General features: G+C 67.0%; 109 protein-coding genes and 1 other RNA gene (2 of these 110 running past the window's edge). 39 read left to right on the top strand and 71 right to left on the bottom strand.

Annotated elements, in window-relative coordinates:
• The 4 genes from R2910_06000 to R2910_05985 form a co-directional block, all read left to right on the top strand.
• Nucleotides 1-2276 carry the 3' portion of a TonB-dependent receptor gene (locus R2910_06000; GenBank protein MEZ4412518.1) on the top strand. It extends 22 nt beyond the left edge of the window, so 2276 of the gene's 2298 nt are visible here — the last part of the coding sequence; its start codon lies beyond the left edge, outside the window; its stop codon occupies nucleotides 2274-2276.
• A 157-nt stretch (nucleotides 2277-2433) separates the two neighbouring features.
• The gene (locus R2910_05995; GenBank protein ID MEZ4412517.1) at nucleotides 2434-2712 is read left to right on the top strand and encodes a hypothetical protein; all 279 of its coding nucleotides are present in this window, start codon (nucleotides 2434-2436) and stop codon (nucleotides 2710-2712) included.
• A gap of 2 nt (nucleotides 2713-2714) precedes the next feature.
• Entirely contained in the window at nucleotides 2715-2918 is a 204-nt protein-coding gene (locus R2910_05990; GenBank protein ID MEZ4412516.1) for a hypothetical protein, read from the top strand.
• A gap of 1733 nt (nucleotides 2919-4651) precedes the next feature.
• Nucleotides 4652-4945, top strand: coding sequence for a hypothetical protein (locus R2910_05985; GenBank protein ID MEZ4412515.1), 294 nt, complete (start codon nucleotides 4652-4654; stop codon nucleotides 4943-4945).
• Nucleotides 4946-5000: 55 nt separating this feature from the next.
• Here the strand turns inward: R2910_05985 and R2910_05980 are convergent, their stop codons facing one another.
• Entirely contained in the window at nucleotides 5001-5972 is a 972-nt protein-coding gene (locus R2910_05980; GenBank protein ID MEZ4412514.1) for a D-glycerate dehydrogenase, read from the bottom strand.
• Between the two features lie 50 nt (nucleotides 5973-6022).
• Between R2910_05980 and R2910_05975 the strand changes: the two genes are divergently transcribed.
• Nucleotides 6023-7309 (top strand): DUF4147 domain-containing protein, encoded by a 1287-nt coding sequence (locus R2910_05975; protein ID MEZ4412513.1) that lies wholly within the window; start codon nucleotides 6023-6025, stop codon nucleotides 7307-7309.
• Nucleotide 7310: 1 nt separating this feature from the next.
• Here R2910_05975 and R2910_05970 read toward each other — a convergent pair whose 3' ends face one another.
• The 13 genes from R2910_05970 to R2910_05910 are packed head-to-tail and all read right to left on the bottom strand — an operon-like array spanning nucleotide 7311 to nucleotide 19436.
• Nucleotides 7311-7733 carry a LytR C-terminal domain-containing protein gene (locus tag R2910_05970; protein ID MEZ4412512.1) on the bottom strand — a complete coding sequence of 141 codons (423 nt, stop codon included), beginning with the start codon at nucleotides 7731-7733 and terminating at the stop codon, nucleotides 7311-7313.
• Entirely contained in the window at nucleotides 7703-8284 is a 582-nt protein-coding gene (locus tag R2910_05965; protein MEZ4412511.1) for a hypothetical protein, read from the bottom strand. Before R2910_05965 ends, R2910_05970 begins: the two co-directional genes overlap by 31 nt.
• Before the next feature lie 4 nt (nucleotides 8285-8288).
• Nucleotides 8289-8660, bottom strand: coding sequence for an aspartate 1-decarboxylase (locus R2910_05960; GenBank protein MEZ4412510.1), 372 nt, complete (start codon nucleotides 8658-8660; stop codon nucleotides 8289-8291).
• Entirely contained in the window at nucleotides 8660-9532 is an 873-nt protein-coding gene (panC, locus tag R2910_05955) for a pantoate--beta-alanine ligase (GenBank protein MEZ4412509.1), read from the bottom strand. The genes R2910_05960 and panC overlap by 1 nt, the downstream gene beginning before the upstream one ends.
• Nucleotides 9529-10341, bottom strand: a complete 813-nt coding sequence (gene panB / locus R2910_05950; GenBank protein ID MEZ4412508.1) for a 3-methyl-2-oxobutanoate hydroxymethyltransferase — start codon at nucleotides 10339-10341, stop codon at nucleotides 9529-9531. The genes panC and panB overlap by 4 nt, the downstream gene beginning before the upstream one ends.
• Nucleotides 10338-10733, bottom strand: coding sequence for a 2-amino-4-hydroxy-6-hydroxymethyldihydropteridine diphosphokinase (folK, locus tag R2910_05945; GenBank protein ID MEZ4412507.1), 396 nt, complete (start codon nucleotides 10731-10733; stop codon nucleotides 10338-10340). Before folK ends, panB begins: the two co-directional genes overlap by 4 nt.
• 13 nt (nucleotides 10734-10746) lie before the next feature.
• On the bottom strand, nucleotides 10747-12828 hold the full coding sequence (locus tag R2910_05940) for a methyl-accepting chemotaxis protein (protein MEZ4412506.1): 2082 nt from the start codon (nucleotides 12826-12828) through the stop codon (nucleotides 10747-10749).
• Entirely contained in the window at nucleotides 12821-13627 is an 807-nt protein-coding gene (gene trpA / locus R2910_05935; GenBank protein MEZ4412505.1) for a tryptophan synthase subunit alpha, read from the bottom strand. The genes R2910_05940 and trpA overlap by 8 nt, the downstream gene beginning before the upstream one ends.
• Nucleotides 13620-15062 (bottom strand): HD domain-containing protein, encoded by a 1443-nt coding sequence (locus R2910_05930; GenBank protein ID MEZ4412504.1) that lies wholly within the window; start codon nucleotides 15060-15062, stop codon nucleotides 13620-13622. Before R2910_05930 ends, trpA begins: the two co-directional genes overlap by 8 nt.
• Entirely contained in the window at nucleotides 15059-16837 is a 1779-nt protein-coding gene (locus R2910_05925) for a HEAT repeat domain-containing protein (GenBank protein ID MEZ4412503.1), read from the bottom strand. The genes R2910_05930 and R2910_05925 overlap by 4 nt, the downstream gene beginning before the upstream one ends.
• Nucleotides 16834-18036, bottom strand: a complete 1203-nt coding sequence (gene trpB, locus R2910_05920) for a tryptophan synthase subunit beta (protein ID MEZ4412502.1) — start codon at nucleotides 18034-18036, stop codon at nucleotides 16834-16836. Before trpB ends, R2910_05925 begins: the two co-directional genes overlap by 4 nt.
• Entirely contained in the window at nucleotides 18014-18658 is a 645-nt protein-coding gene (locus R2910_05915; protein ID MEZ4412501.1) for a phosphoribosylanthranilate isomerase, read from the bottom strand. The genes trpB and R2910_05915 overlap by 23 nt, the downstream gene beginning before the upstream one ends.
• Nucleotides 18648-19436 (bottom strand): indole-3-glycerol phosphate synthase TrpC, encoded by a 789-nt coding sequence (locus R2910_05910; GenBank protein MEZ4412500.1) that lies wholly within the window; start codon nucleotides 19434-19436, stop codon nucleotides 18648-18650. Before R2910_05910 ends, R2910_05915 begins: the two co-directional genes overlap by 11 nt.
• Nucleotides 19437-19505: 69 nt before the next feature.
• Here R2910_05910 and lexA point away from each other — a divergent pair, with 69 nt between their 5' ends.
• A complete protein-coding gene (lexA, locus tag R2910_05905; GenBank protein MEZ4412499.1) occupies nucleotides 19506-20114 on the top strand; it encodes a transcriptional repressor LexA in 609 nt (202 codons plus the stop codon).
• Here the strand turns inward: lexA and trpD are convergent.
• The gene (gene trpD, locus R2910_05900) at nucleotides 20111-21166 is read right to left on the bottom strand and encodes an anthranilate phosphoribosyltransferase (protein ID MEZ4412498.1); all 1056 of its coding nucleotides are present in this window, start codon (nucleotides 21164-21166) and stop codon (nucleotides 20111-20113) included. The two genes, lexA and trpD, sit on opposite strands and share 4 nt — an antisense overlap.
• A gap of 150 nt (nucleotides 21167-21316) precedes the next feature.
• Here trpD and truA point away from each other — a divergent pair, with 150 nt between their 5' ends.
• The 13 genes from truA to purE are packed head-to-tail and all read left to right on the top strand — an operon-like array spanning nucleotide 21317 to nucleotide 35424.
• On the top strand, nucleotides 21317-22102 hold the full coding sequence (truA, locus tag R2910_05895) for a tRNA pseudouridine(38-40) synthase TruA (GenBank protein ID MEZ4412497.1): 786 nt from the start codon (nucleotides 21317-21319) through the stop codon (nucleotides 22100-22102).
• Nucleotides 22099-23499 carry a trypsin-like peptidase domain-containing protein gene (locus R2910_05890; GenBank protein ID MEZ4412496.1) on the top strand — a complete coding sequence of 467 codons (1401 nt, stop codon included), beginning with the start codon at nucleotides 22099-22101 and terminating at the stop codon, nucleotides 23497-23499. Before truA ends, R2910_05890 begins: the two co-directional genes overlap by 4 nt.
• On the top strand, nucleotides 23496-24911 hold the full coding sequence (locus R2910_05885) for a lyase family protein (protein MEZ4412495.1): 1416 nt from the start codon (nucleotides 23496-23498) through the stop codon (nucleotides 24909-24911). Before R2910_05890 ends, R2910_05885 begins: the two co-directional genes overlap by 4 nt.
• 18 nt (nucleotides 24912-24929) lie before the next feature.
• Entirely contained in the window at nucleotides 24930-25850 is a 921-nt protein-coding gene (locus R2910_05880; GenBank protein MEZ4412494.1) for a phosphoribosylaminoimidazolesuccinocarboxamide synthase, read from the top strand.
• A complete protein-coding gene (locus tag R2910_05875; GenBank protein MEZ4412493.1) occupies nucleotides 25850-26476 on the top strand; it encodes a phosphatidylserine decarboxylase family protein in 627 nt (208 codons plus the stop codon). Before R2910_05880 ends, R2910_05875 begins: the two co-directional genes overlap by 1 nt.
• Nucleotides 26473-27315 (top strand): CDP-diacylglycerol--serine O-phosphatidyltransferase, encoded by an 843-nt coding sequence (gene pssA, locus R2910_05870; protein MEZ4412492.1) that lies wholly within the window; start codon nucleotides 26473-26475, stop codon nucleotides 27313-27315. Before R2910_05875 ends, pssA begins: the two co-directional genes overlap by 4 nt.
• Nucleotides 27312-27560, top strand: coding sequence for a phosphoribosylformylglycinamidine synthase subunit PurS (gene purS, locus R2910_05865; GenBank protein MEZ4412491.1), 249 nt, complete (start codon nucleotides 27312-27314; stop codon nucleotides 27558-27560). The genes pssA and purS overlap by 4 nt, the downstream gene beginning before the upstream one ends.
• The gene (gene purQ / locus R2910_05860) at nucleotides 27560-28252 is read left to right on the top strand and encodes a phosphoribosylformylglycinamidine synthase subunit PurQ (GenBank protein ID MEZ4412490.1); all 693 of its coding nucleotides are present in this window, start codon (nucleotides 27560-27562) and stop codon (nucleotides 28250-28252) included. Before purS ends, purQ begins: the two co-directional genes overlap by 1 nt.
• Before the next feature lie 14 nt (nucleotides 28253-28266).
• Nucleotides 28267-28596, top strand: coding sequence for a zf-TFIIB domain-containing protein (locus tag R2910_05855; protein MEZ4412489.1), 330 nt, complete (start codon nucleotides 28267-28269; stop codon nucleotides 28594-28596).
• The gene (gene purL, locus R2910_05850) at nucleotides 28593-30896 is read left to right on the top strand and encodes a phosphoribosylformylglycinamidine synthase subunit PurL (GenBank protein ID MEZ4412488.1); all 2304 of its coding nucleotides are present in this window, start codon (nucleotides 28593-28595) and stop codon (nucleotides 30894-30896) included. Before R2910_05855 ends, purL begins: the two co-directional genes overlap by 4 nt.
• A gap of 3 nt (nucleotides 30897-30899) precedes the next feature.
• A complete protein-coding gene (purF, locus tag R2910_05845) occupies nucleotides 30900-32291 on the top strand; it encodes an amidophosphoribosyltransferase (protein ID MEZ4412487.1) in 1392 nt (463 codons plus the stop codon).
• An 8-nt stretch (nucleotides 32292-32299) separates the two neighbouring features.
• Nucleotides 32300-34954 (top strand): pyruvate, phosphate dikinase, encoded by a 2655-nt coding sequence (gene ppdK, locus R2910_05840; GenBank protein ID MEZ4412486.1) that lies wholly within the window; start codon nucleotides 32300-32302, stop codon nucleotides 34952-34954.
• Nucleotides 34951-35424, top strand: a complete 474-nt coding sequence (gene purE / locus R2910_05835; protein ID MEZ4412485.1) for a 5-(carboxyamino)imidazole ribonucleotide mutase — start codon at nucleotides 34951-34953, stop codon at nucleotides 35422-35424. The genes ppdK and purE overlap by 4 nt, the downstream gene beginning before the upstream one ends.
• Nucleotides 35425-35442: 18 nt before the next feature.
• Here the strand turns inward: purE and R2910_05830 are convergent, their stop codons facing one another.
• The 7 genes from R2910_05830 to dusB all read right to left on the bottom strand — a co-directional run bounded on the left by R2910_05830 (nucleotide 35443) and on the right by dusB (nucleotide 43615).
• Nucleotides 35443-38106 (bottom strand): arylsulfatase, encoded by a 2664-nt coding sequence (locus tag R2910_05830; GenBank protein MEZ4412484.1) that lies wholly within the window; start codon nucleotides 38104-38106, stop codon nucleotides 35443-35445.
• Between the two features lie 238 nt (nucleotides 38107-38344).
• Nucleotides 38345-38708, bottom strand: a transfer-messenger RNA (tmRNA) gene (gene ssrA / locus R2910_05825).
• 159 nt (nucleotides 38709-38867) lie between these two features.
• Nucleotides 38868-39689, bottom strand: a complete 822-nt coding sequence (locus R2910_05820) for a hypothetical protein (GenBank protein ID MEZ4412483.1) — start codon at nucleotides 39687-39689, stop codon at nucleotides 38868-38870.
• A gap of 29 nt (nucleotides 39690-39718) precedes the next feature.
• Entirely contained in the window at nucleotides 39719-40318 is a 600-nt protein-coding gene (locus R2910_05815) for a hypothetical protein (GenBank protein ID MEZ4412482.1), read from the bottom strand.
• Nucleotides 40319-40443: 125 nt separating this feature from the next.
• On the bottom strand, nucleotides 40444-41880 hold the full coding sequence (locus R2910_05810; GenBank protein MEZ4412481.1) for a GGDEF domain-containing protein: 1437 nt from the start codon (nucleotides 41878-41880) through the stop codon (nucleotides 40444-40446).
• Nucleotides 41877-42635 carry a nickel pincer cofactor biosynthesis protein LarB gene (gene larB, locus R2910_05805; protein ID MEZ4412480.1) on the bottom strand — a complete coding sequence of 253 codons (759 nt, stop codon included), beginning with the start codon at nucleotides 42633-42635 and terminating at the stop codon, nucleotides 41877-41879. The genes R2910_05810 and larB overlap by 4 nt, the downstream gene beginning before the upstream one ends.
• Nucleotides 42632-43615 carry a tRNA dihydrouridine synthase DusB gene (gene dusB, locus R2910_05800; protein ID MEZ4412479.1) on the bottom strand — a complete coding sequence of 328 codons (984 nt, stop codon included), beginning with the start codon at nucleotides 43613-43615 and terminating at the stop codon, nucleotides 42632-42634. The genes larB and dusB overlap by 4 nt, the downstream gene beginning before the upstream one ends.
• A gap of 82 nt (nucleotides 43616-43697) precedes the next feature.
• Here dusB and R2910_05795 point away from each other — a divergent pair, with 82 nt between their 5' ends.
• Complete coding sequence (locus R2910_05795; GenBank protein ID MEZ4412478.1) at nucleotides 43698-44150, top strand: PTS sugar transporter subunit IIA; 453 nt, start codon at nucleotides 43698-43700, stop codon at nucleotides 44148-44150.
• A 4-nt stretch (nucleotides 44151-44154) separates the two neighbouring features.
• On the opposite strand, the gene guaA is transcribed toward R2910_05795, so the two are convergent.
• The 37 genes from guaA to aroA all read right to left on the bottom strand — a co-directional run bounded on the left by guaA (nucleotide 44155) and on the right by aroA (nucleotide 82563).
• On the bottom strand, nucleotides 44155-45714 hold the full coding sequence (gene guaA, locus R2910_05790; protein MEZ4412477.1) for a glutamine-hydrolyzing GMP synthase: 1560 nt from the start codon (nucleotides 45712-45714) through the stop codon (nucleotides 44155-44157).
• A 12-nt stretch (nucleotides 45715-45726) separates the two neighbouring features.
• Complete coding sequence (gene lysA / locus R2910_05785; protein MEZ4412476.1) at nucleotides 45727-47076, bottom strand: diaminopimelate decarboxylase; 1350 nt, start codon at nucleotides 47074-47076, stop codon at nucleotides 45727-45729.
• A complete protein-coding gene (gene proS, locus R2910_05780) occupies nucleotides 47058-48503 on the bottom strand; it encodes a proline--tRNA ligase (protein MEZ4412475.1) in 1446 nt (481 codons plus the stop codon). Before proS ends, lysA begins: the two co-directional genes overlap by 19 nt.
• 38 nt (nucleotides 48504-48541) lie before the next feature.
• The gene (gene hisS / locus R2910_05775) at nucleotides 48542-49846 is read right to left on the bottom strand and encodes a histidine--tRNA ligase (protein MEZ4412474.1); all 1305 of its coding nucleotides are present in this window, start codon (nucleotides 49844-49846) and stop codon (nucleotides 48542-48544) included.
• A gap of 50 nt (nucleotides 49847-49896) precedes the next feature.
• On the bottom strand, nucleotides 49897-51138 hold the full coding sequence (locus R2910_05770; protein MEZ4412473.1) for a folylpolyglutamate synthase/dihydrofolate synthase family protein: 1242 nt from the start codon (nucleotides 51136-51138) through the stop codon (nucleotides 49897-49899).
• A gap of 133 nt (nucleotides 51139-51271) precedes the next feature.
• Nucleotides 51272-52138, bottom strand: a complete 867-nt coding sequence (accD, locus tag R2910_05765; GenBank protein ID MEZ4412472.1) for an acetyl-CoA carboxylase, carboxyltransferase subunit beta — start codon at nucleotides 52136-52138, stop codon at nucleotides 51272-51274.
• Between the two features lie 114 nt (nucleotides 52139-52252).
• Nucleotides 52253-53494: a rod shape-determining protein RodA gene (gene rodA / locus R2910_05760; GenBank protein ID MEZ4412471.1), complete on the bottom strand. Its 1242-nt coding sequence runs from the start codon at nucleotides 53492-53494 to the stop codon at nucleotides 52253-52255.
• Nucleotides 53491-55383 carry a penicillin-binding protein 2 gene (mrdA, locus tag R2910_05755; protein ID MEZ4412470.1) on the bottom strand — a complete coding sequence of 631 codons (1893 nt, stop codon included), beginning with the start codon at nucleotides 55381-55383 and terminating at the stop codon, nucleotides 53491-53493. The genes rodA and mrdA overlap by 4 nt, the downstream gene beginning before the upstream one ends.
• Nucleotides 55380-55877 (bottom strand): rod shape-determining protein MreD, encoded by a 498-nt coding sequence (gene mreD / locus R2910_05750; protein ID MEZ4412469.1) that lies wholly within the window; start codon nucleotides 55875-55877, stop codon nucleotides 55380-55382. Before mreD ends, mrdA begins: the two co-directional genes overlap by 4 nt.
• Nucleotides 55874-56713 (bottom strand): rod shape-determining protein MreC, encoded by an 840-nt coding sequence (gene mreC, locus R2910_05745; GenBank protein ID MEZ4412468.1) that lies wholly within the window; start codon nucleotides 56711-56713, stop codon nucleotides 55874-55876. The genes mreD and mreC overlap by 4 nt, the downstream gene beginning before the upstream one ends.
• A 1-nt stretch (nucleotide 56714) precedes the next feature.
• Nucleotides 56715-57752 carry a rod shape-determining protein gene (locus R2910_05740; protein MEZ4412467.1) on the bottom strand — a complete coding sequence of 346 codons (1038 nt, stop codon included), beginning with the start codon at nucleotides 57750-57752 and terminating at the stop codon, nucleotides 56715-56717.
• Between the two features lie 94 nt (nucleotides 57753-57846).
• Nucleotides 57847-58284 carry a dUTP diphosphatase gene (gene dut, locus R2910_05735; protein ID MEZ4412466.1) on the bottom strand — a complete coding sequence of 146 codons (438 nt, stop codon included), beginning with the start codon at nucleotides 58282-58284 and terminating at the stop codon, nucleotides 57847-57849.
• 42 nt (nucleotides 58285-58326) lie between these two features.
• Nucleotides 58327-59022, bottom strand: coding sequence for an NAD(P)-dependent oxidoreductase (locus R2910_05730; GenBank protein MEZ4412465.1), 696 nt, complete (start codon nucleotides 59020-59022; stop codon nucleotides 58327-58329).
• The gene (locus R2910_05725) at nucleotides 58923-59438 is read right to left on the bottom strand and encodes a hypothetical protein (protein ID MEZ4412464.1); all 516 of its coding nucleotides are present in this window, start codon (nucleotides 59436-59438) and stop codon (nucleotides 58923-58925) included. Before R2910_05725 ends, R2910_05730 begins: the two co-directional genes overlap by 100 nt.
• A 54-nt stretch (nucleotides 59439-59492) precedes the next feature.
• The gene (locus tag R2910_05720) at nucleotides 59493-60749 is read right to left on the bottom strand and encodes a pitrilysin family protein (GenBank protein MEZ4412463.1); all 1257 of its coding nucleotides are present in this window, start codon (nucleotides 60747-60749) and stop codon (nucleotides 59493-59495) included.
• Nucleotides 60750-60753: 4 nt separating this feature from the next.
• Nucleotides 60754-62835, bottom strand: a complete 2082-nt coding sequence (locus tag R2910_05715; protein ID MEZ4412462.1) for a polyribonucleotide nucleotidyltransferase — start codon at nucleotides 62833-62835, stop codon at nucleotides 60754-60756.
• An 89-nt stretch (nucleotides 62836-62924) separates the two neighbouring features.
• Nucleotides 62925-63185, bottom strand: a complete 261-nt coding sequence (rpsO, locus tag R2910_05710) for a 30S ribosomal protein S15 (protein ID MEZ4412461.1) — start codon at nucleotides 63183-63185, stop codon at nucleotides 62925-62927.
• A gap of 178 nt (nucleotides 63186-63363) precedes the next feature.
• Nucleotides 63364-64740, bottom strand: coding sequence for an RIP metalloprotease RseP (rseP, locus tag R2910_05705; GenBank protein MEZ4412460.1), 1377 nt, complete (start codon nucleotides 64738-64740; stop codon nucleotides 63364-63366).
• The gene (gene dxr, locus R2910_05700; GenBank protein MEZ4412459.1) at nucleotides 64737-65831 is read right to left on the bottom strand and encodes a 1-deoxy-D-xylulose-5-phosphate reductoisomerase; all 1095 of its coding nucleotides are present in this window, start codon (nucleotides 65829-65831) and stop codon (nucleotides 64737-64739) included. Before dxr ends, rseP begins: the two co-directional genes overlap by 4 nt.
• Entirely contained in the window at nucleotides 65831-66685 is an 855-nt protein-coding gene (locus tag R2910_05695; GenBank protein MEZ4412458.1) for a phosphatidate cytidylyltransferase, read from the bottom strand. The genes dxr and R2910_05695 overlap by 1 nt, the downstream gene beginning before the upstream one ends.
• An 11-nt stretch (nucleotides 66686-66696) precedes the next feature.
• Nucleotides 66697-67437, bottom strand: coding sequence for an isoprenyl transferase (locus tag R2910_05690; GenBank protein ID MEZ4412457.1), 741 nt, complete (start codon nucleotides 67435-67437; stop codon nucleotides 66697-66699).
• Nucleotides 67438-67441: 4 nt separating this feature from the next.
• Nucleotides 67442-67996 (bottom strand): ribosome recycling factor, encoded by a 555-nt coding sequence (frr, locus tag R2910_05685; protein MEZ4412456.1) that lies wholly within the window; start codon nucleotides 67994-67996, stop codon nucleotides 67442-67444.
• Complete coding sequence (pyrH, locus tag R2910_05680; protein ID MEZ4412455.1) at nucleotides 67993-68703, bottom strand: UMP kinase; 711 nt, start codon at nucleotides 68701-68703, stop codon at nucleotides 67993-67995. Before pyrH ends, frr begins: the two co-directional genes overlap by 4 nt.
• Nucleotides 68703-69314 (bottom strand): translation elongation factor Ts, encoded by a 612-nt coding sequence (gene tsf, locus R2910_05675; GenBank protein MEZ4412454.1) that lies wholly within the window; start codon nucleotides 69312-69314, stop codon nucleotides 68703-68705. The genes pyrH and tsf overlap by 1 nt, the downstream gene beginning before the upstream one ends.
• A 96-nt stretch (nucleotides 69315-69410) precedes the next feature.
• A complete protein-coding gene (gene rpsB / locus R2910_05670; protein MEZ4412453.1) occupies nucleotides 69411-70316 on the bottom strand; it encodes a 30S ribosomal protein S2 in 906 nt (301 codons plus the stop codon).
• 128 nt (nucleotides 70317-70444) lie between these two features.
• Nucleotides 70445-70846 (bottom strand): 30S ribosomal protein S9, encoded by a 402-nt coding sequence (rpsI, locus tag R2910_05665; protein MEZ4412452.1) that lies wholly within the window; start codon nucleotides 70844-70846, stop codon nucleotides 70445-70447.
• Entirely contained in the window at nucleotides 70843-71301 is a 459-nt protein-coding gene (gene rplM, locus R2910_05660; GenBank protein MEZ4412451.1) for a 50S ribosomal protein L13, read from the bottom strand. The genes rpsI and rplM overlap by 4 nt, the downstream gene beginning before the upstream one ends.
• Nucleotides 71302-71376: 75 nt before the next feature.
• A complete protein-coding gene (locus tag R2910_05655) occupies nucleotides 71377-71913 on the bottom strand; it encodes an acetyl-CoA carboxylase biotin carboxyl carrier protein subunit (GenBank protein ID MEZ4412450.1) in 537 nt (178 codons plus the stop codon).
• Nucleotides 71910-73145, bottom strand: a complete 1236-nt coding sequence (locus tag R2910_05650) for a TRAM domain-containing protein (GenBank protein ID MEZ4412449.1) — start codon at nucleotides 73143-73145, stop codon at nucleotides 71910-71912. Before R2910_05650 ends, R2910_05655 begins: the two co-directional genes overlap by 4 nt.
• A gap of 26 nt (nucleotides 73146-73171) precedes the next feature.
• On the bottom strand, nucleotides 73172-74674 hold the full coding sequence (locus tag R2910_05645) for an acetyl-CoA carboxylase biotin carboxylase subunit (protein MEZ4412448.1): 1503 nt from the start codon (nucleotides 74672-74674) through the stop codon (nucleotides 73172-73174).
• A gap of 40 nt (nucleotides 74675-74714) precedes the next feature.
• The gene (locus tag R2910_05640) at nucleotides 74715-75704 is read right to left on the bottom strand and encodes a hypothetical protein (GenBank protein MEZ4412447.1); all 990 of its coding nucleotides are present in this window, start codon (nucleotides 75702-75704) and stop codon (nucleotides 74715-74717) included.
• 246 nt (nucleotides 75705-75950) lie between these two features.
• Complete coding sequence (locus R2910_05635) at nucleotides 75951-77504, bottom strand: acyl-CoA carboxylase subunit beta (GenBank protein MEZ4412446.1); 1554 nt, start codon at nucleotides 77502-77504, stop codon at nucleotides 75951-75953.
• A 204-nt stretch (nucleotides 77505-77708) separates the two neighbouring features.
• Nucleotides 77709-79490 (bottom strand): 30S ribosomal protein S1, encoded by a 1782-nt coding sequence (locus tag R2910_05630; GenBank protein ID MEZ4412445.1) that lies wholly within the window; start codon nucleotides 79488-79490, stop codon nucleotides 77709-77711.
• Between the two features lie 122 nt (nucleotides 79491-79612).
• Entirely contained in the window at nucleotides 79613-80320 is a 708-nt protein-coding gene (locus tag R2910_05625) for a hypothetical protein (protein MEZ4412444.1), read from the bottom strand.
• A 29-nt stretch (nucleotides 80321-80349) separates the two neighbouring features.
• Nucleotides 80350-80496 carry a hypothetical protein gene (locus R2910_05620; protein ID MEZ4412443.1) on the bottom strand — a complete coding sequence of 49 codons (147 nt, stop codon included), beginning with the start codon at nucleotides 80494-80496 and terminating at the stop codon, nucleotides 80350-80352.
• Between the two features lie 94 nt (nucleotides 80497-80590).
• Entirely contained in the window at nucleotides 80591-81286 is a 696-nt protein-coding gene (gene cmk, locus R2910_05615) for a (d)CMP kinase (GenBank protein ID MEZ4412442.1), read from the bottom strand.
• Nucleotides 81286-82563, bottom strand: a complete 1278-nt coding sequence (aroA, locus tag R2910_05610) for a 3-phosphoshikimate 1-carboxyvinyltransferase (protein ID MEZ4412441.1) — start codon at nucleotides 82561-82563, stop codon at nucleotides 81286-81288. Before aroA ends, cmk begins: the two co-directional genes overlap by 1 nt.
• A 249-nt stretch (nucleotides 82564-82812) precedes the next feature.
• Here aroA and R2910_05605 point away from each other — a divergent pair, with 249 nt between their 5' ends.
• From R2910_05605 to R2910_05595, 3 genes are all read left to right on the top strand, one after another.
• Nucleotides 82813-83190 carry a response regulator gene (locus R2910_05605; GenBank protein ID MEZ4412440.1) on the top strand — a complete coding sequence of 126 codons (378 nt, stop codon included), beginning with the start codon at nucleotides 82813-82815 and terminating at the stop codon, nucleotides 83188-83190.
• A 63-nt stretch (nucleotides 83191-83253) separates the two neighbouring features.
• Nucleotides 83254-83766 (top strand): hypothetical protein, encoded by a 513-nt coding sequence (locus R2910_05600; protein MEZ4412439.1) that lies wholly within the window; start codon nucleotides 83254-83256, stop codon nucleotides 83764-83766.
• Entirely contained in the window at nucleotides 83763-84236 is a 474-nt protein-coding gene (locus R2910_05595) for a prepilin-type N-terminal cleavage/methylation domain-containing protein (protein MEZ4412438.1), read from the top strand. Before R2910_05600 ends, R2910_05595 begins: the two co-directional genes overlap by 4 nt.
• A 43-nt stretch (nucleotides 84237-84279) precedes the next feature.
• Here the strand turns inward: R2910_05595 and R2910_05590 are convergent, their stop codons facing one another.
• Nucleotides 84280-84684 carry a DoxX family protein gene (locus R2910_05590; protein MEZ4412437.1) on the bottom strand — a complete coding sequence of 135 codons (405 nt, stop codon included), beginning with the start codon at nucleotides 84682-84684 and terminating at the stop codon, nucleotides 84280-84282.
• Nucleotides 84685-84834: 150 nt separating this feature from the next.
• On the opposite strand from R2910_05590, the gene R2910_05585 reads away from it, so the two are divergent.
• Genes R2910_05585 through R2910_05575 form a run of 3 tightly spaced genes read left to right on the top strand, consistent with a single transcriptional unit; the run spans nucleotide 84835 to nucleotide 87918 of the window.
• Nucleotides 84835-85200, top strand: coding sequence for a helix-turn-helix transcriptional regulator (locus R2910_05585; protein MEZ4412436.1), 366 nt, complete (start codon nucleotides 84835-84837; stop codon nucleotides 85198-85200).
• Nucleotides 85197-87224 (top strand): ABC transporter permease, encoded by a 2028-nt coding sequence (locus tag R2910_05580; protein ID MEZ4412435.1) that lies wholly within the window; start codon nucleotides 85197-85199, stop codon nucleotides 87222-87224. Before R2910_05585 ends, R2910_05580 begins: the two co-directional genes overlap by 4 nt.
• Entirely contained in the window at nucleotides 87160-87918 is a 759-nt protein-coding gene (locus tag R2910_05575) for an FtsX-like permease family protein (GenBank protein ID MEZ4412434.1), read from the top strand. Before R2910_05580 ends, R2910_05575 begins: the two co-directional genes overlap by 65 nt.
• A gap of 49 nt (nucleotides 87919-87967) precedes the next feature.
• Here R2910_05575 and R2910_05570 read toward each other — a convergent pair whose 3' ends face one another.
• Nucleotides 87968-88342 carry a hypothetical protein gene (locus R2910_05570; GenBank protein MEZ4412433.1) on the bottom strand — a complete coding sequence of 125 codons (375 nt, stop codon included), beginning with the start codon at nucleotides 88340-88342 and terminating at the stop codon, nucleotides 87968-87970.
• Nucleotides 88343-88743: 401 nt separating this feature from the next.
• Entirely contained in the window at nucleotides 88744-90078 is a 1335-nt protein-coding gene (locus R2910_05565) for a hypothetical protein (GenBank protein MEZ4412432.1), read from the bottom strand.
• 814 nt (nucleotides 90079-90892) lie between these two features.
• On the opposite strand from R2910_05565, the gene R2910_05560 reads away from it, so the two are divergent.
• The 4 genes from R2910_05560 (at nucleotide 90893) to R2910_05545 (ending at nucleotide 96631) form a co-directional block, all read left to right on the top strand.
• The gene (locus R2910_05560) at nucleotides 90893-93127 is read left to right on the top strand and encodes a phage/plasmid primase, P4 family (GenBank protein ID MEZ4412431.1); all 2235 of its coding nucleotides are present in this window, start codon (nucleotides 90893-90895) and stop codon (nucleotides 93125-93127) included.
• A gap of 717 nt (nucleotides 93128-93844) precedes the next feature.
• A complete protein-coding gene (locus R2910_05555; GenBank protein ID MEZ4412430.1) occupies nucleotides 93845-95161 on the top strand; it encodes a site-specific integrase in 1317 nt (438 codons plus the stop codon).
• A 324-nt stretch (nucleotides 95162-95485) separates the two neighbouring features.
• Nucleotides 95486-96097, top strand: a complete 612-nt coding sequence (locus R2910_05550) for a hypothetical protein (protein ID MEZ4412429.1) — start codon at nucleotides 95486-95488, stop codon at nucleotides 96095-96097.
• A 66-nt stretch (nucleotides 96098-96163) separates the two neighbouring features.
• Nucleotides 96164-96631 carry a hypothetical protein gene (locus R2910_05545; GenBank protein ID MEZ4412428.1) on the top strand — a complete coding sequence of 156 codons (468 nt, stop codon included), beginning with the start codon at nucleotides 96164-96166 and terminating at the stop codon, nucleotides 96629-96631.
• Between the two features lie 360 nt (nucleotides 96632-96991).
• Here R2910_05545 and cas1 read toward each other — a convergent pair whose 3' ends face one another.
• Both cas1 and R2910_05535 read right to left on the bottom strand, forming a co-directional pair.
• Nucleotides 96992-98431, bottom strand: coding sequence for a CRISPR-associated endonuclease Cas1 (gene cas1, locus R2910_05540; protein MEZ4412427.1), 1440 nt, complete (start codon nucleotides 98429-98431; stop codon nucleotides 96992-96994).
• On the bottom strand, nucleotides 98428-99234 hold the full coding sequence (locus tag R2910_05535; protein MEZ4412426.1) for a helix-turn-helix transcriptional regulator: 807 nt from the start codon (nucleotides 99232-99234) through the stop codon (nucleotides 98428-98430). The genes cas1 and R2910_05535 overlap by 4 nt, the downstream gene beginning before the upstream one ends.
• A gap of 89 nt (nucleotides 99235-99323) precedes the next feature.
• Between R2910_05535 and R2910_05530 the strand changes: the two genes are divergently transcribed.
• The 9 genes from R2910_05530 (at nucleotide 99324) to R2910_05490 (ending at nucleotide 108725) form a co-directional block, all read left to right on the top strand.
• Nucleotides 99324-99509 carry a hypothetical protein gene (locus R2910_05530; protein MEZ4412425.1) on the top strand — a complete coding sequence of 62 codons (186 nt, stop codon included), beginning with the start codon at nucleotides 99324-99326 and terminating at the stop codon, nucleotides 99507-99509.
• 54 nt (nucleotides 99510-99563) lie between these two features.
• The gene (locus R2910_05525; GenBank protein ID MEZ4412424.1) at nucleotides 99564-100007 is read left to right on the top strand and encodes a hypothetical protein; all 444 of its coding nucleotides are present in this window, start codon (nucleotides 99564-99566) and stop codon (nucleotides 100005-100007) included.
• A gap of 1 nt (nucleotide 100008) precedes the next feature.
• Nucleotides 100009-100563, top strand: coding sequence for a hypothetical protein (locus tag R2910_05520; protein ID MEZ4412423.1), 555 nt, complete (start codon nucleotides 100009-100011; stop codon nucleotides 100561-100563).
• A gap of 21 nt (nucleotides 100564-100584) precedes the next feature.
• Nucleotides 100585-101061, top strand: a complete 477-nt coding sequence (locus R2910_05515; protein ID MEZ4412422.1) for a hypothetical protein — start codon at nucleotides 100585-100587, stop codon at nucleotides 101059-101061.
• Entirely contained in the window at nucleotides 101058-104156 is a 3099-nt protein-coding gene (locus R2910_05510) for a helix-turn-helix transcriptional regulator (protein MEZ4412421.1), read from the top strand. Before R2910_05515 ends, R2910_05510 begins: the two co-directional genes overlap by 4 nt.
• Nucleotides 104157-104270: 114 nt before the next feature.
• On the top strand, nucleotides 104271-104864 hold the full coding sequence (locus R2910_05505; GenBank protein ID MEZ4412420.1) for a hypothetical protein: 594 nt from the start codon (nucleotides 104271-104273) through the stop codon (nucleotides 104862-104864).
• 1923 nt (nucleotides 104865-106787) lie between these two features.
• A complete protein-coding gene (locus tag R2910_05500; GenBank protein MEZ4412419.1) occupies nucleotides 106788-107210 on the top strand; it encodes a hypothetical protein in 423 nt (140 codons plus the stop codon).
• Between the two features lie 163 nt (nucleotides 107211-107373).
• A complete protein-coding gene (locus R2910_05495; GenBank protein MEZ4412418.1) occupies nucleotides 107374-108006 on the top strand; it encodes a cation transporter in 633 nt (210 codons plus the stop codon).
• 485 nt (nucleotides 108007-108491) lie between these two features.
• Nucleotides 108492-108725 (top strand): hypothetical protein, encoded by a 234-nt coding sequence (locus tag R2910_05490; protein MEZ4412417.1) that lies wholly within the window; start codon nucleotides 108492-108494, stop codon nucleotides 108723-108725.
• 535 nt (nucleotides 108726-109260) lie between these two features.
• Here R2910_05490 and R2910_05485 read toward each other — a convergent pair.
• The 7 genes in view from R2910_05485 to R2910_05455 are tightly spaced (at most 56 nt apart) and all read right to left on the bottom strand, a layout consistent with a single transcriptional unit that may run on beyond the window.
• A complete protein-coding gene (locus R2910_05485; protein ID MEZ4412416.1) occupies nucleotides 109261-109719 on the bottom strand; it encodes a hypothetical protein in 459 nt (152 codons plus the stop codon).
• 27 nt (nucleotides 109720-109746) lie between these two features.
• Nucleotides 109747-110382, bottom strand: coding sequence for a hypothetical protein (locus R2910_05480; protein ID MEZ4412415.1), 636 nt, complete (start codon nucleotides 110380-110382; stop codon nucleotides 109747-109749).
• A 19-nt stretch (nucleotides 110383-110401) separates the two neighbouring features.
• Nucleotides 110402-111265 carry a DUF1207 domain-containing protein gene (locus tag R2910_05475; protein MEZ4412414.1) on the bottom strand — a complete coding sequence of 288 codons (864 nt, stop codon included), beginning with the start codon at nucleotides 111263-111265 and terminating at the stop codon, nucleotides 110402-110404.
• A 6-nt stretch (nucleotides 111266-111271) separates the two neighbouring features.
• Complete coding sequence (locus R2910_05470) at nucleotides 111272-111691, bottom strand: hypothetical protein (protein MEZ4412413.1); 420 nt, start codon at nucleotides 111689-111691, stop codon at nucleotides 111272-111274.
• Nucleotides 111688-112122 (bottom strand): hypothetical protein, encoded by a 435-nt coding sequence (locus R2910_05465; protein MEZ4412412.1) that lies wholly within the window; start codon nucleotides 112120-112122, stop codon nucleotides 111688-111690. The genes R2910_05470 and R2910_05465 overlap by 4 nt, the downstream gene beginning before the upstream one ends.
• 56 nt (nucleotides 112123-112178) lie before the next feature.
• Nucleotides 112179-113303 (bottom strand): ABC transporter permease, encoded by a 1125-nt coding sequence (locus R2910_05460; protein MEZ4412411.1) that lies wholly within the window; start codon nucleotides 113301-113303, stop codon nucleotides 112179-112181.
• On the bottom strand, nucleotides 113300-114010 hold the 3' portion of the coding sequence (locus tag R2910_05455) for an ABC transporter permease (protein ID MEZ4412410.1). 423 nt of this gene lie beyond the right edge of the window; 711 of the gene's 1134 nt are visible here — the last part of the coding sequence; its start codon lies off the right edge, out of view — the gene reads right to left on this strand; the stop codon is at nucleotides 113300-113302. Before R2910_05455 ends, R2910_05460 begins: the two co-directional genes overlap by 4 nt.

Here is a 114010-nt window from a genome sequence, read left to right as displayed (position 1 = left end):
TGTTCCTCGCCCTTCTCCCAGGCCTCCTTGCCGCCCAGCAGGCACCCCGCGCCCCCACCGGGTCGATCGTGGGGCGCGTGGTCAGCACCGAGAACGGCGCCGGCATCGAGGGCGCCCGGGTGGAGGTGCTTGGCACCGGACGAGCAGGGATGTCCACGAACCTCGGGCGATACCTGCTCGACAGCGTTCCCGTCGGGGCCTGGCGGGTGCGGGCGACCGCCATCGGCTTTGAACCGGTCGTGCTGGCCGATATCCTGGTCGGCAGCGGGAAGCCCCTTGAGCTCGAGCTTCGGCTCATGCCCCGCATCGTGGAGGTGACGGAAATCGTCGTGGACGCCCCCGACTTCCAGCCCGATATCGAATCGGCCACCAGCAGCGGCAGCCTGAGCGCCGAGGACGTGCGTCGGGCGCCGGGAGCGCAGGAGGATGTGGTGCGGGCGGTGGCGCTCTTCCCGGGTGTTGCGGTCACGACCGGCGGACGGAACGATCTGGCCGTGCGTGGCGGCGCCCCGTACGAGAATCTCTTTCTCGTCGACGGGCTCGAGGTCCCCAACATCAATCACTTCGGGAACCAGGGTTCCACCGGCGGGCCGCTCACGATTCTCAACATCGACTTCATCCGCGAGGCAAGCTTCTCCGCAGGCGGCTTTGGGGTCCAGTACGGCGACCGCACGGCATCCCTGGAGAGTTTCTCCTTGCGTGAAGGCAACAGCGAGCGGCTGGCCGGCGAGGTGAACCTCTCGGCCACCGGCTTCGGCATCATCGGCGAAGGGCCGATGGGAAAGAACGGCACCTTCCTGGCCAGCGTGCGGCGAAGCTACCTCGACCTGGTGTTTCGCGCCGCGGACTTCTCCTTCATTCCCGAGTACTGGGACGCGCAAGTCAAGCTGACTCAGCGGTTCGGGGCCCGCAGTTCACTGTCGCTGATTGCCGTGGGGGCGCTGGACAATATCATTCTGGACGACTCGACTGCCGACGACCGGCTCGACAACAGCCGCATCGCTGCACCGGATCAGAAGAGCTACTTCACCGGCCTGACCTGGAACTACTCGCTGCCAAAGGGCCTCCTGACGGCCACGCTCGGCCGCACCTGGACCCGGTTCTCGACCAGCCAGTACGACACTCTCCTGGCACCGGTGTACCTCAACCGGTCGGAAGAGGGCGACAATAGTCTGAAGACCGAACTGGCCTGGCAGTTCACGCCGCGACTGCAGGTCACCTTCGGCAACACGCTGCGTATCGCCGATCAACTCGACTACGAGCTGCTCCTCGCCGGCGAGTACCGGACCGACAGCCTCAACCAGCCGCAGCCGCTCGCCGTCGATACCGCCTTCACCGCGCTCCGGAACGCCACCTACGCACAAGCATCACTGTTCATGGGGAATGTCCGGCTGACCGCCGGGCTCCGCGGGGACTGGTACGAGTTCATCGACGCGTTCCGGGTGGCGCCGCGGCTTGGAGCCAACATCCCGATTGGTTCCTCCGGCTCCCTCAACCTGAGCCTCGGGCAGTACTACCAGGCGCCACCGTTCATCTGGCTGGTCGGCGATCCGGGCAACATCGACCGGCTGAAGCCGATCCGGGCCACGACGGGCATTGTCGGCTACGAGCGACTCTTCCGCCCCGACCTCCGGGGCCAGGTGGAGGTGTACTACAAGCGCTACACGGACTACGCGGCGCGGCTCTACCGGCCGGAGGCGGTGCTCCAGCCGGCCGGATTCGACGACGTGACCTCGGACATTCCCTCCGGGCTCGAGCCGCTGAGCAGCATCGGCACCGGGCGGAGCTATGGGGTCGAGCTGCAACTACAGAAGAAGTTCAGCGCGGTGCCGCTGTACGGGCTCGTATCGCTGACGGCCAACCGATCCGAGTTTGCCGGGGTGGACAGCGTGTACTACACGGGGGGATTCGAGACCCGGTTCATCGGCAACTTCCTGGCGGGGTGGCGGTTCAACCCGAAGTGGGAGGTGAGCGGCAAGTACCGGGTGGCCACGGGGCTGCCGTACACCCCCTTCGCCGCCAGCGGTCCGCTGGAGGGAGAGCGGGACTTCACCTACTACAACGAGTCACGGCTGCCCACCTTCAGCGCCGTCGACATCCGCGTCGACCGGCGCTGGTCCTTCCAGTCGGTGCAGCTCGATGTCTATATCGACATCCAGAACCTCTTCGGTCGGGCCAACGTGACCGGCACCTACTGGAATGCACGGACGCAACAGGAAGAGTTCAACGAGGCGCTGGGTGTGCTGCCGACACTCGGGGTGAATGTGGAATTCTAGGTTTCCCGAGGCTCAGTTCCCCACCGGGAGAGGCCCCGGCTTATATTTGAGTCGTACGTTCCCGCTGCCCACCCGGGCCCGAGTCAAGACCAGGGTGGGCGCGGGAAGAGCCGAGCCCCTCCGGGCTCACCTGACCCAGACCCAAGGAAAGAGTCCGATGACCTCCCTGAGCAGAAACGCCGCCGTCAGTGCACTCGTCCTCGTCCTCGCCGCCTGCGGTGGCGAAAAGAAGGAAGAAGCAGCTCCCGCTGCCGCTCCCCCGGCCGCAGCGGCCGCCCCCGCGGCCGTGGCGCAGGGCCAGTTTGCCGTATGCCAGACCTGCCACCAGGCGGATGGCATGGGCGTACCGCCTTCCCCGCTCGCCGGCTCCGAGATCGCCAATGGCCCCGCCGGTGCCGATCGCGATCCGTCCTGCACGGCCTGCAGGGTCCCCTGACCGTGCACGGCACCACGTACAACGGCCAGATGGCGGCGTGGGGCCAGTTCAGCGACGACGACATCGCCACCACGCTGACCTATGTCCGCTCGTCGTGGGGCAATGCGGCGCCGCCGGTGACGGCGGAAGAAGTCGAAAGCGGTCGGAAAGCGACCGCGAGCCGCACCACCCCTGGACCTGGGAAGAGCTGCAGGCCGCCAAGCTGAAGTGAGTACGGTCGCCAGGTACGGATTGGGGGAGGTCCCGTCGGGGCCTCCCCCTCGGTCTTCGTGGCCAAGCACCCTACTCCCGGCCCCGCGGCAGACGACTCCATCAACGGCGGCAGAATCGGCCTTCCGTCGCTCGGTGACCAGCGTGCGGTGTCGCCCCCTCCGGCGTCGGCGCAGCGGCCCGCCACCTGTGGCGGGGCCGTTTTTTGCGTCTGGACCAAGGGTTGACGAACGCCCCCTCGGCGCGAAACGTTGGTCGATACCCCGTCCGGTCCCCCCGACCGGCGCCGTCTCATCGACCCGCCCCAGAAGGAAGATCATGACGCGGCTCCCCCTGCTCTGCCGCGGCGCCCTCGCGTTGCTGCTCGCGCTGCCCCATGCCACCACCCTGGCCGCCCAGAATGCCCGCGGGAGCGCCACAGCCCGACTACCGCGCGCGGCCCGACCACCCCGAGCAGTACATCACCGTGGCTGACGTGGCCCCTGCCCGGAATATGTACCCGGTGGTCCCGCACCCCGAAACAGGATGGGAGGCGCGCCAGAAGCTGGCCGCATATGTTACCTGCAGCAGGCGCCCAACATCCTCATCGCTACAAATGGACGACATGTCGATGCGCTGGATCCCGGATTCAACAGCGGCGGGGTCGCCGTGGGAACGCAACCCCGGTGATGGGAAGTGGCTGGCCAGCAGACTTTGCTCCTGACCTCCGCCACCTCCTCGACGCCCTCCTGCGCCGACCCGTGCCCCGATCCACCTTAAGCCAGAACCCGCTGCACCACGAAGCAACGACACCGATGTACGGCGAACCCGGCGGGCTGGACAGCGCGGTCACTTTCCCCGGCGTCCTGAAAAAGCTCGGCTATGACCCGGGCGTCGGGAAGTGGCGTGGGGAAAATCGCGGCTCTCTCCCAGAACGTGAAATTTGACGACTACAGGGATTCCTCGGCGTCTCCGACATGTACACCGAATGGCAGGACAGGTACTTCAACCCCGAGGTGGCGCTTAGCCGTTTCGCCAGTACGCCATGCTGATGGACGACAAGTTCAATCCACGGGAGGTGCAGTGCGACAGCCGACCGGACCACGTGCGAGAACGGCCGGGAGATTGACCTGACCTACATCAGGCCCTCACATCCGTCGCTGGATGGAATACAGCGTCGACTTCACATCAACCGGATGAAGGGCGGCCCCAACGGTCTTCTCACCATGCGACCCGCGGCTGTCCTTCGACAACTACCCCTCGGAGGAGTGGGCCGGGGCGGTCGATAACCCGCACGTCGTTCAGCGATTGCATCGTGGAAATGGACCGCATCCTCGGTCGGCTCGCTGGCCGCTCTGGAGGCGTCTGGGGAGCTGGAGAACACCCTCATCGTTCTCACCTCTCCGACAACGGGCCAGAGTGCGAGATTCCGCCCCATGGCCGGACACCGTTCCGGGGCTGCAAGGGCCGAGCTGGGAAGGCCCAGGGTGCGGGTGCCGACGTTTTGCCTATTGGAAGGGATGATCCAGCCACGCCGTTCGGACGGGCCCATTCGACCGCAACCCGGACATCTTCCATGCCGCCATCTCCCTTGCTGGGAAGCCGGGGGCCGAGGTTGGCCAGTACGTGTCCTCCTCGGAAGCCTACATCGACGGCGTAGACCAATCCTCGTTCCTGGTGGCCGACCACGGCCTGTCGGCGCGCGCCGCAGCCGGATCTACACCTGAACCAGTATTTCGCATCCGTCCGCGTGGACGAGTACAAGTACACATTCACCACGGAGATCCAGAACGCGATCGTGCAGAAGGGCAACGTCGGGGGTTCACAGGGGCCATCACGGAAGCAGGCCGACGGCGCAGTCATGACAACCTGTACCAATCCGCAGGAGGATGTCTCGATCGGCATCCGGCATATCCCGACCGATGATGCCGCTGGGCGCGGTGGTGCGCGGCTACATGAAGATCCTGCTGTCGTACCCGCCCCAGTTCAGACCTTCTTCGCGTCGAACAAATCCCCCCGCGTACGACGTGATCCCGGCGATTAAGGCCGCCGTGGAGACGCAGTCCGGGAAAAGTTTGAGGAGCGAAAGTGAGGGACACCTAGGCCACCCGATCCGGCAGCTCCCGGCCCTCGCTCCAGGCCACGAGGTTCTCGAACGCCCGCATCCCCATCGCGGTGCGCGACTCCACCGTCGCGCTGCCGAGGTGGGGCAGGAGCACGACATTCTGGAGTGACAGCAACGCGGGGTTCACCTGCGGCTCTTCCGCGTACACATCGAGTCCCGCCCCCGCGATCGTCCCGTCCCGCAACGCCTCCGCCAGCGCGGCTTCGTCCACGACGTCACCGCGTGCGCTATTGATAAGAATGCCGTGCGGCGGCATCAGCCGGAGACGGCGCGCATCGACGAGGTTGCGTGTCTCATCGTTCGACGGCACGTGCAGCGACACGATGTCCGATTCGGCGAAGAGCCGGTCGATGTCCATTGGTACGGCATCGAGGGCCGCCGCCTCCCCCGCTGGGAGCGGCGTCCGACTGGCATAGTGGAGTCGCATCCCGAAGCCGTGCACTGCCCGCCGGGCCACCGCCCTCCCAATCCGCCCCATGCCCACGATGCCGAGGGCCTTGCCGGAAAGCCGGCGCCCGAGATGGTGGGTCGGATACCACCCCCGCCATGCCCCGGCCCGCAGTTCCCGCTCCCCTTCCCCGAGCCGTCGGATCGCCATCAGCATCAGCGCGATGGCCAGGTCGGCCGTATCGTCCGTTAACACGCCCGGGGTATTGGTGACCGCAATCTGGCGCCGGCGCGCCGTGGCCAGGTCGATGTGCTCGAACCCGACCCCGAAGTTCGCCAGCAGCTGCGTGCGCCGCGGCTCCACGTTCAGGACCGCCGCATCAAGGCGATCCGACACGGCACAGAGCACCGCGTCGGACACGCGGAGCGCCTCCCGGAGCCCGTCGGCGTCGAGCCGCGTGTCGTCGGCGTTGAGCCGGGCGTCGAACCGCTCCAGCAGCGCGCGCTCGACCGGCGCCGGCAGGCGGCGGGTCACGGTCACGATCGGACGGTCTTCCATCGTCACGACAGGCTCCTTGGCCGCGGTGCCCCGCGGCCCCATACTAGTGAATGCGCGAACTCCTGCTCGATCTCTACCACTCGGCGCTCCAGGCCGCCGACCCGGCGGCGGCCGTCGCCCGTGAGCTGACGGCGCGTCCGCTTCGCTCCCCGGCGCCAGTGCAGATCATCGCGATCGGCAAGGCCGCCCTCGGCATGGCCGGCGCCGCATTGACGATGCTGGAAGTCACCCGGACGCCACTCGCAGGAGGCGTCATCGTCAGTCCCCAAAACGCAGGGGCGAGTGCCCGGCTCCCGGTCTTCTTCGGCAACCATCCAACCCCTGGCATTGACTCCGCGAGAGCAGCCGATGCCGTTGCCCAGGCGGTGTCAGGCATGCCGGTCGCCCATCAGGCGCTTGTCCTGCTCTCAGGCGGCGCGTCGAGCCTCGCCGCCGCACCCGCCGAGGGTATGACCACTGATGAACTCGACACCCTCTGGGACTATCTGCTGCGGAGCGGCCAGCCCATCGGCGTCATGAATGCCATCCGGAAACGGTGCCTCCGCTGGGGAGCCGGCCGCCTCGCCGCGGCGCTCGCCCCGCGAACCGTCACAGTGCTCTGCATCTCGGACGTCATCGGGGATGACCCCGGCACCATCGGTTCCGGGCCCTGTGCCCCCGACCCACGCTCGGCACGCGAGGTTCTCGGGTTGCTGGAACGGATCTCCCCGCACCGTGAAGTTCCTGCCGCCATCAGGCGCCTGCTGGAGCGTCAGGCAGCAGGCCACCTCCCCGACACGCCGAAGCCTGGCGACTCCGCCTTCCGAAACGTGGTCACCCACGTGATCGCCAGCAACCGCCTCGCCGTACAGGGGGTCAGAACGCGCGCCGAGGAGCTCGGGCTCTCCGTGCTGGCCGGCGCCTCCGACCTCTCCGGAGAGGCCCGGGACGCCGGCACACGCATCGGCGCGTTCCTCCGCGCTGGCGGGGGGGGAGCCAACTGCTTCATCTGGGGTGGGGAGACGACCGTCACGCTTTCCGGCACGGCGAACGGCCTGGGCGGTCGATGCCAGGAACTGGCACTGGCTGCCGCTGCCGAATTGGAGGACGTCCCCGGGGTCGCCTTGCTCGCGGCCGGGACCGACGGGCGAGACGGGCCCACCGATGCCGCGGGCGCCCTGGTCGACGGGACGACGTGGGCGCGCGTCACCGCCGCGAGCCGCGACCCGGAGGAGGACCTCGCGGCGCATGATGCCTACCACGCCCTCGATGCTGCACAGGCGCTCGTTCGCACGGGGCCGACCGGGACGAATGTGATGGATATCGTGATCGGAATGCGTCAGCGGAGCACCGCCTAGCTCAGGGATGCACTTCCACCGGCGGCGTGTAGTCGGTCCCGATGATCACCGTGACATCCACCCGCCGGGTCGAGTCGGGTTTCCACTCCACCGTCCCGACGCCAAGGAGCCGCGCCGCGCGCCGGGCCGCGGTGCTGTCCCCCCGCCGCACCAGCAGCTGGGTGACGGTCGCCTCACTCCCATCCGCGTTGCCGAAGAAGACCACGTCGAGGCCGCCTCGCCGAAGCACGCGGGTGGCCGTGCGGGCAAGGCCCGCCTTCCCTGAGCCATTGAGGACTTCAACCAGGAGCCGTTTGGATTCGCCGGGGATGGGGAAGGCGTGATCGGCCAGCGCGGAGGGGCGCGAGCCGTACCGGACAGCGAGAAAGGCGAGGAGGAGGACTCCCGCCCCGATCAGGGCGAGACGACGGACAGGCTGTTCCAAAACCGGACCATCGGTTCCGGCAGCGGCCAACCGGATCGGGCAAGGTAGGTGAGGCGGGCGCGCGCCACCGCGCGCAGCACGCCCGCCACGTCACGCGGAAAGAGGGCGGCGAGCTCGGCGCGCGCGGCCTCGTCGAACGTCCGGCCCGGCTCGAGGTAGTCGGCGCAGTAGAGCACCCGGCCGACCATGTCCCACTCGGCAAGCCCAAGGGAGTGATAGCGCACGGCGTCGAGCACGCCGCGGTCCGTCTCCCCTTCAGCCTTGGCCCGCGCCGCGGCGGCCGGGCCGTGCCAGAGCTCGATTGGTCCGGACGAACTCGCGGCCCATTGCCCCAGCGTGTCGCGGCTGGCGTCGCGCAGGGCGTCATGGAGCCACACCGCCTTGAGCCACCGGTTCCGCTCGGAATCGTGGACCCCCATGCGCTCCGCCCACGCGGAGACCAGCGTGGCGACCCGCTCGATATGCGCCACGCGCTCCGCGGTGACCTCCGCCCACTCCGGCAATGTGGGCCGGAGCGCGGGCGATACACGCGAGGCGGAGGCGCCGGTCAAGGAGCTATCCCTCCGCCCGGAGGGGTGGACGGACGATGCGGTTCCGCTCGTCGACGAAGACCACCCTGGGCGCGTGCTGCTTCGCCTCGGCCTCGTCGAAGACGCCGTAGCTGATGATGATGGCCAGGTCGCCCGCCATCCCGAGGCGCGCGGCTGCCCCGTTGAGCTGCAGCACGCCGGAGCCGCGCGGGCCCGGGATGACGTAGGTGCTGAAGCGCGCCCCGTTGTTGACGTTGACCACCTGCACCTCCTCATGCAGCCGCAGGTCGGCGGCATCGAGCAGGTCTTCGTCCACCGTCAGCGAGCCCTCATAGTGGAGGTCCGCCGAGGTGATGGTGGCGCGATGAATCTTGGACTTCATGAGATGGCGCTGCATCACGGGATCCCTTCCCCGAAAACAGTATTGTCGATAAGCCTCGTCGATCCGACCCGGGCGGCGATCAGCATAAGACATCCCGCCCCCACCGTCTCGACGGGGGCCAGCGCCTCGGGTTCGACGGTGGAAATATACTCCGGGCTCACACCCGGATACACCTCAAGCACCTGCCGTGCCACGGCCACCAGACGGTGGCCCGCGGTCTCCCCGCCCCGCCAGGCCTCGTGCGCCGCCCGCAGGGCGGCGCTCAGCCCCACCGCCTGCCTCCGGTCCTCGGCCGACAGGTAGGTGTTCCGGCTGCTCAGGGCCAGTCCATCGGGTTCCCGGGTGGTGGGCGCCACCACCAGGGCGACCGGCCAGTCGAGGTCGCGGACCATCTGCCGGATCAGCGCCGCCTGCTGGGCGTCCTTCTGCCCGAACACGGCGACGTCGGGCGTCACGAGGTGGAAGAGCTTGGCGACGACGGTCAGGACACCGGTGAAATGGCCGGGCCGCACCTCGCCCTCCCACCGGTCGGCGCCCGGGCCCGGAACCACGCGCGTGACGCTGCCGGGAGGGTACATGACGGAGACGTCCGGCAGAAACAGCGCATCCACGCCACGGCTCGCTGCCAGCTGGCGGTCGCGGGGAAGGTCACGGGGATAGCGGGAGAGGTCTTCCGAGGGCCCGAATTGCAGGGGATTGACGAAGATGCTCATCACGACGACGTCCGAGACGGCGCGCGCGGCATCGACGAGGGCGAGGTGCCCCTCGTGGAGGTATCCCATGGTCGGCACAAAGCCGATCCGGGATCCCCCCGCTCGTTGGGCGGTGATCCACGCACGGATCCCGGCCCCCGTCGTGAACTCTCTGGGTGCGGGGGTCTGGCTCACTCGAAGCTGTGTTCCCGGCCCGGGTACTTGCCTGACCGCACGTCCTCGCCATAGGCGGACACCGCGGCGCGGATGACGCCGTCCAGGTCGGCGTACCGCTTGAGGAACTTCACCGCAAATCCCGGATTCATCCCCAGCATGTCGGGGAGCACGAGCACCTGGCCGTCGCACTCCGCGCCGGCGCCGATGCCGATGGTGGGGATTGTCAGTTCCTTCGTGACTCGCGCGGCGAGCGCCGCGGGCACGAGCTCCAGCACGACGCCGAACGCCCCGGCCTCCTCGACGGCGCGGGCGTCCGCCACGAGCCGCTCGGCTGCCGCCTCTTCCCTCCCCTGCACCCGGTACCCCCCAAGGGCGTGCACCGACTGCGGAGTGAGCCCGATGTGCCCCATGACGGGAATGCCGCGCTCAACCAGCGCACGGATGGTCGGGGCCATCGTCACCCCGCCCTCGAGCTTCACCGCCGGCGCGCCGGTGGCCTGCATGACCCGACCGGCGTTCCGGATGGCATCCTCGATGGTCACCTGGTAGGTGAGGAAGGGGAGGTCGATCACCACGAGGGCGCGGCGCACGGCGCCCTGGACCGCACGGCCGTGGTAGATCATCTGGTCCAGGGTGGCGCTCAGCGTGGTGCTGCGCCCGGCCACGACCTGGTTGACCGAATCGCCGACCAGGATGATGTCGACCCCGGAGGTATCCAGCATCCGCGCCATCAGCGCGTCGTAGGCGGTCAGGGACACGATCCTGGTGCCGGCGCGCTTCATGGCGAGCACGTCACGCGTCGTCAGGGGTCGGGTAGTGTCGCTCATGGGGTCTGCACTTCCGCCAGGCCGCGCTGCCAGAAATCGCGGTTGGGGAGCTCCGGGTGCGGGATCGTGAGTCCAGGCTCCGCCACCGTGCGTCGCCCGAATTGAATGATGTCGATGTCGAGAGATCGCGAGGCCCAGCGCGTGCCTCGCGTCCGTCCCTCCGCACGCTCGATCGCCTGGCAGGCCTCCAGCAGGGCCCGCGGAGCAAGCGTCGTGTCGAGCTGCGCCACCTGGTTCAGGTATGGCGGCTGGTCGAGCCCCCCGAGCGGCGCCGTCTCCTCCACGGTAGAGACCTTGACCAGGCGGGTGCCGGGGAGTGCGGCCAGCGCGGCGCGGGCGGCGGCAAGGTGCTGCGCCCGATCACCGAGGTTGCTCCCCAGCGCAACCGTCACCAGCTCCGCCACGTTACTGGCCGACGGTGAAGTGGCGCGCGATCGACTGCAGGTGCGTCGAGACCTGCTCCAGCTGCTTGAGCGCGCCGTCGAGTTCCTGTTGCGCGTCGGCCGCCCGGCCCGCCTGGCCCGCCAGCACGTTGGTCTCCTCGCGAATCCGCGCGGAGACCGTCGCAAGGTGCCCGATCTGTTCCTGCAGCTTGGCGAACGCCCCCTCCTGCTGCGTCGCCGTCTCGCCGATTCGCTGCGCGGACGTTCCCGCCTCGCGCGTCGTATTCACGATCCCTTCGAGGGCCTCCACCGCCGCCTCGCCGAGCTGCTCCACCCCTTCCACCGCCCGTTCGCCATGCGACATCTGGGCGGTGATTTCCGTGACCTGCTCCGCGATGGCGGCGAGCAGCCCGCCCGCCTCCCGCGCGGCCACGGCGCTCTGGTCCGCCAGCTCCCGCACTTCCGCCGCGACGACCGCAAACCCCTTCCCTTCCTGCCCGGCGCGGGCCGCCTCAATGGCGGCGTTGAGCGAGATCAGGTTCGTGAGGTCGGCAATCTCCCGGATCGACCCGATGAACCCGGTGATGCGCTTGGTGACGTTGCCCAGTTCGCCGACCTGGCGCGAGCTCTCCGCCACGAAGTGCTTCAGGTCCACCAGCCGCGTGATGGCGTCGCGAATCGTCTCGCGGTTGCGAGACGCCGTTTCGGCGGCGCGGGCGCTGGCCTCCGCCGCCCGCTTTCCCTGCACCGCAATCTCGGCCGATCCGCTCGCCAGCGCCTTCGTTGCCTTGAGGCCGGCGGTGACGAAGGCGTCCTGCTCCCCCAGCCCGATGCGCAGCGACTTGGAGGCCGCGGTCAGCGCGTCGGCGGAGGCGTGCAGCGATTCGGTCGCGCGCGCCAGGGCGCCAACCTGCGCGCCGATACTCTCGACGGTGGTCACCAGCGGACGCCGGAGTTCGGCGATGTGGATCGCGGTGGCCACCTGGGTCGCCAGCGTCGACATCGCGGCGAGGTCCCGGGCGCGGTACATGTGCCGCTTGTGGTGCTCGAGCTCGAGCGTCCCGATGACGTCCGTGCCGAACCGGAGCGGCAGGATGACCAGGCTTTGGGTGTCGGACGCCGCCATCGGCAGCCGGGCATCCTTCGACGTGTCGTGCACCACGACCGGTTCCGCCGAGGAGATCGCCGAGAGGCGAAGCGGCTCGAGTTCCGCTGGTACCTCGCCACGGCCGCCACGGCCCACCTCGCCCCGGTAGGCCAGCGACACCACGTCGTGCTCGTCCACCCGATAGATCCGCAGGTCGCCCCAGTCGAGCAGCCGGTGCGCGAGCCGTTCAATCTGCTGGAACGAATCCAACAGCGTCACGTTCGTGGTGATGGCCGTCTCCATCAGGTGGACCTTGTTCAGGTCCTCGGCGGCGATCGCCTCTTCCAGGATCTTCTTGGTCAGGAGTCCGAAGACCCCGACGACCGCCAAGACCGCAGCCCAGCCGGGGGGGCTGAGCGCCTGGATGGCGCCGACGATGATCGCGGCGGCACCGAGGGTGAGGAGGTACGCCACCACCTCGTACCGGAGGATGAGGAGGCGCTCCTCACTCTCGAGCTTGTCCCGGAGCAGGAGCGTGAAGTAGAACAGCGCACGGGACAGGAAAAAGTAGATGCCGGCCAGGGTGAACGCGGCGGGGAGGAAGTCGAGACCGACGCCCGGCGATCCGCTCAACCGCCAGACGAGCGAGAAGATGCCGAATGACGCGAGGAATGCGATGTTTTCGCGGCCGGCGTTGACGAGGCCGGCCTTCATCGGCTTCCGCAGCCAGAGGGTGTCCACCAGGTACACGCCCGCCGCCATCCCCGCGACGACCTGCGACGGTGCCGCCACCATGACGCCGACAACTACCGGCACACCGTGCTGCGTCAGGTAGGAATACTTGCTGAGCCGGACCGGGGAGGCCCGGAGCGCCGCCACGGCCAGCAGGATCACGAGGGTGGGGATCGGCTGCTCGATCCAGCGGAGGTCCACCAGCACGGCGGCCACCGCCAGCGACCATCCCAGCCAGATCAGCACCCGGCCATAGAGCGCCAGCACCCGGGAGGTGTCAAACACGGGAGGCGCCCGCCTCAGCCGCGCGCACGCAGGCCGGGGTCAGTTCGGTGAGGAGCGCGTCGAGGGCTGACACGCCGCCTCGCCCAAGTGCGTCCACCAGGGCGCTGCCCACCACGACGCCATCGGCGCACGAAGCCACCGCGCGCACCTGGGCCGGTGTCGCGATTCCGAACCCGACCGCCAGCGGTCGACGTGCGTTCGCTCGCACCCGGCGTACGATCGCCTCGAGTTCGGCGCTGGGCGGGGTACCGGTGCCGGTCACGCCGAGGCGTCCGATGAGGTAGAGAAAGGCGGTGGCGGAGGCGTCAATCTCCGCGACCCGGGGCGAGGAGGTCGTGGGAGCCACCAGCGGGATCAGGTCGAGGTCGCTGCCGCGAACGGACTCCTCCAGCGCCGGGTCGGCACCGGCCGGCAGGTCGGTGACCAGGAGCCCGTCGACCCCCACCGTCGCGGCATCGATGAGGAGGCGGTCGAACCCATACCGGAGGAGCGGGTTCAGGTAGGAGAAGAGCACCACCGGGCAGTCGAGATCCGCTTCGGCAATCAGGTCGAGTGTACCCCGCAGCGACATCCCTCCCGCCAGGGCGTCAAACGACGCGCGCTGGATGACCGGGCCGTCGGCCACGGGATCGCTGAAGGGCACGCCGACTTCCAGGATATCCGCATGCCGGGCGGCAAGGCGGAGGGCGGCGAGGCTCGTTGCCCGATCGGGGTAGCCGGCCGTGAGGTAGGCAACCAGCGCCGCCTGCTCCGGTCGCCGGAGCGCGGTCCAGCGCGCGCGGAGCCCCGTCTCAGACAAAGTAGTCTCCCACGATGAGCCCGTACCGGCTCGGGTCGGTCACCTTCACGATCGAGCGGGCGTATCCGCCCTGGCCGTTGCCGTCAGCCAGGTCGGCTGGCTCGCCGGGGGGCGGGAGGACCGCGCCGTTGGTGTCGATGGCGATCCGGACCAGCGGCCGATTGAGGATCGTCGGGTCGGGATTCGCGCCCGCCACGATGGCCACCTCGAGGGTATCGAGGATGACGCAGGTGCCCACGGGGTAGATGCCGATGAGGTTGATCAGCGCCTTCACGAGCACGCGGTCATAGCCCCGTTTCGGGTTTTCCCACATCTCTTTCAGCACCGCGTCCGGCTGGATGGGGACCGTCTGGTAGCTCCGCCGGGTGGTGGCGGCGTCGAAGCCGTCGGCCACCGCCACGAGCCGGGAGTAGAGCCCGAGCTTGCGCGGACGAATCGGCTTCGGATAGCCGGTCAGGTCGGTCTTCATGTGATGCTCGTGCGCCACGAGAATGGCCCGGTAGGGCGTCTCCTCGTAGCGGCGCGAGCTGAAGAGGGTGAGCGTGCCGAACCACGGGTGCCGCGTCATCACCCGCCACTCGTCCTCATCGAGGCTGGTGGTCTTGTTCAGGATGTCGAGGGAGATGCGCGCCTTGCCGATGTCGTGCAGGAGCGCCGCGAGCCCGAGATCGTACAGCTGCAGCTTGCCAAGACCGAGTTTCTTGCCCAGGGCCACCGAGAAGATGCAGACGTTCACGGAATGCGTGAAGGTGTACTCGTCGTAGTCGCGGATCGTGGTGAGGCCGACGATGGAGGTCTCGTTGTTCAGGACCTGGTCCACCACGAGCTGCACGGCGCGCTTCACCTTCTTCAGGTTGGCGGTGCGCCCCATCCGGACGCTGTTGACGACATCCTTGGTGACCGCGACGCCCTGCGCGTAGGTCCGCTTCGCGACCTCGCGCGCCTCGGCGGAGTCTTCCTCTTCCTCCACGGCGCTGAGCGGCTCCAGCTGGATGTGCCGGATGTTTGCCCGTTCGAGGCGCGCAATCAGCTCCGCGAACCGGCTCCCGGCCACGTCGCGGGTGCCGAGGCTGAGGAAGACGCTGAGCAGCGCCTGCCACTCACGGCGCTCGACGCCGCGCACAATCCGCAGCGTCCCGACCTCGAAGGTGCGCAGCAGGCCGAGCACCTGGCTGAACGAGGCGTAGTTGTCGAGCTCCAGGCGGAGCCGGGTGTCGTTGACAAAGAGGAAGTCGCCCGAGGCGCGGATTTCCACGTCCTCGTCTTCGCCGAGGAGTTGTTCACCCGACGCGAGGAGGTCGTCGAGCGCCTTCTGGACCGTCGTGTTCTCGAGCGGATAGAGCTTGAGGCTCCGCAACGCCGCGTAAAGCGAGAGCAGGAGCCCGCGGCCATCGTGCCGCAGGTTGTGGTCGGCGGCGTGCGGGTCCTGGCTCATTCCGCCACCCCCCGGAGTGCCGCGGTCACGGCGTTGCGCACCTGCCGGTCGTTGTCCTCCGCCACGGATTCGAGCACCGCCCGCGCCTCCGGGGTGCCGATCTTGCCCAGCCCCAGCGCCGCGCACATCCGCACATCGGCGCTCTGCTTCCGGCGAAAGAACCCGCGCCGCACGATGAGGTCGCGAAGCGTCGCGAGCCCCCCCGCTCCTGCAATGGCGCCATAGGCTTCGAAGAAGGCCCGGCGCTCGTTGAAGTCGAGGTCCTTGCGGCCCTTGCCGTTCACCACTTCCTCCACGCGCCGGAGTGCGCCCCGGTAGCCGCGGGCGCTGAGGGCCTTCAGCGCGGCGACCCGCACCGCCCGGTCGTCGTCGCCAATCCCGCGCTCGAGCAGCACGAGGGCGCCGGGGGTGCCGATCTGCACCAGTGCCTCGGTCGCCGCCAGGCGCAACGTGGCATCCGGAGTGCTCATCACCTCGCCCAGGCCGGCGACGGCGCCCTCCAGCTTCAGGCGGCCCGCCAGTTCGATCGCGCCCGGAAGGGCCTCGGGATCGCCGGAGCGGAGCAGCCGCAACAGTTCGCCCTGGTGGGCGGACGCCAGCTGCTGGACCGCTTCTTCCACCAGGGCCCGCACCGGGGCGGAGGTCAGGCGGGGGGTCCATTCCACGAGGGTGGAGAGGGCACGCGGGCGCAACTCCCGAAGCAGTTCGGCGATGTCGCCGTCACTCGGCCGACCGGTGCCCTCATCGAGCGCCTGCATGAGCTGGCTGACGATGGCAGGCTCGCTGAGCTGGTCGACGAACTGGACCAGCCGGTCCTTGTGCACAGCCACGAGCTCGGGTGAACGATCCACCAGGACCCTGGTCTCCCGCAGCACCGCGGCGCTGGCGCGAAACTCGCCGGCGTTGAGCATGCTGGGGAAGAGCGCCTCGAGCACGCCGATGATCTCCTCGCGAATTTCCGGCTCCGGCTGCGACTCGAACAGGTCATAGAGCGCGGCGAGCGACGCATCGCGCAGATCCCGCGAGTACTCGAGGTTCAGGTCGGCGGTCAGCATGTCGACTTCGGCGGCGTCGAGGAAGTAGAGCGTCGAGTCAAACTCGTCGATGTCGACGACGCCCTTCGGCCGTTCCACGGCGTCAGCCGCGCCGCCCGCCTCGCCGGACTCCTCCCCTTCGCCCACCGTCTCCCCCGGAGCCGCGACGCCGCCGACCCCCTCACCGGCCTCCGTCCCCGCCAAGTCGCTCCGCACTTCGTCGGCATAGATGGTGCCCGCCGAGTACTGGGCGCCGGGAACCAGTTCGCCGGTGCCGTAGTCCTGGACGAACTCCGCGAAGCGCACGTCGACGAACTGGAACTCCTCAGCCCAGAGCAGCGTGAAGAGGTCGTCGGTCGCGTCCGGCGCCAGGCCTCGGACCTTGTTCACCACGCGCAGCAGCCGGGGAAGCTCCTCGATCTCCACACCCTTGCGCAGGGTCAGCACCCGGAGCCCGTCCTTGTAGAGCGTCCAGGCCAGGCTGTCCGACTTGCTCAGCTGGTGGTACACGACCGTCCCTTCCCAGACAAAATCGGTCTCGTGGACCGTCAGGATGAGTTCGTCGATGGCCGACCAGACGGGGTCGAACGCGGTCTCAAGGTTCTTGGCCGCGCGGTGAAACATCGGGTTGTTCGGCAGGTACATCTGGAAGGCCCGCGACGCCTTGACCAGCGTCCGCAGGAGTTCCTCCACCTGTTCCGGCGGCAGTACCTGCTCGAACTCCACACCCGGTTCGGTCAACGCACCTCTCCCGTTAGTGCCGCCACATGCGCCACATCCTTGTCACCACGACCGCTGAGACAGAGCAGGACAGGCATGTCCGCCTGCCATCGCCCACGCTCCGCCGAGAGCCAGGCCACAGCGTGCGCGGTCTCCAGCGCCGGAATGATCCCCTCGAGGCGGGCCAGACGCGCGAACCCGTCCAGCGCCGCGCCATCATCCACCGCGTGATACTCGACCCGGTCAGTGTCCCGGAGCCAGGCATGCTCCGGCCCTACTCCGGGGTAGTCCAGACCCGCACTCACCGAGTGGGCCGGCGCGACCTGCCCATCGGCGTCCTGCAGGAGATAGCTGAGCGTGCCGTGGAGCACACCGGGGCGCCCCGCGTGCAGCGTGGCGCTGTGGCGGCCGGTCGCCAGCCCATCCCCCGCGGCCTCGACGCCGACCAACTCCACCTCGCCGTCATCGAGGAAGGCGGTGAAGATCCCGATCGCGTTCGACCCGCCGCCGACGCACGCCACGACGGTGCGCGGCAGGCGACCGGTCCGCTCGAGCACCTGCCTCCTGGCCTCCCGCCCGATGACCGACTGGAAGTCCCGCACCATCCGCGGATAGGGATCAGGCCCGACGACCGAGCCGATGATGTAATGGGTACTCGGGACATTCGCCACCCAATCGCGCAACGCCTCATTCGTGGCGTCCTTGAGGGTTCGCGTGCCGGATTCGACCGGGACCACGGTCGCCCCGAGCAGGCGCATCCGGTACACGTTGAGCGCCTGCCGCGCCACATCCTCGGCGCCCATATACACCACGCACTCCATCCCGAGCCGCGCGCAGATCGTCGCGGTGGCCACGCCGTGCTGCCCGGCACCGGTCTCGGCGATGATCCGCCGCTTGCCCATGCGCTGCGCGAGGAGGGCCTGGCCCACCGTGTTGTTGATCTTGTGCGCACCGGTATGGTTCAGGTCTTCGCGCTTCAGAAGCACCCGGGCGCCAACCTCAGCGCTGAGGCGGGGCGCCTCGGTCAGCGGTGTGGGCCGACCCACGTAGTCGCGGAGGATGCCGCCCAACTCTTCCCAGAACGCGTCCTCGCCCCGGACGCCGTCGTACAGCGCCGCGAGCTCCTCGAGCGCGGCGAGCAGGGTCTCCGGGACGTACCGGCCGCCGTAGGGACCGAATCGTCCATTGCTGCCGCGTTCAGGGGAAAGGCTGGTCGCCACGCACCGCCTCCAGGAAGAGCCGAACGGCCGCCGGGTCCTTGCGCCCCGGACTCATCTCGACACCGCTGCTGACATCGACCACATCCGGGCCCACCGCGTCGATGGCGGCCGCCACCGACTCGGGCCGCAACCCGCCAGCCAGCACCATTCGCTGCCCGCGGAGCGCCGCGCGCGCCCGACGACCCAGGTCGAGCGCGAGGGGCACTCCGGCGCCCCCCTCGGCCCCCGCCACCCGCGGCTCGACGAGCACCGCGTCCGAGCCGGCGGCCAGGTCGGTGAGCCCGCCGCACTCGTCGGGAGCGGTGAGGCGGGCGACCGCCCACACGGCGAGACCGTTCGCCCGCAACCGCGCCGCCAGGCGGTGATCGAACGCCCCGTGCAGTTGCGCCCCGGCCAAACCGGCGGCGTCACGGCAGCGGAGAATCTCCTCCGCGGAATGCCGCCCGAACACGCCGAACACCGGGCACCCGGAGGCGGCCGCCACGATCTCCGAGGCCACGGCCACGGTCACCACCCGTGGACCACCGGCGAATACCACTCCAAGGTAAGAGGCACCCGCCTCCACGGCCACCGCCGCGTCGCCCGGCCTGGTGAGCCCACAGACCTTGGCCTCAACGCCCATGGCGTGGGACCGCGGCCATTCCGGCCAGCAGGGGCCCCGGATCGTCCGCCACCGAGAGCGCCGAACCCACGAGCACCGCGTCCGCCCCCGCGGCGGCCGCCGCCTCGACCGCAGCAACGTCTTTCATCCCGCTCTCCGCCACGGCGACGATGTCACTCGGGAGCTGGCGCAGTAACGCCCAGGCCGCCTTCGCGTTGATCGTGAAATCGCCGAGATCCCGGCTGTTCACGCCAATGACCGTCGCGCCGGCGGCGAGCGCGAGATCCACTTCGCGCTCGTCGTGCGTTTCGACCAGGGCTTCCATCCCCCAACGGCGGGCGGCGGCCAGGAGGTCCCGGAGGGCCGACGGATCGAGGGCACGGACGATCAGCAGCACGGCCGCCGCACCCGACGCGCGCGCCTCGATGACCTGCAATTCATGAAGGATGAAGTCCTTCCGGATGAGCGGGACCGTCACGACCGCCGCGACCCCCTCGAGGTCGGAGAGCGACCCGCCAAAGTGGTCCGCCTCGGTGAGGACCGACAACGCCGCGGCGCCCCCCGCTTCATAGGTCCGGGCACGCGCGGCCGAATCCAGCCTCGGTGCGAGGAGCCCCGCGGAGGGTGATTTGCGCTTCAATTCGGCGATGACCGCGACTTCCGGCCGACGCAGTGCCGCCTTGAAGTCGGGAGCGGGAGGCGCACGCCGTGCGGCTTGCTCCAGGGCCTCTCGCCGGCTGGCCAGGGCGGGCAGGCCGGCCCGAACTCCATCCAGAATGCGGTCGAGTGTTGACGTCACCTTGACCTTCGGTTCGTGTTCGGGTACCTTGATTCGGGCTCTCTTCGGTCACTCGCTCGGAGGACGGTCATGCCGCTCACGCGCCGACAAAGCGACATTCTTTCCTACCTGCAATCCCAGATTGCGGACAACGGCTACGCGCCGAGCTTCGAGGAAATCGCGGAACACTTCGGGTTCCAGTCCCTGGCCACGGTGCATGAGCACCTGACCAACCTGGAACGAAAGGGGTACATCCGGCGCGCCTACAACGAGAGCCGATCCATCGAGGTGTTACCCCCCAAGGGGACGGCGGTCGCCTCGGAAATCCCGGTGCTCGGCCGGGTCGCGGCGGGCACCCCGATCGAATCGGTCATGCACAGCGAAACACTGGCGGTGCCGAACGAGATGCTCCCTGCCCGCGGCCCGAATTACGCCCTCCAGGTCCGGGGCGATTCCATGGTCGAGGCCCACATCATCGACGGCGACTATGTCGTGGTCCACGGGAAGCAGTCGGCCGAAAATGGCGAAATGGTCATCGCGCTCATCAACGGCGCCGAGGCCACCGTCAAGAAGTTCTATCGCGAGGCCGGCGGGTGGATCCGACTGCAGCCGGCCAACGAGACGATGGCGCCGATGCGCTTTCAGGAACGCGACGTGCTGATCCAAGGCGTCGTCGTGGGCGTCATTCGCAAGTACTAGGCGGCCTCCGCTGGGTCGCACGAAACGGCGGCACGAATGCGCGAGAGGGCGTCTCGCCCTGTCCCCGCCGTCAGGGCCCGCCGAGCGAGATCAACAGCCTTCGGAAACTCTGCTGACACCCCCGCCACATAGAGTGCCGCCCCGGCGTTGAGCACCAGCGCCGAGCGCGCCGCGTGGTCGGCATCCGCCCCCTCGAGCAGTCGTTCAATGCGGTTGGCATTCTCGTCCGGTTCCCCGCCGGCCAAGGGGGTCAGGTCAGATACCTCCAGACCGAACTCAGCCGGTTCGATCAGCCATTCGCGCACCGCGCTCCCCCGCACCTCCCAGACTTCCGTCGCCCCCATCGGGCTGATCTCATCCATCCCGACCTCGGCATGCACCACCATGGCGTGCCGGGTGCCGAGGCGCCGGAGCGCGTCGGCGAGCAGCGGCGCGACACGCCGCTCGGCCACGCCAACCACCTGGCGCCCCACGCCCGCCGGGTTGGCGAGCGGCCCGAGCAGGTTCATCATAGTGGCCACGCCGAGCTGACGCCGCACCCCGGCGACATGACGCATCGCGGGGTGGTACTGGGGCGCGTACATGAAGGTGAAGCCGGAGGTTTCGAGCGCCTTCGCGGCGACAGGGGGCCGCAATTCAACCGCCACCCCAAGCGCCTCGAGCACATCGGCCGAACCGGACCGGGAGGTATGGCTCCGGTTCCCATGTTTGGCCACGCGAACCCCTGCCCCGACGGCCAGGATGGCAGCGGCGGTCGAGATGTTGAGGGTGCCGACGAGTCCGCCGCCCGTGCCACAGGTGTCCACCAGATCGTCACGGTCGGGCACGATCAGCGGGATCATCGCCTCGCGCAGCACCAATGCCGCCCCGGCAATCTCATCCGCGGTTTCTCCCTTGCGCTTCAGCCCCATCAGGAGCGAGGCGGCATCGCCGTCTGCGGCCTCGCCGGCGACGAGCACGGCAAACGCCGCGGCAGACTGGGACGCCGTGAGCGAACGGCCAATGGAGAGCAGCCGGAGGGCCTCGGCGAGGGGCGGCGCGACGTTGGGCATTGGGGGTGGGGATCGGGGGAACATTCAGCGACCCCAACAGGGCCGCACGAGTGCAAGAAAATGGTAGTGGCCAACAGGGCCTTTTGTCAATTCTGACAAGCATTTGCGTGTCTTGCAGGAGGCCCGCCAAACGGGCTAGATTTCGCCCCGATGAGCCGGACTTTTCTTGCCGTGTTGCACTTTGATGGCGGCCGCTTTCTCGGCTGGCAACGGCAGGCGACCGGCCGTACGGTCCAGGCGGAAGTGGAGGCGGTGCTCGAGCGGCTCGCTGGGCGCCGGGTCGTGGCCCATGGCGCCGGGCGAACGGACGCCGGCGTCCACTCCGAGGGCATGGGGGTCAGCTTCGCCCTCCCGGCCAAGTGGGAGCCGGAGACGGTCCGGCGCGCGCTCAATGCGCTGCTCCCACGCGATTGCTGGGTGGAACGGGTCCGGCTGATGCAGCCGGGGTTCCACGCGCGGAAGAGCGCACGTGGTCGCGAGTACCGGTATGTGGTGGGAGTGGATCCCGCATCGATGTCTCCCTTCCGGCGCCCGTACGAATGGGCGCTGGGGCGCGAACTCGACGCCGGACGGCTCCATAAGGCGGCCGCGACGCTGCTCGGGGAGCACAGCTTCCGTGCCTTCGCGGTGAAGGGCGAACCGAAGCCGCACTACCGCAGCACGCTGCGGCGCGCCGAATGGCAGGCACGGGACGCGGGCCAGGGGTTCACCTTTCACGTGGCCGCCGACCGCTTCCTGCACCACATGGTGCGGATGCTCGTCGGGACCATGGTGGACATCGGACTCGATCGGCGACCGGTCGAAGACATGACCGCCCTGCTGGCGCGGGAGGACAACGCCGACACCAGCCCGCCCGCGCCGCCCGAAGGATTGTATTTCGTCTCCGCCGAGTACGCGGCGGAGGCATTCGCTGACCACCCCGGGGATGCCGCATGACGTCTCGCCACAACTCCGCACGATCCGCCCTCCGCCGCGCCGGCGTCTGGGTGGGCGTGATCGGCGGGCTGCTGGCGGCGTTCGCCCCTCCAGCCCTCTCCGCCCAGTCGGGTGTCGACAGCAGCCGCCGCACGGCCATCGTGACGGCGGTGGAACGCCTCGCGCCGGCGGTCGTGTCGATCAACGTCGCCGCCCGCCAGCAGGTGGCCGTGCGCTCGTCGTGGGCCGACATGTTTGTCCCCCGCTATTCCTCGCAGCTCGTGCGCGGATCCGGGACGGGGTTCCTCATTCGCAGCAACGGCGTCATCCTGACCAACCACCACGTGGTGGCAGGGGCGGAGCAGATCACCGTCACACTCAACGACGGGACCCAGCTCCCCGCCAGGCTGGTCGGCTCCGACCCGGTCGCGGACATCGCCGTCATCCAGGTGGCCGGCCGCGGGTTCCCGACCGCACCGCTGGGCCGAAGCAGCGAGCTCATGGTGGGCGAGTGGGTCATCGCGCTTGGCAACCCGTATGCCGACTACCTCGGCAACACCGAGCCGACAGTGACCGCCGGCGTCGTGAGCGCCACCGGCCGGAACATTTTGCCCACCGAGGGCCAGGCCGGCCTCTACCTCGACATGATCCAGACCGACGCGGCCATCAACCCGGGCAACTCCGGCGGGCCGCTGGCCAACGCGCTCGGGCAGGTGGTCGGCGTGAACTCCTCCATTCTCTCGAACAGCGGCGGCTCCATCGGCCTCGGGTTCGCGATTCCGATCGAGCGGGCGCTCCACGTGGCGGACCTCCTCCTCGCGGGCGGCACGGTGCGTCGCGCCTGGACCGGACTGGACGTGACCCCGCCGCGGAGCTTCGAGGACTGGCGCGCCTCCAACGGCCTCGTGGTGGTGAGCGTCGCCCCCGGCGGACCGGCGGCCCGGGCCGGGATCCAGCGCCAGGACGTCCTCGTGTCGGCCAACGGCCGGACGCTCCACAACCACCTCGACTGGGAATCGGTGAAGCTCGACCTCGGCGTGGGTGACACCATCGCGCTCGTCACCCGCCGCGGCACCACCACCGCCACCCGTCGGCTGGTGGCCAGCGACCTCCCGACCCGCACCGCCGCGCGCGTGACCGTGCTGCAGGACCTCCAGCTGGTGACCGTCACGCCCGCCATCCGCGCCGAACGCGGCCTGCAGAGCGACCAGGGCGCCCTCGTCGTCAATATCGCGCCACGGACCGCCGAGGCGACCGGGCTCCGCGAGGGGGACGTGATCATCGGCATCGATCGCCGCCGCGTGGCCACGGCCACGGACCTCAGCGTCTTCCTCGACGACCTGCGCCCCGGCGAGGCGTTCCGGATCTGGGTCGAGCGAAGCGGCCAAACCGCCTACACGGACCTGGTGTACCGATGACCGACGACCGCTGGCGCTCCCCCCTCGGGACCCGTTACGCATCGCCCGCCATGCAGCGCCTGTGGGGCGAGCCGCACCGCATCCGCCTCTGGCGCCGGGTCTGGCTGGCGCTCGCGGAGTCGGAACGCGAACTCGGGCTCGACATCCCGGAGGCGGCGCTGACGGAGATGCGCGCCCACCTCGACGACGCCGACCTCGCGACCGCCGCGGAGTACGAGCGGCGCTTCCGGCACGACGTGATGGCCCACGTGCACCACTTCGGCGACCAGGCCCCCGCCGCGCGCCCCTTCCTGCACCTCGGGGCGACCAGCGCGTTCGTGACAGACAACGCCGACCTGCTGGTGATCCGGGAAGGCCTCCGCCTCGTGCTGGGGCGCCTCCTGTCCGTGCTCGACGCGCTCGGCGGGTTCGCCGCGCAGCACGCCGCCGAGCCCTGCCTGGCCTACACCCATTTCCAGCCGGCGCAGCTCACCACGGTCGGCAAGCGGGCCACCCTCTGGATGCAGGATTTCGGCGCGGACGTCGAGGACCTCTGCCACCGCATCGAGGGAATGCGCCTCCGCGGGTGCAAGGGCACCACCGGCACGCAGGCCTCCTTCCTGGAGCTCTTCCGCGGGGACCACGCGAAAGTCCGCGAGCTCGACCGCCTGGTGGCCCGGCGCCTCGGGTTCGACCGCACGTGGGCGGTCACCGGGCAGACCTACACCCGGAAGGCCGACAGCACCGTGCTCGACCTGCTCTCCGGCGTGGCGCAGTCGGCCTCCAAGATGGCGGGCGACCTGCGGCTGCTGCAGCACGAAGGCGAGCTGCTGGAACCGTTCGAGTCCGAGCAGATCGGCTCCAGCGCCATGGCGTACAAGCGGAACCCGATGCGGGCCGAGCGGATCAGCGGGCTCGCGAGGTTCGTGACGTCGCTCCAGGCCAACACCGCACAGACGGCGGCCACGCAGTGGCTGGAACGGACCCTCGACGACAGCGCCAACCGGCGCCTCACCCTGCCCGAGGCGTTCCTCGCGACGGACGCGATCCTGATCCTGGCGGCGAACATTGCCGGCGGGCTCGAGGTGCGCCCCGAGGTCATCCGCCGGCATGTCGCGACGCAGATGCCGTTCATGGCCACCGAGCGGTGGCTGATGCTCGGGGTCCGCGGGCGGCGACCGCCAGGCCCTGCACGAGGTGGTGCGCCGCCACAGCATGACGGTGGCCGCCGAAGTCGCCCGAGGCGAGCCGAACCGTCTCATGGACCGGCTCGCCGCCGATGCCGCCTTCGCCGGCATCCCGGCGGCGGCCCTCACGGCGGAGCTCGAGCCGTCCCGGTACACCGGGCGCGCACGCGAGCAGGTCGCCGAGTTTCTCGAGGAATACGCCGCACCATTGGCCGAGCGGGCGCGCCCGCTGGCCGTGACTCCTGACGCCGCAGAGGTACGCGTATGACCGTCATGTTCCGGAGCCAGCTCCCCCTGCCCCTCCTCCGCGCGGGCAAGGTGCGTGAGGTGTACGAGGCCAGCCCCGACCAGCTCCTCCTGGTCGCGAGCGACCGGATCAGCGCGTTCGACGTGGTGATGAACGAGCCGATTGCCGAGAAGGGCCGGGTCCTGACCCAGGTCAGCGCGTTCTGGTTCGGGAAGCTGGCCGACGTCTTCCCGTCGCATTTCATCACCGCCAGCACCAACGAGATCATCGACCGTTACCCCGACCTGGCGCCGCACCGCAGCGCCATCCGGGGCCGCACCATGCTGGTGCGGCGCACGCTGCCGGTCCCGTTCGAGTGCGTCGTGCGCGGCTACATCACCGGCTCCGCATGGGCGGAGTACAAGAAGCAGGGCACCCTGGCCGGCGAGCCGCTGACGCCGGGCCTCGTGGAGAGCGCCCGGCTCGACCCGCCGATCTTCAGCCCCGCCACCAAGGCGGAAAGCGGTCACGACGAGAACGTGACGTTCGACACGATGGCGAGCGCCCTCGGCAAGGCGGAGGCCGCGGCGCTGCGCGAGGCCAGCTTCCGCATCTACGAGGCGGGACGGGCGCACGCCGCCGCACGGGGGATCATCATCGCCGACACGAAGTTTGAGTTTGGGCGGGACGCGGACGGCACCCTCCGGCTCATTGACGAGGTCCTCACGCCGGATTCCTCGCGGTTCTGGCCCGCCGACCGCTACGAACCGGGGCGTGGGCAGCCGAGCTTCGACAAGCAGCCGCTCCGTGACTACCTCGCGGCGCTGAAGGCGAAGGGAAGCTGGAATGGCGAAGCGCCGCCGCCCACGCTGCCGCAGGAGGTCCTCGATACGACGAGCGCGCGGTATGTGGACGCCTACCAGCGCCTGACCGGGCACCCGCTGCCCGAGGATGGCTGATGCGGATCGCCCGCGAAGGCTGGCCGTTCATCGGGGCGTTCTGGCTCATGGAGCTCAGCCTCGTGCTCTTCGGCTACAGCACCGCCGCGATCATCTGGCTCCCGGTGGCGATCTGGGTGATCGCCTTCTTCCGGGATCCGGTCCGGAACGGTCCGCGGGGCGAGCGGCTGGTCATCGCCCCTGCCGACGGCCTCGTGGTGAGCGTCCGAAGCATTGACGAGCCCGACTTCCATGGCGGCGAGGTGCAGCGCGTCTCGATTTTCATGAACGTGTTCAACGTCCATGTGAACCGGTATCCGGTGGACGGCACCATCGCCTATCGCAAGTACTCGCCCGGCGCCTTCGTGAACGCCGCCGCCGAGAAGGCATCGCTGGAGAACGAACAGTCGTCGGTGGGGATCGTCGCGACGCACGGGAAGGTGCTCGTGCGGCAGATTGCCGGGCTGATCGCGCGGCGGATCATCACCGACCACGGCGAGGGCACGGCGGTCCGTCAGGGCGAGCGGATGGGGCTGATCCGCTTCGGGTCCCGGGTGGATGTCTTCCTGCCGAAGGGCGTGACCGTGAAGGTGGCGGAGGGGGAGCGGACCGTGGCTGGCGTCTCCATCATCGGGGAGTGGTCATGAGCGCGCACGACACCGGCGGACAGCGACCGCGCCGCCCGGGCATCCGGCGGGCCATCATCGTGATTCCCAGCGCGTTCACGCTCAGCAACCTGTTCTTCGGGATCTGGGCCATGGTGTCCGCCGCCCAGGGGAATTTCAAGTGGGCGGGATGGTTCATCGTGTTCGCCGGCGTCGCCGACGTGCTCGACGGCCGGATGGCCCGGATGTCCCATACCGGCACCCGCTTCGGCGCCGAACTCGACTCGCTGGTGGACGTGATCTCGTTCGGTGTGGCGCCAGCCCTGCTGATGTACTTCCTCGAGTTTGCCGAGGCGGGGAAATTCGCCTGGGTGCTGTGCTTCATCTACGTGGCGGCGGTCGCGGTGCGGCTGGCCCGGTACAACATCACGGCGGCCGGCTCCGAGAATCCGGGCTGGTTCAGCGGCCTGCCGTCGCCGGCGGCCGGCATGACGCTCGCCACGTACTACGCCTTCAGCCAGACGCAGTGGTACCAGAAGTTCCCGGAATACCTCGACCTGCAGCGGCAGGGGCTCACCTTCCTGATGCTCGCGCTGTCGGCGATGATGCTGAGCAACGTGAAGTATCCGCGCACACCGCGGATCGGCTTCCGCTCCCTGAGCGGGATCCTCGGGACGCTGGTGACGGTCGGCATCCTGGCCGGGCTCATCTTTGCGCCCTCCACCTTCCTCTTCCCCTTCGGCATCGGCTATCTCCTCTTCGGCATCACGCGCAGCGCGCTCATCGCTCTCTCCGACCGTGCCGAAGACACCGCCGACGCCCAGACCCTGCACCTGCGCCCGCTTCCCGGGCACGACCACGACGAGGACTCGACCCCATGACCTATCGCGTGCATATCCGTGTGGTTCCCCGGGCGGGCCTGCTCGATCCGCAGGGCCAGGCCGTGGAACATGCGCTGGCGGCGCTGGGATTCTCCGGCGCCGGTGACGTCCGCATCGGGCGGGCCATCGAGCTGGCCATCGACGCCGCGAGCCCCGAGGCCGCGGAAGCGTCGGCCCGGCAGATGTGCGAAAAGCTCCTGGCCAACCCGGTGACCGAAGACTTCAGCCTGGCCGTGGAGGACTGATGCTTCGCGTCGCGGTCGTGCGGTTCCCGGGCAGCAACTGTGACTGGGACGCCTATCACGCGGTGGCGAACGCCGGCGCGGAGGCGCGGTTCGTCTGGCATCGCGACACTGACCTGCAGCAGGCCGATGTCGTGATCCTCCCCGGCGGGTTCAGCTATGGCGACTACCTCCGCTCCGGCGCCATCGCGCGGTTCAGCCCGGTGATGCAGGCGGTGCAGCGGCACGCGGCGGGTGGCGGCGCGGTGCTGGGGATCTGCAACGGGTTCCAGATTCTCTGCGAGGCCCAGCTGCTCCCGGGCGCGCTGGTCAAGAACGACCGGCTCACCTTTGTCTCCCGACCGGTCTGGGTTCGCGTCGAACGCACCGACACCTTCTGCACCAGCGCGTACGCCCGGGGCACGGAGATCCGGATTCCGGTGGCGCACGGCGATGGCTGCTACGTGGCGGACGACGACACCCTCCGAATGCTGGAAGCCGAGGGCCGAGTGGTGTTGCGCTACATCCGTGGCGAGAACCCCAACGGCTCGGTGGCCGACATCGCCGGAGTCTCGAACGCGGCCGGCACCGTCGTCGGCTTCATGCCGCATCCCGAGCGCTATGCCGACCCGCTGACCGGCAGCGACGTCGGCGCCGGGTTCTTCACGTCCATCGCGGAATGGCTTCCTGGCCGGGCCGCCCGATCCACCCCCTGACGGAGTCCATCAGCATGAGCCCACAGAAGCCGAGCAAGAGCGAGGACGAGTACTTCGCGAAGGAGGAGGCGGAGCTGCTCAAGGCCCAGCGTGAGCGCGCCAAGGCGGCCGCCGAGGAGGCGGCACGACAGCTCCACTTCATGAAGTGCCCGAAGGACGGGCACGACCTGGTGCACGAGGAGTTTCATGGCGTGACCGTGGATCGCTGCGTCCATTGCCAGGGCATCTTCCTCGACGCCGATGAAATCGCCGCCATCGTGGCGAAGGACGACCCGACGCTGCTCGGTCGGGTGGTCCGCGACATCTCGAAAGTCCTGCGCGCCCCCCGCTCGGAGACGAAATGACCACAGCCGTACCCGCCACCCGGGCCGCCTCCTTTCCCGGAGAGCGGGTGGTGACCCTGGAGGTCGTGCGCGAGCACAACCTCACCGCCTCGGAGTTCGACCGCATCGTCGCGATGCTGGGCCGGACGCCGACGCTGACAGAGCTCGGGATCTTCTCCGCGCTCTGGTCCGAACACTGCTCGTACAAGCACTCCAAGCCGGTGCTGAAGCGGTTCCCGACCAGCGGGCCGCAGGTCGTGCAGGGCCCGGGGGAGAACGCCGGCGTGCTGCGGCTGCCGAACGGCTGGGCAGTCGCCTTCAAGATCGAGTCCCACAATCACCCCTCCGCGGTGGAGCCGTACCAGGGCGCCGCGACCGGCGTCGGCGGCATCCTCCGCGACGTGTTCACCATGGGCGCGCGCCCGGTCGCCGTGCTGAACAGCCTCCGCTTCGGCCCGCTCACCGAGCCGAGGAACCGGTACCTCTTTGCCGGCGTGGTGCGCGGCGTCGGCGACTACGGCAACTGCATCGGCGTGCCCACCCTCGGCGGCGAAGTCGGCTTCGCCCCCGGCTACTCCGGCAACCCGCTGGTCAACGCGATGTGCGTCGGCATCCTGCGGGAGGCGGACCTCGCCACCGCCCGCGCGCACGGCGTGGGCAACGTGCTCCTCAACGTCGGCGCCAAGACGGGCCGCGACGGTATCCACGGGGCCAGCTTCGCCTCGGAAGAGCTCTCCGAAAAGAGCGAGGCGAGGCGGCCGCAGGTGCAGGTCGGCGACCCCTTCACCGAGAAGCTGCTGCTCGAGGCGAGCCTTGAGCTGATCACCTCCAAGCTGATTGTCGCCATCCAGGACATGGGCGCGGCGGGACTCACCAGTTCGAGCGCGGAAATGGCGGCCCGTGGCGGGGTCGGCGTCGAAATCGACACCGGGCTGGTGCCGACCCGTGAGCCGGGGATGACGCCGTACGAAATCCTGCTCTCGGAATCACAGGAGCGGATGCTCGTCGTGGCCGAGCCGCACCAGGTCGCCGCCATCCAGGCCGTCTGCCGGAAGTGGGAGCTGGAGGCGACGGACATCGGCCGGGTCACGGCCGACGGGCTCTTCCGCGTCAAGCACAACGGCCTGACGGTCGCCGAAATTCCCGGCCAACCGCTGGTCGACGACTGCCCGGTCTATTCGCCGGCGGCGCGGGAAGCCCCCGCGGCCGCCGCGCGCCGCAAGGCACGGCCGACCAGGACGCCCCGCGTCGGCGTCGGGGAGTCACTCGAATTCCTGCTGGACACCCCGTCCATCGCCAGCAAGCGCTGGGTCTATGAGCAGTATGACTCGACGGTGCAAGCCTCGACCATGCTCGGACCGGGCGGCGATGCCGGCGTGTTCCGGGTGGCGACGGAGCCGTTCGCGATGGCGGTGAGCGTCGACTGCAACAATCGGCTGGTGGCGCTGGACCCGTACGAAGGGGGCAAGGCGACGGTCGCGGAGGCGGCGCGCAACGTGGCGTGCACCGGCGCCGAGCCGCTCGGCATTACCGACTGCCTGAACTTCGGCAACCCCGAGAAGCCGGAGGTGTTCTTCCAGTTCACCGAGGCGTGCCGCGGGATCTCCGACGCCTGCCGGGCCTTCGGCACGCCGGTCACCGGCGGGAACGTCTCGTTCTACAATGAGAGCCCCACCGGGGCGGTCGACCCGACCCCGACCGTCGGGATGGTGGGACTGCTCCGCCGCGCCGAGGACCGCGTCCCCAGTCATTTCCGCGCCACTGGCGACCGGATCGTGATCGTCGGCGGCAGTACGGGGGCCCTGGGCGGCTCCGCCTACTGGGCGGAACTCTGCGACTTCTTCGGCGGGGCCGGCCCGACGGTGGACCTCGATCACGAGGCGCGGCTGCAACAGTTCCTCGTGGCGGCCGCCGCCGCGCGGCTCCTGCGCTCGGCGCACGACTGTTCTGAGGGCGGCCTGGCAGTTGCATTGGCGGAGGCAGCCATCGGCGGCCCCTACGCCGACCGGGGCTTCGGCGCCATCGCCGACCTTCGCACCTACGCCCCTGCCCTGACCGCCGTGCAGGCGCTGTACGGCGAGGATCACGGCCGTGTGGTGCTGAGTGTCGCGCCGTCCGCGCTGCCCGGTCTCCGGGCGCTCCTGACCCGGCACGGGCTGCAGGGCTATCTGGCCGGCGAGGTCCTCGCGCCTGGCGGCGAGCTTTCGATCGTCCTGCCCGACAGTGTTCACCGGTGGCCGATCGACCGGCTCCGTGCTGTGTACGATGACGCGATCCCACGCCGGATGCGCGAGGTCGTCAGCGACCGAGCGGAGGGCTGAGTCATGTGCGGAATCATGGGAGTGTCCGGTGTTCCCGATGCGGCCCGCGTGGCCTACCTCGGGCTCTACGCCCTGCAGCATCGCGGCCAGGAGAGCGCAGGCATCGTTGCCATCACGCCGGACGGCGAGTCCCGCGTGAAGGTGGGGATGGGGCTCGTCTCCGAGACGTTCGGCGAAGCCGAACTCGAACAGCTCCCCGGTGACGTGGCCGTCGGGCACACCCGGTACTCCACGACCGGCAGCACCAACCTCGCCAACGCCCAGCCCTGCCTGGTCAACTATCGCATCGGCTCCCTCTGCCTGGCGCACAACGGCAACCTGACCAACGCGGCAGAGATCAAGAAGACCCTCGTCGAGCGCGGATCGATCTTCACCTCGTCGAGCGACACCGAAGTGCTCGTCCACCTGATCGCCAGGTCGGAAGTCCCCGATCCCGAACTCCAGATTCGTTCGGCGCTGGCCCGGGTGGAGGGAGCGTACAGCCTGGTGATCGGCGTCGGGCGGACGCTCTACGCCGTGGTCGACCCGCGGGGCTTCCGGCCGCTGGTGCTGGGGCGCCTCGGCACGGGCGTCGTGGCCGCCAGCGAGACCTGCGCCCTCGACCTCGTGGGCGCCACCTTCATCCGCGAGCTGAAACCCGGCGAGTTCGTGCGCATCACCGACGGTGTCATCGAGGACCTGCAGCCGCTCCGTGCCAAGCCGGTCAGCCGCTGCGTCTTCGAGCTGATCTATTTTGCCCGTCCCGACAGCGACATCTTCGGCATGTCGGTAGACCGCGTCCGCCGCGAGGCCGGGCGGCGGCTCGCCCTGGAGCACCCCGCCCCGGGCGCCGACGTCGTCTTTTCGGTGCCGGACAGCAGCAATGCCATGGCCCTCGGCTTCAGCGAGGCATCTGGCGTCAAGCTGGAGCACGGGCTGATCCGCAATCACTACGTCGGGCGCACCTTCATCCACCCGACGCAGTCGCACCGGGTGGCCAAGGTGAAGATCAAGTTCAACCCCGTGCGCGGCATCATTGAGGGCAAGAAGGTTGTTGTCGTCGACGACAGCCTGGTGCGCGGCACCACGAGCCGCGGCCTCGTCCAGATGATCCGTGCCGCCGGCGCCAAGGAAGTCCACCTTCGCCTGGCCTCGCCCCCGATCACCGGCCCCTGCCACTACGGCATCGACACGCCCACCCGGGAGGAGCTGATCGCCTCCACGCATTCGCTGGAGGAGATCCGCGAATACCTGGGCGTGGACACCCTCGGGTACCTCAGCCTCGAGGGCATGGTGGGCGCGGCCGGCGGCGGGCCCTTCTGCCACGCCTGCTTCTCCGGCGACTATCCGACCACCGTCCCCGAGCCAATCGTCCAGATCCAGCACGCGTCTTCCCTGACTGCGAGTCGCGCATGACCGGCGGAATGACCCAACCACTCGTCTATTTCTTCGGCCAGGGCCGTGCCGACGGCACGGCCGCCATGAAGGACCTTCTCGGCGGCAAGGGAGCGGGCCTCGCCGAAATGACCAACATCGGCATCCCGGTCCCGCCGGGATTCACCATCGCCAGTTCCATCTGCATCGCCTACCTCGAATCGCGCCAGTTCCCGCCGCGCCTCCTCCAGCAGGTCGAAGCCGCCCTGCAACGGCTCGAGGCGGCCACGGGCAAGATCTTCGGCGGTGCGAACGATCCGCTCCTCGTCTCGGTGCGTTCGGGCGCCGCCGTCTCCATGCCCGGGATGATGGAGACCATCCTCAACCTCGGCCTCAACGACGAGACGGTCGAGGGGCTCGCGAAGCAGAGCAAGAATCCCGGCTTCGCCTGGGATTCCTACCGGCGCTTCGTGCAGATGTACGGGTGCGTGGTCTACGACCTCCCGAAGGCGCCGTTCGAGGAGATGCTCGAACAGCGGAAGCGGAAGTCCAAGTCGGCGCGCGACATCGACCTCCCGGCGGAGGAGATGCGGGCACTCGTCGGGGAATTCAAGGCGCACATCACCGCCGCCACCGGCAAGCCGTTCCCGGACCGCCCCCTCGACCAGTTGTGGGGCGCCATCGAAGCGGTATTCGAGAGCTGGCACACCAAGCGGGCCATCGACTACCGCCGCCTGCACGACATTCCCGACTCGATGGGGACCGCCGTCAACATCGTGACCATGGTCTTCGGCAATCTCGGCGAAGGCTCCGGCACCGGCGTGGCCTTTACCCGCGATCCCTCGACCGGCGAACACCGGCTGTACGGGGAATACCTGCTGAACGCGCAGGGCGAGGATGTGGTGAGCGGCTCCCGCGACCCGGAACCGATCGACACGCTTCAGGGAGCGCTCCCCACGGCGTATGCCGAACTCGAGCGGGTGGCCCGGACGCTGGAGCGACACTTCCGGGACGTCCAGGACCTCGAATTCACCATCGAGAACGGCAAACTCTACATGCTCCAGACCAGGCGCGCCCAGCGCACCGGTCACGCCTCCGTGCGGATTGCCTGCGAAATGGTCGAGGAGGGGCTCATCACCCAGGAGGAGGCGGTCGCCCGCATCCCTCCCATGGACCTCGATCAACTCCTGCACCCCACCATCGATCCGAAGGCGACGCTGGACCTGCTGACCACGGGGCTCCCGGCGTCGCCGGGTGCCGCGTCAGGTGCGGTCGTCTTCTCGGCCGACCGGGCGGAAGAACTGGGCAAGAAGGGCGAGGCGGTCATCCTGGTGCGCCGTGAGACGAGCCCGGAAGACTTCCACGGCATGGTGGAAGCCAAGGCCATCCTGACCGCGCGCGGGGGGATGACCTCCCACGCGGCGGTGGTGGCGCGCGGCATGGGCAAGCCGTGCGTGGCGGGGGCGCAGGAGCTCAGCGTCGACGAGGAGGCAGGGCACTTCTCGGTGGACGGCCGAAAGATCAGCGAGGGCGAGTGGATTACCCTCGATGGCGCCACCGGACGCGTGCTCGCCGGCCGGGCGGCACTCGTCACCCCCGAACTCTCGGGGAACTTCGACAAGATCCTCGGCTGGGCCGACAAGGTCCGAACGCTCCGGATCCGCGTGAACGCCGACACGCCAGCCGATGCCCACAAGGGCCGCGACTTCGGCGCCGAAGGGATTGGACTCTGCCGCACCGAGCACATGTTCTTCGAGGGCGATCGCCTCTCCGCCATGCGGGAGATGATCGTCTCCTCCGACGATGAGGGCCGCAAGAAGGCGCTGGCGCGTCTCCTCCCGATGCAGCGTGGGGACTTCGAGGGGATATTCCGGGCGATGGAAGGGTATCCCGTTACGATCCGGCTCCTCGATCCGCCGCTGCACGAGTTCCTGCCCCACGATCCTGAAGAGCTGGCGGGCCTGGCCAAGGAAATGGGGAAGGACCCGAAGGAGCTGCAGAAGGTGGTGGACCGCCTCAAGGAGGTGAACCCGATGCTGGGGCTGCGAGGCTGCCGGCTCGGCATCATTCACCCGGAGATCACCGCCATGCAGGCGCGGGCCATCTTCGAGGCGGCCTGCACCGTCGCGGCGCGCAAGGGCCGGGTCCAGCCAGAGGTGATGCTGCCGCTGACATCCACGGTCGTGGAGTACCGCCGGCAGGCGCTGGTGGTGCGGCAGGTGGCGGAGGAGGTGTTCCGGGAACGGCAGCTGACCGTGCCGTACCTGCTGGGCACGATGATCGAGGTGCCCCGGGCAGCGCTCACCGCCGACGAGATTGCCGGCGAGGCGCAGTTCTTCAGCTTCGGGACCAACGACCTGACCCAGATGACGTGGGGGCTCTCGCGCGACGACGCCGGCAGCTTCCTGCCGTACTACATCGAGCACGGCATCATCCCGGACGACCCCTTCCAGGTCCTCGACCAGTCGGGGGTCGGCAAGCTGGTGTCGATGGCGTGCGAACTCGGGCGCCGCACCCGGCAGGACCTCAAGCTCGGGATCTGCGGCGAGCATGGCGGAGAACCCGCCGCGATCGCCTTCTGCGACGACCTCGGCATGAATTACGTCAGTTGTTCACCCTTCCGCGTGCCGATCGCCCGGCTGGCCGCCGCCCAGGCGGCGCTGGCCAAGCGCGGCACCATGGACCGCACACGGGCGACGGTATGACATCGAAACCGCTGGTAGGTATCGTGATGGGAAGCGCCTCCGACTGGCCGGTGATGCTCCATGCCGCCAACCGGCTGGCGCATTTCGGCGTGGCCTGCGAGAGCCGGGTCATTTCGGCGCACCGCTCCCCCGCCCTGGCGCATGAATACGCCACCACGGCCGAGCAGCGCGGCCTGAAGTGCATCATCGCCGCCGCAGGCATGGCGGCGCACCTGGCCGGCGTGATGGCGGCCATAACCACCATCCCGGTGCTCGGCGTCCCGATGCCGGGCGGGCACCTCCAGGGAATGGACGCGCTCCTCGCCACCGTGCAGATGCCGGCCGGTATCCCGGTGGCCACCTTCGCCATCGGCGACGCGGGGGCCCACAACGCCGCGCTCTTCGCGGTGGCCATGCTGGCGGTCTCCGACAAGACGCTGGCTGCCAAGCTGAAGGAGTTCCGGGCGGAGCAGGAGGATCAAGAAGATTGACCTCCGGGAAGGGCACATCTAGGCGGGGCAGCGGGGCAGCGGGGCAGCGGGGCAGCGGGGGCAAGAGAATCGGAATCCGCGCGTACGTACACGGGGGCAACCGACACCGGTTGCCCCGTCGTTCAGTGAAGCCGCGCGTGCGGGTGCGGGACTACTTGTTGTCCGCCGCCTTGGCCTCGGCATCCTTGATCTTTCTGATGTCGGCCGGCGAGAGCTGCGGCCGGTCGAGCTTGAGGGTGAGCTTGTCGAGCGTCCCCGTGAATGTGAAGGGCGGGTGGTAGTCGGCATCGTCCACGCCGGTCTCGGAAACAGGAAATCGATGTTCGAAGCGCTTCCGTCCCACTGAAGGACTGGGCGGGGAGGGTCTTCTCCATCTTCTTGGTGGCGACCACCTGGCCGTCGACCTTGAGCGTGCTGGCAGCCCGACTCCGCCTCGACGCCCGAGAGCTGTTGTACGCGAGGGTGCTGGCGCCCGGTGCCGTCGTAGACAAAGTCGAATTCGACGGTGTGCCGCCCGGGCGTGAGGGCCGTCGGCCCTTCCCACTTGATACGCTCGAGGTCCACCATGTTCCAGACCCAGACCGGCTTGCCCTTGAGGAGGTAGAACCCGTACCCGCCGAACCGGCCACCGGAGGTGAGCATGATGCCCTCGGCGCCGCCCTGGGGCACGGTGATGTCCGCCGTCACGGTGTAGCTGGTGTTGAGGAGGAGCGGCGAGTCACCCTGCGGCGTCCCGGTCATTGGATGGGTATAGACGAACTCCGTCCGACCCGCGGTGATGTTCGGCCGCGGCGCCACGATGCGGGCCGCCACCGAGGCGTCGAGCGGGAAGACCTGGTACTTCTTGGCTTCCTCCACGAAGTCCTTCCGCATCTGGGCGACCTTGTCGGGGTACTTGGCCGCCACGTCCGTCGCCTGGTTCCAGTCGTTGCTCATGTCATAGAGCTGGAAGACCTGGTTGTTGAGCGGATCGGGGTTGGCCTTGGAGAAGGCGTCCCACGGCACCCGGTTGACCTTGGTGCTGAGGAGCCAGCCGTCCTTCCAGAGCGCCCACTGCCCCATCATCTCGAAGTACTGCGTGGTGTGACGGGAAGGGGCATTCGCGGCGTTGGCGGCGAAGGTGTAGGCGAAGCTCGTGCCCTCGATCGGCCGCTGCTTGATGCCGTCCACGTAGTCCGGCGCAGGAATGCCGGCCGCTTCGAGGATCGTCGGTGCGACGTCGATCACGTGGGTGAACTGGTTCCGGATTCCACCGGTCTCGGCGATGTGCCCGGGCCAGGAGATGACCATGTTCTGGTTGATCCCGCCGAGCCGTGAGGCGTTCTGCTTGAACCAGTCGAAGGGTGTGTCGAACGCCCAGGACCATCCCGCCGACATGTGGTTGTAGGTTTCCTGGGTGCCCCAGACGTCGTACCACTTCATCTGGACATCGACCGGGATCTCGTTCATCCCGTTGAAGAACGCCACCTCGTTCGGGGTGCCGAGCGGACCGCCCTCGGCGCTCGTCCCGTTGTCCCCGTTGATGTAGATGACCATCGTGTTGTCGCCCCGGCCGATGTCATCGAATGCCTTGATGACGCGGCCGATCTCGTAGTCGCTGTACATCGCGTAGGCGGCGAAGATCTCCACCTGCCGGATGAAGAGCTTCTTCGCCATCGGGTCCAGCTTGTTCCACGGCGTGAGGACCGAGTCCGGCCACGGGGTGAGGATGGCGTCCTGGGGCACGATGCCCATCTTCTTCTGGTTAGCGAAGATCTGCTGGCGCAGCGCCTCGTAGCCCTTGTCGAAGAGGTGCAGCTTCTGGACGCTGTCCACCCACTCCTTCGTGGGGTGGTGCGGCGCGTGGGTGGCGCCGGGCGCGTACTTGATGAAGATCGGCTTGCTCGGGTCGGTCTGGTGCATCCGGTAGATCCAGTCGATGGCGTCGTCCGCCATGCCCGTGATCAGGTTCCAGGTGCCCTCCTTGCCCCGGAAGGGGAAGATCTGCGTCGTATTCCGGAAGAGGTTGGGCTCCCACTGGTTGGCGTCGCCCCCGACGAAGCCGTAGAAGTACTGGAACCCGAGGCCGGTGGGCCACTGATCGAACGGGCCGACCTGGCTGGCGGCGAACGCCGGGGTGTTGTGGTCCTTCCCGAACCAGGCGGTGGCGTAGCCGTTGTCCTGCAGGATCCGCCCGATGGTGGCCTCATCCTGGCCGATGATGCTGTTGTACCCGGGGTAGCCGGTCGACTGCTCGGAAATGACCCCGAAACCGGCCGAGTGGTGGTTCCGGCCGGTAATCAGCGCGGCGCGGGTCGGGGAGCAGAGCGCCGTCGAGAACATCCGGTTGTAGCGGAGCCCCTCGTTGGCGATCCGGTCCATCGTCGGCGTCGGGATCACGCCGCCGAAGGTGCTGGGCACGGCAAAGCCGGCGTCATCGGTGATGATGAGCAGGACGTTCGGGGCGGCCTTCGGGGGCACGATACGCGGCGCCCACCACGGCGTGGACTGCAGCGCGTCGTCCTTGATGACGCCGCCGAACTTCGGCTGGGGAGCCGGGAGCTGCTTGCCGTCGATGGTGGTGGTCGCACCCGGTGAGCCGGGCTTGCCGGTGACGACCTGCGCCGACGCCGGCAGCGCGCCGAATGCGCCGACCGCGACCAGCGAAAGGAAGAATCGCCAGAAGTGCTTGGTGTGAACCATCAGATGCTCCTGCGAATCGGGGGCGGAGTGTGCTGGAGGGGCAACCTCGCTCCTCCCATGAACAACACAAAAGAATACCACCGCTCTTGGCGAAGTCCAGTGCCATAGGCGGCAAAAACCTGCAGCTTTAACCCAAAAGTTACACATCGGGGCTGAAGGGATCATGAGGTAACTGTTAGGAAACCAACACGGCCCCGGGAGCACCTGGGCATGAAGTCCAGTCTCCAGCGGCCGGTGGTAGTGGAGGCGCAGGGAATCGAACCCTGGTCCGAGTGTGGTTCCAGAACCGCATCTACGTGCGTAGATCCCTCTTCATGCGTCTCCCCAGCCCGGCAAGGAATCGGCCGCTCTGGGGACTACCTCCTGATGTCTCGCCTTGCGCGTCGGAGGACCGCGCTCGGCCAGCCCGGATTTTCGATCCGACCCACCGCGCCCCGGGCGGGCTCAGCGAACCGGAGGTGCGTCAAGCGAGCTTAGCTCAGCTTACGCAGCCAGCGCCAGGTTATCGTTGGCGTTTGGTTGTTTCCAAGTGGTTTAGCCAGGGACTCGGACCTGGGCACGCAGCAATTCCTTCTTCCAACCCGTCGAAGCCGATCGCCCCCTTGGGTGTGTCATAATGATACACTTTTTGTGGCAGTTGAGCAATGTGCGCGTGCTCCCCTACCCCAAGGGCCACGAAAACACGAAATCACGAAAACACGAACGTCAGCGCTTCTTTCGTGCTATCGTGATTTCGCGCCTTCGTGACTTCAATGGGGTGCCTACATCCCTTTGGGATACAGCAGCGTGAATTGCATCCGGATCAGGGAGGACCCCGCGTTGTCCGGCCGTTCGACATTGGCGTAGTACTGCATGGCGATGTTGAGCGGCTGCTTGCCCACCATCGTGATCTTGGACACGCCGATCCCGAGCGGCACCGTCCACACCTGCCCGCTCGGGGCATCCCAGTTGGCGGTGATGGCCGGCGCGGTGGTGATCGCCCAGCCCCGCTTCAGGTTGTAGTTGATGAACGGCTGCACGAAGAACGAGTTGATGGCCTGGGTATCCTCGCTGCCCGCGATGCGCCACAACTGGTTCGCCACGAATCCGTAGACCCACTTCTTCCCGATCTTAAGCACCACGAACGTCGGCCCCATGGCGTACTGCCCCGTCGAGACGGCGGCGTTGGTCGCGGTCGGGAAGGAGAAGATCGGGCCGAAGCCCCAGACGGCGCCCTTGGACTTGGTCGGCGTCAGGTAGATCTGTTCCTGGATGTCGGCGATGCCCGTCACCCGGTCGATGCCGCCGGCCGGCAGGCTGACGAACGGCACCACGGTGCGGGAAATGAGGTTCCACTTCTCGTTGATCGGCAGCGGGAGCACCGGCTGGACATTGACCACGGACTGGGTCTCGTCACCGAGCCCGCCGCCGGTGGTCCAGTTGAACTGCACCGGGATCGAATTCATGTTCGCCACAGGGTTCTGGGCCGCCTTGGCCAGTTCCGTGGCCTTGGCTTCGGCCTCCGCCTTGGTCGGTTCTGCCTGCGCGGAGAGGAGCCCTGGGAGGGCCAGCACCAGGACCGCGGTGAAGAATCTGCTACGCATGGGCGCTGCCTTTCAATTGGTGAGTTGAGCTACTGCTTTGTAACCGTGAGGGCCGCCGCCTCAGTGACCACGACCGTCACTCGGTCGCCCACCGCCGCATTGGACAGGTTTACGCTCTTGTCCACCTTGATGGTCTTGGTGCTGCCGTCCTCGAACTGGAAGGTCACCTTCCGCTTCTTGATATCCATTGCCGTGATGGTGCCGGTCATCCGCACGGTGGCCACCATGACGCTGCTGGTCTGCTGGCCGGCAGGGGTCAGCCCAACCAGACCGCCCACGGCGTCGGGGGGGGGATTGTTCCCCTTCCACAGGGCGACGGCAAGCTCCTCGGTCACGACGGCATCTACCTTGTCACCGACCCGGAGCTTGGCGTAGTCCACCATCTGGGAATCGGCCTTGAAGGTGGTCTTCTTCCCGTCCGCCGTCTGCAGCGTGACTTTCTGGTTCGACTTGGCGATCGAGGTCACCGTCGCCGTGGTAGTGAATGTTTCCACGGCATAGCCACCGGTCGGTGTGGCGACCATTGATTCGGTTGTCGTGCCCGACATGCCCTTGGAGCATGCCGCGGTGGTCAGGAGGGCGGCAGGGAGCAGAAGCGAAGCGGCGAATGACGAGCGTGCGGCGCGCATAACCTTACCTCCGGGGTGAACCCTTGTTTGGCAGCCCGGCTAAGTGGTATGGGCCGCCACTGCGGGAACGGTAAGACACCGAGCTTCGACTGGGTACCCCCTTGGTGAACAACAAGATAAACCGACTATGAGGATTCCTTCAATTCGAGGCTCCAGATCACGACCCGGTTTCGACCGCCCCGCTTGGCGGCGTAGAGCGCGGCATCGGCCTGGGTGGCAAGGTTGTCCTTGCTCCGGGTCGTTTCCGGCCACCCGGCCACCCCGAAGGACGCCGACAGGGGCCACGACCTGCCTTGCCAGTCCCAACCCACGGAACCCAGCCGCACCCTGATCCGTTCCGCGACGCGCACGCCCTCCTCCAGCGACGTCCCCGGCAGCCAGAGCAGGAATTCCTCCCCCCCGACGCGGGCCGCCGAGTCCGCCCCTCGGACCTGCTCCTGGAGGATGCGCGCCAGATGAATCAGCGCCGCGTCCCCCGCCGCGTGGCCGAGCGTGTCGTTCAAGAGCTTGAACTTGTCGAAGTCGAGCGAGATGAGGGCACCGCGCTCAGGCCCGACCAGGCTCATCCGTTCCCCCAGTCCGCGCCGGTTGAGGAGGCCGGTCAACGGATCCTTGATGGCGCGGTCCGTCTCGGCGGCGAGACGCAGGGCGACCTCGAGCCGCGGTGTCGCCGCGCGGATCGCCTCATTGACCTCCCGGATCGTCTCCTGGCTGACCAGCCCGCCGTCGGGCACACGCCAGGCCACCCCGCCGATGGCCTGATCGTGCTGCAGCATCGGTGTCACCTGTGCGGGTGGGTGCCGGCGACGGTCGGTGCCCGAACCGCCGAGGGGATCGCCGCTCGCCGCTTCCGGCTGGGCGCCGCGCGATACACGGGCCAGTGTCGCATCGGCGGGGAGCACCTGCCCGAGCGCCCGGCGGTCCGCGAGCCCCGACACCCCGATCACCCTGGTGCCCGCTCCCTCCGAGGCGGCCACGTACGCCTCGGCTCCGGCGATCCGCTCCACCTGGTACGCCAGCCGCATCCCCACGCTCTCGACCGATTCAATGGCCAGGCCGTCCTGCACCTGCGCCAGATCGTGGAGGACCGGGCGCCGCCCGATTCCATCGAGCAATGCCGCGAGGTCACCTCGGAGTGTGGCCTGGGCCGCGCTCGGGAGGTCTGCCGGGACGAGCGCGGCCACTACCGCGCCCCCGGCCGAGGCGATCAGCAGCAGGCCGGCGTCGAGGCGCTCGGCGCCGTCGCCATCCCGGGTGGACGCCGCCTTGATGCGCTCCTCGATCAGGTCCAGTTCGGTATCGGTGACGCGCCAGGCAGGGGAGAGACTCTGGTAGGTGCGGGCGCCCTGACCGGGGCCCTTCGTCTCGACCGCCCACAGACCGTGGGCGCCGGAGGCGCGACGCAGCCACTCGAGCGCGGGATCGGGAAGGAGGTGGGGAGTCGCGGCATCCGGGAGGCCGGTGCGGCCGCGCGGAGGGACTGGGCGGCGCCGGCGGGCGACCAGGAATCCGGCCGCAGCGCCGAGGAGCGTCCAGACCACGGCGATCCCCAGACCGCTCACGGCGCCCGGTGGTTGATGCGCGTGGCCGCCGCGGCCGCGCCGAAACCGTTGTCGATGTTCACCACGGTCACTCCGGCCGCACAGCTGTTCAGCATCCCGAGCAGCGCGGCGATTCCGCCGAACGCCGCCCCGTACCCGACGCTGGTCGGCACCGCGATCACGGGCACCCGAACCAATCCTCCGACGACGCTTGGCAAGGCGCCTTCCATGCCCGCCACGACGATGACGACTGCCGCTTCCCGCAGCCGGTCGCCCTGCGCCATCAACCGGTGGATGCCCGCCACTCCCACGTCCACCATCCGTTCCACCCGGTTGCCGAACGCCTCGGCCACCACCGCCGCCTCCTCCGCCACCGGCAGGTCGCTGGTGCCGGCACACACCACGAGCACCGTGCCCATCCCCGTCGGTTCCGGACGGGGCTCCTTCGGCAAGAACACCGTCCGCGCCGGGGCATTCCACTCAAGCCCGGGGAAGACGTTCCGGAGCGCCTCCGCCTGTTCATCGGTCGCGCGCGTGCCCAGGAAGCTGCCCGACACGGCGGTCAGTCGCTCGGCGATGGCCACCACCTGCTCCACCGTCTTGCCGGCGCAGAAGATCACCTCCGGCTGTCCCTGCCGCAGGGTGCGATGGTGATCGATGCTGGCGAACGGAAGTTGTTCGGCGGGGAAATTGCGCAACTGCTCGAGCGCCAGCGCCGGCGTGATCGTGCCGGCGGCGACGCTTGCCAGCAGTGCAGCCAGCCGCTCGGGGGTCACGCCACCTGCGCGAGTGGCGCGAGGTACCGGACGAAGATCTCCTCCGCCTCGGTGAACGACTCCACCTGGAAGAGCCGCTGGCGGAGCTCGCTCGCCCCGTGAAGCCCCTTGGTGTACCAGCCGAAGTGCTTGCGGAACTCCACCACCGTGTGCCGCGAGTCGCCCTGCAGACGAAGGGCCAGGCGCGCGTGGGTGAGCGCCATCTCGAAGCGCTCCGCCGCAGTCGGCGCATCCGGCTTCGGGCGGCCCGCGAGGAGGGCGCGCGCATCGCGGAAGAGCCAGGGGTTGCCGAACGCGCCGCGGCCGACCATGACGCCGGCGGCCCCGGTGTGATCGCGCATGCGCACGACATCTTCAGGCGTCTGCACGTCGCCGTTGCCGATGACGGGAATTTCCAGCGCCTCGACCACCCGGGCGATCTCGTCCCAGTTGGCCTTGCCGGAGTACATCTGGGTCCGCGTCCGGGCGTGGAGCGTGAACGCCCGGGCACCGGCGTCCTGCATCCGCAGCGCAATCCCGACGGGGTCCCGCATCTCGTCGTTCCACCCGCTTCGGGTCTTCACCGTCACCGGCAGGTGGGTGGCGGCGACGCACGCGCGGATGATGTCCGTGATAAGCTGCGGCTCCCGCAGGCAGCCTGACCCGCCGTTCCGCCGGACCACCTTCTTGACCGGGCACCCGAAGTTGATGTCGATGAACTCCGGCTGGTAGTGCTCGGTGATGAGCGCGGTGGCCTCCGCCATGGCGGCGGGATCGGCTCCGTAGATCTGGATCCCGATCGGGCGCTCGCACTCCTCGAACTCCGCCCCTTCCAGGGTGTTCCGGATCCGCCGGCGGATCGCCTCAGAAGAGAGGAATTCTGACAGCACGACGTCCGCCCCCATCCGCCGGCAGATCTGGCGGAAGGGTGGCTCCGAGACCCCGGCCATGGGAGCCAGGATCAGGGCGAAATCGTGGGGAACGGGATAGGGGAGCCGCATGCCCACAAAATACGGCCGTGGGCTAAACCGAGCAATGATAGGGATTTGACACGCGTTCCGGGCGGGGATTAGCTTCCCCGTCATGCATCTCAGAGAATTCTTTGCGCCCGACGCCGTCCAGCTGCCGCTCAGCGCCACCACCAAGGACGAGGCGCTCGCCGAGTTGGTGGGCCTGCTCCACGCCGACGAGAAATCGACGGACACCTTGCTGAAGATGCTGCATCGGCGGGAAAGCCTGGGCTCTACCGGTGTGGGGCGAGGCGTTGCCGTGCCGCACTGCCGCTCGCTGGTGGTGCATCGCCTGCAACTCGCCTACGGCTATTCCCCGGCCGGGCTCGAATTCGGTGCCGCCGACGGGCAACCCGTCCACCACGTCTTCCTCATCGTGGCCCCACCCAACGAAATGTCCAACCAGTACCTCCCGACGCTCGGCAAGATCGCCCAGCTCGCCAAGGAGCCCGGTGTGCCGGAACAGCTCGCGAAGCTGGCCTCGGTCGACGAGTTCTTCGAGCTGCTGTCGGCGAAGGGCGTCTAGCCCCCTACTCCCACTCGATCGTGGCGGGGGGTTTGCTGCTCACGTCGTATACCACCCGGTTGACCCCCTTCACCTCGTTGGCGATCCGGTTCGAGATGTGCGCCAGCACCTCGTGCGGGAAGGGGAACCAGTCGGCCGTCATCCCGTCCCGGCTCGTTACCGCCCGAAGCGCCACCGCCTGATCGTAGGTGCGGAAGTCACCCTGCACGCCGACAGAGCGTATCGGCAGCAGCACGGCAAACGCCTGCCAGATGTCGTCGTACAGCCCCGCCGCCCGGATCTCCTCGATGTAGATGTCGTCCACGGCCCGGAGGATGTCGAGATCCGGCTTCGAGACCGCCCCCAGGATGCGGATGGCCAGCCCGGGCCCTGGGAACGGATGCCGTCCGACCATCTCCTCCGGCAAACCGAGTTCCCGCCCGACCTGTCGCACTTCGTCCTTGAACAGTTCCCGCAGCGGTTCGATAAGCTTGAACGGCAGCCGCTCCGGCAGCCCGCCGACGTTGTGGTGGGTCTTGATGGTGACCGACGGTCCCCCGGTGGGTGACACCGACTCGATCACGTCGGGATAGAGTGTGCCCTGCACCAGGAACCCGACGTCGGGCCCCACCTGCTTCGCCTCCGCCTCGAACACATCAATGAAGGTGTGCCCGATCCGGCGGCGCTTCTCTTCCGGGTCGCTGACCCCGTCGAGCGCCTTGAGGAACAATTCGCTCGCCTCCACCACGCGCAGGTCGATCCCCAGGTGACGGCGGAATGTCGCCTCGACCTGGTCACGTTCATGCAACCGGAGGAGGCCGTGGTCGACGAAGATGCAGGTCAGCCGGTCGCCCACGGCGCGGTGGACCAGCGCCGCGGCCACCGAGGAGTCCACGCCGCCCGAGAGGCCGCAGATGACGCGCGCGGAACCGGCCAGCGCGCGAATTCGCGCGGTCTCGGTCTCGATGAAATGCCCCGCGGTCCAGTCCGGCGTCGCCCCGCACACATCGAACAGGAAGGCGCCGATGATTTCTCCGCCCCGCGCGGTGTGTGCCACCTCGGGGTGGAACTGGACCCCGAAGATCGGCCGGCTGGCGTGCTCGAACCCCGCCACGGGACAGTTGGGGCTCGAGGCGGTGAGCGTGAAACCCGGAGGCGGCGTGTCGACATGGTCGCCGTGACTCATCCAGACCGCCGTTTCCTCGCCCACGGCAAACCCACTGAAGAGCTTGCCCCCTGCCACCGTCACCACCGCCCGGCCGTACTCGCGACGGTCGGCGCCGACCACCTTGGCGCCGGCCATCTGCGCGATGATCTGCATGCCGTAACAGAGGCCCAGCACCGGGACGCCGAGATCGAGAATGCCCGGCGGCGCGGTCGGCGCCCCGGCGTCGTACACCGAATTGGGGCCGCCCGAGAGGATGATCCCCTTCGGGCCCCAGTCACGAATCCACTCCAGCGAGCGGGTGCCCGGGTGGATCTCGCAATAGACGTGGGCTTCGCGCACCCGCCGCGCAATCAGCTGGGTGAATTGCGAGCCGTAGTCGAGGATCAGGATGCCGTCGTGGTGCCTGGGAGCGTTCATTCCGCTGATTCCTCACCCGTTGTCGGAGAGGGTGGCAAAGGGGTCGGCGATTTCGGACGCGAAGAGACCGTCGACGGATTCGCGGGGCCGCACCACCGCCGCGCGCCCACCGTCCACCAGCACCTCCGCCGCGCGACCGCGGGTGTTGTAATTGGAACTCATGACAAAGCCGTAGGCGCCGGCACAGAGCGCGGCCAGCCGCTCGCCGGGCTCCACCTTTGGCAGGACCCGCTCCAGCGCCAGGAAATCGCCCGTTTCGCAGATCGGGCCCACCACGTCGACCGGCCCGGCCTGTCGGCCCGCCGGGACGACCTCCACGATCTCGTGGTGCGCGCGGTAGAGGCTTGGCCGCAGGAGATCGTTCATCGCGGCGTCCACGATGACGAAGTCACGCCCGCCCGAATGCTTCCGGTACAGCACCGTCGTCAACAACACCCCCGCGCTGCCGACCAGGAACCGTCCCGGCTCCATGGTGATGGGCAGACCGGCCTGCGCGGCGAGGGGCCCGACGACGGCGGCGAGCGCCGCGGGGTCCATCCCCGGCCCGGCCTCAGGCTGATACCGGATGCCGAGGCCGCCGCCGATGTCCAGTGATTCAAGCGTGGAGATGCCGGCCGCGCGCAGTTCCTTCACCAGGGCCACCAGCTTCCCGAGCGCTTCGGCATACGGCGCGGGGTCGAGCAGTTGGCTCCCGAGATGCATCGCGACCGCGGTGAGCCGCAATTGAGGATGCTCGCGGATGTAGTCCGCCGCCTGCTGCACCTGATCGTGCGGGACGCCAAACTTGATGCCGCCGTGGCTGGTCGAGATGTAGGGATGGGTGTCGGTCGTGACATCGGGGTTGACCCGAATGCCGACCGAGGTGACACGGTCGAGGCGTGCCGCCACGGCACCGAGGAGCTTGAGTTCCTCGACCGATTCGACGTTCACCTGGCCGATGCCCGCGGCAACCGTGTCCTCCAGTTCCCCGGCCGTCTTGCCGACACCGCTGAAGACGAGGGCGCCGGGCGCAAATCCCGCGGCGATGGCCCGCCGCATTTCGCCGGCGGACACCAGGTCCGCGCCGGCGCCCAGGTCGTGCAACAGCCGCAGGATCGCAAGGTTGCTGTTCGCCTTGACCGCGTAGCAGATGCGGTGGGGGATGCCGGCGAACGCCGTCTCCAGCGCACGGTACTGGCGGCGGATCGCTTCCGCATTGTAGACGAAGGCGGGGGTGCCGACCTCGCGCGCAATCCGCGCGAGCGGCACCCCCGCCATGACCAGCCCCTCGTCGGACACAATCATCCCCGCGTCCTGCAGCAGGGCGGCCTGCCCCGCTGCCACCCTGCCCCCCTGCCCCGCCATCAGTACGCCTTCGCCCACACCGCCTCCGTCACGGCGTCGCGGTTGCACCAGGTGCATCGGGTCGGGGCGGGATCGGACCGGAACTCTTCATCGGGAAGGACCCGGATGGTCGCCTTGGTCTGCTCCTTGATGTCCGCCTCGCAGGTGGCGTCACCGCACCAGCCGCCGTAGACGAACCCGCCCGGGCCGTTCATCGCCGCCACCAGCTGCTCCCGGGTCGCGTTCCGGATCGTTGCCGCCTCGCGCCGCGCGACCGCCGCGCCGAGCAGCGCCTGCTGCATCGCGTCGATCTCGACGTGGATGCGGTCGCCGAGGCCGGCCATCGGCACCGGTTCCTTGCCGCCGGTGCGCCGTGCGAGCATCACCTGCTCGGCCGCGAGATCACGCGGGCCGAGTTCGAGACGGAACGGGACGCCCCGCGACTCCCACTCATAGTACTTGGCGCCGGGCTTCATTCCGTCGCGTGCATCGAGGTGCACCCGGATGCCCGCCGCGCGCAGCGACTGCTGCAGGCGTTCCGCCGCCTCGATGACGGCCACCCGTTCCTCGTCCTTGCGATAGATCGGGACGATCACCACCTGGTACTGCGCGAGGCGCGGCGGGCACACCAGGCCCACGTCGTCGCTGTGCGTCATGATCAAGCCGCCGACCAGGCGGGTGGAGACGCCCCATGACGTGTTCCAGACATGCCCGAGCCCGCCGTCGGCGGTCTGGAAGGTGACGTCGAATGCCTTGGCGAAGTTCTGGCCCAGGTTGTGGCTGGTTCCCGCCTGCAGCGCGCGGTTGTCCTGCATCAGCGCTTCGATCGCATAGGTGCGGAGGGCGCCCGCGAACTTTTCGCCGTCGCTCTTCCGCCCGGTGAGCACCGGCATCGCCATCCATTCCTCGGCGAACCGGCGGTAGATGCCGAGGATCAGCAGCGTCTCCGCCTCCGCCTCCTCCTCCGTGGCGTGGGCGGTGTGCCCCTCCTGCCAGAGGAACTCGGTGGTGCGGAGGAAGAGCCGGGTGCGCAACTCCCACCGCACGACGTTGGCCCACTGATTGATGAGCAGGGGCAGGTCACGCCAGCTCTGGATCCACTTGGCGTACATCGAGTAGATGATCGTCTCGGAGGTCGGCCGGATGACGAGCGGCTCCTCGAGTTCCTTGCCGCCGGCGTGAGTCACGACGGCCAGTTCGGGAGCGAACCCTTCGACGTGCTCGGCCTCGCGGGCCAGGAAGCTCTGCGGAATGAACAGGGGGAAATAGGCGTTCTGGTGCCCGGTCTCCTTGAACATCCGGTCGAGCGCCTGCTGCATCTGCTCCCAGATGGCGTAGCCGTTCGGGCGAATGACCATGCACCCGCGCACCGGACTGTAATCCGCCAGCTGCGCCCGGGCGATGACTTCGTTGTACCAGGCGGAGAAGTCCGCCGCGCGGGTCGTAAGCGCCTTGTCGTCTGCCATGCTGCCTCGCTCGGTAGGGCCGGCTCGCGGCCCCGGGGTCAGGAGCGTGCCGCCAGGAGTGCGGCCACCGCTTCGGTTCTGGAAACTGAACGCTGCTCCTTCGCGATCAGGTCCTTCAACTGGACTTCGTTGCGGGCCCGGTCGTCCGGACCGATCAGCACGGCGATCCGCGCCTTCCGGGCGTCCGCAAGCTTGAGCTGCTTCCCCACCGCCTGCGCCGTGAGGGCGTATTCCGTGCGGAGCCCCGCGTCGCGACAGTCGTGCGCCAGCGCCAGCACGTGCGGCAGGTCCTCCTCGGTCACCCCGGCGATGAACACCTCGATGGACGGGGTGGATCCAGGCTGCAGGCCGTGCTCCCGGAGCAACTCACCGATCACGACGTCGCCCATCGCGAATCCGACCGCCGGCAGGTCGACGCCACCGAGCCGCCCGAGCAACTCGTCGTAGCGGCCGCCTCCCGCGATGGCGCGCAGCGTGCGGCCGGCGTCGAAGAGTTCGAACACGGTGCCGGTGTAGTAGGCCAGGCCGCGCACGATGGTAAGATCGACGTCCACGTACTCCCCAAGTCCCATCGCGTCGAGCGCGCCCAGGGTGCGCCTGAGGGGCTCGAGCGCCGCGGCCCCTCCCGGCACCTTGGCCAGGACAGCCGCCACTGCTTCCAGGTCCCGCAAGGCCGAGAGTTCGAGGACGCGCCCCGCCACCGCCGGGGACAATCCCCCCGTGCCGGCGCCCTGCAGCAAGGCCAGCAGCGCGGCCTCTGCCATCCGCTCCCGCTTGTCGATGGCCGCGTAAGCCAGCGGCAGTTGCGCCTCCGTCACGCCGGCACTCCGCAGGAGCGCTGAGAGCACCCGCCGGTCGGAGAGTCGAACGCGAACCGCCTTCGCATCGAGCCCGAGCTCGCGACCGACATCGATGAGCAGGGCGATCACCTCGGCATCACCGAGCGGTCCGGCCTCACCGATCAGATCGCAGTTGAGCTGATAATGCTCGCGCAGGCGCCCGCGCTGCTGGCGCTCATAGCGGAACATCTGGGCTATGGAAAACCAGCGGATTGGCTTGCGGAGTCCGTTGGCGCGCGAGGCGACCATCCGGGCAAGGGTCGGGGTCATCTCGGGGCGAAGCGCCACCTCGCGGTCACCCTTGTCCACGAAGTTGTAGAGCTGGCCGACAATCTCCGGGCCGCTCTTCTCGGTGTACAACTCCTGCGGCTCGAGTGGCGGGCCGTCGTACTCCTCGAAACCGTACCGCACGGCTACCCGGCGCCACGCCTCGAAGAGGTGTGTGCGCGCAGCCAGCTCGTCTGGAAAGAACTCGCGGAAGCCAGGCAGGGATTGGTGCGACATGGGGGGCAAAATACTTGAAAATAAAGGATTTGGCTATGCCGAACGGGGCCCTACTCCCCGAGGCCCAACGCCTCCATCACGTCGCCGACCGTGTGGAAGGAACCGGTCACCAGCACCGTCCCGGCATCCAACTGCACCTCGCGGAGCGCTGCCGTAAAGTCAGGGACAAGCACCCATTGGGCGCGGGCCGGCGGTCGATCGGAGCGCGCCAACCATGATTCGAGCCATCCGAGGTCCCACCCCCGCTCGGCCGCCGATGGAGACACGGTCAGCACCCCCCGATCCACCACGGAGTCGAGCCACACCAGCATGGTGGGCCACTCCTTGTCACCCAGAATGCTCACCAGGGCATGCACGGGGCCCGGCGGCGGGTCGGCCTGGAGCGCCGAGACGAGGGACTCCATCCCGTCGGGATTGTGGGCCACGTCGAAGAGCCACTTCCCGCGCCGATCCAGCCGGCCTGGAACCCGCGCAGCCTCGAAGCCTTCGTGAATTGCCTCCAGGCCGGGCCGCCACCGCTCAGGAAGGGCCATGAGGATGCCATGGGCCACGCCGGCATTCCGGCGTTGATGGGCACCTCGCAGCCCGAGCGGTCCCGTCCATGTGTATGCGGGCGGCAGCACCCGCACGTCCGCCTGGCCTCCGACCTCATGCGCACGGCGGTGGGCCTCCTGCCGGAGGACGTCCACCACGGCGGGTTCCCGCTCGCCGATGATGAAGGGCACCCCTGGCTTGGCGATGCCGGCCTTTTCCCTCGCGATGTCGGTCAGGTTCTCGCCGAGATACTTCATGTGGTCCATTGCGATCTTGGTGACGGCGCTGACCAGCGGCTGGACAATATTGGTGCTGTCGAGGCGTCCGCCGAGCCCCACCTCCACGACCGCAATCTCCACCCCGCGCGCGGCGAAATCGGCAAAGGCCATGGCCGTGGAGGCTTCGAAGAAAGTCGCGCCGAGCTCCTGGATGCGGGGCGCCATCCGGGCTGTCCACATCGCCACCGCCGCCTCGGAAATCGGCACCCCGTCGACCCGAATCCGTTCCCGAAAGGAGACGAGGTGGGGCGAGGTGTAGAGGCCGACGCGCCAGCCGGCGCAGCGGAGCGCCTCCGCCACGAGCGCCGCCACGCTGCCCTTGCCGTTGGTGCCACCGATATGGATCGAGGGAAAGACGGTGTGCGGATCGCCGAGGTCCCGCAGGAGGGCGGCGGTGGTGTCGAGCCCGAACTTGATGGTGGTCGTGCGGGGGAAGAGAAAGGCCAGGGCTTCGGCGTACGACAAGGGGACCGAATTCACGGCATCACGTTGACAGCTTCACACGAAGACACGAAGGCACGAAGGTGAGTGAGACGAGCCATGGGAGCGATCTCGCGTTGAGCTTTCTCCATGATTTCGTGGCTTCGTGTCTTCGTGTGAGTCTTCGCGGGGGCTAGACGGCGTCGGCCGCTTCGTAGCGTGCCCGCGCGCCCTGCATGTGCCGGAGGAGTCGGGCGGTGGTGTCCCGCAGTGATCCGCGCGGGACCACGTCGTCGACCTGCCCATGATCCAGCAGGAACTCTGCGGTCTGGAATCCTTCCGGCAGGTCCTGTCCAATAGTCTGCTTGATCACCCGCTGGCCGGCAAACCCGATGAGCGCCCCTGGTTCGGCGAGAATCACGTCGCCCTGCATGGCGTATGACGCCGACACGCCGCCGGTCGTGGGGTCGGTCAGGATGGTGATGAAGGGAATGCCGTGCAGGCCGAGCTGGGCCAGCGCCGCGCTGGTCTTGGCCATCTGCATGAGGGAATAGACCCCCTCCTGCATGCGGGCACCGCCCGAGGCACAGACCAAGACCAGGGGGCGCTTCTTCCGCAGCGCGCGCCGGGCGAGGCGGGCGATCTTCTCTCCGACCACCGAGCCCATCGACCCGCCCATGAAGGCGAAGTTCATGACGCCCAGATAATAGGCGAGCCCGTCCAGTTGCCCGATGCCGGTGTAAATGGCGTCCGCCGGCCCGGCCTTCTCAATCGCCTTGGTGAGGCGCTCGGGGTACGACTCGAAGTGGAGCGGGTCTTCCGACCGGAGGTTTCCCCACAGCTCGCGCCAGGAGCCCTCGTCCGTCAACAGCTCGATGTACTCCTCCGCGCTGATCCGGCGGTGCTTGCCGCACTCGGGACAGACGTTGAGGGCGCGCTCGAACTTGTCCCGGATGTCCATGTGACCGCATTCGTCACACTTCTCCCAGGCATCGGCGGGAACCTCGCGACGCTCGCGGACCGGAGTCCGGGGCTTTCGCTCTTTCTTGAACCAGGCCATTACACCCCGATCGGGGTTGAGGAGGTTCCAGGGGGGGAGGAGGGTGATTGCATCGCAACTACTAATCTGTGGGGTTGAGGCGTTCAGCGCCAGACCATCAAGGCTAAGCTGTTGTCACATATCAGCATAGCCTGAAAGGCGTGCGTCCCAGGCGGCCCGCAGGACCAGCCCGATTGACACACAGCATATCAGGAAAAACGACCCGCCGTAGGAGAAAAACGGCAGCGGAATGCCCGTAATCGGCATCAAATTGACCGTCATCCCCACATTTTCGAACACATGAGTGAACAAGAGCGCCAGCACGCCGAAAACGGCCAGGCTCGCGAAGGGATCGGTCGCCCTTCTGGCGATCCTGAGCAGGATCAGGAAGAGGACCAGGAAGAGCGCCAGGGCGACGAGCACGCCGACGAACCCCAGCTCCTCCCCCACCACGGAGAAGATGAAGTCCGTGTGCTGCGCGGGGAGAAAGGCCAGTCGCTTCTGAGGTCCCAGTGTGAAGCCGTTGCCGAACCACCCGCCGGAACCGATCGCGACCCGCGACTGGATCGCGTGGTAGCCAGCGGCTCGGGGATCGATCTCGGGATTCAAGAAGGTCAGGAGCCGGTTTTGCTGGTACGGGGCCAGCCGCTGCCAGAGGGGGATGGCCACTGCCCCCATCACCGAATTCACCACGTAGAGGAAGACCGCCTCCACGACATACGGGCGCCAGGCAAAGAGCAGCACCGCCAGCATGATCATCCAGAGGCCCCACGTCCACGTGTTGAAGGCGAGGAGCAGGCTCAGGCCGGGGCTGGCCAGCATGAAGAGCAGCGATGGCTTCACCCCGGCCCAGAAGAGCATCAGGAAGAGGATGCCGACGAAGACGATGGCACTGCCGAGGTCGGGCTGCTTCAGCACCAGGAGAAACGGGACGCCCGCGATCATGCACGGGGCGACCAGCTCCCGCAGGTTCCGCGGTGGATCCCGCAGTGCCGAAAGGTAGCGCGCCAGCATGAGGATGACGGCAAGCTTCGCCAGTTCGGCCGGCTGACCGATCTGATGTCCGCCGATGGCCAGCCAGCTCTTCGTGCCAGCGGCGGTCCCCTGCCCCGTGCCCACCACGAGCGTGACCAGCAACAGCAGGATGCCAAGGCCGTACGCCGCGGGCGCGAGCCACTCCAGCAGCCGAAACGAGAACCGAAAGGTGATCGACGCCGCCACGATTCCGACGCCCAGCCACACCAGCTGCCGGACCCACACCCCTTGGGCCTGTGTCATCACGTCGGTCTGGCCGGCGGAGTAGAGCGTCAGGAGGCCATAGGCGGCGAGGAGCAGCGTCACCGCAATCAGCGGCCGGTCGGGGCCGAGCGATCTCATGGCTCGGAGGGCGCCGGCGGCGGCGGCAGCACGGTGTCGTCGGCCACCGGGTCGATGAGGCGCAGGGAGTCGGGGGTGATCTGGACCGCACGGGGGGCGGAGTCGGCGGGGAGGGCCACCGTCAGGGGCGTATCGCTGAAGTCTTTCCCCAGCACATACCGCGCGAGCACCTTGTTGACGTACGGCGCCACGTTCGAGCCATGCTCGGCAAATTCCATGATGCTGCCCACGATGATGGTCGGCTTGTGGGCGGGCGCGAATCCGACGTACCACCCGTGGTCTTCGCCGTGCGAGTTCTGCGCGGTTCCGGTCTTCCCCGCCAGCTCCAGGTCGAGGCTCCGGCTCGCGGCCGCGGTCCCCCGCTCCACCACCGCAATCAGCGCCGTGCGGAGCCCTTCCAGCTGGGCCGGCGAGAGGCCGAGCTCACGCACCTCGTCGCTGCGCGGCTTCACGATATACGGTGTGGGTGCGCCGCCCCCGCTGGCCAGGGCCGCGAAGAACCGGGTCATGTTGATGACGTTCTGGGTGTTCTCCCCCTGCCCGATGGAAAAATTGAGCGTTGCGCCCCACTTGCTCCATCCGCGCGGCCCGTATTTCCGGTCAAAATAGGCGGCGTTCGACGGGTAGATCGGGGCGATCTCGTTCTCCAGGTCGATCCCGCTCTTGTCGCGGAAGCCCATCAGCACGCCGTCGCTCAGGATGGCGTCGAGTCCGATCCGGAGGCCGAGCTGGTAGAAGTAGACGTCGCAACTCTTCGCGATGGCGCCCTCGAGATCGAGGTTGCCATGCCCTTCCGGCTTCCAGCACCGGAAGTAGCGATTGCCCACCTGCAGGCCGCCCCGGCAGGGTTCCGGCATGTGCGTCGAGAAGGTGGCGACACCCCGCTTGAGGGCCATGGCGGCGGTCGCCAGCTTGAACGGCGAAGCGGGGGGATAGCGGGTCTGGATGGCACGGTCGAGGAGCGGCTTGGCGGGATCCTCGTTCAGCTTCCGCCACTCCGTGGTGGAAATGCCGCCGACGAATTCGTTCGGGTCGTATCCCGGCGCGCTGTAGAGCGCGAGGACTTCACCGGACGGCGTGAGCGCCACCATCGCGCCACGCACCCCGGGCGCCGCCGCCTGCCAGAGGCTGTCGATGTAGCGCTGCAATTCGAGGTCGATGGTGGTATGGATCGCCTCGCCCGGGATCGCCGGCAGCGTCGGGGCCACGTCGTCTTCGCGTACCAGGCGCCCGCGCGCGTTCACCTCGACGTAGTGCACACCGGGCCGCCCCCGCAGCTCCGCGTCATATTCCTGTTCCAGCCCCGCCCGCCCGACCACTGTCCCGAGCTGCGCGCCCGGAAACCGGTCGGTCTCGAGATCGCGTTCACTGACTTCCCCGACATACCCGACCAGGTGCGACACCGCCTTGCCATCGGGGTAGAACCGGCGCGGCTCCGACTGGATGACCAGGCCGGGCAGGACGGCCCGGCGCTCCTCGAGCCGCGACACCGTCTCGAAGCTTCCGGTCCCGAGCACCACGACCGGCTGGTACGGCGCCTGGCGGTAGCGCGCCATGATCCCGCTGACCTGGGCGCTGTCGAGCGGGACCACCGCCATGAACCGCGCAAGCACCGCACGCAGCGAGTCGGCCGACGGCGCAAGGAGCTTGATCGCATAGCCGGGAATGTTGTCGGCGATGACCAGGCCGTTGCGGTCATAGATGACGCCGCGCGGTGCCATCAGGGGAACGATGCGCAGTCGGTTCTTCTCGGCGCGCAGCCGGAACCGCTCGTGCTGGACGACCTGGGTGCGGAAGAACGCGACGGAGAGGACGAGAAAAGTCGCGAAGAAGAACCAGCGGGCGATCGCCGCCCGCTCGGCGCGACGATAGGAGTGGAACTCGTTCATTCCTCGAGCCGGATATCAAGCCAGTCGCGGAACACCGTCAGGACCACGATGCCGGTCACGGCGGTGCTGAGCGCCATGAGCGGGCTCCAGACGCCGAGCTGGACCGCCAGTTCCTTCCCGCCGGTCCCGCTGGCCATCAGCACCAGCAGGTCGCGCAGCCAGACGCCGACGGCGATGAACCCGGCGTTGACGAGCAGGTTGTCGGCAAAGAAGACGGCGCGCCCCCACGCCGCGGCATACCCGACCAGCGTGTTGGCGAGCATCGCGGCGCCGAACCGCGCCGGCGTGAGGGCGTCGCTGGCAAAACCGATCAGGAACCCCGCAAATGCGGCGGCGCCGGGCCGGCTCCGGATGGCGAAGATCATCAGGCCGAGCATCAGGAAATCGGGCGCGACGTGCGGGTTGCCGAGCCGAGGGCGGACATAGAACTGGAGCCCCACCAGGAGGAGCATCACAAGGCTGAAGCGGATGCGGCTGCCGCGTGCGGAACTCATGGGAGGGAGTCCCCCACTGGCGCCGGTACCCACACGGTCGTGGCGGGGAGGACGAGGGCGTGGCTCACCCGCGCGGGTGCGGCCGCCGGGCGGACGAGGTAGACCCGCTCCCACCCCTCCGACTGGCGGGCCACACCAACCACCGTTCCGATGGGGAGACCGCGCGATACACCCCCGCCGAGCCCGGAGGTGATGACCTCGGTCCCCACCGGGACTGAGTCCCGATAGGGAACTCCTGCGGGACGGCAGCATCGGTTCGCGCACCGAAGCGTCCGCGGTGGCCGCCGATGATGCCGCATGACGGAGCCGTCCAGTGTCACCGCGCTCGCGCGAAAGTCGGGATGTGCCCAGGTCATGACCACGGATGTGGTGGGTCCGGCGGTGAGCACGACCCCAAGCAGCCCCTCCGGGGCCACCACCGCCTGGAACGGCTCGAGTCCCGATTGGCGACCCGCGCCGAGGAGCAGGGTCCGTCCATCGGTCGGGAGCGACTGGTGGAGCACCTCGGCAGGAATCACCCGCCGTGGCAACCGCTGCGTCAGGCCGAGGAGCGCGCGAAGCTGATTGTTCTCGTCGAGTAGGACGGGGAGCGACTGCGCCGCGACGGTGGCGGAATCACGCTGGGCGGTCAACAACTCGAAGCGCGCCAGGCTGGTGCGCGAGGCCTCGGCGCGGCGCTGCAACGCGATCAGCGGGGCGAGCGCCGTGTTGCGGGCGCTGGAGGCGATGGCGTACTGCCAGCTCTCCGGTGCGAACAGGGCACCCACCGACAGGACGAGGCAGAGGATGAAGAGGGCGGTGTCGCGACGGGCGAACGTGCGATCCGGCGCCAGCATGCTACTTGGAAAGGACGCTTTGGTACTTCAGCGGGTCGTCGAGGATGCGGCCTGTGCCGCGGACAACGCAGGTGAGCGGATCTTCGTCCACGTGGATCGGGAGCCCGGTTTCCTGGGCCAGGAGCACGTCGAGCCCGCGGATGAGCGCGCCGCCGCCGGTCATGATGATCCCGCGGTCCACGATGTCGCTGGCGAGCTCCGGCGGGGTAATTTCGAGGGCGCGGCGAACCGCGTCGACGATTTGCTGGATCGGCTCCTGAACCGCCTCGCGGATTTCCGAGGAGTGGACGCGCACGGTCTTCGGGATCCCGGACACCAGGTCCCGTCCCTTGACCTCCATCTCGCGCTCCTCGCCGACGGGAGCCGCCGAGCCGATCTTGATCTTGATCGCCTCCGCCGTCGGCTCGCCGACGAGGAGATTGTAGTTCTTGCGCATGAACTGCACGATGGCCATGTCGAGCTCGTCGCCGCCGGTGCGGATCGATGTGTCGGACACGATGCCGGACAGCGCGATGACCGCGATTTCCGTGGTGCCGCCGCCGATGTCGATGACCATGTTGCCCGTCGGCGTTTCCACCGGCAGCCCCACGCCGATGGCCGCCGCCATCGGTTCCGCCACCATCCACACTTCCTTGGCCCCAGCCGTTTCCGCGGAGTCGCGCACCGCGCGCCGCTCCACTTCGGTGATGCCGCTCGGCACGCACACGATGACCTTCGGCTTCACGCGGAACACATGCTTGTCGATGATCGTCTTGAGGAAATAGCGGAGCATCTTCTCGGTCACGTCGAAGTCGGCGATGACGCCGTCCTTCAGCGGACGTACGGCGAGGATGCCTTCGGGGGTGCGCCCCAGCATCCGCTTTGCCTCGAGTCCGATGCCCTTGATCTTGCCCGTGGCTTTTTCAAGCGCGACGACGGAAGGCTCGTTCAGCACGATGCCCTCGCCCTTCACGTAAATCAGCGTATTCGCCGTGCCCAGATCGACCGCAATTTCATTGGCGGGGATAAGCGAGCTTAGGCGAAAGGAGGGCAGCTTCATCCTGTGGGCAATCTCGTGGCTTTCAGTTGGGTGGGGGGCGTCGAGCACAAAGCTAACGAATGCCGTAAATCGGGACAAGACCGAGAGTTAGACGCTAGTGCCCGGTGCTGCCGAATCCGCCCTCCCCCCGCTCCGTGGGGGGGAGGGAATCGACTTCCTCGAAGCTGGCCGGCTCCACTCGGGACACGAGCATTTGAGCAATCCGCATGCCCCTGGTGACCCGCACCGGCGCGGCCCCTAGGTTGACCAGGGCAACCTTGAGCTCGCCACGATAGTCGCTGTCGATGGTGGCGGGAGTATTGGGAAGGGTCAGCCCCTCCCGGAGCGCCAGCCCCGAACGGGGGCGGAGCTGCACCTCATACCCGGCGGGGATGGCAATCGCGAAACCAGTCGCAAAAAGCCGCCGCTCCATGGGAGCGAGCTCCCCCTCCTCGGCGCTGGCCAGATCGAACCCGGCCGCCCCGGCGGTAGCCCGGGCGGGGAGGGGCAGCCCCTCCCCGTGCGGGAGACGAACGATACGGATCTTCGTCATCGAATCATGTGACGCGGGTCACCGGCGCGGGAGCGACCTGCACTAGAGGAGCGTCTCGACGTCCACCAGCGGCAGGCCAAACGCCTCGGCGACCCCAGGATAAACGACCTTGCCTTCCACCACGTTCAGGCCGAGCATCAGGGAGCGATCGGCCTTGCAGGCCGCCTTCCAGCCGAGCTTGGCCAGCTTGAGGCCGTACGGCAGGGTCGCGTTGGTCAGGGCGAGCGTGGAGGTGCGCGGCACGCCGCCCGGCATGTTGGCGACGGCGTAGTGGAGGATGCCATCCACGAAGTAGGTCGGATTCTCGTGGGTGGTGGGCTTGATCGTCTCGACGCAGCCGCCCTGGTCCACCGCCACGTCCACGATCACCGAGCCGGGCTTCATGAGCGCCAGGTCGGCCCGCTTGACGAGATGGGGCGCCTTGGCACCGGGGAGGAGGACCGCGCCGACCACCAGGTCCGCATGGCGAAGGGCGTCGAGAATGTTGTGACGGTTGGAGTAGCAGGTGTCGACGTTGGCCGGCAGCACGTCGTCGAGATACCGGAGCCGGTCGAGCGACACGTCGAGAATCGTGACGTGCGCGCCGAGGCCGGCGGCCATCTTCGCGGCCCCGATGCCGACCACGCCACCGCCGATGATCACCACCTCGCCCGGCGCGACGCCCGGCACGCCGCCGAGCAGAATGCCGCTGCCGCCGAACACCTTCTCGAGGTACTTGGCGCCTTCCTGCACCGCCATCCGGCCCGCGACCTCGGACATCGGGGTGAGCAGGGCAGTTCACCGTTGGGCAGCTGCACCGTCTCGTACGCCACCGCCACCGCGCCCGACTTGATGACCGCCTTGGTCAGCTCCTCCGCCGCGGCAAAGTGGAAGTAGGTGTAGATCAGCTGGCCCTTCCGCATCCGGGGCCACTCCACGGCAATCGGCTCCTTGACCTTCATGATCATGTCGGCCTTGGCCCAGACATCGTCGGCCGTGGGCAGCGTCTTCGCGCCGACCGCCGTGTACGCCTCGTCGGGGAAGCCGCTGCCGAGGCCGGCCCCGGCTTCGATGTACACGGTGTGCCCTGCCCCGACCAGCGCCTCGGCGCCGGCAGGAACGAGCGCGATACGATTTTCGTTGGTCTTGATTTCCTTCGGTACGCCGATGATCATGGCTCGACCCTTGGTAAATGTCGTTGGTGACAGACAGTCCTCAGCCTTCACTCCTCACAGCTTCGGTCCCAACCTCACGATCGTCTGCCGCTCCGGCGCGAAGAACTCTGCGGCCACCGCGGCCAGTGTTTCCGTCGTCACGGCGTCGATTTCCTCCAGAACGCGGTCCAGCGGCCGGTACGCCTCCCCCTGCAGGGTCAGGCTCGCCAGCCGGTTCATGCGGCTTTGGGGGCTCTCGAGACCGAGCATCACCTGCCCCTTGAGCTGGCGCCGCGCGTCCTCGATTTCCGTGGCCGACAGCCCTTCCCCGGCCATCAGCCGGTACTCGCCCAGGATCGCCTCCATGGCCCGCTCGGCGGTCTCCGGCTTGGTCCCGATGTAGACCCCCGACTGCCCCGCCGACCGGTAAAACTGGTGATAGGCGTAGATCGCGTACGCCAGCCCCAGTTCCTCCCGGATCCGCTGGAAGAGGCGACTCGACATCCCGCCACCGAAGGCATTGATGAGCATGCCCATGGCGTATCGGCGGCTGTCGGCGTAGGGAAACGTATCAGTGCCGAAGACGATATGCGCCTGGGTCGTGTCCCGACTCTCGTGGCGCACCCCCCCGCGGGCCGGCTCACCCGGGGCGGCAGGGGGCAGCGGCGTCTCATGCTCGGGGCCGTCAAACCACCCCTCCCCCGCCAGTGCCTCCAGCAGCGCCTCGTGCTCCACGTTCCCGGCGGCGGCAATGACGCAGTTCCCCCGGAAGTAGCCGTTGCGGTGCGAGGCCTGGAGATCGGCAGCGGAGAGGGCGCCCACGGTCTCGGCGCTGCCCAGAATCGAGTAGCCGTAGGGATGGGAGGGCCAGAGGGTCTCGGAATGCAGTTCGAACACCAGGTCGTCGGGCGTGTCCTCCACGCCGTTGATCTCCTCGAGCACCACGTTGCGCTCGGGCACGAGATCCGCCTCCCGCAGCAGCGGGCGCCGGACCAGGTCGGACAGGATATCCGAGGCCAGCGGGAGGTCGGTGTCGAGGACGTGCGCCTGGTAGCTGGTGTGGTCGCGGCTGGTGTAGGCATCGAGGCTTCCGCCCCGCACCTCGAGTTCCAGCGCAATCTGGCGGGCGGTGCGCCGTTCGGTGCCCTTGAAGACCATGTGCTCGAGCAGGTGCGACACACCCATCTTCGGCCGAGCCTCGTGCGCGCTCGCCGAGCGGACCCAGATCCCCAAAGCGGCCGAGCGCACCCCCGGCAACTTCTCCGTGAGGAGTGTGCAGCCGTTGGGTGCGCTCGTCTGGAACAGCCCGTCGTCGAGACGGACAGTCGTCACTGTGCTACTCCTTCGGCAGGAGCGCCTTCCGGGACAGCTTCATCCGGCCGCGCTCATCCACCTCGAGGAGCTTGACCTTCACGATGTCGCCCTTCTTGACAACGTCTTCGGTCTTCTCGGTGCGGGCGTGCTGGAGCTCGCTGATGTGCAGCAGCCCCTCGACGCCGGGAAGGATCTCGATGAAGGCGCCGAACGCCGTGGTGCTCTTGACGGGGCCTTCATAGATCTTGCCGACCTCGGGCTCGGTGCAGATGGCCGTGACCATCTCGCGGGCCTTCTCGCCCGCCTCACCGCCGACGGCGGCGATGGTGACGAGGCCGGAGTCCTCGACGCTGATCTTGGCGCCGGTGGCGTCCTGGATGCCACGGATGGTCTTGCCCTTCGGACCGATGAGGTCGCCGATCTTGTCGGGCTTGATCTGCAGCGTGAAGATCCGGGGCGCCCACGGCGACATCTCGGGCCGGTGGGTGTCGAGCACCTTCGCCATTTCGCCGAGAATGTGGAGGCGGCCAAGGCGTGCCTTGTCGAGCGCTTCTTCCATGATCTTCAGGTCGAGGCCCTGGATCTTGATGTCCATCTGGATCGAGGTGATGCCCTCGGTCGTGCCGGCCACCTTGAAGTCCATGTCGCCGAGGTGGTCTTCCGAACCGAGAATGTCGGTGAGGATGGCGACCTTCTTCCCTTCCTTGATCAGGCCCATCGCCACGCCGGCGCAGGCGCTCTTCATCGGCACGCCGGCATCCATGAGCGACAGCGAGCCGCCGCACACCGAGGCCATCGAGGACGAGCCGTTCGACTCGAGGACTTCCGAGACGAGGCGCATCGTGTAGGGGAACTCCTCGTACCGCGGCAGCAGCGGCTGCAGCGCCCGCTCGGCGAGCGTGCCGTGCCCGATTTCGCGGCGGCTGGTGCCGCGGATCATCTTCACTTCGCCGGTGCAGTACGGCGGGAAGTTGTAGTGCAGCATGAACGACTTGGTCGTCTCGCGCGGCACGTCGATGTTGTCGATGCGCTGCTCGTCGTCGGCGGTGCCGAGGGTGGCCGCCACCAGCGCCTGGGTCTGGCCGCGGGTGAACAGCGCCGAGCCATGCGCCCGGGGCAACAGGCCGGTCTCGATCGTGATCGGACGAACGGTGTCGGGGTCGCGCCCGTCCACCCGCTCACCCTTGTCGAGCACCTGTGCGCGCATGACGCGGTATTCGACTTCCTCGATCTCGTTGCCGATGGTCCGGCCGGCGTCGGGAAACTCGGCCGCGAGCGTCTCGATCGCGGCGGACTTGACCTTGGCGACGCCCTCGGCGCGGCCCGCCTTGTCCTTCGCGTTGATGGCCTTGGCCATCGGCTTTTCGAGCAGCTCCGCCACACGCTTCGTGAGGGCCTCGTCGCGCGGGGCCTTGGTCCACTCCATCTTCGGCTTGGCGGCCTTGGCGATGATCTTCTTCGCGTGGCCCACCAGCTCCTTGATCCCCTTCTGCCCGATCTTCAGGGCGTTGAGGACATCCTTCTCGGAAATCTCGTGCGCGCCACCCTCGACCATCACGATCGAGTCGGCAGAGCCGGTGATGAAAAGGTCGAGCGCGGAGAATTCCAGCTGCTGGAAGGTCGGATTGAGGATCCAGTTGCCCTCGACCTGGCCGACGCGCACCGCGGCCAGCGGGCCGTCCCACGGAATCGGCGAGATGCTCAGCGCGGTCGAGGCGGCCAGGACACCGAGCACGTCCGCGTCGTTCTCCTGGTCGGCCGAGATGACCGTGACGAACACCTGGATCTCGTTCTTGAACCCCTCGGGGAAGAGCGGCCGGATGGACCGGTCGATGCCGCGCGCGGCAAGGATTTCCTTGTCCGACGGACGGCCTTCGCGCTTCAGGAACCCGCCGGGGATCTTGCCCGCGGCGTAGGTCTTCTCGCGATACTCGACCGTCAGGGGGAAGAACGGGAGGGTGGAGACGTTCTTGGAGACAGTCACCGCCGCCAGCACCATCGTGTCGCCGTACCGTACCAGGCAGGAGCCGGCGGCCTGCTTCGCCATCTTCCCGGTCTCGATCGTGAGGGTCCGGCCGGCGAACTCAGTTTCAATCCGATGCACAGTCACAACCTTTTCTTTTCTCAGAGCACGCAATGCAAAGAGGGCGTCCCGTCGTGCTCGGTCGGGACGCCCTCGCCCACGGGCTTCAGTTAGTGGCGGAGACCGAGTTGCTCGAGGAGCGCTCGGTATGTCGGCAGATCGTTTCGCTTCAGGTACGTGAGCAGGCGGCGCCGCGTGCCGACCATCTTCAGGAGCCCTCGGCGACCATGATGGTCCTTCGAGTGGGTCCGGAAGTGTTCGGTGAGCGAGTTGATCCGCTCGGTCAGCATGGCCACCTGCAGGGGAGCGGACCCGGTGTCCGTCTCGTGGAGGCGATGCTTTTCAGTGACGGCCTGCTTGTCGAAGCTCATTCTGTCGGTTTCCGTTGGGTGCCCGCTCGGGCAACGTCTGTCAATTAACGATTCTTCCAAGCACAGAAAAATAACCCGCTAGTTACGGCGTGACAAGGGGTTGGGCCACTTCCCGGCCCGGGCCCCCGAATCGATGGCCCACGGCCGAGAAATCCGCAAGCCAATCCTGCACAACAACTTAGCCGAGGTTCAGGAAGATCCTGCTCAGGTCATTCCAGAACGCGAAGAGCATCAGGGCCAGCACCAGCACCAACCCCACCACCGTCAGCCGCTCCCGCAGCTTCAGCGAGAGCGGACGCCGCAGGATCCCCTCGGCCAGCAGGAAGAGGAACTGCCCGCCATCCAGGATCGGAATCGGCAGCAGGTTCAGCACGGCGAGGTTGATCGAAATGACGCCGAGGAAGCCGAAGAAGACCCCGAGCCCGGCCTCGGCGGATGCTGCCGCCATCTGCCCGATCGCGATCGGCCCGCCGATGTTCCGGCCTGACACCCGGCCGGTCAGCATGCCGCGCACCGAGCGCACCACGGTGGTCGACGCGCTGAGCGTGGCGTCGAACCCCTCCCCCACCGCCTCGACGAAACCCAGCGGTTCATACACCACCTGGCTCTGGCTCCCGACGCCGATGACGCCGACCGCCCGCTCCGACCCATCAGGATTGCGCACGACCTTCGAGCCGGGAATCACGGTGAGCCTCTTCTGCTCGCCCCCACGCGCCACCTCGACGGCGACCGTGTCGCCCTGGCGGGCCTCGATCAGGGCGGTGAGGTCCCACCACTGCGGCACCGCGATGCCGTCCACCGTCAGAATGAGGTCGCCCGGCTCGAATCCAGCCCGGCTCGCCGGCCCGCCCGGCGTCACCGTCGACACCACCGGGGGTCGCCAGGAGGAAATCGACTGCGCCGCCATGGCGCGCTCCTCCACGGCGTCGGGATGGACGGGGAGGACGATGTCCGACTTGCCCGCCACGGCGATCGTGATCGTGTCGGCGGATCCGTTCATGATCCCGTTGAGCACGTCGCCCCAGTTGTGCACCGCTTCCCCGTTGACGGCCACGATGCTGTCGCCGGGCGCGAGCTGCGCCAGTGGAGCCAGCGCCGCCACGAACCCGGTGGTGTCGACCTGCCCGACCCGCGTTTCGGGATCGAAGGCCCGGCCATTCTTGATGGCCAGCCCGCTGAAGACCGCCCACGCGAAGAGTGCATTCATCGTCACGCCGGCGAGGATGATGATCATCCGCTTCCAGACCGGCTTCGCCTCGAAATACATGTCCGGCGGCACGATCGCATCCGGCGTTCCGCCTTCGAGCGCGCTGCTGGTGGCCTCCTCTTCGGCGGTGGCCATCTTCACATACCCGCCGAGCGGCAGCCAGCAGATGGCGTACTCGGTCTCCCGCCACTTGAAGGAAAGCCCGGGGATCGGGTTGCCGATGCCGAGCGCAAAGCGGTGGACCCACACCCCCGCCCACTTGGCGGCCAGGAAGTGCCCCGCCTCGTGGACGAACACCAGGATGCCGAGGACGACCAGCAGGGACAGGGTGGTCTGGAGTGCGATCACGTCATCTCCTCACGGGCTCGGGCGCGGGCCCAGCGATCCGCCTCACGAACCGCCTCCAGCGAACTTGCCGGGTGAACGGTATGGGCATCAAGGGCCGCCCGGATGGTGTCAGGAATACGGCCGAACGGGATACGTCGCTCGAGAAAGGCGGCGACGGCGACTTCATTGGCGGCGTTGAACACGGCCGGCGCGGTGCCGCCGGCGCGGCCCGCCTCGACGCCGGCGTCAAAGGTCCGGAACACATCCCGGCGCACCGGCTCGAAGGTGAGCGACCCGGCGGCGATCGGGTCAAAGCGCGGCACGCCGCGGTCCGGCAATCGGTCCGGATGGGTCAAGGCGTAGAGGATCGGCAGTTCCATGGTAGGAAACCCGAGCTGGGCCAGGACGCTGCCGTCGCCAAACTCCACGAACGCATGCACGATGCTCTGCGGATGCACCACGACCTCGATCCGGTCGTAGGGGAGCCCGTACAGGAAGTGGGCTTCGATCACCTCGAGCGCCTTGTTGGCCAGCGTGGCGCTGTCGACGGTGATCTTACTCCCCATGCTCCACGTGGGGTGACGCAGCGCCTCCTCGATCGACGCCCCCTGCACCCGCTCGGGGGACCATTCGCGGAAGGGACCGCCGGACGCCGTCAGGATCAGCCGTTCGAGCGTGCTGTCCTGGCCGGCGAGGCACTGCAGCACGGCGCTGTGCTCGCTGTCCACCGGAATTAGCTCTCCGCCGCCGGACCGCGCAGCTTCCATCACCAGTTCCCCGGCCATCACCAGCGATTCCTTGTTGGCGAGGGCGACGCGCTTCCCCGCACGCAGCGCCGCGAGCGTCGCGTCGAGGCCGGCCGCGCCGACGACCGCGTTCACCACGATATCGACGGCGGGATGGGTCGCCGCCTCGAGAAGGACCGCCGCGCCGGCGACGTCGGCCAGCCCGACGAAGTCGGGGGTCCACTCGCGGCGCTGGGATTCGAGGAGGGTGGCGTTGCGGCCGGCGGTGAGCGCCACGACGCGGAAGTGCTCCCGCTGCCGGGCGAGGACGGCCAGCGTGCTCCGACCGATGGAGCCGGTGGAGCCCAGCACCGCCACTCCGCGCATCAGAGAACGCCGAGCAGACGGAAGAGCAGCGCCGCGACGGGAAGCACGAAGATCAGCGAGTCGAACCGGTCGAGGACGCCGCCGTGACCGGGAATCAGGTGACTCGAGTCCTTGACGCCCGCCTCGCGCTTGAGGAGCGATTCGGCCAGGTCGCCCACCTGCCCGACCACGCCAAGCAGCAGGCCGATCGCGGCCGCCGCGGCGACGCCAAGGTCAACGCCGGTGGGCCGGAGCGCGAGCGGCACCAGGAGCGCGCCGGCGACGGCCGCGCCGACCAGGCCGCTGATGCCGCCCGAGCGCGTCTTCCCGGGGCTGATGGTCGGCGCCATCTTCGGCCCCCCGAAGGCGCGGCCGCCCGACATGGCGGCCGAGTCGCCGACCCAGGTGACCACCAGCGGGAAGAAGACGAGGGCGGTGCCGCCCCACGACATCAGGCCGTACGAGGTGTGGCGGAGGACCAGGAGAAACGCGGGAAGCGCCGCGGCGTAGAGCGGCCCGATCAGCGTCACGGTCACGGCGCCGAGCGGATGGGCGTCGGGCGCGCGGCGCATGGTGGCCCAGGTGAGCACGGCGAGCACCCAGACCGCGGCGGCGTACGGCCACCAGTCGGCGATGGCCACGAAGACGGCGGGGCGGCTCAGGGACAGCCAGGTGAGCGGGGCCGCGAGGGCCGCAGCGCCGAGTCCCAGGACCGGCGAGGGCCGCACGCCCCGCTGTTCGGCAAAGTTGAACAGCTCGCGGGTGCCGAGCACGCCGGCCAGCGTCAGCAGGACCACCAGCGCCCACCCGCCGAACCAGACGATGGCCAGCGCCGTTGGGATCGCGACCGCGGCGAACGCGATCCGCGCTTGCATGTTGCGGTCCATCAGGTCGGGACGCGTCCGAATCGGCGGTCGCGGCGCTGGAACTCGACGACGGCCTCGAAGAAATCGTGGCGCGTGAAGTCGGGCCAGAGCACCGGGGTCACGAAGAACTCAGCGTAGGCCAGCTGCCAGAGCAGAAAATTGGAGAGGCGGAGTTCCCCGGAGGTGCGGATGAGCAGGTCGGGGTCGGGCCAGACGGCGGTGTAGAGCCGGCGTGCGATGGCATCCTCGTCCACCTCGGCGGGGACCAGCCGGCCGGCGGCGACATCCTCGGCGATGAGACGGGCCGCCCGGGTCAGTTCCGCGCGCGACCCGTAGGAGATGCAGATGTTGAGCGCCAGTTCGGTGCCGCCCGCGGTGGCGCGGATGGTCTCGTCCACCGCGGCTCGCGCGCTCGGCACGAGCCGGTCGAGGTCGCCGAGAAACCGCACCGCCACGCCCCGCGCGATGAGTTCCTCGCGCTCCCGCGCGATATACTCCTCGAGGAGCGACATGAGGGCGTCGATTTCCTCGGGCGGTCGGTGCCAGTTTTCCTGGGAAAAGGCGAAGAGGGTAAGCACCTTGACGCCGGCGCTGCGCGCGCCTTCGACGGCCTCGCGCACCGCCTGCATGCCGGCCTGGTGTCCTGCCGGGCGCGGCAGGGCGCGCGCCTGCGCCCACCGGCCGTTTCCGTCCATGATGATGGCGACGTGCGCCGGGACCGCACCCTGCCGAAGGATCGAATCGAGCAGCGGATCGCTCATGCCGTCAAACTTCCATGATTTCCGCTTCTTTGGACTTGATCACTTCGTCCACGAGCTTGACATGTTCGTCCGTGAGCTTCTGGACGTCCTTCTCGCCGCGCGCCTTGTCGTCCTCGCTGATGTGCTCGAGCTTCTTGATCTTGCCGAGGGTGTCCGTCCGCGCGTGCCGGATGGCGATACGCCCCTCTTCCGCCAGCTTGTGCACCACCTTGACCAGTTCCTTGCGCCGCTCCTCGGAGAGGGCGGGCAGCGGGACCCGGATGAGGTTGCCCTGGGAGGCGGGGTTGAGCCCGAGGTCGCCGTCACGAATGGCTTTCTCGATGACCGGCGCCAGCGTCTTGTCGAAGGGCTGGACGGTGAGCATGCGGGGCTCGGGCGCCGCCACCATCGCCACCTGGTTCAGGGGCACGCTGGAGCCGTAGGCGTCGATGCGGATGCTGTCGAGCAAGGCCGTGCTGGCCTTGCCGCTCCGAATGCCGGTCAGTTCGCGCTTGGTGCTGTCCACGGCCTTGACCATCAATTCGCGGCAGTGCTTCAGCAGTTCTGGAATGGTGCTCATCGGACGATTGTCCCGACCCGCTCGCCCCGCAGGATCCGCGCGATGGCTCCGGGTTCGTTGATGTTGAAGACCTGGATCGGCAGCTGGTTGGCCTTGCAGAGCCCGAACGCGTTGGCGTCCATGACGGCGTAACCCTTGACGATCGCTTCCTGGAAGGTGAGCTCCGGAATGAAGGCGGCGGCCTTGTCGGTCCGGGGATCCGCCGTGTAGACGCCGTCCACGTTGGTGGCCTTGAGGATGACGTCGGCCTCCACTTCCAGCGCCCGGAGCACGGCGGCGGTGTCGGTGGAGAAGAAGGGGTTGCCAGTGCCGCCGGCGAAGATGACCAGCCGGCCCTTCTCGAGGTGCCGCTGCGCGCGGCGACGGATGTACGGTTCGGCGAGCGACTCCATCCGGATGGCGGTCATGACACGGGTATGCACGCCGAGCTTTTCGAGCACATCCTGCATGGCGAGCGCGTTGATGACCGTGGCCAGCATCCCCATGTAATCGGCGTTGACCCGGTCGAGCCCTTCCCGGCTGGCCGCCGTGCCGCGGATGATGTTGCCGCCGCCGACGACGAGGCTCAGCTGCACGCCCATCGCGTGCACGGTCTTGATCTGGTCGGCCAGGGCTTCGACCACCTTGAAGTCCACCCCCACGCCCTTCTCACCGGCGAGCGCTTCGCCGGACACCTTGAGGAGGGCGCGCGGGTAGGCCAAGGCCATCACTCTTCCCCGATCTTGAACCGGGCGAAGCGGCGGACCACGACGGCCTCGCCCAGCTGGCCCGACACTTCCTTCACCAGCTGGCCGATCGTCTTGCTGTCGTCCTTCACGAACGGCTGCTCGAGCAGCGTCCGCTCCGCGACGAACTTCTTGATCTTGCCGTCGACGATCTTGGCGCGGATGGCCTCCGGCTTCCCTTCTTCGGCCACCTGCTGCTCGGCGATCCGGCGCTCGCGCTCGATGAGCTCGGGATCGATGTCCTCCGGGTTGACCGCCAGCGGATCGGCCGAGGCGATGTGCAGCGCGATGTCGCGCGCCAGCTGGCCGAAGGCCTCGGTCCGCGCCACGAAGTCGGTCTCGCTGTTCAGCTCGACCAGCACGCCCACCTGCCCGTTGTGGTGCATGTAGTTGACCACCAGGCCCTGGCTGGCGCTCCGGCCGGCGCGCTTCTCCGCCTTCGCCATGCCCTTGGCCCGCAGCAGCTCGCCGGCCTTCTCCTTGTCGCCGCCGGCCTCCTCGAGCGCCTTCTTGCAGTCCATCATGCCGGCACCGGTCCGGGCGCGGAGCTCGGCAACGTCCTTCGCTGAAATCGCCTTCGTCTTCGTCGTCATGGCTGAATACTCACAGGTAGTGTTGGATAGTGAAACCGCCGCCCAGGCCGGTTGGAGGCCGGGGGCGGCGGCACGCAGGATCCCGCAGGGGCCGGACTAGGCGTCCGACTCTGCCGCGGCAGCCGGGGCAGCCGCCTCGGCCTCCCCCGAATCCGCCGTCTCCGACTCCCCCTTGAGCCGCGCGGCGATCGCCTCGGGCTTCGGCCGGCGCTTCCGGCGGGCCCGGCGCTTCTTTCGGTCCGCGTCGGCGTCGCCTTCGGTGCCGGAGTCGGTGCTGTACGTCTCGGCGTCGTCGGCGTCGGCCGCGTCACGCGCCGGCATCTGGGCGCGGGCTTCGGCGATCGTGTCCGCCAGCGCATGCGTGATCAGGGCGACGGCGCGGATGGCGTCGTCGTTGCCCGGGATCGGCACGGTGATCACGTCGGGGTCGGCGTTGGTGTCCACGATGGCCACCACCGGGATCCCGAGCTTGTTGGCCTCGGCGACCGCAATCTTTTCCTTCTTGGCGTCCACCACGAAGAGCGCGCCGGGCAGCCGGGCCATGTTCTTGATGCCCTCGAGGTTGCGCGACAGCTTCACGCGCTCCCGCTCGAAGAGCAGCTTTTCCTTCTTGGTGTAGCTCTCGAACTCGCCGTCCGAGGCCCCCTGCTCGAGGTCCTTCAGCCGCCGGATCTGCTTCTTGACCGTCTGGAAGTTGGTGAGCATGCCGCCCAGCCACCGCTCCGTGACGTAGTGCCCGCCGCTCTCGGTCGCCTCGGCCTGCACCACGGCCTTGAGCTGCCGCTTGGTGCACACGAAGAGGACGCTGTCGCCCTTGAGGACGACGGTGCGGAGGAGCTCCTGGGCCTTGATGATCTGCCGGAGGGTCTTCTGCAGGTCGATGATGTAGATGCCGGAGCGTTCGGCGAAGATGAAACGGCGCATCTTCGGGTTCCACCGACGGGTCTGGTGGCCGAAGTGAACGCCGGCTTCGAGCAGGTCCTGCAGTGCGGGCTGTGCCATGCGAGTTCGTCGATCCTTCAGTTATGAGGGTTGTCCGACCACCGCCTTCGTCTTCCAACCTGACCCCTGGGGGCACCCGGGTCGGAATCCGGCGATGTGGAGGATGGCGGCCGGTCGGCCGCCTGCTGCTACCGCTTGCTGAACTGGAACCGCTTCCGGGCGCCCGGACGGCCTGGCTTCTTCCGCTCCACGGCGCGCGGGTCGCGCGTCAGGAGCCCGGCGGCCCGCAGCTTGGCCCGGTGCAGACCGTCGGCCTCCACCAGCGCCCGCGCGATGCCGTGCCGAAGCGCGCCTGCCTGGCCCGCCTGCCCGCCACCGTCCACATGGGCGCGAACGTCAAAGGCGCCGAGGGTGTCCGTGGCCGTGAACGACTGCTGGATGTGCTGCACCAGCGAGGGCCGGGGGAAGTAGTCGCCGAGCGTGCGGCCGTTGATGTCCCACTTGCCAGTGCCGGGCGTCAGGTACACGCGGGCGACGCTGGTCTTGCGGCGACCCACTGCCTGCCACCGGAATTCGGGAGAAGCCGTCATGCGCTCACCTTCTGGGTGCTGGACTGAATCGTAAAGGGCTTGGGCTGCTGCGCCGCGTGCGGGTGCTCCGCGCCGGCGTACACCTTGAGCTTGCCGCGCAGGTGCTGCTTGGCGAGCGAGGTCTTCGGCAGCATGCCGAAGACGGCCTTCTCAATGACCCGGTCAGGGTGCTTGGCCATCAGGTTCCGGGCGGTCGTGTGGGTTTCGTGGCCCATGTACCCGGTGTACTTGAAGTAGGTCTTGCCGTCGAGCTTCTTGCCCGTCAGGCGGACCTTCTCGGCGTTGATGACGATGACGAAGTCGCCGACATCCATGTGCGGCGTGTACGTCGGCTTGTGCTTGCCCCGGATGAGCTGCGCCACCGTGCTGGCCAACCGGCCGAGCGGCACGTCCTGGGCGTCAACGATCAGCCACTCGTGGTGGATGTCGCTCGGCGTCGCGCTAAAGGTCTTCATTGTCATTCCTGCCAGTTCCCTGAAAACGGGTAAATCGACACAGACCCGTAAGATAGCCGGGAATATCGGCTCTGGTCAAGCCACCCCATCCCCGGCCGGGCCGGGCGCTGGCGGGGCGGCCAGTACCACCAGCACCTGCCCCTTCTCGACCGCCTTCCCGGCCTCGACCCGGACCGCCTCGACCACCCCGGCCGCGGGGGCCTTGATCTGGTTCTCCATCTTCATGGCCTCCAGGACCGCCAGCCCCGCCCCCGCCTCCACCCGCTGCCCCGGCTCCACCAGGACCCGGAGCACCAACCCCGGCATCGGCGCCTTGACCTCCCCTGCCCCCACCCGCTGCCGACCCTCGCCGGTGAGGCTCCGGATATGCCGGGTACGCTCGTCCACGACCGAGGCCGTCCACCGCTCGCCACGATAACCAAGCTCCCACTCCCCGCGCTCGCGGGGATCGATGGAAAAGACCAGCGTGCGCTCCCCCATCCGGAGCTGCTGGAGCGGCGTGCCGGCGAGTGGCTCCAGCGCCGCGTCCACCAGCTCGCCATCCACCCGGATGCCGTCGGGCTCGACGGCCACCTCCACCTGCACGCCCCCCACCGACACGAAATACTTCATCCGTCACTCTCCAGGATCGCCACCGTCTCGACGTGCGCCGTCTGTGGGAAGAGGTCGAAGGCGCGCAGGGCGGCGAGGCGCATGGGCGGGGAAGCGGGGACGCGGGGAAGCAATCGTGCGAGGTCCCGTGCAAGGGTGGCCGGGTCGCAACTGATGTAGGCGATTTTCTTCGGGCGGGCCGCGGCGATCGCGTCCGTCACCCGTTCGTCCATCCCGGTCCTCGGTGGGTTGGTGACCACCAGCCCCGCCGGCCGCAGCCGGGGCACGATATCCTCCGCCCGCCCGGCGTGCCGCTCAATCCCTTCGTCCGGTCCCCGTCGGTTTGCCTCGACCACCGCGCGCGCATCGACCTCCACGCTCTCGACGGTGGCGCCGCCAGCCACCAGCAGGGCCGAGGTCTCCCCCACCCCGGCGTAAAGGTCCCAGGCGGTCATCCCCTCCCAGTGCCCCAGCTGTTCGAGCGCCCAGGCCCGGACCCGGTCGCCCATGGCCGGGTGCACCTGTTCGAAGACGGCCGCGGGATATGGCTCCGCGGCGCCGGCGACCGCCCGTGGCGCTCCCTCTTCCGGCACCCACCAGAGCACCGCCGGCACCCCCCGGCGCACCAGCGCCACGTGGAGGAGCGCCGCCGAGCGCCACACCGTCTGCCCGCTGACCTTCGCGATCAGGTGGAGTCCGCCCTCGCGGTCCCGGCGAAGCACGATCTGCTCGGCGTGCTCGGGGAGGAGCGCGCGATGCTCCCGCACGGTGGTCCAGAGCTCCATCAGCGCGGGATCGGCGATGAGGCACCGCTCGAGGTCGAAGACTTCTCCCGCGCGCCCCTGCCGGTGGAATCCGATCCGCCGACCGGCGTCGGAGACGGTCAGCGTCACCTTGTTCCGATAGCCCCAGACGGCGGCGGCCGGCTCGATCTCGGGATCCTCCACCTCCAGCTTCCCGATGCGGCGGAGTGTTTCCCCCACGATTGAGCGCTTCGCCGCCAGCTGTGCGGGGAGCGCGAGATGCTGCAGCTGGCAACCACCACACTGGTCCCGCACATAGTGCGGGCAGCCCGGTTCGATCCGATCGGGCGACGGCTCCACAACGACGTCCACCTCGGCGCGTGCGAAGGTCTTGGCAACCTTGACCCGCTTCAGGGTGACGAGGTCGCCGGCCGCCGTCCGCGGCACGAAGACCGTTCGTCCATCGTCCAGCTTCCCGACGCCGTCGCCCCCGGAGGCGATCCGGAGAATCCTGACGGGTGCGGCGGCCTCGGCGGTCAGCGGAGCCCCTCAGCGCGCGCGGCCGCGAGCCAGGCGGTGCGCGCGGCGCCCGACTCGGCAATCGCCGGCTTCCGGGCATGGCGGGCGGCGTCCTCGGCCAGCGCGGCGGCGATGGCGGCCGCGCGGGTCAGGGCCGCGCTGGGGGGCGCCTCTGCCAGGTCTGGTCGTCGATCGAGGAACTGAATGTCGATGTCGCCGGCAACGAAGGCGGGGTCGGTCACGAGCCGCCGCTGGAATCCCTGGTTCGTGGCGATGCCCACGACAACCAGTTCATCGAGCGCGCGCACCATCCGGCGGAGCGCGTTCTCCCTGTCACGGCCCCAGACGATGAGCTTGGCCACCATCGAGTCGTAGTAGAGCGTGACCTCGTTGCCGATCTCGACACCGCTGTCCCACCGCACCCCGGGGCCCGACGGCACGCGAAGGAACTCGACCCGGCCGGTCGAGGGCATCCATCCGTTGCCGGGGTCCTCGCTCGTGATCCGGCATTCCACCGCCCACCCGTTGGGATGGCGGGGGCCGTCCGGCACCTGCATCGGCAGTCCGCGCGCGATGCGCAGCTGCTGCCGCACCAGGTCGATGCCGTACACCAGTTCGGTGACCGGATGCTCCACCTGGATGCGGGTGTTCATCTCCAGGAAGTAGAACGACCCGTCGGCGGCGAGCAGGAACTCGCAGGTTCCCGCGCTCCGGTACCCCACCGCGGTCGCCGCGGCCACCGCGGCGGCTCCCATCCGCTCACGCAGCTCCGCATCGACTGCCACCGACGGCGCCTCCTCGAGCACCTTCTGGTGGCGCCGCTGGACGGAACATTCCCGCTCGCCGAGGTGCACGGTGCGCGTCGCATCGGCGAGCACCTGGATTTCCACGTGCCGCGGCCGCTCGATGAACTTCTCGATGTAGACCCCCGCGTCGCCGAAGGCCTTGAGCGCCTCCGACGCGGCGGTGGCCAGCGCGCCCTCGAGTTCTTCGGCGGCGCGGACGACGCGCATCCCCTTCCCGCCGCCGCCGGCGGCCGCCTTGACCATGACCGGATAGCCCATCTGGCTCGCCAGCGCGAGGGCGGGCGCGAGTTCGGTGATCGGCGCGTCGGCGCCCGGCACCACCGGCACCCCGGCCGCGCGCATGCGGCGCCGCGCCTCCGTCTTGTCGCCCATGGCGCGGATGGCGGTGGAGGGCGGCCCGATGAACACCAGGCCGGCCTGCTCCACCGCTTCGGCAAAGGCGGCGCGCTCGGCGAGGAACCCGTACCCGGGGTGCACTGCCTGCGCCCCCGTCTCGCGGGCGACTTCCAGCAACCGGTCAATCCGGAGGTAGCTCTCCGACGGCGCGGCCGGCCCGATCTCGACCGCCAGGTCGGAAGCGCGCACATGCGGGCTGAGGCGATCGGCTGCGGAGTAGACGGCGACCGCCTCGAGACCTTCCTCGTGGCACGCGCGGATGATGCGCAACGCGATTTCGCCGCGGTTCGCGACAAGGACTCGAGTGATGGGGGTCATGGGCGTGGGATGGCGGACGGCGGGTCGCTGAGGCGGGCGCCTAGCGGCGGCAGGCGGCGATCTGTGTGTCTCCCAGGAGGGCCAGCGGGCCGTCGCAGAGGCGCGGATTGAATCCGGCGGCGGCGGTATACACGGCGTGGACTTCGCGGAGCCAGGCGGAATTGCCCTGACGGTCGGCACGGGCCAGATCAGTGACCGTCACCACCCGGTCGCTGGTGGTCGTGCCGGGGCCCGAAACGAGCACGAACCGCATCGGCCGGAGCTTGGGGAGGGCGAGCAGGGTGCGATCAGCCATGGGCGTCAGGCACACCGGCCGACGCTGGGCAACGCTGGCCAGGGCCTGCTGAACCGACCAGGCGGAGTCGGTGCCGAGCGCCGAGGCGATCCGGTTGCGATACCGCGCATCGGTGGCGTAGTACGACGGCACGACGATCACCACGCTGGCGGCCTGGCCGGCGGTGGCCACCACCGAGAAGATGGCGACGGTCTCCAGGTCGCTGCCCGTCGCCATGACACCCGACGCCGGGCAGCTGCTCAGAAGATTCGCGCCGAGTTCCGTGATGTAGTCCGGCAACGGGGCCACATCCGGTGGCACCACCCAGTGCGTGAGGACCGGATAGCCCTGCTCTTCGACGGCCTCGAGCGCCCGCTCCACCTCCAGCATCTGTCGGAGGATGACGCCGGAGTCCCCGCGCAGTCGGACGGCCTGATCCAGGGCGGCGGATCCGAAGTCGATGTACAGCGGCCCGGGAGAGTCGGCCGGATGGCCAGTGAGGTGCCAATCGCGAATGTCGAGGAGGTAGAACCGGCCGAGCTGAATCCAGGCCGACCCGTCGTCGGGCGAGGTGGCGAGGTACTGGCTGAGCATCTCGGTGCCGATGCCCCGCTGCCCGTTCCGGGCCAGCTCGGCGGCACGCGGCGCCACGGTGGGGTTGAGCGACCCTTGCGCCACCACAGGCCCGGTTGCCGCTGACACCAGGAGGGTCAGCGCCAGCAGGGATCGCAGCTCGGGTTGGATCACTCGTACCATGCCAGCCACCTGTCCAGATCGTGGTTCGGGGGTAGGCCTCTAAGATGGGACGCTGTACGGAGTTTCGCCAGAGGCACCTTGTGGGGCGGGGCTGCGGGGCAGCGGGGCCGTGACGGCCCCAACCCCGACGTCACCCCGGCGAAGGCCGGGGTCCATTGTCCGTCCCATAACATGGATCCCGGCTTTCGCCGGGATGACGAGCATCCTCGCCACTGCCTCCCTGCCCCGCTGCCCCGCCCCCGCTCGTCAGAGCGGGATACACCCGTGCTTCTTCGCCGGATTCCGGTCCCGCTTGGTCCGGAGGGCCCGCAGACCGTCGATCAGCCGCGGCCGCGTATCCCGGGGGTCGATCACGTCGTCCACGTAGCCCCGGGCGGCCGCCCCCCAGGGGTTGGCGAACTTCTCGGTGTATTCCTCGATCAGGCGGGCCGTCTCGGCGGCGGGATCAGCCGCCTTGGCAATCTGTTCCTTGAAGAGGATCTCCACCGCCCCCTTCGGCCCCATCACCGCGATTTCCGCGGTGGGCCAGGCGAGGTTGAGGTCGCCCCGGATGTGCTTCGAACTCATCACGTCGTAGGCCCCCCCGTAGGCCTTTCGCGTGATGACGGTCAGCTTGGGGACCGTCGCCTCGCAATAGGCGTAGAGGAGCTTGGCGCCGTGCTTGATGATTCCGCCGTGCTCCTGGGCCACCCCGGGCAGGAAGCCGGGGACGTCTTCAAAGGTGACGAGTGGGATGTTGAAGGCGTCACAGAACCGGATGAACCGGGCACCCTTGACCGAGGCGTTGATGTCGAGCACGCCGGCGAGCATGGCGGGCTGGTTGGCGACGATGCCCACCGATTCTCCGCCGAGTCGGGCGAACCCCACCAGCAGGTTCCCGGCATATTCGCCGTGCACCTCGTGGAAGATCGTATCGTCCACCACCCGCCGGATCACGTCGCGCATGTCGTAGGGCTGCGTCGCGTTGGCGGGGATGACATCGAGGAGCGCCTCGTCGCGCCGGTCCTCGGGGTCGGTGGTCGGCAGCACCGGCGCCGGGTCGAGGTTGTTGCTGGGGAGGAACCCGATCAGCTCGCGGATGGCGGCCAGGCACTGCGGTTCGGAATCGTGGACGAAATGCGCCACGCCCGAGGTGCCGGCGTGGATGTCGGCGCCACCGAGCTGCTCGAACGAGACGTCCTCGTGGGTGACCGTCTTCACCACGTTGGGGCCGGTGACGAACATGTAGCTGACGCCCCGGACCATGTGGACGAAGTCGGTGATGGCGGGGCTGTACACCGCGCCGCCGGCGCAGGGGCCCAGGATGGCGGAGATCTGGGGGACGACACCGGAGGCGAGGGTGTTTCGGAGGAAGATGTCGGCATAGCCCCCCAGGGAAACGACCCCCTCCTGGATGCGCGCACCACCCGAGTCGTTGAGCCCGATCATCGGCGCGCCGTTCCGGACGGCGAGGTCCATGATCTTGCAGATCTTCGCGGCGTGCGTCTCGGAGAGCGACCCACCGAACACCGTGAAGTCCTGGCTGAACACGTAGACCAGCCGTCCGTCGATGCGCCCGGAGCCGGTCACGACCCCGTCACCGAGGTAGATCTCGTCGGCCAGTCCGAAATCGGTGGCGCGGTGGGTCACGAACCGGTCGATCTCGACAAAGCTCCCCTCGTCGAGGAGGAGGTCGAGCCGCTCGCGGGCGGTGAGCTTGCCCTTCTTGTGCTGCTGGGCAATGCGGCGGGCACCACCACCCTGCTCCGCCTCGGCCTGGCGGCGGTGGAGTTCGTCGAGGCGCTTCCGGGAGTCGGTCATGCGAGGGAATGTACGGTCACGCGGGGAAGCGGGGAAGCGGGGCAGCGGGGCAGCGAACCACAGCAATGGAAACGAGGGAGGGTCGGAAAACGGCGGGAGGGTCGGAGAGAAGCTGAAGGATGGTCGAACCACCACCCTTTCGCGCCTTTCCGACCCTCCCTCCCCTCCGACCCTCCCTCGTCTCTTGCCGACCCCAGGTGCCGCCTACTCGTCCGCGGGGGACTCGTCGAAGTCGGGCTTGACCGGCGGGATGATCGGCTCGTCGGGGTACCCGATGACCGCCACCACGATGCGGTGATGGATCGGATCCACTTCGATGACCTTCACATCGAGCGGCTGGCCTTCCTTCACGGCGTCACCCGGGTTGTCGATGTTGGCGACACCGAGCTGCGACATCGGGGCGAAGGCCTCGAGGTCGTTGCCGAGGTCGATGACGACACCCTTGTCCATCAGGCGCACGGCACGGCCGCGGAGCTCGTGACCCACCGGCAGGGTCTCGCCGATGCTGAGCCAGGGATCCTCTTCCGCCTGCTTGAGGCCGAGGGAGATCCGCTTGTTCTCGCCGTCGATGTTGAGGATGACGACGTTGACGGCGTCGCCCTTCTTCACGACCTCGGACGGGTGCTGGACGCGCTTGGTCCAGGACATGTCGGAGATGTGGATGAGGCCGTCGATGCCCGGCTCGATCTCGACGAAGGCGCCGAAGCTGGTCAGGTTGCGGACCTTGCCCTCGAGACGGGTGCCGACCGGGAACTTCTGCGGCAGGATCATCCAGGGATCCTGCTCGGTCTGCTTCATGCCGAGGGAGATCTTCTCCTCCGACTCGTCGACCTTGAGCACCACGGCCTCGATGGTCTCGCCGATGCTGACGATCTTCGAGGGGTGGCGGACGTTGCGCGTCCAGCTCATCTCGGAAATGTGCACCAGGCCTTCGATGCCCGGCTCGAGTTCGACGAAGGCGCCGTAATTGGTGATGGACACCACCTTGCCCTGCACCCGCGTGCCCACGGGGTACTTGGCGGCGACGTCCTTCCACGGGTATTCCTGGAGCTGCTTCATGCCGAGGCTGATGCGCTCACGCTGCCAGTCGATGTCGAGGATCTTGACCTCGACCTCGCGGCCGATCGCGACCATTTCGGTCGGGTGCGAGACGCGGCCGTAGGACATGTCGGTGATGTGCAGCAGGCCGTCGACGCCGCCGAGGTCGATGAACGCCCCGAAGTCGGTGATGTTCTTGACGACGCCCTTCCGCACCTGGCCGACAAGGAGCTCCTTCATCAGGTGCTCGCGCTTGTGCGCCCGCTCGTGCTCGAGGATGACGCGGCGGCTGACCACGATGTTCCGCCGGCGCTTGTTGAGCTTGATGATCTTGAATTCGTACGTCGAGCCGAGCAGCTCGTCGATGTTCGGCACCCGGCGGAGCGCGATCTGGCTGCCGGGGAGGAAGGCGTCCACCCCCATCAGGTTCACGACCACGCCACCCTTGATCTTCTTGACCAGGGTGCCCTCGACCGGCTCGTCCGCCTCGTGCGCCACCCGGATCTTTTCCCAGACCCGCATGAAGTCGGCCTTCTTCTTGGAGAGGACGACCGCCCCCTCCTGGTCCTCGAGGTGCTCGAGGAAGACTTCGACTTCGTCGCCGACCGCCGGGGGCTCCTTGAACTCGTCGAGGGCCACGGAGCCCTCCGACTTGAAGCCGACGTCGAGGATCACGGCGTTCTCGGTGATGCGCAGGACCTTCGACTTGACGATTTCGCCCTCGGCAATCGAGGCCATGGTGCCCTCGTACATCGAGAGCATCTGCTCGTACTCGTCCTCGCTGTAGTCCTCGTCGTAGAGGTCGGCGCGGACCAGCAGGCCCGTGGCGCCCATGATGGCGTCGGTGCGGACCGAGTAGCGGCGGGGCGTTTCGTCAGGAGTGGCGGTGTCGGGGGTAGCCGCGTCGGGGGCGTCCAGATCGGACGGGGCGGCGGACAGCTCGGACATGTGGATACGATCCCTTCGGGGTCGGCCGCACCGGCGTGGCTGCGGGATGAGGTTTGGCCGGACCGGGGCGGAAGTGCCCAGGTTCGGTAGCCCTCAAAAGTAACCGACCGGCTCCTGTCCTGCTAGGGGGCCGGGCCCACCCCTGGCCGGCGGCCTCCCCACCCCACACCGAAGAGCAAGTTGAGTGCGTAATTGGGGGTGTCGGCATGCCCATTGACCACATCGACCGAGGCCCAGGCAGCTGTCCCCGTCACGTCGACGGTGAGAAATGCGCGGTCCACGACATAGAAGCGACGGTTGACACCAAGTTGCAGGTTGACGCCGCTGAGATAGTAGCCGGTCCCAAAACCACCACCGTTGTCGGGGAGGGGCAGCCCTCGCACCGTATTCGCCGGATTGGCGATCACCGGGCCAAGGCCGCCGAGGAAACTCCAGCCGCGCGTCAGGTACCCAGCCCCCACACTGAACAGGTTGTAGCCGTTGGTAACCCGAAACTCCTGGACCTCCGGCGGCGGGTTCGTCAGATAGACCTTCTGATGAATGAACCCGGCGGTACCACCCCAGCGGCCCCACCACCGCGAGACGCGAAAGGCGTAGTAGATCCATGCCTGCCTGGGATTGGTGGCGTAGTCGGCGGTGATGTGAAGGGTCGGCTTGCCGGCCTGGTAGATCGTCAACGGGCTGTGCGCGCTGAACGAGGTCCCCAGGAAGCCTTCCACGGCCCACTGGGCGTGCGCCGCGCAGGGTCGCAATGCGAGGAGGAGGAGCGGAAGCACTCCGCCCAGGAATGCCCGCCGCCAGCAGCAGGCCGACGGGCCCCCGTCAGGCATGCGTGATTCTCCCTGGCCTGACTAGCTCGTCAGGTGCACTCGTTGGTCTGCTCGTTGTAGTTGCAGCCTGAGTCCGTCGCCGACTTGCACGCCGAAAAGACCGCAAACGTCAGGAGCACGAGGGCCATGTGCAGGAGAGCGTGGCGGCTGCGCACGCGCGGGCGAATACCAATCATGAGGACCTCCTGGAGGGAGAGGAACGCGGGCTGGCCAAATTCTGGCCGGGCTATCCTACGTCCCACCACCCGGGGCCGCAAGTTTGGCCGCGTGCTATGCCCCGGGGTCCGGCAGCCGGTACACCGCCCGGGCCAGCCGGGCGATTCCGTCCACCTGTTCCTCGAAGGTCATCCGGCCGCTATCCAGCTCCACGGCGTCCTCCGGCGAGACGAGGGGCGCGACGGGGCGCGACCGGTCCGCGGCGTCCCGGGCCTTGAGCCGGTCAGCCTCCGCCAGGATCTCCTCGTTCGACGGCTCCTTGCCCCCCTGTTGTGCCAGCCGCCGCATGGCGCGCACGACCGACTTGGCGTAGAGGAAGATCTTGAGGCCCGCCTCCGGGAACACAACCGACCCGATGTCTCTCCCATCCACCACGATGGGCACCCCCGCTTCGGCGAGCGCCCGCATCCGGGCGTTGGCCCAGTCGCGCACCTCCGGCACCGCCGACACCGCCGACACCGCGGCCGTGACCTCCGGCGTCCGGATCAGGTGCTCGGCGGGAGCCCCGTCGAGCAGGGGAACGAAGTCCTCCCCCTCGGGCCGCAGGCCGAGCCCCCGCTGGTCCGCCTTGGCCAGGAGCACGGCCACATCGAGGTCATCGGGATCGAGGCCCGCATCGAGCGCCACCCGGGTCAGCGTCCGGTAGAGCGCCCCGCTGTCGAGATGATGGAATCCGAGCACCCGGGCGACGGCCCTGGCCGTGCTCGACTTGCCCGACGCCGCCGGCCCATCGATGGCCACGACACGCATCACTTCCTCCCCCTTCTTCCGGCCGCCATGGCACGGAGCGATTCATTGAAGCCAGGAAAACTGACAGCGGCGCAGGCGGGATCGTCGACCCGGACCCTCGCGCCCGGGAGGGTCCCGAGCACTGCGAACGCCATGGCGATCCGATGATCGCCCGCGGTGACGACCCGCCCCGCCGGAATGGACCGGCCCCCAACGACCGTCAGGGTGTTGCCGTGGGCCTCGGCCTGCGCACCCACCGCCCGGAGATTGCTGGCCAGGAGCGCCAGTCGGTCGCTCTCCTTGACCCGAAGTTCGCCCACTTCCCGAAAGACCGTGGTACCCTCGGCACGGCTGGCGAGTACCGAAAGCAGCGGGATCTCGTCGATCAGGCCGGGAATCTCGGCCGCCGCGACGTCGGTCGCCGAGAGCTCGGCAGGCTGCACGATCAGGTCGGCGACCGGTTCGCCACCGACCTCATGGTGATTTTGCACCTCGACGGAGCCGCCCATCCGCGCGAGCACCCGGAGAAAGCCGGTTCGCGTCGGGTTGATCCCGATCCCCCGCAGGCACAACTCGCCACTCTCACCCAGCAGGGCGGCGCCAACGAGGAAGGCGGCGGAGGAGGGGTCGCCCGGCACCTCCTGGCTGACCGGCTCGATCCGTCCTGTCGGCGCGAACCGGATCCAGTCGCCGTCGTCTTCGACCCGGTATCCAAACGCACGGAGCAGCCGCTCGGTGTGGTCGCGCGACCGTCCTCCCGGTTCCCGGACCTCGACGGGAACCTCACCGGCAACACCGGCAAGGAGCAGCGCACTCTTGAGCTGCGCGCTGGAGACGGGGAGCGTGTACCGTATCCCCTCGAGTCGGCCCCCGCGAACGGTGACAGGAAGGCCGTCGCTCCCCTTGAACGAGAAGCGGGCGCCCATCTGCGCGAGCGGATCGGTGACCCGGCGCATCGGCCGGCGGCGCAGCGAACGATCACCCGTCACGGTGGACGCGAAGGGGTGGGCCGACAGGACCCCGAGGAGGAGTCGTGCCGAGGTGCCGGAGTTCCCGCAGTGGAGGGGCTGTGCGGCGCGACGGAATCGCGCACGCCCGCGGATCGTGATCTCCCGCCCGGCCACGAGGGGGGAGACGGTAGCGCCGAGCTGGCGAAGGACACGCGCCGTGCTGCGGGCGTCGTAGGAGGTGAGGGCGCCCCCGATGTGACTGGTTCCATCGGCCATCCCCGCCAGGATCAGCATCCGGTGGGTGAGGCTCTTGTCGCCGGGCACCCGGAGATCGGCATCGACGATCATCCGGGCTTCCTGGGGGTTGGCACGGCGGAACACCCCGGGCCGCGGGACACACCGACCCGGCGTACCCACCTGGGGAGGTGGCCACCCAAGCCATCAAGTCCAACCACCACAAGGGTATCAGGCCACATCGGGGTTGCCGACCGGGGAAAGAGGGCGCAAGTACAGGCAAGGCACGGGGTTTGCTATCTTCGGCGAGCGAATCCTATCCCCAAGGCTGCGGATTCTCAACGGCACGCCGAGGGAGGGCAGGTGGCCACGATCTTGATCGTCGAAGACAGTCCAGACAACATGAAGCTGTTCCGGACCCTGCTGACGCTGCATGGCCACGACGTGCTTGGGCAGGTCAGCGGCGACGGGTTGATTCAGCAGATACGCGACGCCCGCCCCGATCTGGTGCTGATGGATATTCAGCTGCCGGAGCGGGACGGATTCGAGTTGCTGCAGGATATCCGCCGGGAGGTGCCCGGTCCCTTGCCCGTCATCGCCCTGACGGCGCACGCCATGGCAGGCGACCGGGAGCGGGCGATCGGTGCCGGGTTCGACGGCTACATTACCAAGCCGATCGATATCAGGGCGTTCCCCGGGCAGGTCGCAGACGCCCTCGTGCAGGCGCCTCGCCGCCCCTGAGGATTGCGCCGGCGCTGCGAGACACCAATCTTGTGAAGATCACCCGTGCGATGAGGATCGCGAGTGGCCCAACCTCCCAAGCGGCCTGACAACTCCAAGGAAGCGCTCTACCACGCGCTCCAGGGGGCAGTCCAGTCAGAGCAACAGAAGAAGACCCACACGCGAGGGCCGCGACCCAAGCCCACCGGCTCGGGCAGCCGACGCCTCATGTGGGCCTCGCTCGCAGTGCTCGCGGCCGTGGGGGCGTGGATTGGCGTAACCCAGCCCGATTGGATTGTGCCGAAGCCGCCGGTGCCGCACAGCGTGGAATTCCAGGACGCGAGCCTCCGGATGCTCCTGTTCATGGAATCCCGGCGCATCGACAACTATCGCCAGACCCACGGCTCACTGCCCGCCACGCTGGCGGATGTTGGCGTGCCGCCCACCGGAGTCACCTACACCATCAATCCCGACGGGACCTACCGGCTGGACGGCCGCAGCGAGGACTTGAGGCTGAGCTTCTCGTCCACGGACAGCGTGGCGCCGTTCCTCAAGAACTCCTTTGAGCTGCTGTCGCGCCGGGAGGCGCGGCCATGAGTCGGCACTCGCTGTCCCGCCGCGGCTTCACCCTGATCGAGATGCTCGTGGTCTTCGTCGTACTTGGCATTCTGTCGTCGATTGCCATCCTCAAGTACATCGACCTGCGGAACAGCGCCCATGCCGCCCGGGTGGCCGCCGACTTCAACGCCATCAAGGTCGCGGTCTACACCTATTACGTGGACGACTACAAGTGGCCGGCCGAGGTGGGGCCCGGCATCGTGCCGCCTGAACTGGTCCCGGTCATGAACAGCGGGACCACGTTCATCAAAGACGTGTACACCCTGGACTACGACTACTTCCCGATCGCGGGATCCGGCCCGGGGAGCTACATCGTGGGGGTCACGGTCACGACGTCCGACCCGAAGCTGATGACGAAGCTGGAGCAACTCCTCGGGAAGACGATGCCGTTCCTGGCCTCCGGCGGCTCGCTGACCTACATCATCGTGGGCTCCGACGGGGCGTCGTAGCGCCGATCGGGCAGGTGGACAGCAGAGAACGAGGGCCCATCGCTCAGGCGGTGGGCCTTTTCGATTCCTGAACGGCCAGGTCGAGCAGGGCCGTCGCGATCAGTGCGACGATCAGCAGCACCGAGTACTCCATGCCATTGCGCCCTCCGCCCACCACGAACCAGCCGTCCTGCGCATGCACCAGGACGATCCCGGCAAACAGTTCGAGCGCGAACCAGGCACAGAGCGGTTGGACCAGGAAGCCAAAGATGAGGGCCGGCCCTCCGACCACCTCGACAATGGTGATGAGCCAGGCCACCGCGACCCCGAAGGGGACGTGCTCGGAACCGAGAAAACCGCCGAAGCCGTTCACGCCACCGTCGTAGATCCGGTACACGCCGTGGATGGTGAGGAAGAGACCAAGGGTGGCGCGCAGCAGGAGTCGCGCGCGGTCGGCGGCTGGGGGCATGGGGGATCCTCGTTGTGGAGACTGGGGCGGGCGATGCAGTCCCTACGCGGAGCCGTCGGCGGAGGTGTCAGCGTGAGGGCGAGGGTGACTGGACATTATAACTACAACGTATTAGTAATTGGATCAACATCGCAATTCAGGGAGTTACTCATGTCAAAATCCCTGGGTGAATTCGAGCAACTCCTGCTCTTTGCCCTCCTGCAGCTCCCGGAAGCCGAGGCCTACGGCGTGCCGATCCGGGACTTGGTGGAGCGCCGCACCGGTCGGACGCTGTCCGCCGGGGCGGTGTACACCGCTCTCGACCGGCTCCAAGAGAAGGGGCTCGTCTCCAGCCATGAGAGCGACCCCACGCCGGAGCGCGGGGGCCGTCGGAAGCGCCTCTACCGACTCGAGCCCGCCGGCGCGCGTGCCCTGGCGCGCGCGGTCGAGACCTTTCAGGCGATGTCGCACGGGCTGCTTCCGCGCCTCGAGTCGGTGGTCGCCGGCCATGGGCATCCGGGAGGGCGCCGCGCATGATCGATGAACGCCTGCCCCTGCTGGCACACGCGCTCTTCGGACTCTTCGGCGGCGACGACGCCGACACGCTGCGCGGCGACCTGGTCGAGCACTACCATCGCATGCGGACCACGCGCGGGGCCGTGGCCGCCAGACGAGCGCTCCTCGCCGACACCATCCGCTCCCTCTTCGCCTGGTGGCAACCCTCCGCGATCCGGCGCCGCCGTCGGGTCCGGTCGGCCACCCGCAACCCCGAACCGAGTTCGCCCATGTTCAGAGATCTCCTCTCGGATACCCGCGCGTCGCTTCGCGCGCTGGCCCGGCGACCGGCCTTTACTGCGATCGTCGTCGTCACCCTCGGTCTCGGCATCGGGGCCACGACAACCATCTACAGTGTGGTGGATGCGGTGGTCGTCCGCGCCCTGCCCTACCGCCATGCGGAAGAGCTGCTGGCGGTCGGGAACATCTTTCCTGGGCGGGAATGGTCGGACGAAGGCGCCGACCTGCAACACCTCGCTGGCGTGTCCCTCAAGAACTTTGAGGATTGGCGTGCGCGTGCCCGGATGTTTTCGGATCTCGCCGCCGTCGAAATGACCGGCGCGCTGCTCCCCGACCAGGGGAACGGCCCGGAGCTGGTGCCCATGGGAATGGTGACGGAGGGATTCTTCAGCCTCTTTCAGGTGCCGCCGGTCCAGGGCCGGACCTTCCTTCCGGAGGATTACGCCGGCTCAAACGGGAATGTCGTCATCGTGAGCCACTCCGCGTGGCTGACCAGGTTTGGCGGTGACCCATCGGTCATTGGCAAACCACTATCGACGCTGGGCAAGTCATCCACAATCGTGGGTGTCCTGCCAGCCGACTTTGTGCAACCGGAAATGCTCGGGCAGGCACCAATCGAGTTCTGGGCTCCGATCGACGCGACACACCCCCGCTACGAATCCCGGGGCAGGCGGTCACTCAACGTATTCGGACGCCTGGCGCAGGGGGCCACGCTGGCGGCCGCGCGCGCGGAGCTGGACGGCATCCAGGCGCAGCTCGCCGTCGAGTACCCCGATGGCAACGTGTATCCGGACGGGACCCATATCGGTGCGGGTGCCAACTCCCTGCACGCCGACACGGTGGGCTCGTCACGCCAGGCGCTGGTGCTCTTCTTTGCGGCGGCCGCCCTGCTGCTCCTGATCGCGGGTCTGAACGCCGCCAACCTCCTCCTGGTTCGCGGGCTCGACCGCCAGAGCGAGATGAGCATCCGGGGTGCGTTGGGCGCAGGCAGGGCACCGCTGGCGCGTGCCCTGTTGATTGAAAGCGTGCTCCTTTCACTTGGGGGCGGTGTGCTGGGAATCGCCCTGGCGGTGGTTGGCGTTCAGGCCTTTCGGCAGTTCGCACCCCACACCCTGCCCCGCCTCGCGGAAGTCGCCGTCAACCTCCGCATCATCGCCATTTGCACCGCGGTGTCGCTCGGCGCAGGCCTCCTGGTGGGGATGGTGATCCCAGCCGTCAGGCTCACCGGCCGCGACCTGCTGACCACGATCCGCTCCCACATGGGGAGCACCACAACCCCGGCGGGAACCCGGCTCCGGTCCGCGCTCGTCGTCACCCAACTCGCCGTTGCCGTTGTGCTGGTCGTCGGCGCAGGACTCCTCTTCAATTCATTCCTCCGCGTGACGATGGTGGACCCGGGGTTCCATCCCGAAGGCCTGTCCAGCTTCGCCATGCCGCTCAAGCGCCGGGGGCACCGGAGAACGAGTCCGTCGCGATGGCGTGGGATGGCATCGTGCGGGAGTGGAGGCGGTGCCGGGCCTGAACGGCGTCGCTGCCGCGTCGGTGCCTGCCCTTCGAGTCACCCAATGGGCCCCCGGGTCCTTCTGCCGGGCGAGTCCGCCGATCATCGCCGGGAGGGCGTGGCGGGGTATGTGATCACGCCCAACTTCTTCGACGTCGCCGCCATCCCGATTCGTCGCGGGCGCGCGTTCACGACCGCGGATGCATCGGGATCCGACCCCGGTGGTGATCGTCAACGAAGCATTCGTGCGGATGCACATGGGTGAGGTCGACCCGATCGGCAGCACCCTTCGGATGCGGGTGGACGACGATTCCCTCTCGGAGCTGCGCATCGTCGGCGTGGTCGGCGACGTGGTGCAGACACGGGCGCAGGAGGGAATGCTCCCTGCCGTCTACGTGCCGTACACGCAGGCGGAGTGGCCGGTCGCCGAGGTCATCGTGCGGAGCGCGTCGGACTTCGCCACGCTGGCGCCCGCGCTCCGCCAGGCCGCGGCGCGATTCAGCCCCTACGTGCCGCCGAGAAGCCTGCGGTCCATGCGGTCGCGCATCAGCGACGTGCGCACCGAGCCGCGCTTCCAGATGCTGTTGTTGATGAGTTTCGCCTCGGTGGCCATGCTGCTGGCGGCGGTGGGCCTCTACGGCTCGCTCGCCCATTCGGTGGGCCGGCGCACGCGGGAGATGGGCATCCGGATGGCGCTCGGCGCACAGCGGGGTAGGATCTTCGAACTTGTCCTGCGGCAGGGGCTGGCGATCACGGCCATGGGCCTCGCCATCGGTGTGACCGCGGCGCTGCTGATGGCCCGCTTCATACGAGCGTTCCTGTTCGGCGTGGAGCCGCTCGATGTCACGAGCTTCGCGGGGGCGCTGGCGGTGCTCGGACTCGCCGCCACGCTCGCGATTCTCGTCCCGGCGCGGCGCGCCACCGGGGTGGATGTGGTGCGGAGCCTCAAGGCGGAGTAATGCCGGGGATGAAGATCCAGCACCAACACCATCCCCCCACTTCACCCCGTCAGCCGCGCACCCGCTCTTGAAACAGTCCCCGGACAAGGCCCATGGCCACCACGGCGTGCAGCGCGACTGCCGGCCAAAGCAGCGGACCAGAGAATCCCCCGGCGCCTCCGAGGTACCCAAGGTACGCGGCCAGCAGGGCATTGTAGGTGAACATGCCGCGGAGGGGCCAGCGTCGAGTCGGACCCGTCCGCCGGCTGGACCAGCAGGACAGCCCCAGCGCAATCAGCGTGACGCCGAAGCACCGTGCGATCACGACGGCGACGGCGTTCAACTCGGCCCCGAGCAGGAGTGTGGCCACGAGTTCGGGGATCAGCACCAGGGCGAGCCCGGTGCCGATCTCCAGGATCGCTGAGAGCTTCAGCACGCCGCTCATGGTCAGTCCGTGGCCCTGGCCGCTGAGGTGGCGGCAAACTTGGCGTGCATAAGCACTCCACTCAAATTTTCAAAATTGAGGATCAAGGCCGAAGGTAATTCACTTGCTCCTGAACAATATCTAGCGCGCGGGGAGGGCCTTGGCCATCCCCCGGGGTGGAGGGGGGGGCGGCATTGTCCAAGTGCCCGGGGTGGGGATCGAACCCACATGGGGATTGCTCCCCTTGGGATTTTAAGCCGTAACCCTGGTTGAGGCGGAAGCGACCGCGAGCATGCGGAAGGTCAGCCCTCGGGCAGGGTTACGCACCCACCGAACGGTCGGGAGTAATCAGGGGATTCAGGCAGTTTTCGCAAGACTCCCCTCTCATTTCGGGCCCAAACCGGGCCCACTCTCGTAAGATTTTATGGCTTCGGCGTCACAGGGAGCCCACTGTACTGCTTCATGACGTTGAAGGCCGCATTCTGCCACTTAAGAAGGTCGGCCTGAGTGTAGTCCGTATAGCCAAAGTCTGCGACAGTACCCATGCCCCACTCAGCCATGCGATGGTAGACTCCCAGCCCCTGATAGACACAGGGTACCATTCTGACCACGCGGCACTGGGAATCGTAAGCATCGGTCAGCCATGATCCGCCATTGTTGAGCGGAAAGCAGACGTCAAACGCGCTGAGAGCATTCCCCATCTCCTCGACGGGCACGCCAGTCTGAGTTGAAAGCCATCTGAACTCGTCATCCTCTCGATCACGGAGGAGAAAACCGCCACAGCCCCAGAGGAATACCTGCCAGAATCGAGGGTAGTGCCGGACCGCGGGGTGCGCTCGAAGCGTTTCTACTGCCTGTCGAATGTTCACTGGAAGTAGCTCCAGTTGGGTCCATCCAGAGTCGCCGGCCTTCAGGATCACCTTTGGCGCGGGTGCGAGCAGGACGATATCGACGACGGCCTTTAGTATGGCCAGGCGTGCACGGTGCTCGAAGTAGATGCAGGCCTGAAGCACCGGGTAAGCACACCTATAAAGCGCATCCCTAATCTGAGGGTTCTTGGGATCCTCTGCCTCGCAATCGAAACCTCCTCCACCAATCTCTCTCGCCACCCCCAAGGCCAACTTCGGGTGCTGCCCAAATGCTGCGTAGAGCGCCGTCACTCGCTCATAGTCGTCCGGCTCGAAGAACAGAGAGTTGTTGATCAGGTTGTAATAGTCCCAAATCGCCCTCGGGCCTGCCTGTGTAGGCGCGTTCTTCTTGGCCTCGTGGATGCACGTCAACAGAGAACGCTCAATCAGGTATGAAAAACGCCACACATTTAGTGCGGTCTCAGTAGGTGCCTCGGAGAATCCCGCCGCTACAAAGCCAGCCGTCAGATCGGGTTCTTCGAGGTGAACCAGCGCCACATCCAGTCCAGCGGCCCGGGCCTGTCTCTTGGCAAAATCCATTCTGCGAGGAACTGTTTGAACAAGGAAGCAGCCGCGCGACATATGCAGGTACCGCAGCCAGCCTACTACCTTGAATAGGTCAGGGTACCCCCACTTTGTTCCGGACTTTGCTTCGACGATTAAAGCCTCTGGCGGCTGAACATCGTAGTCCGTGACAACGGCGTCCAATTCAAGGACGTCCGTCGGGTCCCGTTCAGTGACCCCTCGCTGGACGAAGTATCCACCACACTGAAACAGCGCTGCTACATAGTCTTCGAATTGATCGCCATTCGCAGGAATATCCGGAAGCTCGATTGACTCGGTCGCCACTTACCGGTCCTCCGATCCTGAAGGGGCCAAATCTGGGGCAAAGGTCACCACCTCAGCGGACTGAATCATCCACATTCGACTAGCCATCCTTCCCTCCGCACCATCTGATCACCCATAATGACCAGCTCACAAGTGGGCCAAAAGTAAACTCTTTCGCGGCGTGCCAAAATGTGCTAATGTCCTAGCAGTTGCTAGAGTTCAACGCAGGCCGCCGGGCAAAGACCCGGAGCAAGTGGCGGTGCGTGGCGCTTGATGTAAGTCAGGGGGAGCGGCGAAACTCCTCCGGCCAGTCCAAAGACGGACTGGAACGCGGTCCCCATTGACCGCATCTCCACGGGACCCTGCACCGACGACCTCGGGCGGCCCCAGAGAACCAGTGACCGTTGCTCACGCCCTTTTTTGGCGCGAGCTGCGGCTCCGGGTTCTTTGGGGCCGCTTGGCTTTTCTGCCCGAGGTGAGAGGTGTATTCAATGTCCACTACAACCGCTGTACCTGCCAGTACGCTGTTCGGGAGCGATCAAGCCGCCAAGTGGCTCCAATCCGTTCACCCCAAAGACCCCCCTTGGTGCAAGGGCCTGCTACTGAAACTGGCCAAGTCCGACAGCATCCCCCACGTCAAGATCGGGAGACACTTCTTCTTTCGCATCGACGCACTCGCTTCATGGATGGGAGCTGGCGGCCAGCGCTACCCCGGGGGCTGGCGCGTGGAGGTGGTGGGACCATCCTGCGGGCGCTCCGCCCACAGAACTAAGAAGGGAGTTGCTCCGCGCTCGGGAGAGGTACCCAAAACTAGCTCAGAGAGGGGACGCCGCGGATGAGCACGCCCCTCACGCTCGCCCAGCGATTCGCTGCCCGCCTTGTGGGACTAGGACGGGCCCATGGTTGGTATTCGCTGCATAATTCACGCTCGCAGGTCGAGGGTCGAAAGGTGGAGGGCCGGGCCATAACACTTCGGGAGCCGCCAACACTGGATCATTATGAACGCCATCTCTCCGGGGAGTACGGCCTGGGGATTGTCCCGATTCGCGACGACGGCACGGTGCGGTGGGGCGCCATCGACATCGATCAATACGTGGACCTCGACATCACCGCCAAGGCCGAAGAGTCCGAGCGCCTTGGCCTGCCGCTCGTCATGTGCCGCACCAAAAGCGGTGGGATCCATGCCTATCTGTTTTGTGCCGAGGACATCCCCGCCGAGCTCGTGCGCAGCAAGCTGCAGGAATGGAGCGTGGCGCTCGGCTTCCCGCGCGCCGAGATCTTCCCCAAGCAGACGCGGCTGGCCTCCGACCGGGACGTGGGCAACTGGATCAACATGCCGTACTTCAATGGCATGGAGGGCGGGCGCTATGCGGTGATGCCGGACGGGGGAGCGCTAGATCTTGTGGCATTCCTCAATGTGGCAGATGCCGTAGAGCTTTCCCGAGCGCAGCTGGCCAAGCTCACCGCGCCGGTTCTGCCCGGATCACAGGGGGGCTCAGTGGCCCCCGCTGTGCATGGTGAGCGTGCCTTCGCAGGGCGGAACGAGGAGTTGACCAGCCTTGCCGGCGCGATGCGGCGCCACGGAACGGGTCAGGCGGCAATCCTAGCAGCGTTGCGTGAGGAGAACTCATCGCGCTTCGATCCCCCATTGCCGGATGTCGAACTGCAGCACATCGCGCTGGGCATGACCCGGTATGAACCGGCGGCCCAAAAGGGTGACGAGCGTTCCCGCTTCACAGACCTAGGGAATGCACGCCAATTGATCGTCGATCACGGGCCAGACATTCTCTTCGTGCCGGGAGTTGGATGGCTGGTGTGGGATGGGTGCCGCTTTGCCCCCGACAACACAGGCGGCATCGACCGTCTAGCCAAGGAAACGGTCAAGAGAATGTTGGTGCAGGGCGCCACGGTGGCAGAGGACGATTCTCGGAAGCGAGCCGTGAACTGGGCGGTGACGAGCCACAGTGTCGGGCGCATCAAAGCAATGGTAGAGCTGGCGAGAACGGAGGCGGAGGTCATTGCCGCGCCAGACGATCTTGACGCGGATCCAATGCTTTTGAACTGCCGGAACGGGACGATCGATCTCCGGACCGGCTGCCTCAGGGAGCATGATCGTGGCGACCTAATCAGCAAACTCGCTCAGGTGGAGTTCGACTCGGAGGCGACCGCCCCAAAATGGGAAAGATTCCTTGAACGCGTGATAGCGCCTGAAACAATTCGCGAGTTTCTTCAGCGCGCTGCTGGATACTCCCTGACAGGACTCACCGAAGAGCAATGCTTATTTCTGCTGTATGGCCTCGGGGCGAATGGCAAGACAACATTTCTAGAAACGCTTGGCTACGTCATGGGTGATTACAGACAAGCCATGAATGTCTCAACGTTGACTTCTCATACCCGATCCGGACAGGGGCCTTCGGAGGACATCGCCCGCGTCATCGGTGTGCGATACATCACGGCAGTTGAAACAGGCGATGGCGTGGCCTTCAACGAGGTGCTTCTAAAGCAACTGACCGGCGGGGACACTGTGACCGCGCGCCATTTGTATCGTCCAAGCTTCGACTTCCAGGCCCGATTCAAGCTCTGGCTCGGAGCAAATCACAAACCAACAATTCGAGGGACTGATGACGCCATTTGGCGGCGAATTCACCTCGTGCCGTTCACCGAGCAAATCCCGGAGCCTGAACGCATACGGGACCTTCCCCAGCAACTGCAAGCCGAGGCCTCGGGAATCCTGAACTGGGCGCTGGGCGGACTCGCCGCATGGCGGGCTGAAGGACTGGGGGTGGCCGAGCAGGTCCGTGCGGCGACAAAGCGATACCGCGAGGAGCAAGATGACTTGTCTGCGTTCATGGCGGCACGGTGCGTTCTAGACCCAGAAGCGACGGTGGGGGCGACGGCATTGTACGAGAGTTACGAAGACTGGTGTGAACAAGAAGATCGCCTTCCTGGTTCTCAGACTTCATTCGGGACTCGCCTCAGTGGGCTGGGATTCGGCAAGGTCCGGCGGCAGGATGGGACTAAGAAGGCGTGGGTCCGACTTGGCCTGTCACTGTTGCCCGAAGCGCTCTGACAGCCACGGACTTAGGCGGCCTAGTCGGCCTAGAAGTTCAGAAGAAGCTTAGGCTCGGTGCTTCTAAGGAGAAAAGTCGAGGACCGGGGACAGCTAGGTCCCGAGGGCGGAGTCACGAGCTGCGAATTGCCGCCGACTCCACCCTCGGCCTAGCTCGGGGGTGGCCTGATTTCCCAGGTGTAAGAGCCGGGCGTCCTGCTCGGGGAAGTCAGATCATCGGCCCAATTGCCGCTCCAGAGGAGCAATTCTTTATGTCGGAAAAAATGGTCGCTGATGGGCGAGCTACCCGGCGGCGACCCCGAGGGACGGAACTAGATCTTCCGCTCCCCCGGGCAGGCTTTCGATTTGTCAGATCCTCATCCCCCCGGGGACGCCCCCTCCCCGAGTGGGATTTGGCCTTCATGCTCGGTCGCCCGAGGGCCGCGAAGTGGCTTCGAGCGGGCCTAGGAGGCCTTCTCCCCACGCCGCAACGTGGGGGGGTCTCTTTGCCCTCCCCGCCTGGAGTCGGGTGCAAGGGTCAACCAGTGCATGGGATTGACCCCCCTAGGCCCGGCGGGCCTAGGGGTCATGGTAACTCATTATTCTGCAACCGTTTATAACTCTAGGGGCCCGGCCTGGGCCCGGGAGTTGTAGCTAGAGGCTGTAAGTAAGCGTAGATTCCGCTGATGGTTCCACTATGCAACGTTTCAAGGTTTCACCAGAGCGGAGCAACGGTCCATGACACAGACGAAGAGAGGCCTGTCCCCAAGGGGCAGCATCACGAAGAAGAGGAACGGCAAGTACAACGCCCGAGCCTACATCGGCGTGGACCCAACGACAGGCCGGGAGGTCCGGCTCAAGAAGACCACATTAACCCAGCGTGCAGCGCAAGAGTGGCTCGCGAAGATTCTCAGCCGTAAGGACAGCGGCGATCACGTTCGCCCCGGGCCTCAACGGCTTGGGGAATGGCTGGCCGAGTTCAGCGGGACATTCCTCGCCAATAGGAGCACACGGCGGCGGTTCGACTTCGACCGACGCATGGCCCGTCATGTCCCCCTGGAATTGCGCGCCCGACGCCTGGCTGCCCTTACCTCCGCCGATTGCACCAGGCTCTTCACGCAACTCCAGGAACAGGGGCTCAGTCCGGCCACCATCCGCCACATCCGCGGGGACCTCCGCCAGGCCATGAACCGCGCCGTGAAAGATGGGCTCGTTCCGCGGAATGTCGTCTCCCTGACAGATCCGCCGGCGATGGTGAAGGTTGATTATCGCTGGTTGACCTCCGAGGAGATGCGCATCTTCCTGATCGAGGCCGCGAGGGACCCCTACGGCCCACTCTTCACCCTCTTGTTGTACGAGGGCGCGCGCCCGGGAGAGGCGTACGCACTCCAGTGGCCGGACTGGGAGGAAACGTCCAAATGGTTGACGATCCGGAGGGCGGTGGACTCCGCGACAGGGGCCGGACGTGCGTTCAAAGTCCCCAAAACAGGGAAGTCTCGGCAGCTCGCCCTCTCACCTCCGACTCAGCGCGCACTTCTCACCCAGCGCGCCGCTCAAGCCAAGGTACGCCTCGGGCTCGGGCAAGACACCAACCCACTGCGGCTCATATTCCCCGCAACGCCAACCTGGCGCGCCGATGGCACCCTGCGGAGTGGGCCCTTGAATCATGACGTGGTAACTGCACATTACCATCGTATCGTTGCCCGGCTCGCACTCACGTTAGTGGGAGCACAGCTGGAGGCCCCAGTATCGCGCGGGCGGACGCGCAAGACCTACCGAGAGGCGAAGCGCGACTATGACGCGAGGGTCCTTGCAGCCCTGAAGGAAACGGGTTTGGACCGCCTCCGGTTGTACGACCTCCGGCATTCGTCCGCGACTCTAGGCCTGGAAGCGGGCGAGGAAATGAAGACGGTGAGCGAACGCCTCGGCCATTCGACCTACAAGCTGACGGCGGACACCTACTCTCATGTGCAGGACTCAATGAAGCGTCGGAGCGCGGACGCCCGCGAGGCGCTGCTCTTCCCCACTGCCGGGGGGAAGGCTACCCCGCTATAGCCGCGACGTCACAAACAAGGTCGACCAATGGCCGGATCTGCCGGGCTAGCAACGCAGCAGCCCACCTTTCAACCAACCCTCAAATGTGTCGGGGGTATAGAGATATCCCGCCCAAAGTGTCAGTTTCTGCCTAGGATTCTCAGTACTGGAGGGGTTCGGAGTGGCTCGTCGCCGATCGCGTGGCATCATCTCCGGCACCCGTGCCCCTCTTACCAAAGCGACCAACGCCCGCTAGACTCTCAGAATAAATCTGGCGGAGAGATGAGACGCTGCCTTTCTACGCACCATCAATAGCTATCAATTGAGAGTGAGGATTCCGCGCCTATGGCTCACACTGTGGCCCGAATTCGCGCCGGGGCTGTGCTCGGCCTGATTGCTTCGATTGCAGTTTCGAACAATGCTATGGCACAGAAGAACTCAGTGTCCTTCGAGGCTGGAGTCGTCGAATACGATGCTGGCGCAGATGAGACCTACCCACTTTTCATACTACGCGGAGGGCGGGAGGTCTTGCCTTGGCTACGCATCGGAGTAGGCCTCTCCATGGCATCGATCGGGGAAGTACCTCGCGGCCCTGAATTTGAACCAAATGGATCAGAAACGCTCTGGCGAGGTTATCTCACCGCTGTAGCAGTCTCAAATCGACCCTTTGCTCATAGTGGTATTGCTGTAATAGATCTGATCTCCCCGGAAGCGGGGATCGGAATTGGCGTGGTACATTCTGCTGGGTTGACGGTCAATACTGATGCGTTGTCTGACCCTTATTCGGGAATTGAAGACAAGCCCACTGGATTCGCAATTGGGTTTACCCTCGGGCTCGGTGTAGAACTCTCCCCGAAGGTTTCACTCCGCGCCACCGGAGGCTACTGGAGTGACGATCTATACGGAGGCGCGCTCGACGACTTCGAGCTTACAGGTGGGGTTCAATTACATTTTTAGGACGATTCTGTGTCGGAAATGCTAGAATCGCTGCAGCGGTACACTCTTTTCGCTGGAGGTTCATAAATGCGCGCCCCAACATTGACCCGCACGAGGCTCGCCATCTTTGCCGCTTTCTGCGTGGCCACCGGATGCGGTGAGAGTAGTCCGTCACCCACTGGCATCAATAGCAACTCCGCGCCGCCCCCCACTGTTGTAGGCCCCTATCACGCTACAAAGTTGACAGTGAAGGAAGCGGGCACAACTACCGACCTTATTGCCGGTGGTGCACAGATCTCACTCATTCTCACTGACAGCGGGACGACAACTGGGAGCATAGTTATTCCTGCTGCATATTCAGAGTCAGGCGTGGAGGAAACGCTTGCCCTCGATGGAAGCTATACGTATGATGCTGAAACCGGCACAATAACGTTCGACCAGGTTGCGGATACATTTATTCGCGACATGGCTTGGAACGCCGGTGGGACGGAGCTCTACGGCATTCTTGATGCGGGCAGTTACACCTTAGACGCGACATTGAAGCTCGGCAACTAGTTGGGCCGGGAAGGGGCACACCGCGTCTCAAACCTTCGGACTCGGTTTTCGAGGCGGTCACTACTGGCCGCCTCGTGGTCCCTTCGAATTGAGGGGGGGGGGGGACCGCATTGCCTGAATCTTCCCTCTGGGACTTTCTACTCCCCTTCGGGCCGAATCGATGACCTCGTCCGATGGGTGAGTAGGAGCGCTGGAATCCTGTTTCTGAGGTTCGCCTGCTGAGGCGTGATTTTCCCATCCCCACACATCCCACGGATCCGGCCAGCTCATGCCTTCCACGTTGCTCTCCAGGTAAAAGGGTGCCCCCAAGTTGGAAGGCACCCCTCAACACAGCGTCAACTGACTCCAAGAGATTTCCCGCTAGCCTCCCGACCCGTGGCTGGCGAACGCTGCCCAATGTCTAGGGTGCGGCACCGTCTCTCCTGCCCGAATCCGTGAACACGCGCTCTTCGTTAATCCGGTAGCCTCCACCAAGACCTTGAGTGGTACGCCCTGAATCTTGGGTAGGATCTCAGCCCGGAACGCATCCGGATCCGTCGGGGCCTTCCCTGCACCCCACCGCTTGTTGTCCCGAGCAATCTGCCGCATCGCCACCCGGCGCTTCGCTCCCGCCTCGGCACCCCGTCGGGGGTCCGGTGCCTCCCCCGCCTGGATCGGGGTGAGGGTTCTGTGCTCCCGGGTAACCACCCGGCTCCCTCGCCTCGGGCGCGTGGAGACGCCTTGGCCTCCCATCGGATTCCCAGCGGTCCGTCGCCCATCGGCACGGTAAGGGGTCTTGGCCCGTGCGGCATTGCTCTTCGATTCCAGGAGGGTAGCGACCACACGCTGCGCCTCAGGCAGGACCAACCGCGCCCACCGTGCTCCCGTTTTGATCAATTCCTCGGTTAGGGGTGGCATCAGTCGGCATTGCCCGTCGGGCAGCTCGAAGAAGTCTTCCTTCCGAAACTCCCGCCGCTCAAACAAATCCAGGACATAGGCGTCGACACGCGGACGGGCGGGCTCCATCAGGTCACACGCCAGGGAGTCCCGGTTCCGCTGGTCGGTGTGAATGAAGCCCAGCATCGGGTCCGCGCCCACGGACAGGGCCGCAATCCGGGCCTCGGCTTCCAGAATAGCGTAGAGGTAGTTGAGAATGGCGTTGGTCGGGTTGACCGCCTTCCGGGCCCCGGCACCGGTCAGTGGGGAGACCCGCGTCCCGAACTGTCGCCAGTAGGCGGGGCGGCGCTTGGCATCTCCCCTGGCGAAGGGGATCGACACGTCCCGCCATGCCTTCCAATAGGCGCCCGCCGCCACGGCCTCCAGCTTTCGCACCTGCTCCAACGTCGAGGTAGACGCTAACTGAGCCAAGACGCGCCCCAAGGCGGGGCGCGCGTCACGGTTGGGGGGCAGTCGGTCCAGAAGGGCGAGCTGGCCCTCAACCTTTCGTCGGATGAGGTCTTCGGCGATGCGACCCGCGAAGCCGGTTTCCCTTGCCATGGCCTGATTCCGTCGCAGGGCTGGGAGAACGGTCCCGGACCGCGCCGCCACGAAGAGCAGCGTCCCATCCCGCTTGAGGTGAATGAGGGGCACCCCGACGTCGTGGAGCCACTGGAGGGCGTCGAGCGTGACCGAACCCGCTGACCCGATCAGGACGAGCCGCTTGAGGGATTGGTCAATCCGGCTGAATCGCGCCCCGTAGCGCTCCTCCCCGAGTCCATCTTCGATTGTGAGGTACCCCCGATTGACGCTCACTCGGACACCGTGGCCCGAAAGGGTCAGGATGCCGTCCCGAGGCCGGGCACCACCTGGTGCGGTCTTCACGTCTTCAATCCCAAGGCGATCTGCGGGATCATCCTGACGGGACTACTCTCGACCCCCTGATAGCGAGGGTGCGGCGGGCCTGGGGGAGGGCTCGCGCGGTCATACCCCACCAAGACGCGGAGACGGTCATAATCCAGTTTGGCTTCACCACTAAACCACGGTTCCAGCGCGATCTCTAACGCCTGGATCAGCCCAACTTCCGCCGACTCCTCCCGGTGGGATCGATCTGGTGCCATGTCCTTGAGGAGCCCCGGCACTTCGGTGAGGGACGGTCCCTCCAGATCCGCATCACCCCTAAAGGTCGTCAACTGGGACTTCCACAGGTTCGGACGCACGAGGTGGAAGAGCCAAGTAAAGAGGTGCATCTGTAGGATTTCCTTCGAACAGCCGTGGTTCTGCATCTCAGCTAACACTCCTGGCTCACGGATATCACGGGCCAAGGCCGCCTTCGCTTTTCGGAACAACTCACCTACGGCAAACTGGGCTCGGGGCGACAGGCGGTGCGCAAGGTGTCGGGGCAGTTGAGAAAGTTCAGGGACAGCGATGCCCGTTCCAGCGAGCCACTCCTGCGAGACACCCAGCACCTTCGCCAGCGCTTCCCTTCGACTCTGGCGGCATCGCTTGTCCCGCTCGCCCTTCACCAGGTGATCTAAGGTCTGCGAGGCGTTCCCAATCGCCTTCGCTGTTTTTTGGACAGTCCAACCACGAGCCTCAATCGCTGCGGCGAGGCAGCGAGGATTGACGACCACATACGGGTCGTCCTTCCACCCAGATTTCCCTCTATGAACTCGACGTGCTGGCATCGGGATACCCTCCAATAGTGCCCCATTTGGATTGTCCCAAAGATACCATGATGTTTGTTTGTTCGGTACCCCTTACCGAAGGAGTGCCTATGTCGACGCGTATCCCCCTCTCCGAGGCCGCCCTGCGGCTCGGACTCACCTATCACCAAGTCCGGGAGCGGGTCTTCCGGCAGGAGCTGGTCGGCGGTCGCGACCAGTTCGGACGGTTCTACATCGACGCCGAATCCTTGCCGTCGATCCCCAATCACGGGGCACGGTCGCAACCAGCGGCCTAAACAAAAGCGCCCCCGGCTGGACCCCGGTGGCGCTCACTTCTGAAGGAATTCACAATGTCTTCAATCACCAAGAAACCTAGCGCCCGGCCCGCCCGGCGAACAGCGGCAGTCCGGTTCCGCGGCACCATCTACCTCTCGGCCCCGCTCGGCCTCCGGGGATCCCGGGAGTACGACGCATCCCTGCATCGGATCCGGTCCCACCTGCCCGGGGTGACGATTCTGGAAGCCCTCAAGTACTACGAGGACGTCGATGATTGGCGTCGTCGCCGGGCGGCCACCATCGCGAGCACTCAGGCCTTCGTATTTCTCAGCCTCCCCGGCGGCATGATCGGGCGCGGCGTTTGGGGCGACCTCGAGTTGGCCCAAGCTGCTGAGATCCCGATCTACTACCTGGGCGAGGGCGAGGCACTGGCGCCGAGGAAGGCGCTCTCGTTCAGCGAACCGGACGAAACCGACTGGACATGCTATGTCCAGGTGACGGCGAAAGTGGGGGGATGAGATGCCTCCCAAGAAACGACCAGCCAAACCATCGCCGAAGCGTCGAAAGAAGCCGCCCCCGATCCGCACCGCGCGGCCGATCTACTCGGAGTCCCGGTTGCGCGCCCTGTCTCCAGACGAGGCGCACGCCCGAAGCCGAGCCCTGGAGGGCATCAGCCTGATGCGGCGGGAGGGCTATTCCTTGGCGCGCGCGGCGCGCGAGGTCGGGCTGACGTCGAAGGCGGTCCGCAGTTGGGGAGGACCGACCGTCCGCAAGGTGGGCCGGCGCTACGTCGCCAAGAGATTCGACAAGCTGGTGCGCCAGATGAAGGTGACCACGGTCCGTGGGGTCATTTCAGTCCCGATCTACGACTCGCGCGCCGCCTCCAAGCTCGGGGCCTACCACGCTGCCGTCAGGCAGGCGCTCGACGGCAACGTGGGCGCGCTCAAACCATTCCGAGGCAAGACGCTTCGGACGGGCGGCAAGCAGGCGTTCCCCTTCATCACCGACATGCGGGTACTCGCTCGACTCTACCAGGCGGACGTGCTCCCCGACTACGAGATCTACGCCCTCTAGCGGGCGAAAGGATGGCATTCCATGGCTGAGGCAGGCAACGCCGCCTTGCGCGAGGCGGCACGGTGGCGGCGCATCCCCGAAGAGGCGCGCTGCGCCGTCTGCGGCACCAACAACCGGGTCGTCCTGACTGCCTGGGGCGATGACTGGCGTTGTTACCAATGCGGTAGCTGGGCTCACCGTCGATCGGTGATGGAAGCCCACCACATTTTCTCACGAAAGGTGTCCCCAGTGACCATCGACATCGCCGCCAACCTCCACCGGGAGCTGAGCGACCAGCAACTCGCGATCCCGCAAGACATCCTGAAGGCCGCCCCCGAGAACCCGGTGGCCTACATCCTGATGATCCTCTACTCGGTCCGGGACTTCGCGAAGACCATCGTCGGGTACCTCGACCGGGTGATTCAGTGGCTGCGCCAGCACCTGGCGTGGCTTACCCAGATGCACGGTCCCGAGTGGTACAAGCAGCACGCGCCCTTGTTCGCGGCGGCGCTCCCGTGACACACGACCACGGCCCGGACCCGGTCTTCGTGGGGCTCCGGGCCTTCATGGCCCCCGTCAAGGGATCGGCCCCGCCTGCGGAGCGGCCCCCATCGAAGCCCAAGGGACGCCGGGCCAAGGGGTGGCCTGACCTGGTGCTGCTGATCGACACCGAAACGACCGTGGATGCCATCCAGCGACTCCGCTTCGGGAGCTACCGGCTCTGTCGGTGGGCACTCGGCGGCGAACCCGGCCCACGAGCGGAGTGCATCGAGGAGGGCCTCTTCCATGACGATGACCTGGCGCCCGCCGAGGTTCGGGAGCTGCAAGACTACGTGCGGGACCACCAGGCGGACACCACGCTCCTCGCGGGCTCGCCCCTCGCGCTGTACTCCCGCCGGGAATTCCTCGACCATGTGCTGTGGCCGGCCGTGCGGGACGGGCTGACCCTCGTCTGCGGGTTCAACCTGCCGTTTGACCTGTCCCGTTTGGCCATCGGCTGGGGTGAGACCCGTCCCAGAGGAGAGGCCCGGTACTTCGCGCGCGGGTTCTCGTTCCCGCTCTGGGATTGGTTCAACCCGAAGACCGGCGAACGGGAGGAGCACCCCTACCGCCCGCGCCTCCTCATCCGGCACCACGACAGCAAGCGGGCCCGGTTCGGGTGGGCACGGTGCCTGAACAAGATTGTGGGGAAAGGGCCCAAGGGCGCGCGTTCCAAACGTATCCCAAGCCTGTTCCTGGATCTCCGTACCCTGGCTTTCGCCCTGACCGATCAGTCGCACTCCCTGGCGAGTGCGGCCAAGACGTTTCGGACGCCGCACCAGAAGACGGAGGGAGACCATGCGGCCCGGCTCACGGCCACGTACATCGACTACAACCGCCAGGACCTCCGGGTGACGCAAGAATTGTTGGAGGCGCTCCGCGCCGAGCTGGATCTGCACGAGCTGGACGTCGACCCGTGGCAGGTGCAGTCCCCGGCGTCATTGGCCAAGGCCTGTTTGCGGAAGATGGGCATCACGCCGGTGGGCACCCGCGCCCAGGCGGTGCCCGACTGGGTCCACGGCGCGGCCATGGAGGGGTACTACGGGGGACGCACCGAGTGCCACATCATCCGAACCAGCGTCCCGGTGGTCTACACCGACTTCCTGTCGATGTACCCGTCGGTCCAGTCGCTGGCCCAACTTGAGAAATGGCTGACGGCGGGGTCGCTCCACCCGGTCGCTTGCACCGCGGTGGCGCGCCGGACGCTGGCGGGGGTCACGCTCAATACCTGCCTCGACCCCTCGCTCTGGCCCCAGCTGCGGTTTCTGGCCCGTGTGGTCCCCCATGACGACATCCTCCCGGTACGGGCCCAGTACGCCACCGGGTCGGACAATTTCGGGATCGGGGTCAACCGCCTCACCTCTCGGGAGCCTATTTGGTACTCCGGGTTCGACCTGGCGGCGTCGGTCCTGCTCACCGGGCGCGTCCCACGCATCCTAAAGGCCGTCACCCTGGAGGCGAGGGGCACGGCTCCCACGCTCCGCGCAGTTAAACTGCGGGGCCAGGTGCCGCTCGATCCCCGCGTCGGGGACGTATTCCGGACCTTGGGCGAGGCGCGGGCCGAGATCAAGCGGGACAACTCGCTCCCCGAGGAGGAGCAGAAACGGCTCCGGGGGCTGCTCAAGGTGATCGCCAACAGCGGGGGCTACGGCATTCTGGCCGAGATGAATCCGCAAGATCTCCGGGAGGGCACCACCCTCCCTGTCCAGGTGATTGGCGGGTCGAGTCGCTTCACGGTCGAGAGCCCGCGCCCCGAGCAGGCCGGGGAATACCTCTTCCCGCCGATGGCCTCACTGGTCACCGGGGCCGCGCGTCTCCTCCTGGCGCTCCTGGAAGCACTGGTCCGCGAGCAGGGCGGCACCTACGCCATGTGCGATACCGACTCCATGGCCATCGTCGCCGCCGAGGCGGGGGGATTCGTGGCCTGTCCGGGTGGGCCTGAGCGGGGCCCGGCGGGAGAACCCGGTGTCAAGACGCTGTCGTGGGCGCAGGTCCGGGCCATTGTCCACCGATTGGACGCGCTCAAGCCCTATGGCCCCGCCGTGCCCGAGTCGCTCCTCAAGGTCGAGGACGCCAACTTCCGGGACGGGCAACAGATCCAGCTCCATTGCTTCGGCATTTCGGCCAAGCGGTACTGCCTGTTTGTCGAGGGGCCGGACGGGCCGGAGATCGTCAAGGCGTCCGAACATGGCCTGGGGCACCTCCTCAACCCGACCGATCCGGAGGAGACCGAGCGAGGCCCAAGTGGCGTCCCGGCGTGGATCGAGGCCGTGTGGCGGCACCAGATCCTGGCCGCGCGGGGCCAGAAAGCGCCCCCGCTACCCTCCTGGACATCCCGCCCCGCCGTGGCGCGGCACGGGTTTACGAGCCCCGCGCTCCTCCGGCCCCTGCACCAAGGCCAGCGCGACCGGGCCTATGGTGACCAGGTGAAGCCGTTCAACTTTGCCCTGACGGGCTATGTGGTAGCGGGGGGCGAGCCAGCAGGGGCCAACGCCTCATCGTGCCACCTGATCGCCCCATTTGAGCGCGATGCCCGGAGGTGGGAAGCACAGCCTTGGCACGACACCCACAGCATGGTTTCCTGTTACATCACTACGAGCCCGACCACGTCGAACCACGTCGCCCGGGTCAAATCAGTCGCGGACGTCATCCGGGACCACGGTGCCCACCCAGAGTCAAAAAGCGCGGCACCGGGAGGCGCCCGAGTGACGGGGAGGACCGTCGGCCTCCTGGAGCGGCGCCATGTCACACCCCTCTACTTCTTTCGGCTGGGCAAGGAGTCCAATAAGCTGGAGGCCGTGTTACGCGGAGAGATTCAGGCGCTGGAGGAAGTACAGGAGATCCATGAGAACCCAGGGGCCACGGCGTGGGAGGCGGTGTGGTTGCCGATGCTGCAAACAGTCTCCGCCCAGGAGCTGGCCGAGGCGACGGGTATCTCGGGGAGCCTCATTCATCGGTACCGGAAGGGAAGGGTGCGCCCACGCCGCCAGACGCTGAAGTTGCTCATTGGTATGCTGAGCGGGGAAACAAGAGTGACGGATGCGGTTGCCACGAGACTCAGGTCGCTGGGCTAGCGCTTCGGTCGATCACGGGCATATTGGCTGTGAAGAACGCCGAATGTGGGGTTACGATTCAGCTGCTAGTGACACTACCACATTGACGGCCCCCCTCCCTCTCAGGTGGTAGGGATGAGTGACTCAATTCTGCCAGATATGGATCTCCTTCGCCAGCACTGTTCGGACGAAGCATTTAAGACGTTCGCCACTGCCGCCATTTTCGAGCGCCGGCTTTGGTGGCCGAAGTTCGGACTCGATGCGATCACCTACACAGGGCTAGCAGTTCCCCTCCTCGTCGGGGGCGTAGCCCTCTCCTTTGGGCTCAAGGATCGGGCTCTCCCAGTACTGCTCTGGATTGGAGGGGTTGTACTCGTTACCCAGCTCCTGCTCTCGCTTGGGGCATTGGTTTTTGCATGGACGGCGAAAGTCGAATACTACAAGCTGTCCATGGTGGACAACTATAGACTCTCCCGTCGCTTTCAAGAACTTGCAAAGCGCGGGGGAGGAGGCCTCGAAAGCATCGTGGCCCTCCTCGATGCGGAGAATGCGTCTAGAACTGAGACAGATCTCCGGATGTCGCCAAGCCAAGCTGAGAAGCGCTACGGGATGCGGGCTGGGCTACGACACTTTCAGCGTTCCTGCGCAGGATGTCGATTGGTCCCGCTGTCCCTCTCACCAGGTGATTGCCCAATTTGTGGATCCTTTCCAAGGAGGTATGCATCATGAAGCACCGTATAGCCGTGGTTCTCCGAGGCTTTATGTCGCTCGACCCTTCTGAACGCCAGTCCTTCATGGCCGAGCTCAACTCCTTTCTCAAAGGAGGCCCTCAGGCAGAGCTCGTTGTCGAGGGCGTGCGGACTGCCGAACGGATGGAAGTCGGGCCCCTGAACCCCGGTTGTCCATGCTGTGGTCGATAGAGAAGTGATGTTCTGAGTCGTGCCGGCACATGTACCTCCACCACACCCTTCAATAGGGAGGTTGAGATGAATGCCAAGTATTGCATCGGCCTGACCCTCGCCTGCGGGCTCGGGCTCGGATGCATGAGAGCTGAGGACGCGCCGAAGATGGAAACCGGCAAGCCCGCAGTGGCAACCGCGCCCGCTGAAGGGGTCTATGTGCCGTGGGGTCAGCACTTGGACTCAACCTCGAAGCCGATGTCATTGCCTTCTATGGCGGCGGGTGACGATGACGGGGTCTTAGTCTTCACGGAGCTTACGACCGGGCCCATCGATTCCCTACATCTGTACTACGTGGACGCCGACAGCGGAACAACAGGGGCTCCTTTGGCGGTCGGACAGTACACGAGCTTCTTCGGTGTGCCGCACGGCCCCCACACAATCCAACTCAAAAGCATCCCCGCCGACTGTGTGGTTCAAGGTGAGAATCCCAGGGTCGTACTGGTTAGTGGCCCCGACACAAATTGGGTCAAGTTTCAGGTAGCTTGCAGGTAAGCGCCGACCTAACAGGCTGTCGGGTCGCGTTACGCATACGAACACAAATCGTCAAGTCGGAGTCGCAGCTTTAGTGCGGTCTGTTTTGGGAGCAGAAGGCTCGGCCGGAGCATCGCAGCATGGTGCTTCGGTCGCTTCTTTTTGGCGAGGGCCGGGGCAACGAAACTGACACTCTGAGCGAGATATCTCTATACCCCTCAAATGTGTCGGGGGTATAGAGATAGAGACCGATTTCTTGTTCACTCGCCTGCTCTGTAACACCTACGCCGCCGCCTGAGGACGAAGCCGGTCTAGGTCTGGAGCGTATCCCCCCCCCATGGAATTCCGACATCAGATATCGGGCTGGCCAGCAAGCTTCCGGCTTGCATTGCGAGTGATTGACGTAAGATTGACGGGGTATGCTCAGGTTGGAACAAGGGCCAGGCGCTACCACTGGGAACGGTCTATCGGCCGACACCGCAGGACACGATTAAAGAAGATTCACAAACTGGATCATCGTGCGTGAGGTCCCACAAGCACGCGGGGGGCGTCGAGTGGCTCTAGTCATTTGCCCGGATTGCGGAAAGAATGTCTCTGGCACGGCTCCCGCCTGCATTCACTGCGGTCGCCCGATGAGAGTCCCGTCTATCGAGGACACATCCGCCACTGTGCAGCCCCTTGCCCCACTTTCGGGCGGCGCAGGTGAGTTCCACAACCTCGGACATTGCGCCAATTGTGGAAGTGCGGACGTGAAGCTCCTGCCCCTCGTCCACGCCGATGGAAAGTCGGTATCTAGCAGCGTTACAGGATTTGTGGGTGTCGGGGGCGGGAGCGGAAAGTCGGCCATTGGCGCGGCTGGGGCGGTAACTTCCAGTTCCCAACAATCTCAGCTGTCAGCACTTTCCGCACCACCGACCGAGCCCTCGGAGCCGATAAGATTTGGGTGGGTATTCGTCTGCCTGGCGGCCACGCTCTTTACCATCCTCGCGACAACTTTGCTTATTGGAACCGTAATTGGTGTCGGAGTATTCGTAGTGGGGTATTTCCTTCAAGCTCCATACCAAGCCATCAATGAGGCAGCCTATCAGCGGGAGCGAGTTGAGTATTCGAGAGGTTTGGAAGGCTGGCGGCGATCGTTCTTGTGCATGCGTTGCGGGACGATCACAGACCCGTCCGTCAAGGTCTAACGTGGGTGCAGTCTCCGCAACGATTAATTGTTATGGGCGCCAGCACGAGCGCCCCCGGCGCAGAAGTGCCTTTTTGCTGGGCGGCAGACAAGGAGGAACAAGTGTCGGATGCTGAATGGGCGATCATTGGCGTTGTGGTTGGTGGAGCGCTCACCGGCCTCTTCAGTTACGCCCTGCAGATGCGGCAGTTCGCCCACACCAAAGAGATGTTCCTCCTCCGGCATCAGAGTCGGGAGGTAGTCAAGGGCCTGCTCCTCGACATGCTCAGCCACGAGAGTTTTACGGATCGTTCATACGCGGCGCTGAAGCGGCCTATCGGCGGGTATACTGACGAATCGATTCGCCAACTGCTTCATGAAGTGGGTGCGCGCCGACTCGAGCGAGCCGATGGTACGGAGTGGTGGTATCTCATGAGTCGCGGGGAAGAGCGACTGGCCAAGCGGGCAAATCAGTGAACCGTCCTACCCTGGTACGCGTATCGACGAATTCGGCGGTTCGGGCTTTGGGACAGGAGTGCCTAGAGTGTCGGTCGCTGGACGCGCCGGCGTCAGCCGCGAGCGCCCTCGCAGCTGATGCGCCATTCGTTATGCAGTCGCCAGTTGTTCAGAGGTGTTAAGAATGAGCGCACTGCTACCCCTCGACCGCCCCGCACTTGTTCGGCGGAGTCGACAGCTCAACTACGCCACCATCGCGTACAACAGCCTTGAAGGGATCTTTGCGATCGGGGCAGGTGTGGTCGCTGGCAGCATCGCGCTGGTGGGGTTCGGCATCGACAGCATGATAGAAGTGAGCGCGGGAGCAACAGCCCTCTGGCGGCTACAAGCCGACGCGGACCCAATTCGCCGTGAGCGGGTAGAAGGGGTTGCCCTGCGACTGATCGGCGTGTCCTTCCTAGCACTCGCAGCCTATGTGAGTGTCGAGTCCCTTCGAGCGCTGGCAAGTCGGACCGCCCCGGACCGATCGTGGTTTGGTGTTCTGCTCGCGGTGCTGTCTCTGATCATCATGCCGTACCTTTCATTCGCAAAGCGGACTATTGCCGTTCAATTGCAGAGTGGGGCGCTGGCGGCTGAAGCAAAGCAGACGCTAATCTGCGTCTATCTCTCCGTGATCCTTCTGTGTGGGCTCCTGCTTAACGTGTTGGTGGGCTGGTGGTGGGCGGACCCTGCGGCGGCCCTGGTCATGGTCCCTCTAGTCACTTGGGAAGGAATCGAGGGCCTCCGCGGACGGTCGGCGTGCGGGGACGGGTGCTGACGTCGCCGAGCGCTATGTCAATCTCACCACTTCCAGACGATCCCAATGCGGAGGAGCTTCGGGCGCTCCTCCTCGACGATGGCGCTGCAACCCGCCTTCGATTCTGCAATACGTTTCCAACTGAGATTGAGGCTCTCGTCCAAGCACTGCTGGCGGGATTCCAAGCGTATCGACGTCTGGACCAGAAAGTCGCGCCGGATCGTCGACGAGCCACAATCGTAGCGTTCTACTATACGGCGTTGAACTGTGTCCTGAGTTCATCACAACTTCTGCTAGCGGGGTACCTAGCAGCCGCGGGTCATCTAATGCGTCACTTTACAGAGGCGACTGCGCTTTGTCTGCTATTTTCGCACCCTGGGATTGACGCGTATGACAGATTGTGCAGGAATCACAAGACGTTTCCATACCATACCGCGCTTGAACTTGTGAACAGGCAGCGCAATCGCAAGCTTCTAAGTATCGATGGAGATCGCTGGAGGGCATTCATGGAGCTTGCTTCATTCTACGACCCTCATAGCCATGCCTCGTTCTTCACGGTAAGCGCGAACCTTCTGTTGTCGCAAACTGGCATGCTTGGAATCGGTGGAGAGTTCGATCCTGCGAAACTCCCGGCCTATCGCTGGGAACTCGAGCGTCGAGTACAAGCCCTCCACATTCTTGTGGAAGTGGAGCCGGCGCTCTTCTCGCATCTCAACGGTGAGGCGGCTCCTCAATCTTAGCCAATCTTGCCTGGCGCCCGCCCTCCCAGCGCATGCAGCAGACGAGGGCGCGCTGGTAGCTGGAAGGCACTAAAGCGGGTGGCTGACAGCTCCCTGTACCCCTACTTGGCTAGCTTGCTACCCTCAAAAGCCCCGTCAAATACCCCGCAAAAGTCCAGTGGAAAAGTCCAGCCACCCTTGCACAAAAGTCCGGAGAAAAAGTCCGTCAAACGGACCCAGAAGTTATCCTTTGGCCTGCTCCGTGACCGCCGCCGCCGCCGCCGGCGTACTGGCGGCCTGCGAAGGCCACCCTGGCCCACCAGAGCGAGGAGCCGTTCCGCGAGCTGACGAACCTCGACTGAAAGATGCTTCCGCCGACCGCCACCTCAACATGTACGACGAGTAGTTGTCGGCAGGTGACGCCGCCCGGGAAGCGCTTGGTGACGTGGGTGAGTGTGAGCGTCAGGAAAATGTAATCACCCCACCACCGAGCGGGCCGAGAAGCTGATGCGGCGCATCGCCGCCCTCGGTCACACTGTTCCCGGGTCCCCCGGCGCTATTTCAATTCCAGCCGATAGGCGGCGTGACAGGTTACACAGGTCCCCGTGATCGCCGCCAGGCTTTGAATCGCCGCGGCGGGCCCTGCGGAGGCATTCGCGGCCAGGGAGTCGAAGGCGCGGTGCGTCGCCATGCCGTATTGGAGGAAGCCGCCGGGGAGGATCTTCTCGAGTGTCGGATCGGCGGCCATCACCAGCCCGGACGCGGCGGCGGCCCGCTGGATGGCTGCCGTATCGGACTGCGCCGCGCCGGCCAGGACCCCCTGCACCGAGCTCAGCATGAGACGCATCTCGGCAAGCACGGCGTCCCGGGCCTCGATCGGGAGTGGGACCGCAGTCCGGCCGTCGGCGGACTCAGTGGTGACGGTCGCGGTCTCCGGTGCGCGGGTGACGGCGCGGACGGTCCACACGGTATTGGCCGCGGTCCAGAGGGCAAGGACGATCATGGCAGTGCGCATACAATCTCCTGGGGCGTTGTGAGGGGTTTATTTTCCGGCGATGTTCGTCGATCGCTTCCGACCTCGTCGCCGGGCCTTCTCCAGCATGACCAGGAAGCCGAAGGTCTGATCCTTGATCTGTGCGTGGCGCAGCAGGTCCCAATGACGGTTCAGGTGTTCATGCAGGAATTCGACCACGTGATCCAGCTGCACCACACGGGACCGGCTACGCCCAGTGGGCCGGCCGGTCCCGAAGGCGATCAACCTGACGTCGAGCCCGATACCCGAGTCGACCGTTGCTTCCCCGTTCTGAAGCAATCTGTCAACGGCGCTCGCCACGGCATCGGTGGAACAGCACGCGAAGCGCGAGAGAACTGCCCTCAGGACTTTCGGATTGGTCGCTCCCCGATTCAGGGTGGGCGCTCCTTCCTTGACCTCTCCGATGAGCAGGTGGCCTCGGTCCGTCGCTACGCCCAGGGCCGGGTCTGGTCGAAAGTCGGCACCACGGCCCGATCCGATGGTGACCAGCCCTCCGGCACGGGGGAGTCGGAGGGCGATGATGTCAATATCGGTGGCACTCTGAACGCCCCCACCCTCGAGCGCTTCGAGCACCGGGTACTCGGTGACCGTGAAGAAGCCGTTGACGTGCAGGTACGCCTGCACGAGCCCGACGGCGTTGTCCATACATACACCTCCAAACAGTTCACAACCAGAAATACAACCCCAGTCCGAGGGATGCGATATCTTCGTCGTAGAATTGACCGTAGGGTGACGGCCCACTGTACCCTTCGACCAGGATGCTCCAGTGCCGCCCACTGTCCTCGCTGGCACCATGCGGCGAAAACTCCAGGCCAGCCTTCCCGCTCACCCCCGGAACCCAGGCGTGCTGCTCCCAGAACCGGGCGTCCACCGCCAACACGAAGCGGGCCGCGCCAACGTCCCCGGCACGCAGGACGGGATGCACGGCCCGGTACTCGAGGCCTGCGATCAACACCCCCGGCCGCAGTGTGTCCGGCTCACGGTGCACGAGGTACTCGCCTCCGCCGTAGACTCGCCACGGACCAAAGTTGCCCGAGAACAGGAGCTCGATCGCCTCGAAGCTGAGGTTGATGCGATCGGGCTGGTACCGAATCAGGTACTCGTCTCCCAAGTGGGAGCTCTGATGATAGAATTGCACGCGACCTGTGAACCTGTGCGTCCGGAAGGAGACCGGGATGCCGATGATGTAGTCGGCGTTCATGAGATCGGTGGACGGAGACTCCATGTCGAATTGAGCGAACACGCCACCAGCCAGGCCGATCTGCACGCCTGGCCCGTCGGCCGCGCCGCCCCAGCGCACAATGCCGATGTCCGCGCCGAACGCCGTGGCGCCGACCCGGGTATCCCGCAATGGGGAGGAGGCCCAGAGGTAGCTCGCCGAAAACCGCGGCTGCCTCGGACTGGCCATTAGCGGTTGGAAGAGGTCGCCAGCCGGGAGCCCCACTTGCGCCGAGGCCCCGCCACCACCGAACAACGACAGCGCAAGCGCCACCACCGTTGCCGCCCACCGCGACACCATCGGCGCCATTGTTGGTCATCCCTCGAGGGCGGCGGCCGGGCGGTTGCTCCGGAGCCGATGCAGGTATGTCGCCGCGGCAAAGAGCGCCAACCAAACGACGGTCCGAAGCGACATGGCCCGCAGGCTGTCCGGCGCGACCGCGCCACCGCCTGCGAAGATCGCGATGATACCCGCCAGCACCATCACGTTCAGGACTACAATCACGCCGGCAGCCACGCGCCCCTGGCGGAGGTTGCGCCACAGCAGCACCCCCGCTGCCAAGTAGGCAAAACCCATGGCCGTGTTGTACAGCAGCAACGGGCGGAACACCACGTATCCCGGATCGGCCAGGCCAACGGCGATACGCCCCCCCGCAATGACGGTCATGAGGCCGAACAGCAGGGCGACCGTCGCGACAGCGCGTTGCATGATCCGCGTGGCAGGAGTCCTGGTCATGGGCGCATGCCCGCATCAGAATGTGCCGGGTGCGGAAGCCGGGCCACCGCGACCCCCAGCCATGCCGTGCCGACGAGCATCGAAAGGCCTCCGACGAGGACGAGGATCGGCGGCACGCCGAGCAGCACCTCCGCCAGAATCCCGATTGGCATGAGGAGCCCAACCAGCACCAACCATGAGATCCAGCGTGCCTGCGGCCCAGTCAGCGGGAGCCGGAGAAGGAGGAACCCGAAGACGACATTCAGCAGGGCAAACAGATTGCCGTGCGCGTGCGCCAGGCGGGACTCAAAGTGCTTCCCCGCTCCGTAGGAAGCAATCCACGCCTCCTTGTCGGGGGCGAAGTCCCGCAGGTAGATGAGCACGAAGCCGTAGAACATGAATCCCGCCAGAATCGTCAAGCCCGCGACGATGTTCCGCTTTCCTTCGCGCATGTGACCCTCCGTGATTGTGGTGGGGCCACACCTGGGCGGCCCCGGTGTCGTTGCCATCAACTCGTGCGTTTTTCGAACCGGCTGGCAGCGAGTCCGAGCAGGGCAGCGCCCAGCATCAGCAGCGCCGTGAATTCCGGCCACATCGCCTGGAACCCGACACCCTTCAGGAAGACGCCGCGTACGATGATCAAGTAGTGCCGGACCGGGTTGAGGTACGTCAGCCACTGGAACACGTCCGGCATGCTACTCACCGGGAACATGAACCCAGACAGCAGAATGGCTGGCATGAAGACCAGGAAGCTGGCCATGAACGCTTCCTGCTGTGTGGCCGAGACGGTCGAAATCAAGAGCCCGACGCCGAGGCCCGAAAGCAGGTAGAGCACACTCGCCGCCAGCAACGGGACGAGGCTCCCCTCGAACGGGACGCCGAACCACACGATGGCCACGATCGTGACGATGGTGAGGTCCACCAGGCCGATGATAGCGAAGGGAATGGTCTTCCCGGCGATCAGCTCGCCGGGCGTGAGCGGGCTCACCATGAGTTGCTCCAGCGTGCCCAGCTCCCGTTCACGCACGACCGCCAGAGAGGTCAGCAGCAGACAAACGAGCAGGATGATGGCGCCGACGACGGCCGGCACGTTGTAGTTCCTGCTGCTGAGGTCAGGGTTGAACCAGGCGCGCTCTCGCAGATCGACGCCCCGCACGAGCGGCGCGCCGCTGAGGCCTGCCCCGAACGCCTGCACGATCCGCTCGGCGTAGCCCATCGCCACGGTGGCCGTGTTCGAATTGGTGCCATCAAACAGCATCTGGACCTGCGCGCGCCGGCCTCCACGAAGCGCATCGGTGAAGCCAACCGGGATGTCCAGTGCGACCAGGGCGTCGCCGTACTCCAGCGCCCGCACCGCGTCACGCGCCTGATCCGACCGGCCGGAAACGCGAAAGTGCCCGGAAGAGGTGAGGGCGGTCACCAAGTCCCGCGAGGCCTGGCTCTGTTCGTGGTCGACGACGAAGAGGGTCGTATCGCGGATATCGGTGGACACCGCGTACCCGAAGACGAGGAGCTGTATCAGCGGCGCCACGAAGACCACCCGGGACATGCGCGGGTCCCGGAACAGCTGGAGGAATTCCTTCTTTACCAATTCCCAGACTCGCTCCAGGCTGGCGCTCCACGCGGGGCTCATTCGATCACCTTCTTGAACGCGCGCGTCGCGAGCACCAGGCCGAGGATGCCGAAGCTGATCATCAGGAGCCCTTGGACCCGGAGGACTTCGATGCCGACACCCTTCAGGAAGATCCCGCGGGTCACGACGAGAAAGTAGCGTGCGGGAACCAGGTACGTCACGGCCTGGAGTGGAGCGGGCATGATCGTAATGGCGTACATGAAACCGGACAGCAGAAACGCCGGGAGGAACGTGGCCACCATGGCGAGTTGGGTGGCAAGCAGCTGCGATCGGGCGACGGCCGAGATGAACATCCCCAGGCCGAGGGCCCCGACCAGGAAGGCGGTGCTCAGCACCAGGAAAAGGAGCGGGTTGCCTCGGAACGGCACGCCGAAGACCACCACACCAAGCCCGCTGATCAGGAGCACGTCCAGCAGGCCGATGCCCAGATAGGGCAACAGCTTCCCCAGGACCACTTCGATGCGTTGGACCGGGGTGGCCGCGAGCTGCTCCATCGTTCCCCGCTCCCATTCTCGCGCAATCGTCAGGGAGGTCAACATGGCGGCGATAATCATCATGATCACCGCGACCAGGCCGGGCACGATCATGTTGCGGCTGCGCAGCTCCTCGTTGAACCAGACCCGGCTCTGCAGCTGGATAGCCGGCCCAGCCCCTTCAGCCACCCCAAGCCGGGAGGAGAATGACCGGGTGATTCCCTGGGTGTAGCC

The sequence above is a fragment of the Gemmatimonadales bacterium genome (genome assembly GCA_041390145.1).
In the GTDB taxonomy this organism is placed as follows: Bacteria; Gemmatimonadota; Gemmatimonadetes; order Gemmatimonadales; family GWC2-71-9; genus SPDF01.
The sequence above is the reverse complement of the archived record's forward strand: the minus strand, read 5'-3'. Positions and strand labels throughout refer to the sequence as shown.

Excerpts from the sequence above, each read along its gene's own strand:
- R2910_05995 (MEZ4412517.1), top strand. The coding sequence starts at position 2,434 with ATGACCTCCCTGAGCAGAAACGCCGCCGTCAGTGCACTCGTCCTCGTC.
- R2910_05980 (MEZ4412514.1), bottom strand. The coding sequence starts at position 5,972 with ATGGAAGACCGTCCGATCGTGACCGTGACCCGCCGCCTGCCGGCGCCG.
- R2910_05975 (MEZ4412513.1), top strand. The coding sequence starts at position 6,023 with ATGCGCGAACTCCTGCTCGATCTCTACCACTCGGCGCTCCAGGCCGCC.
- R2910_05960 (MEZ4412510.1), bottom strand. The coding sequence starts at position 8,660 with ATGCAGCGCCATCTCATGAAGTCCAAGATTCATCGCGCCACCATCACC.
- panB (MEZ4412508.1), bottom strand. The coding sequence starts at position 10,341 with ATGAGCGACACTACCCGACCCCTGACGACGCGTGACGTGCTCGCCATG.
- R2910_05930 (MEZ4412504.1), bottom strand. The coding sequence starts at position 15,062 with ATGAGCCAGGACCCGCACGCCGCCGACCACAACCTGCGGCACGATGGC.
- R2910_05915 (MEZ4412501.1), bottom strand. The coding sequence starts at position 18,658 with ATGGGCGTTGAGGCCAAGGTCTGTGGGCTCACCAGGCCGGGCGACGCG.
- lexA (MEZ4412499.1), top strand. The coding sequence starts at position 19,506 with ATGCCGCTCACGCGCCGACAAAGCGACATTCTTTCCTACCTGCAATCC.
- trpD (MEZ4412498.1), bottom strand. The coding sequence starts at position 21,166 with ATGCCCAACGTCGCGCCGCCCCTCGCCGAGGCCCTCCGGCTGCTCTCC.
- truA (MEZ4412497.1), top strand. The coding sequence starts at position 21,317 with ATGAGCCGGACTTTTCTTGCCGTGTTGCACTTTGATGGCGGCCGCTTT.
- R2910_05890 (MEZ4412496.1), top strand. The coding sequence starts at position 22,099 with ATGACGTCTCGCCACAACTCCGCACGATCCGCCCTCCGCCGCGCCGGC.
- R2910_05885 (MEZ4412495.1), top strand. The coding sequence starts at position 23,496 with ATGACCGACGACCGCTGGCGCTCCCCCCTCGGGACCCGTTACGCATCG.
- R2910_05880 (MEZ4412494.1), top strand. The coding sequence starts at position 24,930 with ATGACCGTCATGTTCCGGAGCCAGCTCCCCCTGCCCCTCCTCCGCGCG.
- R2910_05875 (MEZ4412493.1), top strand. The coding sequence starts at position 25,850 with ATGCGGATCGCCCGCGAAGGCTGGCCGTTCATCGGGGCGTTCTGGCTC.
- pssA (MEZ4412492.1), top strand. The coding sequence starts at position 26,473 with ATGAGCGCGCACGACACCGGCGGACAGCGACCGCGCCGCCCGGGCATC.
- purS (MEZ4412491.1), top strand. The coding sequence starts at position 27,312 with ATGACCTATCGCGTGCATATCCGTGTGGTTCCCCGGGCGGGCCTGCTC.
- purQ (MEZ4412490.1), top strand. The coding sequence starts at position 27,560 with ATGCTTCGCGTCGCGGTCGTGCGGTTCCCGGGCAGCAACTGTGACTGG.
- R2910_05855 (MEZ4412489.1), top strand. The coding sequence starts at position 28,267 with ATGAGCCCACAGAAGCCGAGCAAGAGCGAGGACGAGTACTTCGCGAAG.
- purL (MEZ4412488.1), top strand. The coding sequence starts at position 28,593 with ATGACCACAGCCGTACCCGCCACCCGGGCCGCCTCCTTTCCCGGAGAG.
- purF (MEZ4412487.1), top strand. The coding sequence starts at position 30,900 with ATGTGCGGAATCATGGGAGTGTCCGGTGTTCCCGATGCGGCCCGCGTG.
- ppdK (MEZ4412486.1), top strand. The coding sequence starts at position 32,300 with ATGACCCAACCACTCGTCTATTTCTTCGGCCAGGGCCGTGCCGACGGC.
- purE (MEZ4412485.1), top strand. The coding sequence starts at position 34,951 with ATGACATCGAAACCGCTGGTAGGTATCGTGATGGGAAGCGCCTCCGAC.
- R2910_05830 (MEZ4412484.1), bottom strand. The coding sequence starts at position 38,106 with ATGGTTCACACCAAGCACTTCTGGCGATTCTTCCTTTCGCTGGTCGCG.
- R2910_05820 (MEZ4412483.1), bottom strand. The coding sequence starts at position 39,689 with ATGCGTAGCAGATTCTTCACCGCGGTCCTGGTGCTGGCCCTCCCAGGG.
- R2910_05815 (MEZ4412482.1), bottom strand. The coding sequence starts at position 40,318 with ATGCGCGCCGCACGCTCGTCATTCGCCGCTTCGCTTCTGCTCCCTGCC.
- dusB (MEZ4412479.1), bottom strand. The coding sequence starts at position 43,615 with ATGCGGCTCCCCTATCCCGTTCCCCACGATTTCGCCCTGATCCTGGCT.
- R2910_05795 (MEZ4412478.1), top strand. The coding sequence starts at position 43,698 with ATGCATCTCAGAGAATTCTTTGCGCCCGACGCCGTCCAGCTGCCGCTC.
- guaA (MEZ4412477.1), bottom strand. The coding sequence starts at position 45,714 with ATGAACGCTCCCAGGCACCACGACGGCATCCTGATCCTCGACTACGGC.
- proS (MEZ4412475.1), bottom strand. The coding sequence starts at position 48,503 with ATGGCAGACGACAAGGCGCTTACGACCCGCGCGGCGGACTTCTCCGCC.
- hisS (MEZ4412474.1), bottom strand. The coding sequence starts at position 49,846 with ATGTCGCACCAATCCCTGCCTGGCTTCCGCGAGTTCTTTCCAGACGAG.
- accD (MEZ4412472.1), bottom strand. The coding sequence starts at position 52,138 with ATGGCCTGGTTCAAGAAAGAGCGAAAGCCCCGGACTCCGGTCCGCGAG.
- rodA (MEZ4412471.1), bottom strand. The coding sequence starts at position 53,494 with ATGAGATCGCTCGGCCCCGACCGGCCGCTGATTGCGGTGACGCTGCTC.
- mrdA (MEZ4412470.1), bottom strand. The coding sequence starts at position 55,383 with ATGAACGAGTTCCACTCCTATCGTCGCGCCGAGCGGGCGGCGATCGCC.
- mreD (MEZ4412469.1), bottom strand. The coding sequence starts at position 55,877 with ATGAGTTCCGCACGCGGCAGCCGCATCCGCTTCAGCCTTGTGATGCTC.
- mreC (MEZ4412468.1), bottom strand. The coding sequence starts at position 56,713 with ATGCTGGCGCCGGATCGCACGTTCGCCCGTCGCGACACCGCCCTCTTC.
- R2910_05740 (MEZ4412467.1), bottom strand. The coding sequence starts at position 57,752 with ATGAAGCTGCCCTCCTTTCGCCTAAGCTCGCTTATCCCCGCCAATGAA.
- dut (MEZ4412466.1), bottom strand. The coding sequence starts at position 58,284 with ATGACGAAGATCCGTATCGTTCGTCTCCCGCACGGGGAGGGGCTGCCC.
- R2910_05730 (MEZ4412465.1), bottom strand. The coding sequence starts at position 59,022 with ATGGCGGTGCAGGAAGGCGCCAAGTACCTCGAGAAGGTGTTCGGCGGC.
- R2910_05725 (MEZ4412464.1), bottom strand. The coding sequence starts at position 59,438 with ATGATCATCGGCGTACCGAAGGAAATCAAGACCAACGAAAATCGTATC.
- rpsO (MEZ4412461.1), bottom strand. The coding sequence starts at position 63,185 with ATGAGCTTCGACAAGCAGGCCGTCACTGAAAAGCATCGCCTCCACGAG.
- dxr (MEZ4412459.1), bottom strand. The coding sequence starts at position 65,831 with ATGCGCGGAGTGGCGGTGCTGGGCTCCACCGGCTCCATCGGTCGGAGC.
- R2910_05695 (MEZ4412458.1), bottom strand. The coding sequence starts at position 66,685 with ATGCAAGCGCGGATCGCGTTCGCCGCGGTCGCGATCCCAACGGCGCTG.
- R2910_05690 (MEZ4412457.1), bottom strand. The coding sequence starts at position 67,437 with ATGAGCGATCCGCTGCTCGATTCGATCCTTCGGCAGGGTGCGGTCCCG.
- frr (MEZ4412456.1), bottom strand. The coding sequence starts at position 67,996 with ATGAGCACCATTCCAGAACTGCTGAAGCACTGCCGCGAATTGATGGTC.
- pyrH (MEZ4412455.1), bottom strand. The coding sequence starts at position 68,703 with ATGGCCTTGGCCTACCCGCGCGCCCTCCTCAAGGTGTCCGGCGAAGCG.
- tsf (MEZ4412454.1), bottom strand. The coding sequence starts at position 69,314 with ATGACGACGAAGACGAAGGCGATTTCAGCGAAGGACGTTGCCGAGCTC.
- rpsB (MEZ4412453.1), bottom strand. The coding sequence starts at position 70,316 with ATGGCACAGCCCGCACTGCAGGACCTGCTCGAAGCCGGCGTTCACTTC.
- rpsI (MEZ4412452.1), bottom strand. The coding sequence starts at position 70,846 with ATGACGGCTTCTCCCGAATTCCGGTGGCAGGCAGTGGGTCGCCGCAAG.
- rplM (MEZ4412451.1), bottom strand. The coding sequence starts at position 71,301 with ATGAAGACCTTTAGCGCGACGCCGAGCGACATCCACCACGAGTGGCTG.
- R2910_05655 (MEZ4412450.1), bottom strand. The coding sequence starts at position 71,913 with ATGAAGTATTTCGTGTCGGTGGGGGGCGTGCAGGTGGAGGTGGCCGTC.
- R2910_05645 (MEZ4412448.1), bottom strand. The coding sequence starts at position 74,674 with ATGACCCCCATCACTCGAGTCCTTGTCGCGAACCGCGGCGAAATCGCG.
- R2910_05640 (MEZ4412447.1), bottom strand. The coding sequence starts at position 75,704 with ATGGTACGAGTGATCCAACCCGAGCTGCGATCCCTGCTGGCGCTGACC.
- R2910_05635 (MEZ4412446.1), bottom strand. The coding sequence starts at position 77,504 with ATGACCGACTCCCGGAAGCGCCTCGACGAACTCCACCGCCGCCAGGCC.
- R2910_05630 (MEZ4412445.1), bottom strand. The coding sequence starts at position 79,490 with ATGTCCGAGCTGTCCGCCGCCCCGTCCGATCTGGACGCCCCCGACGCG.
- R2910_05625 (MEZ4412444.1), bottom strand. The coding sequence starts at position 80,320 with ATGCCTGACGGGGGCCCGTCGGCCTGCTGCTGGCGGCGGGCATTCCTG.
- R2910_05620 (MEZ4412443.1), bottom strand. The coding sequence starts at position 80,496 with ATGATTGGTATTCGCCCGCGCGTGCGCAGCCGCCACGCTCTCCTGCAC.
- cmk (MEZ4412442.1), bottom strand. The coding sequence starts at position 81,286 with ATGCGTGTCGTGGCCATCGATGGGCCGGCGGCGTCGGGCAAGTCGAGC.
- aroA (MEZ4412441.1), bottom strand. The coding sequence starts at position 82,563 with ATGATCGTCGATGCCGATCTCCGGGTGCCCGGCGACAAGAGCCTCACC.
- R2910_05595 (MEZ4412438.1), top strand. The coding sequence starts at position 83,763 with ATGAGTCGGCACTCGCTGTCCCGCCGCGGCTTCACCCTGATCGAGATG.
- R2910_05590 (MEZ4412437.1), bottom strand. The coding sequence starts at position 84,684 with ATGCCCCCAGCCGCCGACCGCGCGCGACTCCTGCTGCGCGCCACCCTT.
- R2910_05585 (MEZ4412436.1), top strand. The coding sequence starts at position 84,835 with ATGTCAAAATCCCTGGGTGAATTCGAGCAACTCCTGCTCTTTGCCCTC.
- R2910_05580 (MEZ4412435.1), top strand. The coding sequence starts at position 85,197 with ATGATCGATGAACGCCTGCCCCTGCTGGCACACGCGCTCTTCGGACTC.
- R2910_05575 (MEZ4412434.1), top strand. The coding sequence starts at position 87,160 with ATGCATCGGGATCCGACCCCGGTGGTGATCGTCAACGAAGCATTCGTG.
- R2910_05570 (MEZ4412433.1), bottom strand. The coding sequence starts at position 88,342 with ATGAGCGGCGTGCTGAAGCTCTCAGCGATCCTGGAGATCGGCACCGGG.
- R2910_05560 (MEZ4412431.1), top strand. The coding sequence starts at position 90,893 with ATGAGCACGCCCCTCACGCTCGCCCAGCGATTCGCTGCCCGCCTTGTG.
- R2910_05555 (MEZ4412430.1), top strand. The coding sequence starts at position 93,845 with ATGACACAGACGAAGAGAGGCCTGTCCCCAAGGGGCAGCATCACGAAG.
- R2910_05550 (MEZ4412429.1), top strand. The coding sequence starts at position 95,486 with ATGGCTCACACTGTGGCCCGAATTCGCGCCGGGGCTGTGCTCGGCCTG.
- R2910_05545 (MEZ4412428.1), top strand. The coding sequence starts at position 96,164 with ATGCGCGCCCCAACATTGACCCGCACGAGGCTCGCCATCTTTGCCGCT.
- R2910_05535 (MEZ4412426.1), bottom strand. The coding sequence starts at position 99,234 with ATGCCAGCACGTCGAGTTCATAGAGGGAAATCTGGGTGGAAGGACGAC.
- R2910_05530 (MEZ4412425.1), top strand. The coding sequence starts at position 99,324 with ATGTCGACGCGTATCCCCCTCTCCGAGGCCGCCCTGCGGCTCGGACTC.
- R2910_05525 (MEZ4412424.1), top strand. The coding sequence starts at position 99,564 with ATGTCTTCAATCACCAAGAAACCTAGCGCCCGGCCCGCCCGGCGAACA.
- R2910_05520 (MEZ4412423.1), top strand. The coding sequence starts at position 100,009 with ATGCCTCCCAAGAAACGACCAGCCAAACCATCGCCGAAGCGTCGAAAG.
- R2910_05515 (MEZ4412422.1), top strand. The coding sequence starts at position 100,585 with ATGGCTGAGGCAGGCAACGCCGCCTTGCGCGAGGCGGCACGGTGGCGG.
- R2910_05505 (MEZ4412420.1), top strand. The coding sequence starts at position 104,271 with ATGAGTGACTCAATTCTGCCAGATATGGATCTCCTTCGCCAGCACTGT.
- R2910_05500 (MEZ4412419.1), top strand. The coding sequence starts at position 106,788 with ATGGGCGCCAGCACGAGCGCCCCCGGCGCAGAAGTGCCTTTTTGCTGG.
- R2910_05495 (MEZ4412418.1), top strand. The coding sequence starts at position 107,374 with ATGAGCGCACTGCTACCCCTCGACCGCCCCGCACTTGTTCGGCGGAGT.
- R2910_05490 (MEZ4412417.1), top strand. The coding sequence starts at position 108,492 with ATGGAGCTTGCTTCATTCTACGACCCTCATAGCCATGCCTCGTTCTTC.
- R2910_05485 (MEZ4412416.1), bottom strand. The coding sequence starts at position 109,719 with ATGCGCACTGCCATGATCGTCCTTGCCCTCTGGACCGCGGCCAATACC.
- R2910_05480 (MEZ4412415.1), bottom strand. The coding sequence starts at position 110,382 with ATGGACAACGCCGTCGGGCTCGTGCAGGCGTACCTGCACGTCAACGGC.
- R2910_05475 (MEZ4412414.1), bottom strand. The coding sequence starts at position 111,265 with ATGGCGCCGATGGTGTCGCGGTGGGCGGCAACGGTGGTGGCGCTTGCG.
- R2910_05470 (MEZ4412413.1), bottom strand. The coding sequence starts at position 111,691 with ATGACCAGGACTCCTGCCACGCGGATCATGCAACGCGCTGTCGCGACG.
- R2910_05465 (MEZ4412412.1), bottom strand. The coding sequence starts at position 112,122 with ATGCGCGAAGGAAAGCGGAACATCGTCGCGGGCTTGACGATTCTGGCG.
- R2910_05460 (MEZ4412411.1), bottom strand. The coding sequence starts at position 113,303 with ATGAGCCCCGCGTGGAGCGCCAGCCTGGAGCGAGTCTGGGAATTGGTA.